General features: G+C 37.2%; 106 protein-coding genes and 1 riboswitch (2 of these 107 only partly in view). Of the genes, 78 read left to right on the top strand and 28 right to left on the bottom strand.

Going from position 1 to position 115343, the window contains the following annotated elements:
* The 7 genes from MHH44_RS10975 to MHH44_RS10945 all read left to right on the top strand — a co-directional run.
* On the top strand, positions 1-357 hold the 3' portion of the coding sequence (locus MHH44_RS10975; RefSeq protein WP_340798568.1) for a redoxin domain-containing protein. Its footprint begins 135 nt before the window's first position; 357 of the gene's 492 nt are visible here — the last part of the coding sequence; its start codon lies beyond the left edge, outside the window; the stop codon is at positions 355-357.
* 15 nt (positions 358-372) lie between these two features.
* The gene (locus MHH44_RS10970; RefSeq protein WP_339261885.1) at positions 373-1671 is read left to right on the top strand and encodes an O-acetylhomoserine aminocarboxypropyltransferase/cysteine synthase family protein; all 1299 of its coding nucleotides are present in this window, start codon (positions 373-375) and stop codon (positions 1669-1671) included.
* 15 nt (positions 1672-1686) lie between these two features.
* A complete protein-coding gene (locus tag MHH44_RS10965) occupies positions 1687-2058 on the top strand; it encodes a hypothetical protein (RefSeq protein WP_014823767.1) in 372 nt (123 codons plus the stop codon).
* 12 nt (positions 2059-2070) lie between these two features.
* Complete coding sequence (locus MHH44_RS10960) at positions 2071-3198, top strand: LLM class flavin-dependent oxidoreductase (protein WP_340798567.1); 1128 nt, start codon at positions 2071-2073, stop codon at positions 3196-3198.
* An 11-nt stretch (positions 3199-3209) separates the two neighbouring features.
* Entirely contained in the window at positions 3210-4532 is a 1323-nt protein-coding gene (locus MHH44_RS10955) for an LLM class flavin-dependent oxidoreductase (RefSeq protein WP_340798566.1), read from the top strand.
* A gap of 12 nt (positions 4533-4544) precedes the next feature.
* Entirely contained in the window at positions 4545-5078 is a 534-nt protein-coding gene (gene ssuE, locus MHH44_RS10950; RefSeq protein ID WP_065215895.1) for an NADPH-dependent FMN reductase, read from the top strand.
* 187 nt (positions 5079-5265) lie between these two features.
* Positions 5266-6159: a 3-hydroxyacyl-CoA dehydrogenase gene (locus tag MHH44_RS10945; protein ID WP_339261877.1), complete on the top strand. Its 894-nt coding sequence runs from the start codon at positions 5266-5268 to the stop codon at positions 6157-6159.
* 73 nt (positions 6160-6232) lie between these two features.
* Here MHH44_RS10945 and MHH44_RS10940 read toward each other — a convergent pair whose 3' ends face one another.
* From MHH44_RS10940 to MHH44_RS10930, 3 genes are read right to left on the bottom strand one after another with little or no spacing between them, the layout of a single operon-like run.
* Positions 6233-7288, bottom strand: coding sequence for an LLM class flavin-dependent oxidoreductase (locus MHH44_RS10940; protein WP_014823772.1), 1056 nt, complete (start codon positions 7286-7288; stop codon positions 6233-6235).
* Positions 7289-7300: 12 nt separating this feature from the next.
* Positions 7301-8239, bottom strand: coding sequence for a ring-cleaving dioxygenase (locus tag MHH44_RS10935; RefSeq protein WP_339261875.1), 939 nt, complete (start codon positions 8237-8239; stop codon positions 7301-7303).
* 18 nt (positions 8240-8257) lie between these two features.
* Positions 8258-8692 (bottom strand): MarR family winged helix-turn-helix transcriptional regulator, encoded by a 435-nt coding sequence (locus MHH44_RS10930; protein ID WP_339261874.1) that lies wholly within the window; start codon positions 8690-8692, stop codon positions 8258-8260.
* A 139-nt stretch (positions 8693-8831) separates the two neighbouring features.
* Here MHH44_RS10930 and MHH44_RS10925 point away from each other — a divergent pair, with 139 nt between their 5' ends.
* A complete protein-coding gene (locus MHH44_RS10925) occupies positions 8832-9266 on the top strand; it encodes a DUF4362 domain-containing protein (protein WP_339261872.1) in 435 nt (144 codons plus the stop codon).
* A 56-nt stretch (positions 9267-9322) separates the two neighbouring features.
* Here MHH44_RS10925 and MHH44_RS10920 read toward each other — a convergent pair whose 3' ends face one another.
* From MHH44_RS10920 to mscL, 3 genes are all read right to left on the bottom strand, one after another.
* Entirely contained in the window at positions 9323-10486 is a 1164-nt protein-coding gene (locus MHH44_RS10920; protein WP_340798565.1) for an aminotransferase class I/II-fold pyridoxal phosphate-dependent enzyme, read from the bottom strand.
* Complete coding sequence (locus MHH44_RS10915) at positions 10483-11598, bottom strand: methionine biosynthesis PLP-dependent protein (protein WP_340798564.1); 1116 nt, start codon at positions 11596-11598, stop codon at positions 10483-10485. Before MHH44_RS10915 ends, MHH44_RS10920 begins: the two co-directional genes overlap by 4 nt.
* 182 nt (positions 11599-11780) lie before the next feature.
* Positions 11781-12173 (bottom strand): large conductance mechanosensitive channel protein MscL, encoded by a 393-nt coding sequence (mscL, locus tag MHH44_RS10910; protein WP_008403687.1) that lies wholly within the window; start codon positions 12171-12173, stop codon positions 11781-11783.
* Between the two features lie 141 nt (positions 12174-12314).
* On the opposite strand from mscL, the gene MHH44_RS10905 reads away from it, so the two are divergent.
* A complete protein-coding gene (locus MHH44_RS10905; protein ID WP_008403686.1) occupies positions 12315-12998 on the top strand; it encodes a lytic transglycosylase domain-containing protein in 684 nt (227 codons plus the stop codon).
* Between the two features lie 53 nt (positions 12999-13051).
* On the opposite strand, the gene MHH44_RS10900 is transcribed toward MHH44_RS10905, so the two are convergent.
* A complete protein-coding gene (locus MHH44_RS10900) occupies positions 13052-13312 on the bottom strand; it encodes a GlsB/YeaQ/YmgE family stress response membrane protein (RefSeq protein ID WP_008403685.1) in 261 nt (86 codons plus the stop codon).
* 169 nt (positions 13313-13481) lie between these two features.
* Positions 13482-14024 (bottom strand): cysteine hydrolase family protein, encoded by a 543-nt coding sequence (locus tag MHH44_RS10895; RefSeq protein WP_339261864.1) that lies wholly within the window; start codon positions 14022-14024, stop codon positions 13482-13484.
* 674 nt (positions 14025-14698) lie between these two features.
* On the opposite strand from MHH44_RS10895, the gene ilvD reads away from it, so the two are divergent.
* From ilvD to gmtX, 15 genes are all read left to right on the top strand, one after another.
* Entirely contained in the window at positions 14699-16369 is a 1671-nt protein-coding gene (ilvD, locus tag MHH44_RS10890; protein ID WP_339261862.1) for a dihydroxy-acid dehydratase, read from the top strand.
* A 445-nt stretch (positions 16370-16814) separates the two neighbouring features.
* Entirely contained in the window at positions 16815-18563 is a 1749-nt protein-coding gene (gene ilvB / locus MHH44_RS10885) for a biosynthetic-type acetolactate synthase large subunit (RefSeq protein WP_065215902.1), read from the top strand.
* Entirely contained in the window at positions 18560-19075 is a 516-nt protein-coding gene (gene ilvN / locus MHH44_RS10880) for an acetolactate synthase small subunit (protein WP_008403681.1), read from the top strand. The genes ilvB and ilvN overlap by 4 nt, the downstream gene beginning before the upstream one ends.
* 229 nt (positions 19076-19304) lie before the next feature.
* Positions 19305-20318 carry a ketol-acid reductoisomerase gene (ilvC, locus tag MHH44_RS10875; RefSeq protein WP_008403679.1) on the top strand — a complete coding sequence of 338 codons (1014 nt, stop codon included), beginning with the start codon at positions 19305-19307 and terminating at the stop codon, positions 20316-20318.
* 1 nt (position 20319) lies between these two features.
* Positions 20320-21864: a 2-isopropylmalate synthase gene (locus tag MHH44_RS10870; RefSeq protein ID WP_041865742.1), complete on the top strand. Its 1545-nt coding sequence runs from the start codon at positions 20320-20322 to the stop codon at positions 21862-21864.
* Between the two features lie 108 nt (positions 21865-21972).
* Positions 21973-23073: a 3-isopropylmalate dehydrogenase gene (gene leuB, locus MHH44_RS10865; RefSeq protein ID WP_008403675.1), complete on the top strand. Its 1101-nt coding sequence runs from the start codon at positions 21973-21975 to the stop codon at positions 23071-23073.
* A 70-nt stretch (positions 23074-23143) separates the two neighbouring features.
* The gene (gene leuC / locus MHH44_RS10860; RefSeq protein WP_340798561.1) at positions 23144-24553 is read left to right on the top strand and encodes a 3-isopropylmalate dehydratase large subunit; all 1410 of its coding nucleotides are present in this window, start codon (positions 23144-23146) and stop codon (positions 24551-24553) included.
* Positions 24554-24565: 12 nt separating this feature from the next.
* Positions 24566-25156 carry a 3-isopropylmalate dehydratase small subunit gene (gene leuD, locus MHH44_RS10855; protein ID WP_339261853.1) on the top strand — a complete coding sequence of 197 codons (591 nt, stop codon included), beginning with the start codon at positions 24566-24568 and terminating at the stop codon, positions 25154-25156.
* Positions 25157-25278: 122 nt separating this feature from the next.
* Complete coding sequence (locus MHH44_RS10850) at positions 25279-25845, top strand: hypothetical protein (protein WP_008403668.1); 567 nt, start codon at positions 25279-25281, stop codon at positions 25843-25845.
* Positions 25846-25973: 128 nt separating this feature from the next.
* Positions 25974-27317: a spore germination protein gene (locus tag MHH44_RS10845; RefSeq protein WP_340798559.1), complete on the top strand. Its 1344-nt coding sequence runs from the start codon at positions 25974-25976 to the stop codon at positions 27315-27317.
* Positions 27314-28429, top strand: a complete 1116-nt coding sequence (locus tag MHH44_RS10840) for a GerAB/ArcD/ProY family transporter (RefSeq protein ID WP_339261850.1) — start codon at positions 27314-27316, stop codon at positions 28427-28429. Before MHH44_RS10845 ends, MHH44_RS10840 begins: the two co-directional genes overlap by 4 nt.
* Positions 28404-29528 carry a Ger(x)C family spore germination protein gene (locus tag MHH44_RS10835; protein WP_340798556.1) on the top strand — a complete coding sequence of 375 codons (1125 nt, stop codon included), beginning with the start codon at positions 28404-28406 and terminating at the stop codon, positions 29526-29528. Before MHH44_RS10840 ends, MHH44_RS10835 begins: the two co-directional genes overlap by 26 nt.
* A 184-nt stretch (positions 29529-29712) precedes the next feature.
* Positions 29713-31194, top strand: a complete 1482-nt coding sequence (gene gmtY, locus MHH44_RS10830) for a gamma-mobile-trio recombinase GmtY (RefSeq protein ID WP_340798554.1) — start codon at positions 29713-29715, stop codon at positions 31192-31194.
* On the top strand, positions 31195-33909 hold the full coding sequence (gene gmtZ, locus MHH44_RS10825; RefSeq protein ID WP_340798553.1) for a gamma-mobile-trio integrase GmtZ: 2715 nt from the start codon (positions 31195-31197) through the stop codon (positions 33907-33909).
* A 52-nt stretch (positions 33910-33961) separates the two neighbouring features.
* Complete coding sequence (gene gmtX / locus MHH44_RS10820) at positions 33962-34606, top strand: gamma-mobile-trio protein GmtX (RefSeq protein ID WP_339261843.1); 645 nt, start codon at positions 33962-33964, stop codon at positions 34604-34606.
* Positions 34607-34746: 140 nt separating this feature from the next.
* Here gmtX and MHH44_RS10815 read toward each other — a convergent pair whose 3' ends face one another.
* Entirely contained in the window at positions 34747-35520 is a 774-nt protein-coding gene (locus MHH44_RS10815; protein WP_339261841.1) for a UPF0489 family protein, read from the bottom strand.
* An 874-nt stretch (positions 35521-36394) separates the two neighbouring features.
* Between MHH44_RS10815 and lepB the strand changes: the two genes are divergently transcribed.
* Positions 36395-36958: a signal peptidase I gene (lepB, locus tag MHH44_RS10810; RefSeq protein WP_339261837.1), complete on the top strand. Its 564-nt coding sequence runs from the start codon at positions 36395-36397 to the stop codon at positions 36956-36958.
* A gap of 83 nt (positions 36959-37041) precedes the next feature.
* On the opposite strand, the gene MHH44_RS10805 is transcribed toward lepB, so the two are convergent.
* Positions 37042-38405 (bottom strand): IS3 family transposase gene (locus MHH44_RS10805; protein WP_340798550.1). Its coding sequence is split into 2 segments (ribosomal slippage): positions 37042-37946 and positions 37946-38405, totalling 1365 coding nucleotides; the frame shifts between segments, so codons are not numbered across the junction.
* 301 nt (positions 38406-38706) lie between these two features.
* Between MHH44_RS10805 and MHH44_RS10800 the strand changes: the two genes are divergently transcribed.
* Together MHH44_RS10800 and MHH44_RS10795 are read left to right on the top strand one after the other, a co-directional pair.
* Positions 38707-39039 (top strand): hypothetical protein, encoded by a 333-nt coding sequence (locus MHH44_RS10800; protein ID WP_339261835.1) that lies wholly within the window; start codon positions 38707-38709, stop codon positions 39037-39039.
* A gap of 482 nt (positions 39040-39521) precedes the next feature.
* Positions 39522-39884, top strand: coding sequence for a hypothetical protein (locus MHH44_RS10795; protein ID WP_445190711.1), 363 nt, complete (start codon positions 39522-39524; stop codon positions 39882-39884).
* A 1013-nt stretch (positions 39885-40897) separates the two neighbouring features.
* On the opposite strand, the gene MHH44_RS10790 is transcribed toward MHH44_RS10795, so the two are convergent.
* Positions 40898-42634, bottom strand: a complete 1737-nt coding sequence (locus MHH44_RS10790) for an ABC transporter ATP-binding protein (protein ID WP_339261832.1) — start codon at positions 42632-42634, stop codon at positions 40898-40900.
* Between the two features lie 167 nt (positions 42635-42801).
* Here MHH44_RS10790 and MHH44_RS10785 point away from each other — a divergent pair, with 167 nt between their 5' ends.
* From MHH44_RS10785 to MHH44_RS10770, 4 genes are all read left to right on the top strand, one after another.
* Complete coding sequence (locus MHH44_RS10785) at positions 42802-44199, top strand: ABC transporter permease (protein ID WP_339261831.1); 1398 nt, start codon at positions 42802-42804, stop codon at positions 44197-44199.
* A gap of 14 nt (positions 44200-44213) precedes the next feature.
* Positions 44214-45710 (top strand): ABC transporter permease, encoded by a 1497-nt coding sequence (locus MHH44_RS10780; protein WP_339261830.1) that lies wholly within the window; start codon positions 44214-44216, stop codon positions 45708-45710.
* A 19-nt stretch (positions 45711-45729) separates the two neighbouring features.
* Positions 45730-47544 carry an ABC transporter substrate-binding protein gene (locus tag MHH44_RS10775; RefSeq protein ID WP_340798547.1) on the top strand — a complete coding sequence of 605 codons (1815 nt, stop codon included), beginning with the start codon at positions 45730-45732 and terminating at the stop codon, positions 47542-47544.
* Between the two features lie 93 nt (positions 47545-47637).
* Positions 47638-49211, top strand: a protein-coding gene (locus MHH44_RS10770; RefSeq protein WP_340797534.1) for an IS3 family transposase whose coding sequence is annotated in 2 segments (ribosomal slippage) — positions 47638-48277 and positions 48277-49211 — 1575 coding nt in all. Because the reading frame shifts where the segments join, the coding sequence is not laid out codon by codon here.
* 91 nt (positions 49212-49302) lie between these two features.
* Here MHH44_RS10770 and MHH44_RS10765 read toward each other — a convergent pair.
* Positions 49303-49722: an EAL domain-containing protein gene (locus tag MHH44_RS10765; RefSeq protein WP_340798545.1), complete on the bottom strand. Its 420-nt coding sequence runs from the start codon at positions 49720-49722 to the stop codon at positions 49303-49305.
* A gap of 322 nt (positions 49723-50044) precedes the next feature.
* Between MHH44_RS10765 and MHH44_RS10760 the strand changes: the two genes are divergently transcribed.
* Together MHH44_RS10760 and MHH44_RS10755 are read left to right on the top strand one after the other, a co-directional pair.
* The gene (locus MHH44_RS10760) at positions 50045-50239 is read left to right on the top strand and encodes a hypothetical protein (protein WP_340798544.1); all 195 of its coding nucleotides are present in this window, start codon (positions 50045-50047) and stop codon (positions 50237-50239) included.
* 80 nt (positions 50240-50319) lie between these two features.
* Positions 50320-51288: an S-layer homology domain-containing protein gene (locus MHH44_RS10755; protein ID WP_340798543.1), complete on the top strand. Its 969-nt coding sequence runs from the start codon at positions 50320-50322 to the stop codon at positions 51286-51288.
* A 136-nt stretch (positions 51289-51424) separates the two neighbouring features.
* Here the strand turns inward: MHH44_RS10755 and MHH44_RS10750 are convergent, their stop codons facing one another.
* The gene (locus MHH44_RS10750; protein ID WP_008403653.1) at positions 51425-51901 is read right to left on the bottom strand and encodes a YusW family protein; all 477 of its coding nucleotides are present in this window, start codon (positions 51899-51901) and stop codon (positions 51425-51427) included.
* Between the two features lie 305 nt (positions 51902-52206).
* Between MHH44_RS10750 and MHH44_RS10745 the strand changes: the two genes are divergently transcribed.
* Entirely contained in the window at positions 52207-53559 is a 1353-nt protein-coding gene (locus tag MHH44_RS10745) for a TraB/GumN family protein (protein WP_340798542.1), read from the top strand.
* Positions 53560-53639: 80 nt separating this feature from the next.
* Here MHH44_RS10745 and MHH44_RS10740 read toward each other — a convergent pair whose 3' ends face one another.
* The gene (locus MHH44_RS10740; protein ID WP_340798541.1) at positions 53640-53978 is read right to left on the bottom strand and encodes a GlpM family protein; all 339 of its coding nucleotides are present in this window, start codon (positions 53976-53978) and stop codon (positions 53640-53642) included.
* 248 nt (positions 53979-54226) lie between these two features.
* Between MHH44_RS10740 and MHH44_RS10735 the strand changes: the two genes are divergently transcribed.
* The 7 genes from MHH44_RS10735 to MHH44_RS10705 all read left to right on the top strand — a co-directional run bounded on the left by MHH44_RS10735 (position 54227) and on the right by MHH44_RS10705 (position 60698).
* On the top strand, positions 54227-55036 hold the full coding sequence (locus tag MHH44_RS10735; RefSeq protein WP_340798540.1) for an AraC family transcriptional regulator: 810 nt from the start codon (positions 54227-54229) through the stop codon (positions 55034-55036).
* A gap of 121 nt (positions 55037-55157) precedes the next feature.
* On the top strand, positions 55158-56156 hold the full coding sequence (locus tag MHH44_RS10730) for an ABC transporter substrate-binding protein (RefSeq protein WP_340798539.1): 999 nt from the start codon (positions 55158-55160) through the stop codon (positions 56154-56156).
* 130 nt (positions 56157-56286) lie between these two features.
* On the top strand, positions 56287-57297 hold the full coding sequence (locus MHH44_RS10725) for a FecCD family ABC transporter permease (protein WP_340798538.1): 1011 nt from the start codon (positions 56287-56289) through the stop codon (positions 57295-57297).
* Positions 57287-58315 (top strand): FecCD family ABC transporter permease, encoded by a 1029-nt coding sequence (locus MHH44_RS10720; protein ID WP_340798537.1) that lies wholly within the window; start codon positions 57287-57289, stop codon positions 58313-58315. The genes MHH44_RS10725 and MHH44_RS10720 overlap by 11 nt, the downstream gene beginning before the upstream one ends.
* A 6-nt stretch (positions 58316-58321) precedes the next feature.
* Positions 58322-59107, top strand: a complete 786-nt coding sequence (locus tag MHH44_RS10715) for an ABC transporter ATP-binding protein (RefSeq protein ID WP_008403643.1) — start codon at positions 58322-58324, stop codon at positions 59105-59107.
* A gap of 9 nt (positions 59108-59116) precedes the next feature.
* On the top strand, positions 59117-59851 hold the full coding sequence (locus MHH44_RS10710; protein ID WP_340798536.1) for an alpha/beta hydrolase: 735 nt from the start codon (positions 59117-59119) through the stop codon (positions 59849-59851).
* Between the two features lie 277 nt (positions 59852-60128).
* On the top strand, positions 60129-60698 hold the full coding sequence (locus tag MHH44_RS10705) for a hypothetical protein (protein ID WP_340798535.1): 570 nt from the start codon (positions 60129-60131) through the stop codon (positions 60696-60698).
* Positions 60699-60763: 65 nt separating this feature from the next.
* Here the strand turns inward: MHH44_RS10705 and MHH44_RS10700 are convergent, their stop codons facing one another.
* From MHH44_RS10700 to MHH44_RS10675, 6 genes are all read right to left on the bottom strand, one after another.
* A complete protein-coding gene (locus MHH44_RS10700) occupies positions 60764-61027 on the bottom strand; it encodes a hypothetical protein (protein ID WP_008403639.1) in 264 nt (87 codons plus the stop codon).
* Positions 61020-61694 (bottom strand): HAD hydrolase-like protein, encoded by a 675-nt coding sequence (locus MHH44_RS10695; RefSeq protein ID WP_340798534.1) that lies wholly within the window; start codon positions 61692-61694, stop codon positions 61020-61022. Before MHH44_RS10695 ends, MHH44_RS10700 begins: the two co-directional genes overlap by 8 nt.
* A gap of 5 nt (positions 61695-61699) precedes the next feature.
* Entirely contained in the window at positions 61700-62173 is a 474-nt protein-coding gene (locus tag MHH44_RS10690; RefSeq protein WP_238541453.1) for a DUF5412 family protein, read from the bottom strand.
* A gap of 188 nt (positions 62174-62361) precedes the next feature.
* Positions 62362-62889, bottom strand: coding sequence for a YceI family protein (locus tag MHH44_RS10685; RefSeq protein WP_008403636.1), 528 nt, complete (start codon positions 62887-62889; stop codon positions 62362-62364).
* A 133-nt stretch (positions 62890-63022) separates the two neighbouring features.
* Complete coding sequence (locus MHH44_RS10680; RefSeq protein ID WP_008403633.1) at positions 63023-63625, bottom strand: FMN-binding negative transcriptional regulator; 603 nt, start codon at positions 63623-63625, stop codon at positions 63023-63025.
* A 9-nt stretch (positions 63626-63634) separates the two neighbouring features.
* Positions 63635-64150: a GNAT family N-acetyltransferase gene (locus MHH44_RS10675; protein WP_340798533.1), complete on the bottom strand. Its 516-nt coding sequence runs from the start codon at positions 64148-64150 to the stop codon at positions 63635-63637.
* Positions 64151-64579: 429 nt separating this feature from the next.
* On the opposite strand from MHH44_RS10675, the gene rsgA reads away from it, so the two are divergent.
* From rsgA to MHH44_RS10655, 4 genes are all read left to right on the top strand, one after another.
* Positions 64580-65641, top strand: coding sequence for a ribosome small subunit-dependent GTPase A (gene rsgA, locus MHH44_RS10670; protein ID WP_008403631.1), 1062 nt, complete (start codon positions 64580-64582; stop codon positions 65639-65641).
* A gap of 123 nt (positions 65642-65764) precedes the next feature.
* Positions 65765-66394: a hypothetical protein gene (locus tag MHH44_RS10665; protein WP_340798532.1), complete on the top strand. Its 630-nt coding sequence runs from the start codon at positions 65765-65767 to the stop codon at positions 66392-66394.
* A 222-nt stretch (positions 66395-66616) separates the two neighbouring features.
* A complete protein-coding gene (cls, locus tag MHH44_RS10660) occupies positions 66617-68065 on the top strand; it encodes a cardiolipin synthase (RefSeq protein WP_340798531.1) in 1449 nt (482 codons plus the stop codon).
* 123 nt (positions 68066-68188) lie between these two features.
* Positions 68189-69985, top strand: coding sequence for a M3 family oligoendopeptidase (locus tag MHH44_RS10655; protein WP_008403628.1), 1797 nt, complete (start codon positions 68189-68191; stop codon positions 69983-69985).
* A gap of 57 nt (positions 69986-70042) precedes the next feature.
* Here the strand turns inward: MHH44_RS10655 and MHH44_RS10650 are convergent, their stop codons facing one another.
* The gene (locus tag MHH44_RS10650; protein WP_340798530.1) at positions 70043-71098 is read right to left on the bottom strand and encodes a nucleoid-associated protein; all 1056 of its coding nucleotides are present in this window, start codon (positions 71096-71098) and stop codon (positions 70043-70045) included.
* 671 nt (positions 71099-71769) lie between these two features.
* On the opposite strand from MHH44_RS10650, the gene MHH44_RS10645 reads away from it, so the two are divergent.
* Complete coding sequence (locus tag MHH44_RS10645) at positions 71770-72363, top strand: YpjP family protein (protein ID WP_087616703.1); 594 nt, start codon at positions 71770-71772, stop codon at positions 72361-72363.
* A 1185-nt stretch (positions 72364-73548) separates the two neighbouring features.
* Here MHH44_RS10645 and MHH44_RS10640 read toward each other — a convergent pair.
* A complete protein-coding gene (locus MHH44_RS10640; RefSeq protein ID WP_008403624.1) occupies positions 73549-73875 on the bottom strand; it encodes a DUF378 domain-containing protein in 327 nt (108 codons plus the stop codon).
* Between the two features lie 434 nt (positions 73876-74309).
* Between MHH44_RS10640 and MHH44_RS10635 the strand changes: the two genes are divergently transcribed.
* From MHH44_RS10635 to MHH44_RS10625, 3 genes are all read left to right on the top strand, one after another.
* Entirely contained in the window at positions 74310-74501 is a 192-nt protein-coding gene (locus tag MHH44_RS10635) for a hypothetical protein (RefSeq protein WP_008407303.1), read from the top strand.
* Positions 74502-74736: 235 nt separating this feature from the next.
* Positions 74737-75714: a thymidylate synthase gene (locus MHH44_RS10630; RefSeq protein WP_008407302.1), complete on the top strand. Its 978-nt coding sequence runs from the start codon at positions 74737-74739 to the stop codon at positions 75712-75714.
* A 12-nt stretch (positions 75715-75726) separates the two neighbouring features.
* On the top strand, positions 75727-76197 hold the full coding sequence (locus tag MHH44_RS10625; RefSeq protein ID WP_008407301.1) for a dihydrofolate reductase: 471 nt from the start codon (positions 75727-75729) through the stop codon (positions 76195-76197).
* A gap of 215 nt (positions 76198-76412) precedes the next feature.
* On the opposite strand, the gene trhA is transcribed toward MHH44_RS10625, so the two are convergent.
* Positions 76413-77057, bottom strand: a complete 645-nt coding sequence (gene trhA, locus MHH44_RS10620) for a PAQR family membrane homeostasis protein TrhA (RefSeq protein ID WP_340798529.1) — start codon at positions 77055-77057, stop codon at positions 76413-76415.
* Between the two features lie 197 nt (positions 77058-77254).
* Here trhA and MHH44_RS10615 point away from each other — a divergent pair, with 197 nt between their 5' ends.
* From MHH44_RS10615 to msrB, 5 genes are all read left to right on the top strand, one after another.
* Complete coding sequence (locus tag MHH44_RS10615; protein ID WP_014823813.1) at positions 77255-78100, top strand: DegV family protein; 846 nt, start codon at positions 77255-77257, stop codon at positions 78098-78100.
* Between the two features lie 159 nt (positions 78101-78259).
* On the top strand, positions 78260-79171 hold the full coding sequence (locus MHH44_RS10610; protein WP_340798528.1) for a GDSL-type esterase/lipase family protein: 912 nt from the start codon (positions 78260-78262) through the stop codon (positions 79169-79171).
* A 4-nt stretch (positions 79172-79175) separates the two neighbouring features.
* Complete coding sequence (locus MHH44_RS10605; RefSeq protein ID WP_008407297.1) at positions 79176-79748, top strand: YpmS family protein; 573 nt, start codon at positions 79176-79178, stop codon at positions 79746-79748.
* A gap of 17 nt (positions 79749-79765) precedes the next feature.
* Entirely contained in the window at positions 79766-80293 is a 528-nt protein-coding gene (gene msrA, locus MHH44_RS10600) for a peptide-methionine (S)-S-oxide reductase MsrA (RefSeq protein WP_340798527.1), read from the top strand.
* A complete protein-coding gene (gene msrB, locus MHH44_RS10595; protein ID WP_014823816.1) occupies positions 80294-80722 on the top strand; it encodes a peptide-methionine (R)-S-oxide reductase MsrB in 429 nt (142 codons plus the stop codon).
* 62 nt (positions 80723-80784) lie between these two features.
* Here the strand turns inward: msrB and MHH44_RS10590 are convergent, their stop codons facing one another.
* Entirely contained in the window at positions 80785-82572 is a 1788-nt protein-coding gene (locus tag MHH44_RS10590; protein WP_340799509.1) for a methyl-accepting chemotaxis protein, read from the bottom strand.
* A 91-nt stretch (positions 82573-82663) separates the two neighbouring features.
* Between MHH44_RS10590 and MHH44_RS10585 the strand changes: the two genes are divergently transcribed.
* The 9 genes from MHH44_RS10585 (at position 82664) to MHH44_RS10545 (ending at position 91079) form a co-directional block, all read left to right on the top strand.
* Complete coding sequence (locus tag MHH44_RS10585; RefSeq protein WP_014823817.1) at positions 82664-82888, top strand: YozE family protein; 225 nt, start codon at positions 82664-82666, stop codon at positions 82886-82888.
* Positions 82889-83079: 191 nt separating this feature from the next.
* Positions 83080-83787, top strand: coding sequence for a purine-nucleoside phosphorylase (gene deoD, locus MHH44_RS10580; RefSeq protein WP_008407287.1), 708 nt, complete (start codon positions 83080-83082; stop codon positions 83785-83787).
* Positions 83788-83938: 151 nt separating this feature from the next.
* On the top strand, positions 83939-84178 hold the full coding sequence (locus MHH44_RS10575; RefSeq protein WP_445683040.1) for a YqaE/Pmp3 family membrane protein: 240 nt from the start codon (positions 83939-83941) through the stop codon (positions 84176-84178).
* A 239-nt stretch (positions 84179-84417) separates the two neighbouring features.
* The gene (locus tag MHH44_RS10570) at positions 84418-84876 is read left to right on the top strand and encodes a hypothetical protein (protein WP_008407284.1); all 459 of its coding nucleotides are present in this window, start codon (positions 84418-84420) and stop codon (positions 84874-84876) included.
* A gap of 188 nt (positions 84877-85064) precedes the next feature.
* Positions 85065-85910: a DUF6612 family protein gene (locus MHH44_RS10565; protein WP_340798526.1), complete on the top strand. Its 846-nt coding sequence runs from the start codon at positions 85065-85067 to the stop codon at positions 85908-85910.
* A gap of 167 nt (positions 85911-86077) precedes the next feature.
* Positions 86078-87580 carry a lmo1851 family serine protease gene (locus tag MHH44_RS10560; RefSeq protein ID WP_065215934.1) on the top strand — a complete coding sequence of 501 codons (1503 nt, stop codon included), beginning with the start codon at positions 86078-86080 and terminating at the stop codon, positions 87578-87580.
* Between the two features lie 66 nt (positions 87581-87646).
* Complete coding sequence (locus MHH44_RS10555; protein WP_340798525.1) at positions 87647-88540, top strand: CobW family GTP-binding protein; 894 nt, start codon at positions 87647-87649, stop codon at positions 88538-88540.
* Between the two features lie 187 nt (positions 88541-88727).
* Positions 88728-89543, top strand: a complete 816-nt coding sequence (locus tag MHH44_RS10550) for a CAP domain-containing protein (RefSeq protein WP_340798524.1) — start codon at positions 88728-88730, stop codon at positions 89541-89543.
* Between the two features lie 459 nt (positions 89544-90002).
* The gene (locus MHH44_RS10545; protein ID WP_340798523.1) at positions 90003-91079 is read left to right on the top strand and encodes an undecaprenyldiphospho-muramoylpentapeptide beta-N-acetylglucosaminyltransferase; all 1077 of its coding nucleotides are present in this window, start codon (positions 90003-90005) and stop codon (positions 91077-91079) included.
* 130 nt (positions 91080-91209) lie between these two features.
* On the opposite strand, the gene MHH44_RS10540 is transcribed toward MHH44_RS10545, so the two are convergent.
* A complete protein-coding gene (locus MHH44_RS10540) occupies positions 91210-91758 on the bottom strand; it encodes a GNAT family N-acetyltransferase (RefSeq protein WP_008407274.1) in 549 nt (182 codons plus the stop codon).
* Between the two features lie 390 nt (positions 91759-92148).
* Between MHH44_RS10540 and dapF the strand changes: the two genes are divergently transcribed.
* From dapF to MHH44_RS10490, 10 genes are all read left to right on the top strand, one after another.
* Positions 92149-93111 carry a diaminopimelate epimerase gene (gene dapF / locus MHH44_RS10535; protein WP_014823822.1) on the top strand — a complete coding sequence of 321 codons (963 nt, stop codon included), beginning with the start codon at positions 92149-92151 and terminating at the stop codon, positions 93109-93111.
* Positions 93112-93135: 24 nt separating this feature from the next.
* Entirely contained in the window at positions 93136-95148 is a 2013-nt protein-coding gene (locus MHH44_RS10530) for a PAS domain S-box protein (protein ID WP_340798522.1), read from the top strand.
* A gap of 100 nt (positions 95149-95248) precedes the next feature.
* The gene (locus MHH44_RS10525; RefSeq protein ID WP_008407267.1) at positions 95249-95920 is read left to right on the top strand and encodes a response regulator transcription factor; all 672 of its coding nucleotides are present in this window, start codon (positions 95249-95251) and stop codon (positions 95918-95920) included.
* A 5-nt stretch (positions 95921-95925) separates the two neighbouring features.
* The gene (locus MHH44_RS10520; protein ID WP_340798521.1) at positions 95926-97320 is read left to right on the top strand and encodes a HAMP domain-containing sensor histidine kinase; all 1395 of its coding nucleotides are present in this window, start codon (positions 95926-95928) and stop codon (positions 97318-97320) included.
* Between the two features lie 315 nt (positions 97321-97635).
* Positions 97636-100443, top strand: coding sequence for a 2-oxoglutarate dehydrogenase E1 component (locus MHH44_RS10515; RefSeq protein WP_340798520.1), 2808 nt, complete (start codon positions 97636-97638; stop codon positions 100441-100443).
* 93 nt (positions 100444-100536) lie between these two features.
* Positions 100537-101790, top strand: coding sequence for a 2-oxoglutarate dehydrogenase complex dihydrolipoyllysine-residue succinyltransferase (gene odhB, locus MHH44_RS10510; protein ID WP_340798519.1), 1254 nt, complete (start codon positions 100537-100539; stop codon positions 101788-101790).
* Positions 101791-101935: 145 nt separating this feature from the next.
* Positions 101936-102123: riboswitch (Lysine riboswitch) on the top strand.
* Between the two features lie 114 nt (positions 102124-102237).
* A complete protein-coding gene (locus tag MHH44_RS10505) occupies positions 102238-103074 on the top strand; it encodes a transporter substrate-binding domain-containing protein (protein ID WP_008407259.1) in 837 nt (278 codons plus the stop codon).
* Between the two features lie 124 nt (positions 103075-103198).
* Entirely contained in the window at positions 103199-103945 is a 747-nt protein-coding gene (locus MHH44_RS10500) for an amino acid ABC transporter permease (RefSeq protein ID WP_340798518.1), read from the top strand.
* 1 nt (position 103946) lies between these two features.
* Positions 103947-104681, top strand: a complete 735-nt coding sequence (locus MHH44_RS10495; RefSeq protein ID WP_014823828.1) for an amino acid ABC transporter ATP-binding protein — start codon at positions 103947-103949, stop codon at positions 104679-104681.
* Positions 104682-105023: 342 nt separating this feature from the next.
* A complete protein-coding gene (locus MHH44_RS10490; protein ID WP_008407253.1) occupies positions 105024-105221 on the top strand; it encodes a DUF6501 family protein in 198 nt (65 codons plus the stop codon).
* Between the two features lie 49 nt (positions 105222-105270).
* On the opposite strand, the gene MHH44_RS10485 is transcribed toward MHH44_RS10490, so the two are convergent.
* Together MHH44_RS10485 and MHH44_RS10480 are read right to left on the bottom strand one after the other, a co-directional pair.
* Positions 105271-106383: a toxic anion resistance protein gene (locus MHH44_RS10485; RefSeq protein ID WP_340798517.1), complete on the bottom strand. Its 1113-nt coding sequence runs from the start codon at positions 106381-106383 to the stop codon at positions 105271-105273.
* A gap of 3 nt (positions 106384-106386) precedes the next feature.
* The gene (locus tag MHH44_RS10480) at positions 106387-107034 is read right to left on the bottom strand and encodes a 5-bromo-4-chloroindolyl phosphate hydrolysis family protein (protein ID WP_340798516.1); all 648 of its coding nucleotides are present in this window, start codon (positions 107032-107034) and stop codon (positions 106387-106389) included.
* A 296-nt stretch (positions 107035-107330) separates the two neighbouring features.
* On the opposite strand from MHH44_RS10480, the gene MHH44_RS10475 reads away from it, so the two are divergent.
* From MHH44_RS10475 to MHH44_RS10465, 3 genes are all read left to right on the top strand, one after another.
* On the top strand, positions 107331-107621 hold the full coding sequence (locus MHH44_RS10475; RefSeq protein WP_008407249.1) for a DUF1033 family protein: 291 nt from the start codon (positions 107331-107333) through the stop codon (positions 107619-107621).
* Between the two features lie 214 nt (positions 107622-107835).
* Positions 107836-108036 (top strand): cold-shock protein, encoded by a 201-nt coding sequence (locus MHH44_RS10470; RefSeq protein ID WP_008407248.1) that lies wholly within the window; start codon positions 107836-107838, stop codon positions 108034-108036.
* A gap of 190 nt (positions 108037-108226) precedes the next feature.
* The gene (locus MHH44_RS10465) at positions 108227-109909 is read left to right on the top strand and encodes a hypothetical protein (protein ID WP_339264588.1); all 1683 of its coding nucleotides are present in this window, start codon (positions 108227-108229) and stop codon (positions 109907-109909) included.
* A 47-nt stretch (positions 109910-109956) separates the two neighbouring features.
* On the opposite strand, the gene MHH44_RS10460 is transcribed toward MHH44_RS10465, so the two are convergent.
* Complete coding sequence (locus tag MHH44_RS10460) at positions 109957-111561, bottom strand: ABC-F family ATP-binding cassette domain-containing protein (RefSeq protein ID WP_008407246.1); 1605 nt, start codon at positions 111559-111561, stop codon at positions 109957-109959.
* A gap of 1331 nt (positions 111562-112892) precedes the next feature.
* Between MHH44_RS10460 and recQ the strand changes: the two genes are divergently transcribed.
* Positions 112893-114656, top strand: coding sequence for a DNA helicase RecQ (gene recQ, locus MHH44_RS10455; protein WP_065215943.1), 1764 nt, complete (start codon positions 112893-112895; stop codon positions 114654-114656).
* Positions 114657-114939: 283 nt separating this feature from the next.
* A protein-coding gene (locus tag MHH44_RS10450) for a helix-turn-helix domain-containing protein (protein ID WP_340798515.1) crosses the window boundary here: on the top strand, positions 114940-115343 show its 5' end (the start). Its footprint extends 844 nt past the window's final position; only the first 404 of its 1248 coding nucleotides appear in the window; the start codon lies at positions 114940-114942; its stop codon lies beyond the right edge, outside the window.

Here is a 115343-nt window from a genome sequence, read left to right as displayed (position 1 = left end):
CAATTGGCTCTTCCAAATGAAGGAAGTTACATCGTCAACTTCTGGGCAACCTACTGCCCCCCTTGTGAACGGGAAATGCCCTCGTTCAAAGCGGCGTATGAAATACTTCAGTCACATACCATTGAGCTTTATGCAGTCAATGTGGAAGAACCGACAAGGCTGGTCAATCAATACTTAACGAAATTTGATTTGCCGTTTCCGATTCTGTTAGACCGTCAAGGGCAGCTGAAAGAAAGCTATGAAATTTTAACATTGCCGACGACGTTATTTTTGCAAGATGGAAAAGTTGTACACACCGTAAAAGGTGAACTGACAGAACAGGAATTGCTTACACTTACTCAAAAATTTCTTTATTAAAGGAGAATCTTTCATATGACATTTTTAAATCAGGAAACAATCGCTCTCCATACAGGTCAAACAGTTGATCCGGTAACACGCTCCCGTGCAGTTCCGCTGTATCAGACAACTTCATATGTATTTGATGACACGGAACACGCAGCAAACTTGTTTAAATTACAGGAAAGCGGCTATTTATATTCGCGAAATGCCAACCCGACAAATGCTGTATTTGAAGAGCGTCTTGCTGCATTGGAGGGTGGTGTCGGTGGATTTGCGGTCGCTTCCGGACAGGCGGCAATCTTAATTGCTGTACTGACTGTCGCACAGGCAGGAGATGAGATTGTAGCAACGAATGCCCTTTATGGCGGGACGTATACATTGTTCTCTAAAACATTGCCTCGCTTCGGTGTTACAGTACGCTTTGTCGAAGGATCTGACTTACAGGAAGTTGAAGCAGCAATCAATGATAAAACACGCGCCGTATTCACTGAAACAATCGGCAATCCGAGCTTGCAAATTGCAGATATTGAAGGATTGGCACAAGTAGCCCATCGTCAAGACGTCCCGCTTATTGTTGATAATACATTTGCGACACCTTACTTATCAAAGCCGATTGAATTTGGAGCAGATATTGTTGTGCATTCCACAACAAAATTTATCGGCGGTCACGGAACTTCGCTAGGTGGTGCAATTATTGACGGCGGTAAATTTGAGTGGAAAGCGCCTCGATTCACAAGCTTCGTTGAACCGAATGAATTAATCGGCAACCGTTCGTTTGTAGAAGCCGCTGGAGAAAAAGCATTTATTACGAAAGCACGCTTCGAGCTAGGGCATGATTTAGGTGCCACATTATCACCGTTCAATGCTTGGCTTTTCATTCAAGGTCTTGAATCACTGGCAGTTCGCGTTCGTCAGCATGTTGTAAACGCACAGGCAGTTGCTGAATATTTAGCGGAGCATGATTTAGTGGAATGGGTAAATTATCCGACACTACCTGGCAATGATCCAAACAATTTGGTAGAGAAGTATTTACCAAAAGGGGCAGGGTCGATTTTCAGCTTTGGTATCAAAGGCGGACTAGAGGCAGCGAAGGCATTTATTAATAATGTTCAGCTACTTTCACATGTTGCCAATGTCGGCGACTCGAAGTCACTTGTCATCCATCCGGCAAGCACATCGCATTCACGACTATCAACTGAACAGCAGTTGGCGAGTGGTGTAACACCTGGTCTGATCCGTTTATCTATTGGTCTGGAAGATATTGAAGATATTAAAAACGACTTGGCACAAAGCTTGCAGAAAGCTGCCGAAGTTGCTCAAATAACAAAATAACAGGGGGATTTTAAAATGGCGATTGCAGTTGTAGTAAATGATGAAGGTATTGTAACACCGATTGTGGAAGGAACAATTTTACGTATTATTCAGCAGGACCATTCTGTAGAAGATTTGCGTAATCCGGCACTTGATTTAACAGAAGGACGCCGTGGCGCAACATTACGTAAAGCAATTGAACTGGGAGCGACAACTTTTGTTGCACCACCTGAAACTTTCTGCGAATTATCTTACAAAAAAGCACAGGAAGAGCAAATTTCATTTATTAACATTCCGGCAAATCAATCTTTTGCACAGGTAGCAGAGCAGTTAAAATCAGGCACAATTCAACAATCCAACGAATTACCGGCTGATGAAGTAGTAGCAAGTGCACCGGTTACAAAATAAGGAGGAATTAAAATGACAAAAGTAGAGTTTATTACAATGGCGCCAACTTCTGGCGATAGTGAATATGTAGGGAACCAAACGTCAAATAAAGGTGCACAAACATGGTCAGGTGTCGGCGTTGATTCTGATCGTGAACCTTCTGTGGAGTATATTACAAAAGTTGCACAGGCAGCTGAAAAAGCAGGCTTTTCAACATTACTGTTACCGATTGGCGGAAGCTGTGTTGATTCATTGGTTGCTGCTTCGCATTTGACGGCACATACGAAGACATTGAATTACCTGATTGCAGTTCGACCTGGTTCTACTGCGCCTACACAACTGGCAAAACAGTATTCATCAGTCAATTACTGGACGAATAACCGTGTATTTGTCAATGTCGTAACAGGCGGTGCACCAAAAGAACTTGAGAATGACGGGGATTTCTTATCTCATACAGATCGTTACAAGCGTACACGTGAGTATATTGAAATTTTAAAACGCCTGTTTAACGGGGAAACGTTTGATTATAATGGCGAGTTTTACACATTAAAAGGAGCGAACTTACCATTGCCTGTTAAAAATGCGCCACCAATTTTCTTCGGTGGTTCATCACCAATTGCAAAAGAAGTTGCAACAGATGTGGCTGACGTATATATGCTTTGGGGTGAAACATTGGAAACGACAAAACAAGAGCTTGATTCGGTTGTTAAACTGGCAAAAGAAAAAAATCGCGATCTTTCTTACAGTGTTTCATTCCAGGTTGTTTTAGGTGAAACAGAAGAAGCTGCGTTTGAAAATGCAAACAAAATTATTAGCCAAGTCGACCCTGAAGTATTGGAAGCAAAACATGCTAATACAGTTAGCAACGGAGCAGTAGGTGTGAGCCGCCTTCATCAGTTAATGCTTGAGTCTAAAGACAATAATTTTGTGATTGCCCCGAATATTTGGGCAGGGTTAACGCAAGTTTTATCAGGCAATTCGATTGCGCTGGTCGGGACACCACAGCAAGTAGCTGAGCGGATTGTGGAGTTTGTCGATTTAGGTTTTGATAAAGTACTGCTGCGTGGTTTCCCTCATTTGGAGGTCATTGAAGAGATTGGTAAAAAGGTCATTCCACTAGTTCATGAAATATTAGCTAAACGCGAAGAACAGTTAGTATAGGAGGTACGCAAATGACAAAAAAACAAATGAAATTAGGCGTATTTTTAATGGGTACAGGGCATCACATCGCTTCATGGCGTCATCCGGATGCACAGGCTGACGCAAGTGAGAATGTAGAATTTTTTAAAGAAGTTGCTGTCAAAGCCGAGCAAGGTAAATTAGATATGCTGTTTTTAAGTGATGGTTTATCATTTAATGAACTTTCACACCCGGCAGAGCAAGTTCGCTTTGAACCACTTACATTACTAAGTGTTTTATCCACGGTGACTAAAAATATCGGTTTAACCGCTACTGCTTCAACTACGTACAATGAGCCATTTCACATTGCACGTAAGTTTTCATCGCTTGACCATTTAAGCGGGGGGCGTGCTGCATGGAATATTGTAACAAGTTACTATTCAGCAGAAGCGAGCAACTTTAACAAGGACCAGCATTTGGATCATTCTCTGCGTTATGATCGGGCAGACGAATTTGTGGAAGTAGTAAAAGGTCTATGGGATTCTTATGAAGATGATGCATTGGCACGTAATAAACAGACAGGTGAATATATTACAAAAGGGAAGCTGCACACGTTAAACCATAAAGGTGAATATTACGCAGTTCGTGGTCCGTTAAATTCATCGCGTCCACCTCAAGGAAGACCGGTTTTAGTACAGGCAGGATCATCGGAAGCCGGTACCACACTTGCGGCACAGCAAGCAGATGTTATTTTTACTGCACAGCAGACGCTTGGAGATGCACGACAATTTTATAAAATACTGAAAGATAAGGCAGTTGCTGCAGGACGTGACCGCGATGATATCAAAATCATGCCGGGCGTGTCAATTTATGTAGCGGAAACGAAAGAAAAAGCTTATGCCAAATATGAAGAACTGCAACAGTTAATTACCCCGGAAATAGGCTTGGACTTTTTAGCAGACTACTTAGGGGTGGATCTGTCGAAATATGACCTGGATGGCCCATTGCCGAAAGATATCCCTCCGACAAATGGTAACCGCAGCCGTCAGAAGCTGATCATCGAACTGGCGGAACGTGAAAACCTGACAATTCGTGAATTGTATTTGCGTATCGCCGGATCACGCGGTCATCGCATTATATTCGGTTCGCCAAGTGAAATAGCCGATCAGTTAATTGAGTGGGTAGATCAGGAAGCGGCAGATGGCTTTAACTTAATGCCTCCGTATTTCCCGGGCGGCTTTACCGATTTTATTGATTTAGTCATTCCTGAGCTTCAAAAGCGCGGGGTATTCCGTAAAGAATATGAAGGCAAAACGCTACGTGAAAACTTAGGCTTAAAACAAGTTCCATCCCGTTATACTTTACAAAATATTTAGGAGGATTGAATCATGACAAAAGCAGTTTTAATTAATGGTGGAAACAGTGTGACATCCCGATTAACAGGCGTACAGCAATCGATTGAATCATTGCTTGAGCAGTATGGTATTTCGCATGAAACAATTCAGGTTCATCAATTGCCTGCGGAAGATTTAATTACTGCGAACTATGCGAGTGAAACGATTGCAAAAGAAATTGTCAAAGTAGGGGAGGCTGATATCGTATTTTTCCTCACACCGATTTATAAAGGCTCCTATACTGGTATTTTAAAAACATTTATTGATTTGCTGCCGCAAAAAGGCCTGGAAAACAAAGCAGTCGTACCAGTTGCAATCGGCGGATCGATCGCACATTTATTGGCATTGGAATATTCATTGAAGCCGGTACTTTCTATTTTAGGAGCGACAACAATTTCAACTCCAATTTATATCGTTGATTCACAAGTAACAAAAACGGACACTGGCTTTATAGTGGAAGAAGCAGCAAAAGAACGTATCGAAAAGGTATGGGAAAGTGTTGCAACTAAAAGTAAAGTAACTGTATAATTTGAAACCCGCGAAGGAGTCATTCCCTTCGCGGGTTTTTTATTGAATGAATGTCTCTGACTAATTGTCAATATATGAAGTAATCCTTTTCATTTTCTGTAAATATGGGAATACTCTCAATGGATTTCGTTCATTTTAAATGGAACAGGTTAAAAGTAATTGAGCTTATTACAAAGGAGAGGTCCATATGAATTATAAAAAGGTTACAATTGCGGGCAGCGGTGTATTAGGAAGCCAAATCGCTTTCCAGTCTGCATTTTTCGGATTTGAAGTAAGTGTTTATGATATTAATGAAGACGCAATTACTAAAGCAAAACAGCGGATGGCAACATTAAAAACAACATATGGCAAATATTTTCAAGACGTTGACCGTGCAGAAAAAGCATCTAACAGTCTTAAGTTTTACTCCGATTTAGGAGAGGCGACAAAAGATGCAGATCTTGTTATTGAAGCAGTGCCGGAACGTATAGAGATCAAACAGAACTTTTATGAAAAGCTCGGGAAAGTGGCACCTGAAAAAACAGTCTTTGCTTCCAATTCCTCAACATTATTACCGAGTCAATTTGCTGAGTTTACTGGCCGTCCGGAAAAGTTCCTGGCCCTGCATTTTGCGAACTCGATTTGGCAAAACAATACTGCGGAAGTAATGGGGCATCCCGGAACAGATAGGCAGTATGTGGAACAAGTGGCAGATTTCGCACGGAATATCGGTATGATTCCGTTTGTACTGAAAAAAGAGCAGCCAGGCTACATTCTTAATTCTTTATTAGTACCGTTTTTATCTGCTGCAATGGAACTTTGGGTGAAAGATATAGCAGATCCCCAAACGATAGATAAAAACTGGATGGTTTCAACTGGCTCGCCACGCGGACCATTTGCAATATATGATATTGTAGGAATGGAAACACCATATAACTTAAACTTAATGCGTGCAGAACACGATCCTGGAGCTAAATTAGTAGCTGAAAAAATTAAATGTGAAATGATCGATCAAGGTAAAATGGGTGTTTCAACAGGCGAAGGCTTCTACAAATACCCGAATCCGGCCTACATGGATCCTGACTTTTTAAAATCGAATTAATGTATAGTGAAAAATATCCACTTTTCTCCGAGAGAAAAGTGGATATTTTGGATTATGAGTCAACCGCTTCATTTTATTTCGCAGTATACTTTTTAATCGCAGGGATGATCTCGTTACCGATCAGTTCAATATTTTTCATTACTTTATCAAACGGCACACCGCCAAAATCGATTTGGGCCATGAAACGCTGCATGCCGAACAATTCATATTGGTACAGTATCTTTTCAATAATTTGGTTCGGACTACCTACCATGAGTGCATCTTCCACTTGAGGTGCCTGTTCCACTTGCCAGCGCGGATAGCCTTGACCGCGAATTGCCTGGAAACCACCGCTTAAATGCGGGTGCATCCCGTCAACCGCTTCTTTTTCCGTTTCCGCAACATAAAACAAACTCGTCGTTGCAATCGGTAAAGATGCAGCATCAAATCCGTTGCGATCTGCGGCTTCACGGTATGCATCAACAGAAGCTTTAAAGTTAATTGAAGGTCCGCCTAATGTTGTCAGCATCATTGGAATTCCCATATAGCCAGCTTTAATCGCACTTCCGGGAGGTCCGCCAACAGCACGCCAAATCGGAATCGAGCCATTTAAAGGTTGAGGTAAAATATGTGCATCTTTTAAAGCAGGACGGAATTTTCCGTTATAGTTAACAACCGTATTATCATTTAACTGTTTAAGCAAAGCGAGCTTTTCCTCAAAAATTTCTTCGTAGTCACGCAGACTAACCCCGAACAGCTCATGTGCGCCAACCCTTGAGCCGCGTCCTGCAACAATTTCTGCACGGCCATTTGAAAGTAAATCGATTGTCGCAAAATCCTCGTAAACACGAACTGGATCCGCCACACTTAATACCGTCGCAGAGCTTGTCAGTTTGATGCTTTTTGTTGCCTGGGCGATCGCACCAAGTACGACTGTATGCGCCTGTGTTGTAAAATATTGCTGATGACTTTCACCGACTGCAAATACTTCGATGCCTGCTTGTTCTGCTAATTGACTTGCTTCGATAATTTCCTGAATTCGCTGCTGTGCAGAAATGCGTGAACCAGTTAAAGGATTCGGAATGTGGTCACCTAATGTATAAAGACCAAATTCCATCCCGTTTTTTTCATTGATTCGATATTGTTCCATTTCAATGCCTCCTTATAAAATTGGCTTTAATTTTGCTGTAATTTCCGCACGCTGAGGTTCTAAAAAATCCGGTAAATCCAATTGTTCCCCGAGCGACTCCACATCGCCGTCGCGTAAAAAGCCTGGTCCATCTGTCGCAATCTCAATTAAAATCCCGTTCGACTCACGGAAATATAAGCTTTTAAAATAGAATCGGTCAACAATGCCGGATGAGATAAATCCTCGCGCTTTTACTTGTTCATCCCAAAACGCCAATTCTTCATCATTTTTTACTCGGATGGCTAAATGGTGAATACTGCCGCGACCAGGTTTTTCCGATGGTCCATCCTGTTCAATAATGTAAATTTCCCCAAACATTTCACCATTGATTGATTGGAGAATGGCAGTCGTTTCATCCTGTGTTTTCAATTCATAGCCAAAAATTTCAGTTAATGTTCGAATCAGTTTCCCTTTATTTTTCACAGTTATTTCAACAGTACCCATTCCTTGGATTTGATGTTCAACCGGAATCGGGGATTTTTCATACGTTTCCCAATGTGCCACCTTTGTATTGGGTGCAGCTATAAGTGCCAAACGCAAACCTTCCTCATCTTCAAAAAGGAGGGAAGGACGGTTCGCATAAGTTGTAATACCATCATTTATTACACCTAATTCATCCAATCGAGTTACCCAATAGTGCAGGCTGTCAACACTTGGTACAATCAGACCGATTTTTGTAATGGCATTTGTGCCTCGGTGCGTCCGCCCGACTAAAGGAATCTCAAAAAATGAAAGCTCTGTACCCGGACTGCCTGTTTTATCACCATAAAAGAGATGGTACATTGATGTGTCATCCTGATTAACTGTCACTTTAACACGGCGTAATCCTAAAATATCACGGTAAAATTTGTTGTTTTGCTGTGCATTCTTCGTAATCATCGAAATATGATGATGTCCTGGAATTGTATACATTGTTCATTCCTCCAATTATTATTTACTGCGCTTTTCGCTATTTTTTTGGACACGAGAGATTAATTTATATAGGGTTTTTTGCTCTTCCTTCGTTAATGTTTCATCGAAAAAAGAGGTCTGGAAGGCGAGTTGGGCGTCATACGCATTGTTTAAAAGTTCAGTACCTTTTTCAGTTAATGAAATATATTTTGTTTTCCAGTTTTGCTGTCTAATAATCAGTTGTTCTTGCTCAAGTCGTGCCAGCATACGGGAAATTCCACCTTGTGTTACTGTCACTTTTTGTGCAAGTTCCGATTGGGGAATCGGTTCAAATAAAGAGATTTGCATTAGGACATCGAATTTCGCCGTAGTTAAATCAAATTGCTTTAAAAATTCATTCGAAAGGGTATTACTTTCATGGGTAAAGCGCATCATTCGCAGCCAAATGAGAGAGCCTAATGTATTACTTTTCATCTGTACACGTCCTTTCTTAGTTATCACTTTACTACTCAACTGACAAAATGACAAGAATAATATCTCGGATTCGAAATAAAATATTACTGTAACTATTTTCCTTTTTTAACGTCAACTTTAGAAAGGGGATGAAGGATGAATGAAAAAAATACTTGTATTTAGTTTGTTGCTACTTTTAGCTGGTTGTAATGATAACGTGCAGCATTTCGAAACAATGGAACGGGCGCAAATCGAATCTATAGATAATGATCGAGTGATTGATCAACATGGACAGCTTGAGAATTCGGATTTATTCCATCAGTTTTTGAAGGATGTTAAAGATAAGGAACAAAAGACACTTAAAGTAACTCGCTATACAATCGAGGGTGCACCAATTTATTGGGCTGTAAAATTTAATGGCGAGCATTTTAACATTGAAATTGATAACAGGGAAGACGAATGGGGAAGTAAAAATATTGAAAACTATCAATGTGATAAATTAGCGGAGGAAGTAACCGGTTCATTAACAGATTATAACTTTACGTCTTGTGACGGCGGCTTTGAAATCAATTTATTATCGGTAATTAACGAATAAGCGACATTATAAAAGGCCGATAAAATCTACTTTAAGAGATTTTACCGACCAGTAATTTACTTGATTTTATTTGCGATTTCCAATGCTTGAGTAAAGTCTTCAATTAGATCATCTTCATTTTCCAAACCGACTGAAAATCGCAGCAGACCATCTGTTATTCCGCGTTTTGAGCGTTCTTCCGGTTCCATTGCCGCATGACTCATTTTGGCTGGGTACGATAAGATCGATTCAACACCACCAAGACTAACCGCAAATACCGGGATTTTCATCGCTTCAACAAAAGCTTTAGCAATGTCATAGTTCGGTAAACTAAACGATAATACCGCTCCCGCTGAAGTTGCCTGTGCCGCATGAATTTCAAAACCTGGGTGAGTGGGGAGCCCAGGGTAATATACTTTTTCCACTAATGGATGTGCATGTAAAAATTGTGCAATCCGCATTGCAACACTTGATTCTTCATTAAAACGTACGGCAGTCGTTTTCATATTTTGAATGAGCGTGAAGCAATCCTGTACACCAAGTACAGAACCGAATGAATTTTGCACGAAATAAATTTCATTACCGAGCGCTTCATCTTTCGTTACAACAAGCCCAGCTACTATATCGGAATGCCCCGATAAAAACTTTGTTGCAGAATGAATGACAACGTCTACACCTAACTTCAGCGGCTTTTGATGCAACGGTGTCATAAACGTATTATCTAAAAACGTTAGCGCACCATGTTGTTTCGCGATTTCTACCACAGCACGGATATCGGTAATACCTAATGTAGGATTCGAAGGTGTTTCCATATAAATTAATTTCGTTTCCGGTCGTACTGCTGCTTTTACTGCTTCCGTGTCAGTGAAGTCGACAAATGTATGCGTAATACCGTAACGTGGCAATACTTTTGTAACGAAACGGTACGTACCACCGTAAACGTCTTCTGTAATAACAATATGGTCGCCTGCAGATAAAATCATAAAGCAGGCAGAGACAGCAGCCATACCTGTAGCAAATGCAAACCCTCGATTACCGCCTTCAAGTTCGGCAATGGCCTTTTCCAATGCGGCACGTGTCGGGTTTCCTGAACGCGCATAATCATATTCACCAAATTCATCAATCGATTCCTGATGGAAAGTCGATGATAAATACATCGGTACGTTTACAGCGCCTTTTTTATCGGCATAGCCTTCACGGATGGCCCCGTGTATTAATGCTGTTTCAATGCGGTTTGTCATGCAAATTCACCTCGTAACGAATCGAAAACTTGCTGTAAGTCTGCGATTAAATCTTCTGCTTCTTCAATACCTACTGAGAAACGTAGTAATCGGTCACATACACCTCGTGCAACACGTTCCTCATACGGCATATCGGCATGCGTTTGCGTAGCAGGGTAAGTAATAAAACTCTCCACGCCTCCAAGACTTTCAGCAAATGTTATCAACTTGATTCCTTTTAAAAACGGGTTGACCATTGATCGATCTTTGACGCGGAATGACAGCATACCGCCTTTTCCTGTATACAGTACATCTGTCACGAGAGGTTCATTCGCCAAGTATTCCGCAACTTTTTTTGCATTCGCATCATGCTGTTTTAAACGTAAATGCAAAGTTTTCAGTCCGCGAATCAGCAGCCATGAATCCATCGGTGAAAGCACCATACCAATCCCGTTATGGTAGAATGCTAACTTTTCACATAATTCAGCACCTTTTGCTACGACTAGACCCGCCAATACATCATTATGTCCACCAATATATTTCGTTGCACTATGTAAAACAATATGTGCACCTAATTCAAGGGGACGCTGAAAATACGGAGTGTAAAATGTATTGTCGACAATTAGCAATAAGTTATGTTTTTCCGCTAGTGCCGCATATGCCACAAGATCGATTTCCTGCATTAACGGGTTTGTCGGAGTTTCGATAAACAATGCTTTCGTATTTTCATTGATTAAGCTTTCAACCTCTTCAATGTTAGTAAATGGGTTATATACCGGTTTAATATTGTAGTTTTCCGCAAATGTTTTAAATAGACGATATGTTCCGCCATATAAGTCTTCCGGAACGATTAATTCATCGTTCGGTTTAAATAATGACATGACAAGCTGTACTGCAGCCATTCCTGAGCTGCATGCAAATCCCGCATCGCCGTTTTCCAGATCTGCGATTCCTTGTTCAAGGATTGTACGAGTAGGATTTTTAGTTCGTGTATAATCATAGCCTGTCGATTCACCTATACCCGTATGCTGATAGGCTGTCGACATATAGATCGGTGGATTGATCGCACCTGTTTTGGCATCACTTAAATTTCCGAGCTGTACTAATTTTGTTTCAATTGAACGTTGTGACATGGATTACACTTCCTTACATGAATTTACTAAACATTTCGAATGAATCGAGTATTACATCAATTTATCATGAACAGATGAAAGGAACAATAGGAGAAACGAGTATTAAGTAGAATAGGGGAATAATTGAATTAAAAAACAAAAAAACCTGGAATACGTTCGCTCCGTACTCCAGGATAAAAAAATTATTTGGCTTGTTCATTTTTTAATAAGTCACGGATTTCTTTTAACAGTTCTTCTTTTGTATCGAGTTCCGGTGTCGATTCTTCCACAACTTCCGCTTCTTTTTTACGGTTTAATTTAGTCAGTAATCGTAATGCCATGAAAATAGCAAATGCAATAATAATGAAATCGATAATCGATTGAACGAACACACCTAACGCTATTTGTGCTTCACCTGATCCAAACTTCCATTCGTTTGTCAGATCGATTCCGCCTGTAAGCATCCCGACAAGCGGCATAATAATATTTTCAACTAATGATGTAACAATTTTACCGAATGCTGCACCAATAACAACTGCAACAGCTAAATCGATAACATTGCCCTTCATCGCAAATTCTTTAAAATCTTTCCACATAATATAGCAACTCCTCTTATAATATTACACAATTTCTAATTCTAGCGATTGACACTTTAATTTTCAACAGTGAAAATTACCTGCTTTTTTAGTAGAATGAGAGATAATGAATTCATTATGTATAATAGATTGGTGGCATTTATGGCTAAAAGTAAGAAAAAGAAACCTGTTCTCTCCCCGAAAACAAAAATATTAACAATTATTCTGCTTATCCCCATCACTTTAACAATTTATATTGTTGCTTATTTTAGTTGGCAGCAAATTCGTGGTTGGCCTTTTACGGAAAAAACGGTGTATCAGCAAATCCAGGAGCAGTTTGATTTGGAAATTCCAATCGAATATATCCCTGTATATGTTGCAGCAGAACAAAAATACGGTGTTCCATGGACGCTTCTTGCCGCACATCATCGCGTAGAAACCCGGTTTTCCACAATGTCTACACTTATATCACCGGTTGGCGCAGAAGGCCATCTTCAGTTTATGCCTTGTACATTTGTAGGCTGGCAACACCCATCATGCAAAGACTTAGGGCAGGGGGAAATTCCGGAACATGATAAAACGAATCCTGCCGTTATTAAAAAATATGGCGGATATGGGGTTGATGCAAACGGTGACGGTATAGCTGATCCTTTTGATATTGAAGATGCCGTGTTCAGTGCAGCTAAATTTTTATCAATCGCCGGTGTAAATGATGGGCAATTGAAAAAAGCGATATTTCAATATAATCATAGTGATGAATACGTAGAAAATATCTTATTCTACTATAAACAGTACCGTGATTACGGGAATCAATTGAAAAAAATTGCGCTTGATGAAAACAAATAAAAAAAGTGTGACGTCAAGTCACACTTTTAAAACTATTCTAGATGCAGAAATATTTAATTTGTTGCTTTACGCATTGAGCGTAGGATAAAGCTTACAATAAAGATTAAGACGATGGCACCGATTAATGCAGGGAATACATAGAAGTCTGATACTTTCCAGCCCCAGTTACCTAAAATCATGCTACCGATCCATGAACCGACAATACCTGCAATAATATTACCGATAATGCCTCCTGGTACATCCTTACCTAAAATTACTCCTGCTAACCAACCTAAAATACCACCGATAATTAAAAACCAAATGAAACTCATCATTCTTTCCAACTCCTTTGTTTAAGATTATGAATTATAATTGCATCTAGTTATTTATTTCCTATCATGCAAAAGCTTAAACATTTTTTTAGCTGGAAGTTTTTATGCAGTTCCGAAAATTATGGGAGTAAAATCATTTTATAGTGAATAATAAAATAATGTTACTTTTTAATTAAATAATGGAAGCACCTAAACAAGATTTGAAATGGCCAAGCGCCCATTTATGTCCGATTTCATTAAAACTTGCTACGGCATATTCAGGAATTTTGATTTTATAGCCTAAATTATAACTGTCTACCGCTGTGTGCAAAATGCAAATATCAGTGCATACACCGACCAGTACAACTTCTTCCACGCCGCGTTCCCTTAGCAAAATATCTAAATTTGTCCCTGCAAAGGCACTATAACGCGTTTTATCAAATGAAATAACACAATCTTTGTATGTTACATATAGATCTTTTACCGAACCATACAGTTCCCGGCCTTTTGTTCCTGCAATATTATGCGGCGGAAACAATTTAGATTCAGGATGATACGGATCGTTTTCAACATGTAAATCATTGGCGAAAACGACTACATCTTTTTGTTGAATAAATTGCTCTATAAGAGTACTAATATTGTTTTCTATTGCCTGTCCCGGCTTACCGCAAGTTAATTTACCATCATCCGCTACAAAATCATACGTATAATCAATGACAATCAATGCTTTTTTCATCTTTCATTCACTCCTTTTCAATTGTAAGCTTATTATGCCATGGCTAAAGAAAAAATGTGATCGATATTATAAATCTAAATATTCCAAATATTTTGATTTATTATGCTGAATGTTGTATAGTTAGGATATTAAAAAAATGGGGTGATTAATATGGATATGGCATTAAAGAAGAAACTGGATCGACAAGGATTAATTTTTGCAGGAATCCACAGTTTAATCATATTGAACTTTGCTATTGAATTATTATTACTCTAATAGATTACGATATTTAATAGAATCTAGCCTAATATTGCGCTAGGTTCTTTTTTGTGGCGAAAAAAGACGGGGCTCAATAAATATGTACAAAAAATTTTAAAAATTCAATTTTTGTAAAAAGTGTGACGAAAGAGTTAAAAGGTAACACCAATGAGGATGAAAGCGATTGCAATAAATCTTTACTTTCTGAATTGTATAAAAAATTCAAAAAATAGTGTTGACGTTCTAGTTCGTTTCGTACTATGATAACAACAATTTAGTACACCACATCACTCAAGCGACATTTTGATGTGAGCTTATAAGGTGTAAAACTTTCGATACTTTCTAATTATAAAATTTCGAATATTTGAAATTTAAATTGAATATCGAACATATAAAAACAACTAGAGTAAAAGCATTACGTTGAGGGGCGTTTAAAAATGAGAAGTGATATGATCAAAATGGGAGTTGACCGAGCTCCACACCGTAGTCTTTTATATGCTACAGGTAAAGTAAAGGCAAGAGATTTAGAGAAGCCATTTATCGGTGTATGTAATTCTTATATTGATATTATTCCAGGCCATGTCCATTTACGAGAATTTGCGGACGTAGTAAAAGAGGCCATTATTGAAGCAGGCGGGATTCCATTCGAGTTCAATACTATTGGAGTCGATGACGGAATTGCAATGGGGCATATCGGGATGCGCTACTCTTTGCCATCACGTGAAATCATAGCCGATTCAGCTGAAACGGTTATTAATGCACACTGGTTTGACGGAGTATTCTACATACCAAACTGTGACAAAATTACACCAGGTATGTTAATGGCAGCTGTTCGTACAAATGTTCCTTCTGTATTCGTATCAGGAGGACCAATGGAAGCAGGTACTTCTTCTTCAGGGAAAACATTATCGTTAACGAGTGTTTTTGAAGGAGTCGGTGCACATAAAGCAGGTACGATGACTGCTGAAGAGCTGCTTGATATTGAAAACAATGCGTGTCCAACATGCGGCTCTTGTTCAGGAATGTTCACTGCTAACTCAATGAACTGCTTAATGGAAATGTTAGGTTTAGCATTACCGGGCAACGGTACAATTGTTGCAACAAGCGAAAAACGTAAAGAATTAATTTACGAAGCAGCGAAGCATTTAGTACGCATGATTAAAGAAGATGTAAAACCACGTGACATTGTTACAAAAGAAGCGATTGATGATGCTTTTGCTCTTGATATGGCAATGGGCGGTTCTACAAATACAGTACTTCATACATTGGCAATTGCCAATGAAGCAGAAATTGACTACAACATTGAAGACATTAATAAAGTAGCAGAACGTGTTCCGTACATTGCAAAAATAATGCCGGCATCGGATATTTCGATGGATGACATTGCAAAAGCGGGCGGTGTTCAGGCGATTATTAATGAATTAACAAAAATTCCAGGGGCAATTCACCCTGACAGACCAACAATCGCAGGTGTTTCCATGAGAGAGCTTGTGAAAGACTATGAAATTACGAATGATCGTGTCATTCGCACAAAAGATAATCCATATAGTGCTGTAGGCGGACTTTCCGTGTTATTCGGAAATATTGCCCCTGAAGGCTCGGTAATTAAGGTCGGTGCGGTTGATCCTTCTATTAAAACCTTTACAGGCGAAGCGATTGTATTCGAATCACAGGAAGAAGCACAGCAGGCAATCGATGACGGCGTAGTACGTGAAGGACATGTAGTTGTCATTCGCTATGAAGGTCCAAAAGGCGGGCCAGGTATGCCGGAAATGCTGGCACCAACTTCTGCAATTCAAGGACGTGGGTTAGGAACGAAAGTCGCACTCATTACAGATGGCCGTTTCTCAGGTGCATCTCGCGGTATTTCAATCGGCCATATTTCTCCGGAAGCTGCTGAAGGCGGTCCAATCGCATTAATCGAAAATGGCGATACAATTATAATTGATTTGCCAAGCAGAACAATTAATCTACAAGTTTCCGACGAAATTCTTGCAGAGCGTCGTTTAAATTTAAAACCATTTGAACCAAAAATTAAGCGCGGCTGGTTGGCACGTTACTCAGCATTAGTAACAAATGCTTCCCAAGGCGGCGTAATGAAAATATAATCTGAATATTTTAAAGCGTTGATGAGGTTAAAGGATATAGAGTCTTGTATTTACCAGAGAGCCGGTATTGGTGGAAGCCGGCGGTACAACTATATCCGACATCCCCTCGGAGTGGGCTATTAAACGCATTTGTCATTAGATAGCTCCGGGCATATTCGAATTGCTCGTTATTAATGAACCGTTCTCTTTGTTTAGTTGCGCAAATTTCCAGTAGGAACTTTGAAATAAAGAGGCTAAGGCGGTTCACGAGGTAACTAGGTGAACACTGTTTCTTTTAGAAGCGCATGTTCATCGATGTTATAAATGAGGGTGGTACCATGAAAAGTCTTTTTCATCCCTACGTAAGAGGTTTTCTTTTGCGTGCGGAGAAAGAGGCTTTTTCTTTTTATAAATTTATAAAAATGACTTCACATATAAAGTTTTAAAAAAGGAAGGAGAAATTACTATGAGTGCAAACGTTTCAGTAAATCAAGAAATCGAAAAGCCCGAAGAACAACAGCAAGTAACAAAACCGAGAGACGGTGCGGATATTTTAGTGCAGGCACTGCATGAACAAGATGTGGATATTATTTTTGGTTACCCGGGTGGGGCAGTTTTACAAATTTATGATGCTCTATACCGCAATCCGATCCGTCACATTTTGACACGCCACGAACAAGGTGCTATCCATGCGGCAGAAGGTTACGCACGTGTTATGAATAAACCGGGTGTAGTAATTGCGACATCTGGACCTGGAGCGACAAACCTTGTAACCGGTATTGCCGATGCGATGATTGACTCGATCCCGTTAGTAATTTTTACAGGGCAAGTAGCTACATCGGTAATCGGTACAGATGCATTCCAGGAAGCTGATATTATGGGCATCACAACACCAATTACAAAACATAACTATCAAGTGCAGGACGTAGCAGATATTCCTCGTATTGTTAAAGAGGCATTCCATATTGCCAATACAGGACGTAAAGGACCGGTTGTCATTGACTTCCCGAAAAATATCTCTCAAACAGTATTCCTGGATGAAATTAAAGCTCCGGATGATATTTATTTACCGGGTTACCAGCCGACAACGAAACCGAATTACCTGCAGATTCAAAAGGCGATTCAAGCATTAAGTTTAGCTAAAAAACCTTTAGTACTGGCAGGTGCAGGTGTATTATTCGCCGACGCACGCGAACAATTGACAGAATTTATTGAAAAATATAATTTACCGGTTGTTAATACATTACTTGGTTTAGGAAGCATTCACGGACAGCATAAACAATTCTACGGAATGGCCGGGATGCACGGTTATGCAACTGCCAATGATGCCATTACAAAATGTGACCTATTAATTAATATCGGTGCACGTTTTGATGACCGTTTAACAGGTAATTTAGCAACATTTGCACCGAACGCTACGATTATCCATATCGATATCGATCCGGCAGAAATCGGTAAAAATGTACCGACTGATATTCCGATTGTTGCAGATGCGAAAGAAGCGTTATATGCCCTGTTGAAAAAAGATTTCCCAGGACCAGATACGACGGAATGGACTCATTACTTAAATGATAGCCGTGATAAATATCCGCTTTGGTATGAAGAAGCGGGAGAAGAAATTTTACCGCAGCAAGCAGTTGAAATCATTCATAAGCTGACAGATGGAGAAGCGATTATCACAACAGATGTTGGACAGCATCAAATGTGGGCAGCCCAATATTATCAACTAAATAATCCGCATAACTGGGTAACATCAGGCGGTTTAGGAACGATGGGCTTCGGTTTCCCGGCAGCAATCGGTGCACAGTTTGCGAAGCCTGAGAAAAAGGTTATCTCAATTGTTGGAGATGCCGGTTTCCAAATGACAAATCAGGAACTTGCATTACTAAAGGAATTTAACTTACCAGTAAAAGTAGTAATCCTTAACAACAGTTGTTTAGGAATGGTACGTCAATGGCAGGAAACATTCTATGAGGAGCGTTATTCACAAAGCTTAATGCCAATCCAGCCGGACTTCGTTAAACTTGCCGATGCATATGGCATTAAAGGCTACCGCATTGACAATTTATCAGAAGCGGAAGCAATCTTTGACGAAGCGATCAATTCTGATGAGCCGGTTGTCATTGATTGTCGAGTGAAGCAACTTGTTAGCGTATTCCCGATGGTTGCGCCTGGTAAAGGATTACATGAAATGATTGGAGTGAAAAAGCCATGAAACGAGTGCTGACAGTAACAGTAATTAACCAAAGCGGCGTATTGAACCGAGTGACTGGCTTATTAATGAAACGTCAATTCAATATTGAATCGATTACAGTAGGTCATACGGAACAGCCGAATTTTTCGAAAATGACGTTCATCGTCCATGTTGAAGATGAAAATAAAATCGAACAGTTAATCAAGCAGCTTTCGAAGCAAATCGATGTATTAAAAGTAAACGATATTACAGAAAAAGCGATCGTCCTTCGTGAGTTGGCTCTTATAAAAGTAGTTTCACCACCCAACTTGCGCCTGGAGATGAATGCAATCGTTGAGCCATTCCGTCCGCAGGTTGTCGATACTTCGAAAAATGTTGTGACATATGAAGTAGTTGGCCATCCGGAAAAAATCGATGCTTTTATCGAGTTACTTCGTCCATATGGCATTAAAGAGTTAACACGTACTGGTGCAACAGCAGCCATCCGTGAAGCACAAAAAATCGAGAGCCCGCAATTATCGATTTTAAAATAAGCAAACGGCCAATTTTATGTCAAAGATGGATACGTTGTATTTAGTGGAGGTGGCGACTCCTAGGGGATAAGCACGAGGGAGAGACTTTAGGCTCGAGCCGTGCCCCTGGAAAGCGTCCACCGCAACGGAATACAACATTACTCAATTGGTTTTAAACAGGGTGGAAGATGTCATCTGAAGCCCGTATTTCAAAAATAAAAAAACATTCACTTAATTGGAGGAAATGAAAATGTCAAAAATGTATTATGAAAACGAAATTAACGAGCAAGTATTACAAGGGAAGAAAATCGCGATCATCGGTTATGGTTCACAAGGCCATGCTCATGCGCTTAACTTAAAAGAATCAGGTTTTGATGTAGTAGTAGGTATCCGTCCAGGTAAATCATACGATGCAGCAAAAGAAGATGGCGTAGAAGTAAAATCTGTAGCAGAAGCGGCTGCAGAAGCAGATGTAATTCAAATCCTACTTCCGGATGAGCGTCAAAAAGCAGTATATGAAGCAGAAATCGCACCACATTTAACACCTGGTAAAGCGTTAATGTTCGCACACGGTTTCAACGTACACTTCGATCAAATTCAACCACCAGCAGATGTTGACGTATTCCTAGTAGCTCCAAAAGGCCCAGGTCACTTAGTACGTCGTCAATTCACTGAAGGAGCTGGCGTACCAGGCTTATTCGCAATCCACCAAGATGCGACAGGTCAAGCGCGTGATTTAGCTCTAGCATACGGTAAAGGTATCGGTTCAGCACGTGGCGGATTACTTGAAACTACTTTTGCTGAAGAAACAGTAACTGACCTATTCGGTGAGCAAGCAGTACTTTGCGGCGGTACAACTGAACTTGTTAAAGCAGGTTTCGAGACATTAGTTGAAGCAGGTTATCAACCAGAATTAGCTTACTTTGAAACATTACACGAACTTAAATTAATCGTTGACTTAATGTTTGAAGGCGGTATGGCGACAATGCGCTATTCAATTTCAGATACAGCAGAGTGGGGCGACTATGTTTCAGGTCCCCGTATTATCGACGCATCAGTAAAAGCGCGTATGAAAGACGTATTAACTGATATCCAAGACGGTACATTTGCGAAGCGCTGGATCGCTGAAAACGAAAACGGCCGCCCTGAATACACAAAATTCAAAGAAGCTGGTGCAAACCACCAAATTGAAGAAGTTGGCGAAAAATTACGTGCTATGATGCCATTCATCAACCAAGGAAAACAAAAGGTAACAGTGAAATAATATGAGAAAAATTGACATTTTTGATACAACATTGCGCGACGGAGAACAATCGGCCGGTATTAACTTAAATACTGCAGAGAAAGTAGAAATCGCAAAACAACTAGAGCGTTTAGGTGTCACAATTATTGAGGCGGGATTTCCTGCCTCATCTCCAGGTGACTTGGAGGCGGTATCATTAATCGCGAAAACAGTGAAAAATTCAATCGTCACAGGTTTAGCACGTGCTGTTAAAAGCGATATTGATGCCGTGTGGGAAGCAATTCGCCATGCTGAACAGCCACATGTCCATACATTTATTGCAACAAGCCCGATTCATATGGAATATAAGCTAAAGAAAAATCCGGATGAAGTAATCGAGCAAGCCGTAACAGCTGTAAAGTATGCAAAGGAAAAATTCTCACTTGTAGAATTTTCTGCTGAAGACGGGTTCCGTTCAGATAAAGAATTTTTAGTTCGAATTTGCCGGGAAGTTATTAAAGCTGGTGCAACAACGATCAATATTCCGGATACAGTTGGTTACGCATCACCGGAAGAATACGGCGCTTTATTCCGTTATTTACGTGAAAACGTGATCGGTGCAGAAAAGATTAAATTTTCGGCACATTGTCATGACGATTTAGGTATGGCAGTTGCAAACTCTTTGGCAGCGATCGAAAACGGTGCAGACCAAGTAGAATGTACGATTAACGGACTAGGCGAACGTGCAGGAAATGCCGCATTGGAAGAAATCGGTGTTGCCCTACATATTCGTAAAGACTTCTATGGTGTTGAAACAGGACTGAATTTAAAAGAAATTAAACGTACATCACAGATGGTAAGCCGTTTAACAAATGTAGTCATTCAACCAAACAAAGCAGTTGTCGGTAAAAATGCATTTGCACATGAATCAGGAATTCACCAGGATGGTGTATTAAAAAATCCTGAGACATATGAAATCATATCTCCAGCACTTATCGGAGAAGATGATATCCCGTTAGTTTTAGGAAAACATTCAGGCCGCGCAGCATTCCGTGATCGTGCGGAAACAATGGGATTCCAGTTATCGGATGAAAAGCTGAACAAAGCTTTCGCTGAGTTTAAAAAATTGGCCGATCGCAAAAAAGAAGTGACAGAAGAAGATTTAACAACAATCTTAACTGAGCAGCAAGTTTCAATAGAAGATGTTCCATTATTTGAACTTAAATCAGTCCAAGTTCAGTACGGTACAGAAAATATTCCAACTGCCACTGCATCAGTCATTACTCCTGAAGGGGAGTTGAAAACACTTGCTTCAACAGGATCGGGTTCAGTCGAAGCTATTTTTAATACACTTGAGCAGCTTGTTGGAGGTAAAGTTAATATTTTGGACTACCGAGTACAATCAGTTGGTAAAGGTCGTGATGCACTTGGGGAAGCGGTCATTAATTTAAAATATAATGGCTACACATCAACAGGACGCGACTCTGCACAGGATGTGCTGGAAGCAAGCGCAAAAGCATATTTAAATGCAGTGAACCGACAATTGATTCAACAGCAAGTACGCGAAAAACTGGCAATTACGATTTAACAGATTGTACGAACTAATTGCAATCTTTTTATATCATCATTAGCGCCATCCTAATTGGTGGCGCTTCTACATCAAGTTACTTCACGTAGAAAGAAAGGTGTTTTACAAATGGAAAAGATAATTACAGTACTACCAGGTGACGGCATTGGTCCAGAGGTTGTTGCAAGTGCAGTAAAAGTATTACAAGTAATCGGGAAACGTTTTAACCATACATTTCATTTAAACTACGCGGCAATCGGCGGAGCTGCAATTGATCAGTACAACAACCCGTTACCGGAAGAAACAATTGCGATGTGTGAAGCAAGTGATGCCATTTTATTAGGCGCGGTAGGTGGTCCAAAATGGGATAATAACCCGCCAGCATTGCGTCCGGAAAAAGGTTTACTGAAAATCCGCAAGCACTTCGATTTATTTGCGAATTTACGTCCTGTGAAAGCATTCCCAAGTTTACTTGCATCTTCTCCATTAAAGCGTGAAGTTGCGGAAAATGTAGACTTAATGATCGTCCGTGAATTAACAGGAGGGCTATACTTCGGAGAACCACGTAAAAAAACAGATGCAGGTGCTATTGATACATGTGTGTATTCCCGTGAAGAAATCGAACGTATTGTCGAAAATGCATTCGAATTAGCACGATTACGCCGAGGAAAACTTTGCTCAGTAGATAAAGCAAATGTACTGGATACATCCCGTTTATGGCGTGAAATTGTAGAAGAGAAGAAAAAGCAGTACCCAGATGTAGAAACAGAACACAACTTAGTTGACTCAGTGGCAATGAAACTGATTACAAATCCGGGTCATTATGATGTCATCGTTACAGAAAACTTATTCGGCGACATTTTAAGTGATGAAGCTTCTGTAATTACGGGTTCATTAGGTGTATTACCTTCTGCATCAATTCGCGGCGATAATTTTGGACTTTATGAGCCTGTACATGGTTCAGCACCTGAAATTGCTGGCCAAGGTGTTGCAAACCCGGCAGCAACAATTCTTTCAGTAGCAATGATGCTTCAATATTCATTTGGCTTAAAAGAAGAAGCAGCTGAAATCGAGCGTGCTGTTGCAGCCGTATTCGAAGATGGCTACTACACAGCCGATTTAGCCCAGGAACATACACGTACATTAACAACAGAAGAATGGACAGAAAAAGTACTAAACGAAATCGATGCAAGCTTCGTCTCAGACAGCATTATGATTTCATATAACTAATAATTCAGATAAAAAGAAAAGTAGTTGGTTTTGAATCAACACTATATATGGTTAAGGAACGGTGAGAACTATGGGGAAAAATATTATAGAAAAAGTGTGGGAACAGCATGTCGTACATCGTGAAGAAGGAAAGCCGGACTTACTTTATATTGACCTGCATTTAATACACGAAGTTACAAGTCCTCAAGCATTCGAAGGACTTCGCCTGGCAGGACGAAAAGTGCGTCGTACTGATCTTTCGTTCGCAACTATGGATCATAACGTACCGACTAAAAATCTGCCGACGATTAACGATCCGATCGCAAAAAAACAAATTATGACACTTGCGGAAAACGCAAAAGAATTCGGTATCGAATTAGCTGATATCGGTCATCCGGATCAAGGGATCGTTCACGTAATTGGACCGGAATTAGGACTGACGCAACCTGGTAAAACAATCGTTTGCGGTGATTCCCATACAGCGACACACGGTGCATTCGGCGCAATCGCATTCGGAATCGGTACATCAGAAGTAGAACATGTATTATCGACACAAACTTTATGGCAATTAAAGCCGCCAACAATGGAAATCCGTGTGAACGGTGAACTTGGTGTTGGTGTAACAGCGAAAGACATCATTTTAGCGATTATTGCAAAATGGGGAATCGGTGTTGGTACAGGGCATATCGTGGAGTATACAGGTGAAGCAATCCGCAAGCTCTCTATGGAAGAGCGCATGACAATCTGTAATATGTCGATTGAAGCAGGAGCAAAAGCAGGCCTGATTTCACCGGATGAAACGACGGTTGAATTTTTACGCGGTCGACGTCACGTACCTCAAGGAGATAAATTTGAGGAAGCGGCAAAATACTGGTTAAGCCTTACATCGGATGCAGATGCAACATATGATGTAGTCCTTGAAATTGACGCACAGGAAATCGAGCCGATTGTAACATGGGGCACAAATCCAGCGATGGGTGTCGGCGTTTCAAAAACAGTTCCTACTGCTGCTGATTATGACAATGAAACAGATAGATCCGCTTTAAACAAAGCACTGAAATATATGGATTTACAAGAAGGCCAAAAAATTACAGATATTGAAATTCAACATGTATTTATCGGATCTTGTACGAACTCCCGTATTAACGACTTACGTGCAGCAGCTGAAATTGTAAAAGGTGAAAAGCTTGCACCGGGGGTTAAAGGGATTGTTGTTCCTGGTTCTTGGTCGACAAAACGCCAGGCAGAAGAAGAGGGTCTACATCTAATATTCCTTGATGCTGGCTTTGAATGGCGTGAATCAGGCTGTTCTGCTTGCTTAGGGATGAATGAAGATGTAATTCCAGCGGGTGAACGATGTGCTTCTACATCTAACCGTAACTTTGAAGGACGTCAAGGTGCAGGTGCACGCACTCATCTTGTATCACCGGCGATGGCAGCAGCAGCTGCAATTCACGGACGTTTTGTCGATGTTCGTAAGCTACAAAAGCAGGAAGCATAAGGAGAGATCAGCATGAAACCGATTAATATTGTAAATAGTATCTATGCACCACTTGATCGTAAAAACGTCGATACAGACCAGATTATTTCGAAGGAATTTTTAAAGCGCATCGAACGTACAGGATTCGGACAATTCGTATTTTATCACTGGCGTTTTGATGAAAACGGCAATCCAATCGAGGATTTCGTATTAAATAAACCGGAATATAAAAACGCTGAAATTTTAGTGGCACAAGATAACTTTGGCTGTGGCTCATCACGTGAGCACGCTCCATGGGCTATCCTTGATTACGGATTCCGAGTTGTCATCGCACCAAGCTTTGCGGATATTTTCCATAATAACTGTTTCAAAAACGGTATTTTACCGATTAAATTAACGGAAAGCGAATGTGACGAACTGTTAGAAAAAGGTTTAGCAGAAGCACAGGCAATTGAAGTTAATTTAGAACAGCAAACGGTTACTACGGGTTATGGCAAAACGTATTCATTTGAAATTGATCCATACTATAAACAAATGTTATTGAATGGATGGGACGAAATTTCTCTTACATTCCAATATGAAGAGCAAATTACTGCTTACGAGAAAAATCGCGTAGCATACTAATAGATGAGCCTGTTACTTTGGGAACCCCCCTTAGTAGCAGGCTCTGTCTTATTTTACCGGTTGTTACGCTATTTTGGCGATGCTATAATTTAATTCATTGTGTAAGTATCGGGAGTGTAATTATGAATAAATTATGGGTTTGGATCGGGATTATTTTAGTTATTGGGTTTATCATCAATTACTGGATGTTAATCGTTGGAGCCGTTGCTCTGTATTATGGAATTAAGAAACTTGTAAAATATTCTAAAGAGAAACAGCAACAAAAAGCGCTAATAGCAGAACAACAGCAAATAATAGAAAATCAATCAACGATCGAGTATAAAATGGAAAGATTGCTAATTTTAACAAATAATATTGATCCCAATGGATATAAGCGCCAATTGTATAAAAACAAGCAGCAATTGGATTTAAGGGATTACTGGTATAAATATTTGGATTTACGCGCAAAACTCATTTTGAATGACACACCTACATACCGTGAAGAGGAAGTTTTGCACATAATGTGTGATGAACTGCTAATACGAATGGATAACTTGGAAATAGAAGTAACAGATGCGGTCAAAAAAGAATTTATTGAAGAAAACTTAATGCCATTGCTAAAAGATGTAGTGGAAATCATGGAAGATATCAGCCCAGTGAAAACAATTAATATGGATGCATACCGCTTATTGAAAGCGAATAATCATTAGACTGGAAAAGCCATTCTCATTATGAGATGGGCTTTTTTATGTTTATTAACCAAATTTAACCTTTCCTGAATATTATTTCTCATATTGGACATTCTATAAAAAAGTTTTGCTGAGATTGGAGAAATAATATGTCTTCGGAAGAGAACATTAAGTGGATTAATGAACAATTCAAAGATACAAATGAATTAACGATGAAGACGCTGGAAGATGATGATAAGAAAGCAGAGCTGTTTTACATAAAGCCGCTTATCAATGTGGAATTGCTTCAACAAATTATCATTAAACCTTTTTTTGAAATGCAATCTGAAACTAAATTTATCCGATATCTGAAAGCTTTGCCTCAATTTCAGGACAGTAAGTCACAGGAGCAACTGAAAACTGAAGTACTGAACGGCAATGTAGTTCTTTTCATACAGAATAAATTTTATTTGCTGGACCTGAAATTTTCTTTCAATGACCAGACGAATGCAGCATCAGTTGAAACAACAATACACGGTTCACAGCTGGCACTTAGCGACAATATTGCGACCAATATTAATATTATTCGATCCGATTACCATCAGCCAACGTTATATGTTGAATATTCCACGATAGGTCAAGTAAACAATCATAAAATGGCTATCATTTACGACAAGGAAAAAGTAAATAAAAATGCCCTGAAACTCATCACGGAAAAATTGCAGCAAGTGGATAAGCAGGTCATTACATCTACGGTTCAGCTAAGTAACTATATCAACAATAAAAAGTTATCATTATTTCCGCAGTTGATTATGACCGAACGTCCGGACAGGATCGTTTATAACTTGGCTGGAGGCAAAGTTATCATATTGGTGGATGGTAACCCTCAAGCATTGATTGCCCCAGTATATTTCTTCGACTTTATGACATCGATGGAGGATAATTACCATTCATTTTATATATCGTTTTTCCTTAAATTTCTTCGTTATACCGGGTTATTTATCAGTCTCCTTTTACCGGGCTTATATATCGGTATTACTTCATTTGCACCGGAAGTGTTCAGGACAGAACTCGCTTTGACAATTGCAGGAAGCCGTATTGGGGTACCGTTTTCTTCATTTGTAGAAGTACTGTTCATGCTGTTTTTTATGGAAATGCTGCTGGAAGCGAGTATACGACTACCGAAAAGTATTAGTGCGACTGCTACAACCGTTGGGGGGTTAATTTTAGGGACGGCTGTAACAGAAGCATCTCTCGCATCGGATATTATGGTTATTATTGTATCGGCGGTGGCAATATCAACTTTTGTTATTCCAATCAATGAAATGGCATTTTCCATACGAGTAATTCGCTTCATTTTCATTCTTGCAGCAACAATACTCGGTCTGGCAGGATTAACGTTAGCGCTTTATGCGATGATTATGTATTTAGTGAGTATCGATAGCTTCGGTGAACCGTATCTGAAATTTAATGAAAAGAAGACAAGTAAAACGAAGGCAGGGGAGGAAATATGAGCAGGTTTTATTACTATTTAATTCTTATTAATATGGTTGCTAATATTATCGCTTCGGTACCTGCTATCCTTCTCCATTATCACAATGATGGTGCTGTCATTTCCATGCTTTTATCAATTGCTGCAGGTGTACTTCTTGTAACAATATACACAAAATTTTTCCTTAAGTATCCAGGTAAAACTTTACCTGAACTGCTGGAAAAAACTACTTCCAAATGGTTTTACCTGCCTTTCGTTTTTCTACTCGCTGTATTATGGTTTGTTGCAGGGCTTATTACGCTAATAACATTTACATTCTTACTTATTCGCTATTTAAGTCCTGAAATGCCAATAATTCTTATTTGCCTAACTTTAATATTAGCGGTAATTTTTGGCTGTATATTAAAAACAGACCGTGTAATGTACACCGTTGAGATGATTATGATTATCACAAGTCCTTTAATTCTTTTCATATTTTTTAAAGCATACAGCAGCAAAAGTCTAAATTGGGACTTTGTTAGGGAAGCGGCTTTATATATTAATCAAGTACCGAACTGGCATTCATTTTCTGCTTGCTTTTTTTTATTTTTGGGTGCTGCCAATCTATTTATATTCAATCGTTTCTTTACGGATAAACAGAAATTTGGCTTTAGACAGATTATGTTTATTGTTTTAATATCTATTGGGACTTTATTTACAACGTACTTCATCCCGATAGGCTTTAATGGAGTTGAAGGAATTAATGATTTAGTCTATCCGTGGATTTCGACGACCGATTCGATCAGGATGGAATATTTTATTATTGAACGTGTGTTGTTCATGTTTTTACTGTTTTATTTAGGAATCGCTTTTTTAAGCATACTCATTCACTGGCATGCGGCGGTGGAGTTTTTAAAATTCACCTTTAAGCTGGAAAAAATAAAATATAAAGATAAAGATATCGGGATACTTTTGCCGCTTCCTATTTTTGTTGCCATCTCATTATATTTTGTAACCGTATTAACTGAATATCAGCTTTTCCGGTATTCGAGATATTTTTATGATGTTTTGGTTTTTATTTTTCCAGGCATGATCCTATTGTTTACTTACATTAACAGGAGGATGAAAAATGAAGAGACTTCCCCGGAAAATTAAAGGAACTATACTGTTATTTGTATTGGGAAGTGTTCTATTATCCGGATGCGCATTTAAAGACATTGATAAAAGTGTTTTTGTTGCAATGATCGCCTTAGATGTTTCTGAAGATGAGGATAAACCGTACAAAGTTACATTAAAGCTATATGAACCGACTGGATCTTTTAATGAGGCAACAGAACCTCAGTATTCCTATTTATCGGAAAATGGGGAAACTCTTTCCGAAGCGATTCGTATGATGGAATCCTATTCAGATAAGGAGCTTGAATTTGGACATTCAAAGCTAATTATTCTCGGTGAGGAATTGGTGAAAGATAATAAAAATAAGGAAATTTTGGACTTTTTACTGCGCAGACCTGATATTCAGATGATTTCCTGGATAACGGTTGGGCGTCCTAATGCTGAAGAAATTATTAAAATGATTCCGCAAGGGGAATCGGCGGCTTATCCTGAACTGTTTAACTACTTTGACAGTAATGGTACTACAACACCATATATTGTGACGACACATTTATTTGAGTTCAGAAGAAATATGAAAGAAAGTGGGATCGATAGTGTACTGCCTATTATTGAAATAAATCATGAAGATCAGCATTTTGAAGTTAATAAATCCCTATTACTCGCAATAAACAAAGAACCGTTAGAATTGAATTCATTAGATACTTCGATTTATAATATGCTGTCAAGAAGTGTGAAACATGCGAATTTACTTATAAAAGAGGATGGAGACCATTTCATTGCCAATATCGATACGGTCAAATCAAAATATAATGTGAATATTAAAAATCCGTCTGAAATCCAACTTGATATTAATATTAGTTTATACGGCTCGATAGCAGAATCTCATAAACCAATGATAAATAAAGATCTTCCACAATATAATGAAGAACTGAGGAAGGAATCGGAAGAGAAATTTAAGGGATTTATAACGGAGATGAAAAAACATGGCTATGATCCACTAGGTTTCGGCATCGATTACAAAGCAAAGGTTTTACATAATCGGCGCATGACCGATGAAGAATGGATGGAAGCCTATAAAAAAGCTAAAGTCAACTTAACTGTTAAACCAGGAATAAAAAGTACCGGATCAATCCAATAAGCACTTTGTATAATAACAAAAGACTTCAAATCGAATGTTATCTAGGGTGAAATATTTATAATCAAACTACTAAAAGGGTATTGCATTTTAATGATGCAGTACCTTTTTTATTGTAGTTATATGTAAATATTTATGGTAATATATGTAATATTATAATCAAACTATAAGTATAGGAGAAATATATATGAGATATGTTCAGGTATCTTCAAAAACATATAAGGATAATACAGGGAGGAGCATAGACTTACCTACTCTTCTAGTTGAGTATAATAGAGAGACAAAGCTTTTCGAACAATTACACAGATATCAAATAAAGAATCGTAGTAAAAGCAGAACTTGGCATAAGAAGTTGGTACAAGCTGTTGGACTATTGCTTGATTATATGGAAGCTAATCAGCAATATTATTCTTCACCAAAAGAATTCTTTGATACATTTGCGGAGTCTGTTTATTCAGGGACAATAAATGAAGAAGGCATAGACCCTTCGGGACTTTATTGGCTACCTAAAAGAGTAGAAACAGCGAATATGCTTCTATCTGCTTTAAATGGGTTATCAGATTGGTTATATGAAGAATATGGAGCTACTCAATTAAACCCTTGGAGAAGAGCCACCAGATATGAAGAACGACTTAACTGGATGGCTCAGATAAACAAAAGTCAGAACTCATTTCTAGGGCATTTAAATGATGTTCATGAAATCTCTGAAACTGCAAAATTAGCTCGCACTGTCGTTAAAAGAAGAAATCCATACTCAGCAAAAGGAGATACAAAAGCCTTCCCCGAAAATGAAATAGATAAGTTCCTATGGGAAGGCTTTAAGAATTTAAGAAAGAACGTTGAATTAGACCTTGTTGACCGTTATAACTGGCGTGATATTGCTATTACAATACTGATGCATGGCGGTGGACTTAGGCATAGTGAAGTATTTCATTTATGGGTACAGGACGTCTTCCCTGACCCTGATGACCCAAATCTTGCTGTGGTACGAATCTATCATCCAAGCGAAGGAAGAGCACCGCAGGATTGCAAGAACCCTACTACCGGTAAATATATTACAGACAGAGAAAGTTATCTTTTGTTAAAGTATGGTTTACTTCCACGCAATATGTATTCCGCACAGGACAAACGATTTGCAGGGTGGAAAGAGCCAAGACTTGATAACTATGTAGATAAATACATGCATGTTTACTGGTTTTCAAAGGAATGGGGATACAACTTTATGTATGCATGGAAAATGTATATGGCAAAAAGGTTAAGAGATGGCATTAAGGATACGCACCCATTTGCCTTTGTCTCACATTCTCCTAAAACGCTAGGAGAAATGATGCCACTAAGGACTCAGAGGGAGTCTCACGAAAAAGCGGTTGAAAAGATTGATTTGTTATTCGGAAAGAAATATGGCACTACGCCACACGGACATAGACATGCATATGGTCAAAGACTTAAAAAAGCCAATATATCTAACCGAAACATACAAATTACCATGCACCACAAATCAATGATGTCTCAGGAAGTATATACAGAGCCAACAGTTGCAGAAGTTACGGCTTCACTAAATAATGCTACTGCATCTTTGGATAATGGTTGTGTACTTCCAATGCAGAGTGAGATTGATGCATGGATGAATGAAGAAACTAAACAACAGAACAGATATAGGAGAAAATAAATGGGCAGAAAAGGTTTTGACAATGATCTTAAGTATAAAATGATTGAAGAACTTTGCAACGGCAAATCAACTGCGGATATTGAGAAAGAATACGGTATTTCTGGATCTAATGTTATGAGATGGCTCCGAGAATTTGTTAATAACGGAGCTTTTGGTAAAAATGTATTAACTCCAAATGAAAGTGTAAGGTTTGAACAATTAAGGGAAAAAGCTAAAAAAAGAGAAGTTGAATTAAGGCGACATGGAACTTTTAAGAGTGAAAACTTCGACTGGATTTTAGAATATGATTCTGATTTACAACAATGGAATGAATATAGCAGTGAATGGCTAAAAACGATTATAAGAAGCAAAGCCAAAGCAATTGAATCTCTATCAAACTTCTTTAAAAAATATGTTATTCCATATAACATCGCTAGGTCTGTACAGATATTCATTTCAAAAGAATATAACACCCCAGATTTTTACGAGATTATTTTTTCAGAAAGAAAATCACAACGTGGCGCTTTAGAAGATGCAAAAAAAATTGTTAAATTTGTTGATTGGATTATAGAGGAAAAGTTTTCGGTTGAAGATGATTTAGGAAACAAACTTATTCCACTAGAATTTGAAAATCCTCTAACAAAATACTTACCAAACTATGTAAAATCATCGCAACGTAATGAATCAGATAAGAATGTTCTACCTTATAGGTACATAAAAGACCTTCGTAATATACTTCGCCCTCCAAATGCAACCTGTTTTAGAGACTTGCAATTTGCACAAAATGCAGGCGATACAAGAACAGGTGGAGCATGGTTCATTGTTGAAAAGTCTGTTATTGATAAAAATGATTCAGATTGTGTATACAGAGTAAGAAAAACTTCCGAGTATGAGCAGAGAGAAAAAAGACTTTCTAAGGAAGTATATGAGATGTGGTTTCCGGGCACTACAGTAGTAATTTTAACAAAGCTCCTTCTTCCTTTGAGAACCTATCAGGTGCGTATGCTCGACAGTGGTGAAACGGATACTTATAAGTATGTGCAGCCTATAATAAACATGGCTGGAGAATGGATTAAGAATGATTCCCCTTTAAGTAAGGGTACAGAAAGCAATGCTTTTGAAAGAGGCGTTCTTCGTAAATTCAAAGACCAAACAACGCAGCTTGAAATGACAGGTTTTTTTATCAACACGAACAAAACAGCAGACATCAACAAAGAGGAATCAGATAAAGGTTATGACATTCCTTGGCAGTACGAAGAAGCACAATACTGGCTTGCAAAACTTAGAGATTGGCAGATGAAGTACAATCCAATTTCTCAACCTGCTAATTGGACAGAACTAACAAGGAATCACTTGGGTCATATAAAAGATATGAGGATTTTAAAACAAATGGGAGAAATTACATTTCTTTTTAGAGATCCTACTTCAATAGGACAGGAACACTTGCCAATAGCAAAAGACCGATTGAAGTATTTTTGGTATAAGACACTTAAACAACTTGAGGTTCAGCTTAATGAAAATGTATCACACAAAGAAGAAAAAACATTAAAATTTGTACGTCCAGATAGTAACCATGTTACTTATTATCCCCTTCATTCACTCAGAGTATCACTTATCACTGCTTATGCTCTTGAAGGTGGAGTTCCAATGACTATTCTTTCAAAAGCTATCGCAGGTCACACAAGACTCATTATGACTCTTTATTATACAAAAGCAGGTATTTCATATGTTACAGATACAATGCAACAGGCTGAAAAGAGCATTCTTGAACATGATAAAGAAACATTTGATAGATTTATTAGAGATGCAAAGTATGAACAGTTAGAAACAAGTGTAGCTGCCAATGATCCAATAGCTTATCAGGCAGTAATCAACGCTCAACAATCAGGTGCAAGTATTATTATAAGTGATAAAGGAATTTGTCCTAAAGGCTGTTTTGGATGCGATTCAGGTGGCACATATGTTAATGAGGATACTGAAAAAATCACTTATGGTGTTGTTCCGGGTTTTCCAGAGCAGAACTGTGTCAGATGTAGATGGTTCGTAACTAGTCCTGCTTTTCTTCCTGGCTTAGTGCATCATTTTAATACCATAGGCTACAATATGAGTGAAACTGGAAAACGAGTGAATAAATATCAGCGTGATATAGAACTTTTAGAAAATGAAAAATATGATTGTGAACTTAATGGAACCATATTTACAAAACATCGAGAGTTGCTTAAATATGAGCAATTATATGCACAGGAGATACAGAAAAACGATAAGCTAGCAAACGATTATAATGCCAGTCTTCGGCTGATTGATAAGTGCATGAATTTAATCAAAGAAACATCTTCTGATGACGGATTTCATCTTGTTACCGTAGGTTCTATATCGGATATTGGAATTTCTATTAATAACGTTGAACATGACCTTGAACAACTTCAAATCATCTGTAATGGGGCGGAACTGTTTCCTGAAACAGATGCAAGCAAGGCAGTTCTTCAAAGGTCTCAAATCATAGATTTAACATTAAAAAATAATAATAAAATGCCTGTTATGTTCTCATTAACAGAAGAAGAACAGCTCATTGCCGGTAATCAATTCATGAGGCTTTTGATTAATCGTGCAGGTAATTTAAAAGATGCTATCCCTTATGCAATCGGGCGTAAGAAACTTGAAGAAATCGGGTTTGAGAATGAGTTTGTTAATGAACTTAAATCTGTGAATTTAAACAATAATTTATTACCAATATAGATAATTCTAATCTTGATTAAGAATAATTTATTTATGTATTGGAGGATATAGGATGGAAATGCATCCAGATGAACTGTACTCAAAGCTTTACGAGAATGCTTCTACTAGGAAAAAGAAAACATTAGAACTCATAAATAACGTATGTAAAAAACAGTCTGAGTCTGACATAAAAGATTTTTCTATTGGTACTATAGCCAGATTGATAGCAGATGATGGCGGTCCAAGTGAACAGGCACTTAGAAACAAAAATGCAGAGGATTACAGAGTTTTGATAAGCCAGTGGGCTGAATTCTATAAAACTACCACTAAAAAGCCTAAAAAAGAAAAGAGAACAACTCTAAACGATGATATCTTAGCAAGTATCTCCGAACCAACAACAAAGGCATTGGTTGGAATGCTAATGGCAGAGAATAAAAAGCTTAAACGAGAAAATTCTCTGCTTAAAGAACAAACAACTTTTATGGTTGATATGCGTCCTACAAACGATCTAAGCAAAAATAAGGATGTAGTTATAGTCGAGCCTTCTTATAATCTAACAGATACCGAAATAGATGCACTGAAAAATGCCATATCAAACGAATTTATGAACCATCAAGGATGGACTACCGATAATTATGGCAGAGTAAAAGAAAACGGCATTCAGGTATATAAGGCAGGATATATAACTGCATTACAAAAAATTCTTAATGAAATATAAAGGCTCTGTTCTTAAAGATTATTGCTAATGACATAAAAAAAAGAGACAGTTTTTTTAAGCTGTCTCCGTTATTGAACGAAAGCCCCCGATTCTTAAATTTACGATATCTACATAATCTTAGAGCAAAATATTACTTATACTTATCTTTCTAAAGCGGACCAACTCTTTCCTTGTGAAAGATTTAATTCAAATTCTTCAAGGAAGAGGTTCAATACATATTCAGCATTCTCTGAACCACCTATGTACCAATCCTCTGGGGAGAGAGCTACTGTAATCGCATCCCAAGAGTACAAATTTTTTAGAACTTTTAAATCCTTTTTTATTTCTTCAGTATCTTTAAGTTGATAAATAGTATGTCCTGTCTCAGTTTGAGATTCAAAAGCAAAATAATCTAAGTCTAGATCAAGTATTAATGAGTGACCATCCGTGAATAAATTTAATAGATTACGTCGCTTTATAAACTCTAGCATTTCTACTGAATCTAACCGCTTTACCCAAATATTGTCAACCCTTTCTTTAGAAGTGTAACCTTTTAACTCACGTGATTGCAATTCATTATCCGATAACTCATCTTGTTCTTCAGGAGATACATATAAAATTCGTTGTATTGTTTCTCTAGCAAATCCGGCCCAAATAAAATTATCAATTCCAACAATTCTATCATTACCTAAAGTACCTGCTGTTAATTCTGACAATTGCTTTAATCCTTTAGCTTCTTTTAAGCCAGGTACTTGTGCACCATCTAGCGCAGCATCTAGATGTTGATCAACATGAATTAATACTGAATCACTGTTTATCCAGGCATTTTTACGGGCTAGATCCCATGCAACAAATGCCCAATTATGATGTTTCATTATGAAGATTTTTTGTTCTGGAAATACGACTTTCCAGTTATCGTCTTCTCTCCAAGTCATTAATTTATCCCCTTATCTCTTTCTTTAGTTTTATGTATAATTTTTCAATAAATAATTATATTTTTAGCTTTGTAAAAAATCTTGACCACTTTCTACCTCACGTGCCCAATTGTTAAATAGTAAGTATAAATTTCATTTAAGTGTGAAGCATTTGCTCAATACGTAAGTTCATTTTAACATTATTAAATACGAAAAAAAATGATAGCGTATGCTACCTATCTTGCTTCAATTGACTTTCTGCAATATGGCTCTATAACAGAAAAACGCGATCTTCTTATTGAAGAATCGCGCCCGATTGTGGAATAAGGGGCTGCCATATTCGAGTGGCTTACGACCATACGCAAAAAGAAGTTGTTCGCTAATACGATTTTGAAAACGACATTGGGCTATAATTAATGCTACCAAACGTCGGTTTGGGGAATTTATTTCTTTCATCAATTGGTTTCAAAAATAAAAAAGGATTATAATTCAAATAAATCTTGAGTTATTTGGAGTTAGGAAATGAAAAATAAAAAAACAAAGAAGGAAAGACAGGTGTGGCTTTGAAATAAAGTTGAACTGTTTTAATAAAAGTCGTACCGTTTTGAAAAAAGTTTAACCGTTTATAAAAAAGATGAACCGTTTATAAAAAAGATGAACCGGAATTTCTATTTCTATAAAAAAGGAATCTCGGTTTTTCTTGTGGATTTGAACCTGTTAAGTCAAAATAAAGTTATTCAACAATCGGGCCATTTAGTTGAATAACGTCTCAAAAAAGTGGTGGGTTTATGTTACAATTAAGGTTAAATTGTGAAGTAAAATATTACTTCTAACACGACAGAACAGTGAAAGAAGAAATGATTTATTTTAGAGTAATTAAAGGAGCGCTGTTATTTTGGAGAAATCAAAGAAAAAAGAATTATTAGATTGGTTTATAGCTATTGCGGTAGCAGTTGTTTTTGTTATCGCTATAAGAACATTTATTTTTTCACCAATTGTAGTAGATGGTTCTTCAATGATGCCAACATATGAGGACGGAGACAGAGTTATTATTAATAAATTTAGTAAGCAAATATCTGGTATAGACAGATTTGAGGTCATAGTATTTGAAGCGCCGATTGGTGAAGATTATATTAAGCGCGTTGTGGGCTTGCCGGGAGATTCTATTTCATACGAGAATGATATCCTTTATATTAATGGTGAAGCATTAGAAGAACCTTATTTAGATGAATATAAAGAAAAATTAACAGATCATGCTCCACTAACATACAATTTCAATTTAGAATCTTTAACAGGTTATAAAGAAATACCGGAGGGTTATTTATTTGTTTTAGGAGATAATCGTAGAAAAACTACTGATAGCAGAGATCCAAATGTAGGATTAGTACCAATGGATAAAGTTCTAGGAACAGCCAAAGTTAGATTCTATCCATTTGATAATTTAGGTATTGTTAGATAAATCTATTTAAACAGTAAAATAAACTTCAACTATTGAGCGCTTTTCTTGAATGAAGTGACCCCAAAAAGTTAGACATTATTAAGTTAAGCAGCTTGGAAGGATTGAATTCGGTATTGTACCGGACTCAATCCTTTTAATTTTCCTTTAATACGTTTGTGATTGTAATATTCAATATACAATTCAAGTTCAAGCTTGAAGTGATTCATACTTTCAAATTCTTGCATATATAAGAGTTCCGATTTTAATAGGCCAAAAAAGTTTTCAATTACTGCATTATCTAAACAGTTCCCCTTACGAGACATACTTTGGGTAATGTCATTTTGTTTTAAGGCATTAGAGTATTCTTTCATTTGATAATGCCAACCTTGATCCGAGTGTAAGATAGGGGCATCTCCTTCGGATAAGCAAAATAAAGCTTTATCTAACATTATCGATACAAGTTTATATGTAGGTCGGCTTTGAATATTATAAGCAATGATTTCACCATTAAATAAATCTAGTACTGGGGAGAGGTATAACTTTTCACCAAATAAATGAAATTCAGTTATGTCCGTTACCCACTTTTCATTTGGTTTTGTCGCAATGAATTTACGACTAAGAATGTTTGGCGCAATTTTACCTACATTACCTTTATAAGAACGGTATTTTTTAATACGTACAAGCGATTTTAAACCCATTTCCTTCATAAGTCTTTGAACAGTTTTATGATTAATTAGGAAGCCTTGATTGCGTAATTCTAACGTTATACGACGATAACCATACCGTCCCTTGTGGTCGTGATATATAGTTGAAATCACCGATTTCATATTCTCATATTTATCAGGTTGGTCAAAGCGACTTGTCCAATAATAATAAGTGCTACGCTTAATGCCGGCTAACTTTATTAAATCTTTTATACTAAATTGATCCCTTAGTTCAAATACTACTTGTGCCAAGTCTTTCGTTTTAATTTTTCCTTCTCTTGAACTAAGGAATTCAACTTTTTTAAAAATGCATTCTCCATACGTAGCTGTTCATTCTCTGCTCGTAATGCCTCTAATGAACCCTCTTTAAAGTTTTGATTTTTACCTTTTTTTGAGTTGTCTTTTTTCAACTGTTTATGCCCCTTTTCCTTAAGAAATAGGGTATCCACACTCACATTTTTGAGACTAATTCGCCATTTTCTTATTGTACCTGGAGTAGGCAAATTAAAATGTACTGCAGTCTCTATATCAGACAACCTATTCTCGTTCATATAATTGAGTATATATAGTTTATCTTCAATAGAATAACGTGTATAGCTCTTTTTCAAGGATTCTGGTCCATGAAGATTATATTTGCCAATCCAGAAATGTATCAATTCAGTATTAGTGAAATTGAGTGACCTAGCAATTGAAGTAATGCCTTCATCACCTTTTTCAACACGAAAAATCGTATCCAATTTTTGTTCAAAAGTAATCCTTGTCATATAAAAAGCACCTCCAAATGATAGATTTGTGTCTAACATTTGGGGTGCAGTTCAGAATAAGAAAAGTGCTTTATTCAATTATAGGGCCAGATTGTGGAGGAACTACATTCAGATACTCATTTAGATTTAGATTTATATTGAGATTGTAGGATAACACTTAAACTAAGATCGCAGTCTACGAAGTATACAATTGTGGGTTCAATCAACGTATTGTTATGGTAAAATTAGGTTAAAAGGAAGGGTTAGTGTAAAAGAAGTTTATTTCATAATTAGAAATATAAATAAAGGGAGTTGAAGAACAATGAATAAAAAGAAGGGTTTTCTTTTTTTCCTAACTTTATGTATCGAGGCGGTTATCACCTATTTTGTTGCAAATTCGTTTTCTGTTCGATTTATTGAAGTAATGGGAATTATCGGTGCGATATGTAGCGGATTACTTCTTTTGTTAACAAGTGGAGGTGGGCCTATTTCGAATTTCTTTACAGCGAGAAACGCGGGCATAACAGGGATCATTCAAAAAAGAGAAGCCTTTGTTTTTAAAAAAGGTGCAGTGTTTTTCGCTTCCGTTGTTTACTTTGGCATCGGATTGTTTTTCTTTATTTTGCTAGTTACAGGTGTCATTCCACCCGTGTAATAAACGTTTATACGCTCTTGGCTTTTAAAAAGAAAGCACAAATAAAATGTTTTGTTAAAATCATAGTTATTCCATTAAAGGGCGCGATTGTTGAGCAACACAATTAGAAAATGAACAAACTTTTTTATAAAACGGAAACTTATATATGCAAGAGAAGAATCTATTATGATCAATCTTTATTTCAAAATAGATTCTTCTTTTTTTACCGTAAATAATGGATTTTGAGGCATTTTTGATTGAAATTTATTACAAAGCAACAACAGGACGGCTTTTTTAAAGAGTTCTTCGGGGATCTTACCAGTTCAATATTATTTGAAGTGGCTTGGAACATTTTAATGTTTATTCCTAAAATGATTATTCGTTTAATAAAGATCATTTGGTGAGTTATTTAGGGACTTTAAGCTAATAAACTGTTATAAACCTTCCCAAACACCGTTTTTGGTAAGGTTGTTCTTTAATTAAATTGGTAGATAAAGGAGTTAATGCTTTTGAGACTAAAATACAATTTTTTCTGTGTAGTAATAGCTATTGTTCTTTTATCAGGTTGCTCCAACTCTAATCCCTTTAATAATTCATCAGCTGATTGGGCTTTTCAGTTTGTTGTTTGGGATGGCTATATTTATCAATTAAGTGATGAATATGTTGAAAATGTAGATGAAAAAATCGGTGAAGTTACAAAGTATTCAGATATGGAGGGAACTTACTCCGGAAACTTCTCGAATACGTATGAAAAAGGCACAAAGTATTACGCTATTCAAGGAATAAGCACTGAGGAAGCAATAGCTATTGAAGAAGGTAGTCGATATAAAAAAGCAATGAGGGATGGAAAATACGGAGAAAAATAATGAAATATAGAAAATAAATTTAGTTAATGAAGGAATATTTAGTTGAAACGAAAATAACGTTCCCCAATGCCACTTTGGGGACGATTTGAATAGATAACACAATAATTTCATTTGAGGTGATATTATTTTTAAAAAAATAGGATTAGTTTTAATCGTTTCTAGTGTCATTTGTTTTTTATATTTTTATAAATCACCCATACTTAGTGCCGATGCAGCTTTAATTAGTGCGGAAAAATATTTACTAAATCCAACAGAAGAATGGGGAACGATTGTATATGATGGACTAGAAGGAATTCCAGAAGAAGATATACATATACATCTTTTTGAAAGAACTGGGTTTTGGAATAAATTATTCAATAGAATGCAATGGGAAGTTACAATAAAATCATCTGAAATGAATGCAACGATTGTGATAGACGCTCATAATGGAAAATTTATAGATTTAGTCGGAGCGTTTAGCTAAGTTTAGGATATACAATTCTATACAAAATAACGTTCCCAAATCAAAGTTTGGGGACACATTAAAAAGGTATGGATGTTGTTAAATCAACGTTTCATGCTTTTTTGTATGAACATTATGTTATGCAGCATTTTATACAGATGATGAAAACCCTAGAGGTAACAGTGTTTATACTTGATGAGCTTGATCTTTAATTTGTATAAAAACTTGTATAACAAATCTTTTATTATTATTAATCAGCACCTTTTCTTACTCCACAATATGGCCCGATTGTGGAATAAGAAAATTGCACCCCATACAGGTTTTTTATCATACTTTATTATAAATGATCGAACTTAATTATAAATTATTAACCTTTATTAAATGACCAAAATAAAAAATACATCCATTAACACAATAAAGATTTAATGGATGTATTTTTATATACAGGTAAAAGTTTGATTATAAAGTTTGATTATATATAATCAAACTTAAATTTTCTAAACATAAGGTCTAGTTTGTTTTATTATACTTTTCACCCTATATTAAAAAAGATTTGAAGTCTTTTTAATATTTATATAGCTACCCAGTGACCTTTTGTAACTTCAACAAGCTCTGTGTTCTCTACATCGAATCGATTCGCTGCCAGTTCTTCGTCGGTCATAACACGACGTTTTTTCTGTTTTTCAATTGCTGGGTCCGGAATCGGTATCGAATCGAGCAGCATTTTCGTATAAGGATGCTGCGGATTGGCATACAGCTCTTCACTTTCTGCCAGCTCAACAATTTTTCCGGCATACATCACAGCTACACGATCACTAATATGTTTCACCATGGACAGGTCATGTGCAATAAACAAATATGTTAATCCTAATCGCTGCTGCAAATCCTTCAATAAATCAACGACTTGCTTTTGAATGGACACATCAAGCGCGGATAACGGCTCATCACAAACGATGAATTGAGGTTCCACAGCAAGAGCACGTGCAATTCCGATACGCTGACGCTGACCGCCGCTGAACTCATGCGGATAACGAAGCGCATGTTCTTTTTTTAAACCGACGAGCTCCAATAATTCTTCTACTCGTGCCCGGCGTGCTTCTTTGGAAGGGGACAGTTTATGAACATCCAGTGCTTCTCCGATAATATCCAATATTTTTTTTCGCGGATTTAAACTTGAATAAGGATCCTGGAAAATAATTTGCATATGACGACGCATACTTTTCAGCTCATTTTTCGTTAAGCGACTAACCGGTACGCCTTTATAAAGTACTTCACCGTCTGTTGGCTCGTGTAGCTGCAACAATGTTCGGCCGGTTGTCGATTTACCGGAACCTGATTCACCAACAAGCCCTAATGTTTCACCCGGATAAATCTGAAATGATAAATCATTCACCGCTTTTAATACATTGCCTTTTGCTAATTCAAAATGTTTGGATATATTTTTAACTTCGACTAACGGCACATTAATATTCAAGTCAGGCGACAAGTTTGGCAGTTCTTTCGGCTGTTTCGGTTCATGTAGCTTCGGCAAAGCGTTCAACAGTCGTTTCGTATAAGGATGCTGCGGATTGGCAAAAATCTCTTCCGTAGTACCTTGTTCGACGACCTCGCCTTCCTTCATAACAACGACACGATCACACATACCCGCTACGACACCCAAATCATGTGTAATCAATATAATAGATGTACCAAATCGCTGCTGCATGTCCTTCATCAATGATAAAATCTGTGCTTGGATTGTTACGTCAAGCGCTGTTGTCGGTTCATCGGCAATAAGAAGGGAAGGGTTACATGCTAAAGCCATAGCAATCATAACTCGTTGTCGCATCCCGCCGCTAAATTCATGGGGGTACTGATTATAACGTTGTTCACTATTTTTTATTCCGACTAATTTTAATAGTTCAATTGTTTTTAAATGTGCTTCCTTTTTCGAAAGCCCTTGATGTTTCATTATACCTTCTGCAATTTGGTCACCAATACGAATAGTTGGGTTTGTAGAGGTCATCGGATCCTGGAAAATCATACTAATGTCTTTTCCGCGAATCGCTTCCATTTGGTTTTCCGTTTGGGTAATTAGATTTTTCCCTTGGAATTCAATCGTTCCATCTTTTAAGAAAGAAGGAGGAGATGGAAGTAAACGCATAATTGAACGGGCCGTTACACTTTTTCCACTACCGGATTCTCCTACAATTCCGACTGTTTCACCCTCGTTTACATGAAAACTTACGCCTTTAACGGCTTCGAATTCTTGCTCGCCAGTTATAAAAGATACACGTAAATCCTTTACTTGAAGCAACTTTTTACTCATAACATGCTCATCCTTTAATAAAAATAAAATAATTTCATTGACTTCTGAATGTTCGTTCTACATAATACATTACTATACAGGTAGGAATTATACAATATTTAAAGTTTGAAAATTCTTTACACAGTAAGAGTGGAGAGAATTGGTAAGAAAGGAGCTGCTTTTGTTTCATGCAGCATTTATTTTTTGAAAGCTTTCAAAAAAATGCTTCGAAAAAGAGTTATTATTTTGCTTTTGTATTGCTCGGCTTGCTCGTACACATTTTCACAGTTCCGCTCTATTTAATGAATCGATCCAAATCAACGTATGCGGAAAAGGCTATGAATGTGAAGAGACAAATAATAGAAGACGAGAAAGTATTCGAGTGGCATAAGCAATATGAAGTAGAAGAACGGACGAAAGCTCAGTTTTTCAATCGAAAGGTCGATGAGCAAACTATTATTCAAGCTGCGAAAGCGCTTGCCCAGCAAAAATTGGAGCGAGAAATAGAAAAAAGGCTTGAGGCAAATGGAGTAGTGGAAAACTCCTACAAAAATTATTTTAGTACACTATTAGAACGTCCGAACTTTTTACTGATTACAATAATTCCTGGTATTTTGATGTATGCTTTACTACTCATTACGAGTAATCCATTTACTCGCTTTATTTTTGAGCGCTTATTACAAAGTGTGTTCGTTATCATTGGGGTAGCAACGCTTGTGTTTACGATTTTGTATATTTCACCGTTTGACCCTGCCCGTAATTTGCTGGGGGTAGAGGCAACTCCTGCACAAGTCGAAAACTTTAATAAGCTATACGGGTTGGATCAGCCCTACTTAGTACAGCTTTGGCATTCACTGTCAAGTCTGTTTACATTTGATTTAGGAACATCTTTTGCAGGGAAAGAAGATGTCACACAAAGCATATTAAACAAATTTCCTGTAACACTTGAAATCGCAATGTTCTCTTTACTGATGGCGATTGCAATAGCGATTCCGGTCGGTATTGTTTCTGCAGTGCGTCCAAATTCATTTATTGATTATGTATTTATGCTAATCGCATTAATCGGACTATCCATTCCAAGTTTCTGGCAAGGGCTAATTTTTATATTGACGTTCTCGCTGGAATTAAAATGGTTCCCGGCAACGTATAATCCGAGCAACTGGATGTCGCTCGTTCTACCGATCGTTGTACTTGGAACATCAATAACAGCATCAATTGCTCGTATGACAAGGTCCAGTATGCTGGAAGTAATCCATGAAGATTATATTATTACAGCAAAAGCAAAAGGGTTAAGTGAACGAAAAGTAATTACTAAGCACGCGATCCGTAATGCAATGATTCCGATTATTACAGTTATTGGCCTGCTGTTTGGCGGAATGCTAGGCGGTGCTGCAGTAACAGAGAAAGTATTTAATATTAGCGGTATTGGAAGTTATATTGTCGACAAGCAATTTATTCCGGATATCCCGGCAATTTTGGGTGGGGTTGTTTATATTGCGATCACCATTTCCATAGTGAATATGCTGATCGATATTTTATACGCTTTCTTTGACCCAAGAATTCGTTCGAAAATGAAAAAATCTTAGGAGAGGGTAACGACGTGAAATTTATATCAGATGTAAAACTGCTGTTGAAAATAACACAAGAGTATGTAAATGCACAGTTTACCATTGCTTTTTCTGCGATTTTTTCATTGCTGTTTTTACTTTATAGTTTTAATTTTTCAGAAGGTGTATGGCGGCCTTATGTACTTGCATTTTTTGCGATTTATATTGGTACAACAATATACGTATGGCTCATATCACTGCTTATTAAAAAGGATTTAGCGGAGCATCGAGAACTGACAAAGCGTACACGACTTCTCGGTATTCCATTGATTTTAACCATTTTCGTCGGGAATGTATTTGCTGCTGGATTCGGCTTTATGCTCGCAACGAAAAACAAAACGGCAGAATATACTTTTGCTGTTTATGCATTTTTGACACAAATATTCATTATCCTGATTTCAGGATTAAATTTGTTCAAACCATATGTAGTCGATACATTTGTTCTTGCTATGGGCGGATTTATCTTACTAACATTGCTGTATTTGGCAACAGCTGTGTTAATTGCGAAGTTTGTCACGGTTGATACAGCACCTAAATGGATGCTGCCGCTTGGAATTGTACTGCTTATTCCAACAGTGACAGGCAATTTTTTCTCGCTGTTGCTAGGCATTACACTAATTCGTAAAGCGCGGAATTCAGATCCGTCCGCTGTGGAGAAATGGCAAAAAACTTGGAATAAAATATTACGTAATACGATGGCGGTTTTTGGCCTGTTTTTCATCGTTTTCATGTTCAGTTTATCGGTTGTCAGCTCATGGACCTTTGATTATGACTTTGCAGTTGAAAACAATTATGCGGTATTGCTGCAAACACCGTCACTTGAATATCCGTTAGGTACCGATAATTTTGGCAGGGATTTATTTTCCCGAATTGTATTCGGTGCGCAGATATCTTTAATTGTTGGTTTCAGTGCAACGATCATTCCCGCAATAATCGGCGGTGCGCTCGGTGCGATTTCAGGCTATTACGGAAAAAATACCGACAATATCATTATGCGTGCATTGGACATTTTATATGCAATTCCTGGTATTCTGTTGGCGATTGCGATTATTGCCGCATTTGGCGCAAATACGACCAATTTGATTATCGCATTAAGTGTCGGTGCAATTCCGACCTATGCGAGAACGATGCGGGCAAATGTATTGCAAATTTCAAACTATGAATTTGTGGAATCCGCCAGGGCATTAGGGGCAAATGACCGTTCGATTATTTTCAAGCATATTGTCCCAAATGCATTAGCACCAATGATAGTTAAAGCAACATTAACAATCGGAGGAGCCGTTATTTCAACTAGTAGTTTAAGTTTCCTCGGGTTAGGTATTGAACCGCACATACCGGAGTGGGGAAATATTTTAAAAGTTGGAAGTACGTATTTAGAGTCACATTCATATTTAGCGATTTTCCCGGGGCTATGTATTATGCTGCTTGTTTTATCGTTTAACTTTTTCGGCGATGGACTGCGTGACGCATTGGACCCAAAATCTAATTAACTTTTTGGAGGAATTTTTCATGAATAAAAAATTATTTACGTTAGCATCAACAGCAACAGTGGCAGCAGTAGCATTAGCAGGCTGTGTCGAAACAAAATCGGATGTAAAAGAAAATGATTCAGCAACTACTGAAACGGCTGGGACAAAGCCAGTCATCGAATTACTTGGTATGGCTTCTTCTGAGCAGGACATGAACATCGTACGTGACCAGTTAGTGAAGAACGGTTTCGATGTAAAACTGAATATCCAACCGGATTACGGTTCATTCACAGCACAGCAAGATGCGGGCAATTTTGACATTGCCATTTCAAGTTGGACGACTGTAACAGGTAACCCTGACTATGCAGTACGCGGATTATTCAAAACTGGTGGGGACTACAGCCGTACTTCAGATGAAACAGTCGACAAATTAATCGATGAAGCGAGTACGCTAACAGGTGATGAAGCAAAGGAAAAATATAAAGAGCTGGAACAAGCTTTAGTATTCGACAATGCCTATATTGCACCATTATATATTTCTCAAAAGTTCCAAGGTATTTATAAAGCAGAAGTAAATCCTGATACAGTACGGCTGCCAAAATCACGTGCTCAAGCATGGGAAACAATTTCATTCAATGAAGAAGCGAAAAATGCTTCAGAAACATTGGTCCTTCACCAAGCATTAGCTTCATTAACATCACTTGATCCGGTTAAAGCAAACGATGGCTCGATTAATACATTAAACACAAATATGTATGTTCGTTTAGTAAACTTATCGGATACAGATGAAGTCGTATCAGAAGGCTCACTTTCTTATGACCACGCAGTAGCCGAAAACAATGAAGAGTATTATTTCGTGTTGCGCGATGATATTAACTTCGCAAAAGTGGAAGGGGAAAAAGCAGTTGATACAGGGGATTTAGTTTCAGCAGAAGATGTTGTATTCTCATTAAACCGTGCAAAAGACGAAACATCAGTTCCGGATCACCGCACATATTCAATCCATGAAAATATTGATACAGTTGAAATCATATCGGATATTACTTCATTGGAGTCAGTGAAAACAGCAGATGGCAAGTCTGTTTTAGAAGAATTATCAGATGACCTGCCTGCAGCAATTTCTGAAGTTGTGACAGATGAAAAAGATGTAGACAATGCAGCAGGGAAATACCAAGTTGTAAAACTAACAACGCCAAATCCATTCCCGCAAGTATTAAACTACTTAGCGCACCAATCTGGCGGAATTGTATCTGAAGCGGCAGTAACTGCAGTGAACACATTTGATGTAGCAAGCTATGACCCGAACACGGATATCGCATACGGTGATCAATCGACTGTTACGGAAGGCGCAAGCTATGCAAACCATTTAGCAGCATCAGGTCCGTATATTTTAGTGAAGAAAAATGACTATGAAGCAACGTTCGTGAAAAACCCTGCATACCAGGCAGGAACTGAAAACGAACCGAAAATTGAAAATATCAGCGTTCGTTTCATCCAGGATAATGACAGTGCACTATCAGCATTGCGTAATGGTGAAATCCACGTATTACAATCAGTTCCTGAAACGAAAACAGATGTAGTTGAAGGCGATGAAAACTTACAATTAAAAACAGCCGACAGCAACGCAGTATCGTACTTATTGTTCAATACAAGCGGTCGTGAAGCAGCAAAATCTGCAGACTTACGTAAAGCAGTCCTTCACTCGATCAATCAAGATGAGTTCATCAGCTACTACCAAGGTAAGAAAAAACCAGCTGTATCAACAGTTTCACCTTTAATTGACACAGGTTTAAAACTGGAAGCAGACAGCGAAAAAGTTAAAGAATTCTTAAAAGCATATAACGAGTTAAAATAACATCATAAAAAACCGAAGCAGCTATTAATGATATGCTCCCCATTAGGTAGACAGATAAAAAATAAAATCTGTTTGTCGAATGGGGGCATTTTTTTGTCTAATAAAACATTTTCAATAGATACTAAGATTTTGGCTCTTAAATATTTAGAGGAAGGTCGTTACTCGGTAAGAGAAATTTGTCGCATGTTTAATGTGAATGTAGCTAGATTATACGAATGGCGAGCTAAATATCAATTTGGGGGCACAAGCGCATTACTTCGTCCTGCGAAAAATAAAATTTACCCTCAAGAGTTGAAAAGAAATGCCATTGAAGATTACTTAACAGGTAAGTATTCAAAGCACGAGATTATGGCCAAATATGGAATCAGTGGTCAAAATGTATTCAACAGGTGGTTAAAAAAATATAATAGTCATAGTGATTTAAAAGACTCGAATAAAAGGGTGAGCCAAACTATGACTAAGGGAAGAAACACTACTCTAGAAGAACGAATTGAAATTGCGAAAACTTGTATAAAGAATCAAAAGGATTATAAAACAACGGCAACTCAACATAATGTGACTTACCAACAAGTTTACCAGTGGGTACGGAAGTTTGAAGTTGGTGGCGAAGAATCTCTTGAAGATCGCCGTGGGCGAATGAAATCAGCGGATGAACGTACACCAGAAGATAAATTACGGTTAAAAATCCAACAAATAGAACGTGAAAATGAAAGATTACGTGCTGAAAATTTACTTTTAAAAAAGTTAGAGGAAATCGAAAGGAGGCTTCGTTAAGTAAAATTCGTACGCAGAGTCATTATTTAGCTATTCAAGAATTAGCAGAAAAAGAAAAATTTCCGATTCTATTACTTTGTAAATTAGCTAACGTATCACGAGCAGCTTATTATAAATGGTTAAACCGCCAGCCAACATCGCAAGAATTGGAAAACAGACAGTTAGTAGCATCCATTAATCATTTATATAAACAAGTAAATGGTATTTACGGCTATCGTAGAATCACTATGACAATCAATCGTCAGCGCGAAAAAGAAGGCTTAAATAAAGTAAATAAAAAACGTATTTATCGACTGATGCAGATTTCCGATTTACAGGCAGTTATTCGATGTCGTCCAAAAAAGTACCGTAAGGTAACACCAGATTACACAGCTGAGAACGTATTAGCACGCGAATTTACGGCCAAAAAGCCAAATCAAAAATGGTGTACAGACGTAACTGAATTCCAGTATGGAAATGGTAAAAAGGCTTATTTAAGTGCGATTATTGATCTATATGACAAGTCTATTGTCAGTTACAAATTAGGACATTTAAATAATAATGATTTAGTTTTCAAGACCGTTAAACCAGCTATACGCCAGTTAAATCAAAAGGAGTTTCCTATCCTACATAGTGATCGAGGATATCAATATACATCAAAAGAATTCAAGCGAATCATAGAGAAAGCAAATCTGACACACAGTATGTCGAGAGTCGGCCGCTGTATTGATAATGGACCGATAGAAGCGTTTTGGGGGACTCTAAAAGTAGAGAAGTATTATTTACATAAGTTTGAGACGTACGAAGAGTTAAAACATGCGATTGATACATATATAAAATTCTATAACAACGAACGATATCAAGAAACATTAAACGGCTTGAGTCCTAAAGAGTTCAGGTCTCAAGCCGCTTAAAGCATTTTTATTATTTCCACTGTCTACTTGACAGGGAGCAGTTCATTAATAGTTGCTTCGGTTTATTTGTTTTAATGGATGGAACAAAAGATTATGAAACTTGCGGTGATAAATAACCGGCTTTCATGATGTGTTCAAACATTTCCTTCTTAACGGGTTTGGAAAATAGATAGCCTTGAATTACATCGCAGTCATTCTTCTTGAGGAATTTAAGCTGTTCAAACTCTTCCACACCTTCTGCGACCACATTCATCTCCAACGATTTTGCTAAATTTAATGTAGCACAAATAATACCGTTATCTACCTTGTCCTCATTATTAATATTATTAATAAATATTTTATCGATTTTAATTTTATTCGGTTTAAACTTTCGAATCGAAGCTAAAGATGCATAGCCGGTACCAAAATCGTCCACCGCGATACGAATTCCAAGTTCTTTCAAGCTTTGAATCGTAGAATATACACTCGATTCGATATTCAGCAAAGTATCTTCTGTAATTTCGAATTCCAATTAGAACGGATCGATCCCATATGATCCAATTGTGTTTTGACATGTTGAAACAGCCCTTTTTTCATAAATTGGATTGGTGGGATATTAATTGCAATGGGGATGATGGCAATCCGTTTTCTTTGCATTCTTTAAGATATTGGCACACCTTTTCAATCACCCAATCGGTAACTTCCATTGATCATATGGTTTTCTTCCACAAGTGGGATAAATTCACCAGGACAGGAATGAGAGTATTTATTAAAAAATGGAAAAATATACAATGACTAGGCAATTTGTGCTAAACTGATTGTAACAGTTTACAATAGGAAGGTAGTTTAAACGTATGAAAAAAACAACATTATACTTGGCTCTCTTTACAACTCCAGCTGTCACCATAACTGCACCTGCATACATCAATGCTGCAAATGACTGGCAGGTTGAAAATGTGGAAAACCTCATCGATCAGATTAATCCATTTAGCACTACATACGAATATTATTTAATAGAGGCAAAAAATGCTTACAGCAAAACTATGTAGCCAATTATCGAGATTTACTTTATATCGAAGAAGTACAACGCAACACTTCATATGGGTGGGATCCTTATTATATTGATGAAATGGAAAAGCCAACCGATTATCCGACAAACATAGAAGTTTCAAAAAAAGGACAATTGTATACGGTAGTAATGCCGGTTACAGAAATGAATCAGTATACGAACACAAAAATAGCTGTATCGGATACTATTACACTTACAATCCCTTATGTTGCGGTGCCAAAAACAAATAATAATGATATTGTGACAATGACAATTGAAGAAATTAATGAAGATTCTATACTGTTTACTGCAAGTATGTATGATGAAAACTTCGAATTTTCTTCCTATATTGATATAGAAGTAAAGGGATTGCCTTCTTCAACTACCATTGTTCGTCTAGATAACGATGGGGAGTATATAGCAACGCCATACAGAAAAATTGCAAATAAAAATATAATAAAAACGAAAACATCCGCACAATTTAAAGTTGTAAATAGTCGAGTGCAATTTTTTGATATTCATGCCGATGGGCATCAATATGAAATTGAACAGTTAGCGAAACGTAAAATCGTTAGTGGGGTAGAAAACGGATATTACAAACCGAATACGCAAGTAACTTTGGCGCAATATGCGGCAATGATTGCCCGTTCGATGAATATTACGACAAACGAAAGTTCCACGTATCTAGATATCAGTGGTAAATGGTATGAAACTTCTATAGTGGCACTGTTGGAAACCGGTATACTTGAGCATCCAAATAGTAACTATTTCAATGCAGGGAAAGTTGTTACACGGCAGGAAGCAGCTGTTTTATCAATACGGATGCTGCAATATGCGGGGGTCCAAATTTCAGATCCTGATTATAAAAAAATCCCATTTACTGATTTTAAACAGCTATCTACGTCTGACCGTTATTTTGTAGCAACAGCTTATGAGTTTGGAATTTTTGGTGGTAAGAAAAATGGCCAATTTGACCCGAATGGAAAACTGACACGTTCGCAAATGGCAAAAGTATTATATAAAACATTGCAGATCGCAAAAATGATTTAATTCAGTTTGGCAAGAAAAAATGAAGAGGGGAGCAAATAACACAAAAGTGCCATTTTTCCGTGGGGAGAAAAATGGCACTTTTTAGCTGCCGTAAAAATCGACTGGGATATCTACTTCAGTTCCAGCTGCATTATCATTATTGCTGTGCTACACGGTGGTACTCTTTTACTGTACCATCTGCATATTTAATTTCAATTTCCACTTCCAAATAGCTGTCCGGTTGTTCAAATTTTTGCAGCACTTCATCAATTACCGCATCATCTTCTGAATTGATATCGAATGTGAAGCTTTCAAAAATCGGAACCAATTTGTTCGTTGCTTCATTACCTTCAATTTTTGTTTTGTTCACTTCATCTTCGATTTGTGCTTCTGCGCGAGATGCTTCATTTTCATAACTCACTTCATAACTCTTATCATCCGCATACTGGATATCCAAATCAAAGTGAGTAAAGTTAAATGGGGCATCCGGAGTTTCGGTTACAGTACTTGTCTGATTCATTGTATTTTGTTCTGTCGGCGCATTTTCAGGCAAATTGGTTGCTTCCTCGCTGTCACCACAGCCTACTAACAATGCAGTTGTACTTAATGCGCAAATTAATGCAAATTTCTTCATGAATGGAAACCACCTTTCTTGTAACTATTGTTAAAATACCCGATTTATTAAAAATTAATCAGCTTCATATTATTTAGAAAAATATAGTTATTTTTATTTAAGTCAAATTATCTAGTTACAGCTTTTGGGTACATAGACAAAAAATTTAAATGTCAAAATATTCTATATTTAAATAAATTTATGTTACACTTATTTCGTGAAATAGATTTTAATGGAAAATGATTTAACCTTGAATTTATCCATTATCTATAATTTATTTCAAAAAACTAATTGGAAATGACTTTCAAATGCAGGAGGATGTTTAAATGAAAAAGATGACTAAAACTGTTTTGGCTACAACGTTGGGGACTTCATTGATGCTTACATCAATTATGCCTGCCGTTAAAGCGGAACAAGTAACACCGGATATAAGCAGTTGGGCAATCGGTACATTAAATGAAGGCGAAAAGTTCGGTATCTTTCCGATCGAATGGTACTATGACGGCTTCCGTTCTACTATTACAGCTGAACGTTTAGATTCATTAATTAAGCTAACTGCTCAAAAAATTGCAACTTTAAATTTGGATAAAAACGAAGAATTTAAACCAGTAGCGGTAAAAGGCGATGGCACACGCGGTGATATTATTAACCGTCTTTATAATATTGTCGGCCAATACAAGTTAAATACAGAAAAAGATGCTGTTACATATATGCAGAAACAAAAAATATTACAAGGGTCAGAACAAGGCTTGATGCTCGACAAAAAAGCTACAACACAACATGCGGTAATTTTTGCAGTACGCTTAATACAGAATACATTTGAGCAGGCAAACGAAGGTGCAAAAGGTGTTGCATGGGTAGTGGAAGACGAAGATACAAAAGTGTATTTGCTTGGTTCCATTCATGTAGGAACACCTGATTTATATCCTATGCATAAACAATTAACGAAAGCCTTCGATGATTCGGACGGCCTTTTCGTTGAAGCGAACTTATTAGATCCAACTGGTATGGATTATTATATCGAAAAAGCAATGTTTAAAGATGGACGAACGATTAAAGATGTTGTAAGTGAAGAAACGTATGCGAAACTTCAGAAAGTCGCAACTCAACTTGAAGTGCCTATGGAAGAACTGGAAATGCAAAAGCCTTGGTTGCTTTCAAATAATTTTTCGACAATGATGATGGACGGGGCATTTGGTTTAACAGCAGAAGAAATGGCGATGCATGGGGTAGATATGCAATTTTTATTAAGTGCTTACTTACAGCAAAAGCCTATTTATGAGCTAGAAGGTGTTAATGCACAAGTCGATATGTTTGAAGCTTTATCTCCAGAAGCCCAGGAAGAATCATTGGTAGCCGCTCTTGACGGTATTTTGGAGCCTACTGAACAATCAGAAGAAGATGTACAGTTAATGGCAGACTGGTTCACGAATTGGGTCAAAGGTGATGTGGAAAAGTTTGCGGCAAGCTTAACTGAAATGGAAGGAGACACATCCGAGTTCAATCAGATGCTGTTTGGTAAACGTGATGAAGAAATGGCCGCAAAGCTTGTTGATGTATTGGAAGAACAGCAAGGTACATTCTTTGTCGTTGTCGGCGCAGGTCACTTCTTAGTCGATAAAAATATTCGCTATCATTTAGAACAAAGCGGTTATGAAGTAAAACCATTTTATCAATAAAATTAAAAGCGCATGGGGCTGGTTACGAAAGTAACTGCTCCATGCGCTTTTATTTTTGGAAATCCATAATAAAACTGTTACTAAGCGTTTAATAACGCAAGCACAGGTCTTCCGGCAACCATGAAAACGATGTAAACCGAAAGTGCTCCTAAAATAGCATAACTAGGCTTCCATAAACCGGATAAATAAAAAACAAGTACAGTAAATAACACCATGCCGACAGCACCAAAAATGGCGTTTTGCTGGACAATATGAAAAGTATCTTCCGTCATATTTTTCATTTGCAACCGCATATTGAGTAACGTTAAGATCGGAAGCAATGTTATAATACCGGACAAAAAGTGCAGATTCGATTTGCTTAACCATGAAGCCAGCAGCATAACTGTACCGCCAAGAATAAACTGAATGATATAAAACAAGGACCAAATACCTCTATTCCATTAAAATACAATAACTATAAATCAATGTGTATCAACTATCAACAACATTTTCGGAAAATAGAATTAATTAAGTGAAATGAGATTTCCTTGGCTTATTTTAAGTATGAATTATATGATAAATTGCATTAATTCACTCAAGTAGTAAAAATATGTTGAATTATTAAGTCATAGTAGTGTACCTTTATTGAAAATGATTATCATTCCCATGGTATTGAAAGATAAAGCGGGTGAGGAACATTCAAACAAATGATTTAATAAAATATTTCGCCAACTCAACGGTTCAATATTCGGATTTATTTGTAACAAGTTTAGGTCCATATGTACATGATCACAATCGTAATACAGCTCCATATTTCTACGGACTCGTTATTACTCTTTCGGGTAGTGCAAATTTTTCGTTAAATGGAGAAGTATACGCTATACAGAAAGGGGTTATCCTGCATGCCGGACCTAATATGGCGATTGATATTACAGTCACGAGTGAAGAACCATGGCATTATACGGTACTGCATTATGAAATGATAAGCAGCCCCTTTTCAGTGGAAATAGGCCATTTTAAAATTGAAACAGGTCATCATCATAAATTGGATTATTTAGTCCACCAATTAATTTATTTCGAAAAAATACCGGGCGATTTAAACAAGCTGAAATGCAAATCCCTGTTTATGCAGCTGGTGGAATTTTTCGTCATTTGCGCAAAAATGCAAACATCAAATAATGTGGTGGACCAGGCCATTACATTTATGACCGAACATTATAGATTACCTATTACGATAGCAGAAATCGCGGAAGAGGTAGGGTGTGACCGTCGACGCCTTGCCTATTTGTTCCATAAGCAAACCGGCATGTCACCCATTCAATTTTTAACGGAAATCCGGTTAAAACAATCGAGGGAATTGCTGCGCACGACATCAATTCCGATTAAGGACATTGCTGAACTAATCGGTTACCAGGATGCATTCTACTTTTGTCGTGTTTTTAAAAAGCAATATCATATGACACCGACAAATTTCCGAAAGCAATATTTAACTGTTTGAGCAAAAGTCCATTCCTTTTGTAAAAAACTCTATGTACGTAAAAATATTCTTTTGATATTATCGATATTGTACACAAAGTGATAATGATAATCGTTATCGATTAAAACAGGAGGAAAGAATTATGAAGAAATATCGTACATTAATCTTTTCAGGGGCATTGTCTTTAATGCTTTCTGCATGCACTGCAGATGAAGAGGTGGATTCGTCATCTGCAGGTGAATCAGAAAATAAAACAGAACAAGTTACAAATGTAGAAAAAACAGTTGCAGATGAAGAAACAGAAAGAAAAATATCTTATTTAGGGAACGACTACGAAGTACCGGAAAAAGTAGAAAGGATTATTGCAGCAAGTCTGGAAGCGATGGAAGATGCTGCAGTACTTGGTGTAAAGCCTGCTGGTGTTATTTCTATGGACGGTAAGACAATTCCTAAATACTTGGAGTCAGATTTAGCAGGAGCAACTGTTGTCGGTTCAAAAAAAGAACCAAGCACAGAGTCAATGCTTTCTTTAAATCCTGAGGCAATTTTAGGTACTAGCAAATGGGATGAAGCACAAATATCCAATTATAACAAAATAGCAACGACATTCCCTTATTCTCATATTTCTACAAACTGGAAAGAGAATTTATTATTATTTGGCCAATTAGCCGGTAAAGAATCAGAAGCACAGAAAGCATTGGATGACTATGATACGAAATTAGCCAGTACGAAAGAATCGATTGCTAACAGTGAGCTGAAAGATAAAAAGGTTGTAATCATCCGCGTACGTGGCGGGTTGTCGGTCTATCCTGCAGGAGTATATTTAAACCCTTCAATTTATGAAGATTTTGGATTTACAGTGCCGGAAGAATTGAATTCAATCGAAGCACAAACAACTATTACATATGAAACGTTGGCAGAGTGGAACCCGGACATGATTTTCCTTCAATATGCTGATGATGAAAATAAGGATACTCCTGAATTATTACAGGAGATTTTAGATCATCCGATATTCAACAGTACAACTGCTGCCAAAACAAATAATGTGCACGTTAATCTAATTGATGCAATGGCACAGGGTGGGACAGCGTGGTCAAAAATTAACTTCCTGGAAGCATTTAATGAGAACGTATTAAAATAAGTGCGAATTATTCAATAGACAGCTTCAGAGAAGGTAGAACAGACTTTACAATATTTCTGTGAAAGGGCTGTCCCGGAAAGGTTTTCCGGGCAGCCTCTTTCTTTTATTCAATAAAAGGAGGCCTATACTTTTGAATTTTTCATATCGGCATTTCATTTTATTTTCAACAATAATGCCAGTTCTGATTGTTGTTGTGACACTCATGTCGATTTCGATGGGTACAAAATCAATCGCGCTTGAAACGATTATCGATGCAATTATCCGTTACGACAAAGAAAATATAGATCATCAAATCATATGGACTGGACGGGTACCAAGAGCGCTCGCTGTATTATTTGTTGGTGCATTTTTAGCAACAGCAGGTGCAATTATGCAAGGGGTAACTCGAAATTTCCTTGCGTCCCCATCAATTATGGGCGTAACGGATGGATCAGCCTTTTTTATAACGTTGGCCTTTGTTTTTTTGCCAGGAATTTCAAGTTTTAATTTAGTCCTCCTTTCTATGCTAGGTTCACTTTTTGGCGGTGCACTTGTATTTGGTTTCGCATCCATTATTAAAAACGGTCTTTCCCCAGTAAGACTGGCAATTATCGGTACTGTAATCGGTACGTTTATAAGCAGCAGCGGAACAGCAATTGCGATGTATCGTCAAATTTCACAAACGATTACTATGTGGTACAACTCGAAAGTACATATGGTAGAAATGGAATTAATCTATTTATGTGTTCCAATTGGAATGATTGGATTAATACTGGCCATTTCATTGGCGCGCGCTGTAACGATTACTGCGCTTGGCGAAGATGTTGCTGTCGGCTTAGGGCAGAACACAAGAATAGTAAAGCTATTAAGTATGTTAGCTGTCGCTATATTGACAGGTACTGCTGTAGCTCTTGTCGGCAAAATTGCTTTTGTCGGTTTGATCGTACCTCATATTGTAAGAATGCTTGTGGGCGTCGACTATCGAGTAATTATTCCTTGTTCGGCTGTTATGGGTGCATTTTTCCTTTCAGGGTGTGACCTTATAAGCCGTTACATCAATTATCCGTTTGAAACACCGATTGGAGTAGTAACCGCACTTATCGGGGTACCGTTCTTCTTATATTTAATTCGACGTAAAGGCGGGGAAAAATATGCCGCTTAAAAAAACAAGATGGCTTATTATTATTTGCACACTGTTTTTCATACTTCTTATAGCCATGTATATACATTTAACGAACGGTGCATTCACGATGACGACGCCGGAAGTATTTAAGACTTTACTGCGGATTGATTCGACAGAACAATTTGATTTAGTCATATTTGATTTTCGGCTGCCTAGAATTATTACGGCTGCCCTTGTCGGGATGGGCCTTGCGATGGCTGGCGTTGTACTTCAGGGGATTACAAAAAATGCCCTTGCTGATCCGGGAATTATCGGAATTAACGCAGGTGCAGGCTGTGCAATTGTTATTTTCATGTTTTTCTTCCATATCGAACTCATTGATGTGGAAATAAACAGCCTTATTAAAATATTGATTGTTCCGATTTTTGGTTTTGTAGGAGGAGCAATAGCTGCAATAATTATATTGGTCATTTCATTGAAACATGGACGTATGGATATGCAAAGGTTGATTTTAACAGGGATTGCGATTAATACCGGCTTTAGTGCTGTTACCCTATTCTGGTCACTGAAAATGGATGAAGGGGATTATCAGGCAGCCGCTATTTGGATGAATGGTTCCATTTATAATTCCAACTGGTATTTTGTTAGTGCAATGCTGCCATGGCTGATTATTTTAGGGGTTTATATTTATAGGAAAGCCTATTTGCTCGACTACTTTCAATTGGAGGAAGAGACGATTACAAGTCTTGGAATTAGTATAGAAAAAGAAAAAATTAAACTATTGCTTGCAAGTGTCGGACTTGTCAGTGCCTGTGTTTCCGTTTCAGGGAGCATAGGGTTCATTGGATTAATGGCACCGCATATCGCCAGGCAGCTAGTCGGTATTCATCATCGCTATATGATGCCGGTAAGTCTTTTTATAGGGGCTGTATTGCTTGTGTTTTCAGACTATGTAGCGAAAACACTCTTTTCACCTGTAGAACTCTCTGTAGGGATTGTCGTATCACTTGTAGGAATTCCATATTTTCTGTATTTACTTGTAAAATCGAAAGGGTGAGATATATTGTATGCATTTGAAGTTGAAAGCTTAACAACAGGTTATGAGAATACAAGAATTATTGAAAATTTAAATGTAAGTATTCATACAGGTAAGATTACAACGATTATCGGACCTAATGGATGCGGTAAATCAACTTTATTAAAAACAATCGGCCGAATATTAAAAAAGGAATGTGGCGAAATTTTCCTTCAGAATGAAAACATGAATACAATGTCTACTAAGGAAATCGCAAAAAAACTGGCATTACTAGTACAGTCACCGGCAGCACCGGGACAGTTGAAAGTACATGAGCTTATTTCGTATGGACGCTATCCTCACAGGAAAAATGTTGGACGCCTTACGAAAGAAGATAATGAAAAAATCAATTGGGCAATGGAAGTCACAAATACTTTAGAGTTTCGAAATCGGGAAATCGCGGCACTTTCAGGGGGGCAACGTCAGCGCGTGTGGCTGGCAATGGCTTTGGCGCAAGAGACCGATATTTTACTGCTGGACGAACCGACTACATACTTGGATATGGCACATCAACTGGAAGTGCTTGAAATTGTTCAGCATCTTAATAGAACATTTGGCTGTACGATAATTATGGTGCTTCATGATTTGAACCATGCTGCAAGATTTTCAGATGAACTAATTACAATGAAAAAAGGGGAAGTGCTTCATACAGGCACACCCGAACAAATAATGAAAGCCGACATACTAAAAAGTGTATTCCAGATTGACGCTAAGATTATGATTGATCAGGAACATCAGGTACCCGTCTGTTTCTCATATAATTTAATGAAATAGGTGAAGTTAATGCAATCAAATTACAATGACTATTCTTATATTGTGGACATTTACGAACCGTATGAAACTCCTCCGGCACAAGGGTTTCCGGTAATCATCGTGTTGGATGGAACACGCTACAGTAAACTTATGTATGAAACAATGGCAATGCAGTTGCGAAACCGAAAAAAAACATTAGTGGAGCCAGCAATAATTGTTGGTATCGGCCATGATGAAAAAGATATTCCAAAACAGCGATTCCATGATTTCACGTCACCGGCAGATCACTATCATTTTCCTGTTCGCAGGGGGAAAGTGATGCAAGAGCTTCCGGCTGGGGGAGCAGTACAACTAATCGATTATATTTTTCAGCAAATTGTACCGATGCTTCAGGAAAAATATACAGTTGACGATCAGAAAATCTCGCTGTATGGACACTCTTTAGGCGGATTATTTGTGCTGTGGAGCTACTTAACTTATCCCGAAAGCTTTTATAAATATGTAGCTATTAGTCCTTCGATTTGGTGGAATAATCATGAGCTTTTTCGTACAATTCAACAAGCGGAAAAACCTTTTGCAGCTGCTCTATACATAGGAGTCGGAGGTGAGGAGGGCGATATGGTAGATGATGCCCAGAAATTTGTTGAAATGGCTTCGGAGAAATGGATTAATTATGAGTTTTATATAGCAGAAAGCGAAAATCACGCATCCGTCATTCCAACTACGATGAGCCGGGTTTTGCGATTTTTAAAATCAGATGAATAACTAAACTTACCAGGTGGAAACGAACCGGCAGTTAATAACTATATAAATTAAGGGTGAAATTCTCTTTTACATAATACTCCAATAATACAAATTCATAAAACCGCCCTTTATTGTTAGAGAAAAGGGCGGTTTTTAGTATGATTAGCAACTTCCTTATTGTTAACGTTTTAATACTAGGACAGTTGAACAACATGTTTTATGTTGTTATTTGAGGGAATAGATGACTATCACGCTTCATACATCGTTAGCAACATGGATATAGTAGGAGGAATGCAAAATGGGAAACAAAGAATCTGAAACAAATAAAAAATCATATAACCGCTTACCGGATGAACGTAAAGACGAGAAAGTAGAAAAATTTGATGAAACGAATCATGTAAATGTACAAAACGAATCAATGAAAGATGATTTATTGCTTAAAACGAATAAAGAATCGTATAACCGTTTACCGGATGAGCGTGATGATAAAAAAATGGAGAAGTATAATGAACGAAGTCATGTCGAAGGAAATGAGGAAAAAAAAAGCCTAAAAACGAATAAAGAATCATATAACCGTTTACCGGATGAGCGTGATGAAACAAAAATGAAAGATTACAATGAACGCAGCCATGTAGAAGATAACATAAAACAGGAAAAAACTGTTGAGACGGTGAAAGAGTCCTATAACCGGTTACCGGATGAACGTAATGACGAAGAGATGAAATCTTATAATGAACGCAGTCACGTGGAAGGCAATCAGCAACAGGAATCGAGTGTTGATACCGAGAAAGAATCGTACAACCGTCTTCCTGACGAACCTGTTCAGGAAACATCCGTACATGAAAAATATAAAAGTAATAACAAATAAATTTCATCTCCATCTACGCAAAAAAGCATCGACTTAATTCGATGCTTTTTTTGTGTAAACTATTATTAACTTCTAAGCTGATACCAGCTGAACAGCATTGCAATTAAACTGATGCTCAAAAATACCCCGCCAATTACAAGTGATGCATGGGCATAACTCGTTTTTATAAATATGTATTCATTTGTATCTGACATTCCCCCGAGAGATTGTATCCAAATAGTGCCGAGTGAATTGGCAATAGATCCGTTAAAAACAATTAATGTCAGCCCAATAATTGCAAATATGCTGCTTAATTTAAGTAAATCTGAGTTTTTGGTCGAATTAGTCATGTTCTCCCTCCAATATTCGATTGATGTTCAAAATGTCAATTAGTTGTGGAAATTCGGCAATGATATGATGGGCTTTTTTGATTTCTTCATGTTGGGCAAAATCAAAGTTCACTGCAATGGCTATTAGATTGTTATCAATTGCAGCGGTAATATCTGATGCGCGGTCGCCAACGACAAAACCACTGACTATATTCTGTTCCTGCTTTATTTGTTCAACAAGATGGGACTTATTTCTTGATGGAATAATGTCGATACTATAGCACTTTTGTATCCACCCATTTAACTTGAAAGTAGACATAATCGCTTGTAAATAAGCGGTTTCACCATTACTTGCAATAAATAAGGGATACGATTTACTTAATATTTGAAGTGTCGACACTACGTTTTCGTAAAGTGCACCGTTTCCTAGGCGGATTTCTTCAATAAGTGCCGACTGAAAATAATAATTGCTCTTTTCACGAATTTTATCAGAGTGATTCGGACACAACGTCTTCCATACAACATCAAGAGGAACACCCATTATTTCTCGGTATTCATCGATAGGGGTAGCACCTGTCCAAAGATTATTTTTGCGTAAATACTCAAAGGTACGCTCGAGTGCCGGTTCTAAAATAAGATTAGTTTGAAATAAAGTGCCATCCATATCAAAAATTATTGCCGTTTGCATTACCTTCACCTCGTTTTGATTTTATAACCAAATGTTTCCCCATTTTTTAGATTGAGTTTGTGTCCATTAATAATGACAATCTCATCGGTCAGCCATTGAATATTTGCATTTTCGGCATGTCTTTCGTAATAAAACTGTTTTTTAAATCCTAATGGGCCATCAAGTTCCCCCCGAATTCCAAACGATCCCATCGCTCCTGCATCAAAAGCATAGAAATCCAAAGTATAGCCCATATCCGGCGAATAAGATTTTACCAGATGCTCTGTACCACCAAATGAATAAACAATGATTTTTAAAGCGAAAAATAAAAGAATGAGTGATGTAAATAAAATGGAGATGGTATTCAAGAAAGAAGCTACCACTTTTTTTAGGCATGACAATTGTTTGTATTCCTTAAGTAACGAATAAATAATCAGCACAAAAAGGAGAGCAATCACAATGAGTGTTGTATAGGAAAATGTCCATAATGTATTACTCATTATATAAACGCACACGCCTATAAAGGACAAACATAAAGTGAATAACGTAATGGCAGACCAAAAATTTCGCAAAATAGCACCTCACACCTAAATGGAAAATAATGTTTTCAAACTTGACGCTATAAATTATGTAAAGTTGCACAAAAAAATCAGCCGTATACATAATAGCTACGGCTGCTTCTTACTAATTATTGTGCTGGGTTTAATTCAAGTTCTACTTTAATTTTAATATCTTTTCCGACTAATACGCCACCTGTTTCAAGTGCTGCGTTCCATGTAAGACCAAATTCTTCACGGTCAATTTTCGTTTCCGCTTCAAAACCGTAAACTTCAACACCCCATGGATTTGTTCCTTTACCGCCATATTCTACATCGAATACGACTGGTTTCGTTACATCTTTAATCGTCAAATCGCCTGAAACTTTATAGTCATCACCATCTTTTGTGATGCTTGTCGATTTAAATTTAATGTCAGGGAATTGCTCAGTATCAAAGAATTCCGCTGATTTTAAGTGGTTGTCACGATCTTCATTGTTTGTATTAATACTTGTCGTATCAATCGTAATTTCAATTTGCGCCGATGTTAAATCTTCTAAATTATCCACTTCTACATCCGCTGAATAATTAGTGAACTGACCTTTAACTTTCGAGACCATCATATGCTTGACTTCAAAACCAATTGTTGAGTGTGCCTGATCGATTTGCCATTTTGCCATGATAAATTCCTCCCAACTATTATGAAACCCAAGAAGTTCTATACCTTGAATTCGAGATAAATTTACCATATTAGGATAAGGGTGTCAATTAAAATATAAGACTATTTAAATAATTCAAACATTTTACAATCCATTAATTTTCCGTCATTAATTTTGCGATTTCTTTATCAAAACTGTCATTCCGTTTTAGTAATTCACCGATGACAAGTTTTTGACGTTCCTTAGAGTGGCCTTGGCTTAATTTTGCCGTAGCTTCAACTGAACTAATCCGAATTTTAAATGGCACAATGCCTTTTAATAAGTCGTTCATATATTTTGAATCAACAGCATTTACATCATAGGAACTATTAGACACTTCATATTTATCAATCAAATGGTGAAGGGATAGGCGGATTTCCTCTTCATCCTCCATCAGTTCGATAAATCCCTTTACATGAACCGCCACATAATTCCACGTAGGTACAGAATCTTTCGTTTCATACCAGGAAGAAGAGATATAGCTATGCGGGCCATTAAAAATGGCGAGCACCTGCTGATCGAGAATATCTTTCCATTGGGTGTTAGCGCGTGCAAAATGACCGTAAATAAACTTCCCGTCTTCACTTAAGTAGAGCGGTAAATGCGTGGCAGTCGGTACACCTTGGTGAAGGGAAACAACTGTCGCAAAACTATACTCATTAATAATCTGACGAATCCTTTGTTCATCTGTTAATTGATACTGCTTTGGAATGTACATTATTTTCCCTCACAAATGTTTAGTCATAATAAAATCTTTTTGTTCTTCTTCACCCATGAAAAATGAGTGAGAGCCTGTTTTTTCAAAGCCAGCATTCTCATAGAACGCAATTGCATTCAGATTTTTTTCCCATACGCCGAGCCAAATTTTGTTTTTGTTCTTTTCATGGGCCAGTTTAATCGCTTCGTTCATTAACACTTTCCCTAAACCAAGTTTCTGAAAACGGTTTAAAATATAAATTCGTTCCACTTCCAGAGTTTCTTGCCCCAATTGTTCGGACTGCGCTTCCTCTGTATTGATTTTTAAATAACCTGCCAGCTCTTCATTTACATACAGTAACTTAAATAGAGAGTGTTTATTTTTGATCTCAGCTGTCAATTTTTCTACTGAAAAAGCATCATTCAAATAATCAGTCATACTCTCTTCACTATTTTGCTCATGAAATGTTTCGTAAAATGTATCACGGCTGATTGTTTGTAAAGCGTCTAAACTTTCGGTAGCACATTGTATTAATCGAATGTTCATCTAGAATCCCTCTTTTTAATAATTTCTATTTATTATTATGATCATAACTAATAAAATAATTGTTTCATAATATTCGAGAAGATTCAATAATGAATGGAATCATCAGCAAGTGCAGCAGAGTAGAATGAATTGTTAATTATTTTGTAATTAACCGTCGAACTGTATTGACAAAACATTCTATCTATTGTTATAGTTGGAATAACTAATGGAGAAAGATGGTGATGGATATGACTAAATTAAATGAGATTGAAACAATGCAATTATGCTTGTCATATGACATTCGCCACAATAGTGCCTTCTAATATCGAAGAGTCACGCTTCTTTACTGTGCGTATGAAACCTTATGACGGGCAAAATTGCTGGTCATAAGGTTTTTTTGTTTGCCTAAAAAACAAAAACACTATCATACGCCATTAGGAGGCAATTCCATTGAATTTACAACAATTAGGTTTTACTACTTTTTTTGATACACAACTACAAACATTATCCATTGATACGTCCACAAAACTTGTTGGACGTGTCATACTCGAACATAAACATTCCTACCGTGTCCTGACAGAACAGGGAGAGTTTTTGGCAACGGTATCAGGAAACTTTGCATACCACGCCTTTTCAAGAAAAGATTATCCGGCTGTTGGCGATTTCGTCATAATTGAACAAATGCCGGGAGAAGAGCGTGCCATTATTCATCATTTATTTGATCGAAAATCCAAATTCACAAGAAAAATGGCAGGTCTTGAAGTCGATGAACAAATCGTGGCAACAAATGTTGATCTTATTTTACTTGTTATGAGTTTAAATGATGACTTCAATATACGCCGTTTGGAACGCTATTTAGTAGCTGCATGGGATTCAGGTGCAACACCGGTTATTGTATTAACGAAAGCGGATTTATGCGAGGATGTCACGCCGTATTTAAAAGAAATCGAGTCGGTTGCTTTCGGTGTGGATATTTTGACGGTTAGTGCGCGGACTGGTGAAGGAATGGCTTCATTACATGCGCTGTTAACTGAAGGGATAACTGCGGCATTACTCGGTTCTTCCGGTGCAGGTAAGTCAACTCTTACGAACGCTTTGTTAAACACAGAACAAATGAAAGTATCCACAATCCGTGAAGATGATGCAAAAGGCCGCCATACTACGACACACCGGGAACTTGTTGTTTTACCATCCGGTGCTTGCCTGATTGACACTCCAGGAATGCGGGAATTGCAGCTATGGGATCAGGGGGACAGTCTAAATGCAAGTTTTTCCGATATTGAACAGCTTACAGAAAACTGCAGATTCCGCGATTGTAAGCATAAAAATGAACCCGGTTGTGCTGTATTGCAGGCAGTTGAAGAAGGGGCACTTGATGCTGCCCGTTTAACGAGCTATTTTAAACTACAGCGGGAGCTTGCTTATTTCGAGAAAAAGGCGAATACGGATGCACAGCTTGCAGAAAAACGTAAGTGGAAGCAAGTATCGAAAAGCTTAAAGAAAATGAAATAAATCTCAAGTAGATGCACAGATTTTGTGCATCTGCTTTTTTTGCGATCTGTTAATTTGAACAGTCATTGATTGTAAGGAAGTTTGAGCTATAATGAATGAAGTGAACGGAGAGGAAGTGGGAAATTGATAAACTGGTTTTATGTCATTATTTTAGGAGTAATAGTAGGGGTATTCAGTGCAATGCTGGATTGGCCATTTTCTGTAAGCATCTCGATTATTCTCTTATTTGCGCTTTGTTCCATCGGTTATATGTATTACATTGCATTCGCTTCAACAAATCTGTTGAAGATTAAAAACTATATCGAAAATCATAAAAAAGATCCAATGCTAAATTATCTCCTTGTCTTGGAAAATGGGACAAAAGAAGACGAAATCGAGGCAATGGATCGCATTATAGAACATTATAAGCAACCCGTTATGAAACTTACATATGAAATGAATCGGGCAATTCGTCTTAACGATTTTGAACGTGCGGAGCAATTTGCGGACAAACTGATGGATACACCAAATGGTCCATATGGAAAAGCCAGCATTGCCGCGTTAACGGGGAATCGGGATCGGGCAAAAAGCTATCCATTAAAGAAAGCGTGGATGATCTATGCGGTCGATGCCCAATTAGCATTAGCAGAAAATAAGATGGAGACATTTGATCAATCTGCAGAAAAGGCAGTTGAGGAAGCGAAAGGATTACAGCGCTACTCATTGTATTACAGTTTGATAAAGGCTAGACAGGAGCATGAGTGGAAAAACTAGTATCAGACGTATTATCGCTTACTTTTGAGGTAAGCGGTATTTTCATTTTCACGCTAAAAGCAAATACTCACCCAAATAATGAATGAATTCCTTTAAAATATGTATTTCAGTGTCTTAAATATATATTTACAGGGAATAGTAAAATAGTAGAAAAAACTAGTAAATTATAACATTTAGTAGTTGCTTTCTCTTATAATTAAATTATGAAAAGAGATGAACTTCATGACAGTAACTGGTATTTTAACCGTCACTTTGTTTGCTTTGAACATTGTGTTTGCCCTCGTATTAATATTCATCAGCCGGAAAAGCGCCTCATCTACATGGGCGTGGTTATTCGTACTCTTTTTCTTACCGATTTTTGGTTTTATTTTATATTTACTGATCGGTAGGAATTTACAGAAAAAACATTTTGTGCGGTGGCATGCAGTGCAGCAGGAGGAAACATTGGAAATATTCCAGGAACAAAAGAATGCGCTGGAAGATGGAACATATGAATTTCCAAATGCCATTACAAAAAAGCATGAAGCGTTAATCAAGATGAACGTTGATTATAACCATTCTTTATTAAGTTCGAAAAATGATGTCAAAATAATGTCAGAAGGGAAAGAGAAATTCCGTTCGGTTATTGAAGATATCGAAAATGCAAAACAGACCATTCATATTCAATACTACATATATAAAATGGATGATGTCGGAAAAAGTATATTTAACGCACTTGTGAAAAAAGCAAAAGAAGGTATTGAAGTACAGATGATGTACGACGATTTAGGGTCGCGCACATTACGCAAAAAGGATCTGAAAAAGTTAACGGATGCCGGTGGACAGGTAGAAGCATATTTTTCATCCTATTTTAAACTCTTGAATCCACGTATCAATTTCCGAAATCACCGGAAGCTCATTATTATTGATGGAAGGATCGGGTATATCGGTGGATTTAATGTCGGAAATGAATATGCCTGTCTGGATGATGAAATCGGGTATTGGCGCGATACACATTTGAGAATAGAAGGCAATTCGGTCTACAACATGCAGGCACATTTTTTATTCGACTGGTATCAGGCGAAAAAAGAAGAGCTGACTGAAATCGAACAAAGATATTTCCCGTCATTTACAGTAGATTCGGATACACCTGTTCAAATTGTGTCGAGCGGCCCGGATACGGATTTTGAATCGATTAAAAACAGCTATATTCGGATGATTTTAAGTGCCAAAAAGTATGTTTATATTCAATCCCCGTATTTTGTTCCGGATGAGCCATTTATGCATGCGGTACAAATTGCTGCTTCATCAGGTGTTGATGTGCGCATCATGATGCCTGAAGTAACCGATCATGCTTTTGTATATGGAGCAAATTCAGCATACAGCGGCGATTTATTGGAGGTTGGCGGTCGAGTGTATCGTTATAAAAAAGGCTTCCTTCATGCAAAAATGATTGTCATTGATGATGAAGTGGCGACAATTGGAACCGCAAATATTGATGTACGAAGTTTTAGCCTGAATTTTGAAATTAACGCCATTCTATATGATGCCGATTTGGCGATACAATGTAGGGAGCTGTTTGAAGCCGATATTGAGGAGAGTTTTGAATTAACGAAGGAGCAATATGACGAACGCAAAACATGGACGAAAGTTCGAGAATCCGTTTCGCGTTTATTATCACCGATATTATAATCTTGTAGCTAGCCGACATACAGGCTAGCTTTTTTATTTCAAAAACCGAAATATTTTCGAGCATTTTAACTTATTTTTTAGTAAAATAAGAATTGAACTACAATTCAGAAAGTGGGTAATGAAATGGTGAATGTAAAATATCCTGAAGTTTGGGATTTGGATGTGTTTTTCCCTGGTGGTAGTGAGTCTCCGCAATTGATCGAGCACATTGAAAGTTTGACACCTAAACTAGATGTATTAAAAGAAAAAATCGACATGTTTGAAGTTCCGCAAAATAGTGGTGCTGCATTGGAAATCCAATCAATTCTGGAAAGCATCAAAGAAGTAATGATGCATATTTCTCAGGCAGGGGCAGTGCTTTCTTGCTTGACTGCACAAGATACGACTGATCGAGATGCACTATTATTGCAAGGCCAATTATCCGGTATTGCCGCAAATTCATCACCGATTTTAGAAAGTTTTAATCAAAAATTGGGTAAGATCGATCAGGCAACTTTTAAAGCATTATTGGAAACAGCTGAATTAGCTCAATTCGAGTTCATCTTGACGGAATGGCGCGAAAAATCGAAAGAGTCTTTATCTGAAGAAGAAGAAGCGCTAATTTCCGCTTTAGGAGTTGATGGGTACAGTTCTTGGGGCCAGCTTTACAACATGCTGATCGGCGATATTAAAGTGGAAGTTGAAGTGAATGGCGAAAAGAAATTACTCTCTGTTGGACAAGCGAATAATTTAAGTTCTCATAAAGACCGAACTGTCCGTAAAGCAGCATTTGATGCTTTGGAAAAAGTGTTTACAGAGCGTGAAGAATTCTTCGCGAAAACATTGAACCATTTAGCTGGTTTCCGATTAGCCGTCTATAAAAAGCGTGGCTGGGACTCGGTAACAAAAGAGCCGCTTCAAATTAACCGTATGAAGCAAGAAACAATCGATGCTATGTGGGGTGCCATTACATCTCGTAAGACGACATTTGCCGGTTATTTGCAACATAAAGCAAACCTGTTAGGTACAGAACAATTGGACTGGTTTGACTTTGATGCACCGGTTACGGATTCAACAGCTACAATGTCTTATCAGGATGGTGCTGAATTTATTCTGAAGCATTTCGGACGCTTTGGTTCTGAAATGGAAAGCTTTGCACGCACAGCATTTGAAGATGGCTGGATTGAAGCGGAAGACCGTGACAATAAACGTCCAGGCGGTTTCTGTACAGGAATGCCATTGTCTGATCAATCACGTATTTTCATGACATACTCGGGTTCGATGTCCAATGTTTCAACATTGGCACATGAATTGGGACATGCTTTCCATACTTATGCACTGCGTCCTGTTCATCCATTGAACCGCCGCTATGCAATGAATGTTGCTGAAACGGCTTCAACGTTTGCTGAAATGATCGTGGCAGATGCAGCGGTCGAAGAAGCAACAACTGAACAAGAAAAGATTGCATTACTGGAAGATAAAATTCAGCGTTCTGTCGCATTTTTTATGAATATCCATGCGCGTTACTTGTTTGAAACTCGATTTTATGAAGAACGCAAGAAAGGCATTGTATCAACGAAACGCTTGAACGAACTTATGGAAGAAGCGCAAATTGAAGCACATGCAGGCGGGTTAGGCGAAACACATCCGCACTTCTGGGCCTCTAAAATGCACTTCTATATTACTGGTGTACCTTTCTATAACTTCCCGTACACGTTCGGTTATTTATTCTCATTAAGCATTTATGCGAAAGCAAAAGAAGAAGGAAAAGGCTTTGAAGAAAAGTATATGGCCTTATTGCGTGATACGGCTGTCATGACAGTTGAAGAGTTGGCGATGAAGCACTTAGGTGAAGACATTACAAAAGAAGATTTCTGGTTAAAAGGAATCGCACTTTGTGAAAAAGATGTTGCCGAGTTTATTGCATTAACATCGAAGTAATATAAGAAAAGGGCTGTGTGAAAAATTCACACAGCCCTTTAATGATTTATAAAAAGTTTATAGCGGTTTTTTGTGCAGCGTAAATCCAAGTGTATCCGCATCCCGTACAGTAATCGTATACGTACCACTCACTTGATCGTGCTTAACATCAATATTGTCCAATCCTTTATCGTAACGGAAGAAGATTTCACCTTCTGCTGATTTATAGACAACATGCAAATCATCGCGTTTTACTTCAAAAGTAGGCGTGAAGTCGGGATTGCGGTCGGTGAACTCATTGATAAATAGCTTGGCTCCTTGCTCAACAAAATCTTCCCGATTCTCAGGAGGTGCAATCGCTTCATAAATATTATGCACTGATGCGTCGAGTTCAACATATTTGCCGTGTTCAAATTCCTCGTCAATCGCTCTTTGAAGGTGGGGAGTCTGCTCTTCGTTAAGTGATTCCGCAATTTTCTCATACAATTCCTTCATGAGCATTTTTGTTTTCTTTTTGTCGGATGCGATTGGAGTAGCCTGCAAGAAAGTTTCCATGAAAAACTTCGCCGGTTCGCCATCTGATTGCTTATCCAGTACATAAACATTTTCTTCAAGCGGATCATAGTTCATTCGAATAAGTGCACACTTTTGTACACGGCTTGATGCGTCAGGTAAAATATTTTCAATCGTTTTCAAATATAATGTTTCCAAGTCGATCTGAACAGCATCTTTAGGATCCAGCTTTAACAGCAGAATATAATCTTCACCAATCAGCTCAATATGCGCGACAAATACCGAACCGTTACTGTTCGATACCGTCTGCATAATTTGATACAGTTTATTTGATAAATCATTGGCCAGTGATAAGAAGTGTGTGTCATCCGGATATTCTACATAACGGTTCATTTTTGTAACAATATCATTGTCACGGTCTAAAAATTTACATGCAACAGATTTAGGACTATTCAATGTAGCATCTATGTATGATTCAAAGAACTGATTATACACTTCAGATTGGAGTGCGGATAAATCCATTGTCTCACTTGCAGATACAAAACGGCTTTGCTGCATATCCAGCAATGTAACAGCCATCCGTTTCATTTGGATTGATAATGTTGTTTCAAATTCATTCATCTTTACATAACTCCTTTTAAATTCCGATTTTTCAAGTATAGCGGACATCATGAAAATTTGCACGGGCCCAAATACATTTTACAAACACGAACATATGTGTTATGATTATTTTTGTGCTATTTTAGATAGTGCTATAAATGAATTGGCATTTCTGCTAGTGTTTTTGAAGATACTTATTCACACTGGCGCAAGCTTCAGGGCTGCAAGGACATAGTAGCAGGTTGGGACTATGTTGCTTAAGTTAGAAGAGATTAGTAGAATTTTACCGCGGTTAAAACTGGAGTTATGCACTCCGAATAAAATAAAAATTCCCCGGAAGATCGGGTTGAGACTTTCATTTATTTATAAATCTATCTATTAAATACTAAAGGGGTCCCCAATAATTGGGGGCCCCTTGTCCAATTTTCCAATTAAAAACCATCCAAATCTTATTGGATGGCACATAAAAAATATTAGTCCGTGAAGCATAAAGAAGTCATATACCCAAGCATTAGTAATAATCCAAGACCCATAACAATGTCCATTTTTTAGAACCTCCCTTAATATAACCTACAATATCTTCCTTTTTTATTGTACAATGATTACAATAAAGATGAAACTATTTGTTATAATATTCGTATATATTAGTAAGAGCGTTTTAAAATTATACATAATAAAAGTGGGTGATAGACTTGAAGAAATGGATCTACAAATCTCTCGTTGTTTCCGTCGCGTTATTATCGTTTGGTTTAATTACACCAAAGCATGAAATTTGGGCAAATTTTGATGAAGACCGTCTTGATAAATCTGTATTGGATCGTCCAAGCGATAACCATATTTCAGCTGCCTATCAGTTGGATGATATTATCGTTGATGAAAAACCGCTGCCAACGACCGATGACTTTGTGTCAGCTGCAAAAGAACAATCATACATAAAATTTGGCACAAAAGTCGGACCGGTTATTGAACAACAATTTGAAACGAATATTTTCCCGAAAATCGAGGAAGCTATTGCAATGACAGTGGAACGAGTTGGCGATGAAAAACTGCGTAACTTAACGGTTTCCGAAAAACCGAGTGGAGATTATTCAGAAAAAATCTTCCACATTGTTGACGGTCAATCGAAAACAGACGTAATTCGATTTCATGTACGAACAGAGAACCGTCCTTTTGATGGCTATTATTACAATTTCCACTACCATACGTTTGAAGACAACTATTCTAAGCATTATGACCTTGGCGAGATTTACTGGTCGAAAAACACACCGCCTAAATGGTTATCATAGCAAAAAGCTGCACCCGTCATATATTGCCGGGTGTTTTTTTTATTGACGTTAAACATTGGGGCATATCTTACAGTAGGGGTTAGCAATCATCTTTTGAAGAGTCAGACTAAGAGGTAGCATCATACTAAACAATTCACGTACAGAACAGATAAACATGTATAAGTGCTATACGACATTAGGAGATTTTTATAACAAATTAGTGCCAAGCTGAAAAATTTTCTACCGATAAATGTAATAGACCTTATAAATTTTATTGCCGTTAAAACGCCTACTTAGTTAGTTTGTCATTTATACTTCTAAGAACTTTTAGTTTTTCTTGCTGTATTTTAAGAAATCTAAGTAAGAACCAACTTACAAATACAAATGGTACTATGTAGAAAAATATGCTTAAGATCGGTAATAAAGCGATTAATGTTTCCATTGATAACGGTCTCCTTCTTTTTTGTAAGTACGCATAAAAAAAGACTCAAGCCTATGTTGCTCAAGTCGCAAAACAATACACTCTTATTCTAATGTATATTTCTAATTATGCCAAATAATTACGGGCAAACTAAATATACCAAAGGGAATTGGCAATTTACAGAATCGATCTTTTTCTACTTTTCAGTCTTCTTTTTTCCAGAATTGGCGGCAAAAAGTCCACTAACTAATGCAATTATGATTGCTACCCAAGTCCAAAAACTCAAAACGTCACCCCATTAAAATAAAAATATTTATACTTATTACCACTATACATTCTTTTTTGTAATTAATCCCCAAAAAAATATATTGAGCTCGATGTATTACTTGTCATACGATTACTCTGTTTGACCGAAAAAAACACCGCTTAAATGGTTGTCATAACAAACTGCAGTCAAGTCAAATTGTTAGGATATTCATTTCCATCCATTACCAACAGTAACCAAACGATTAAAAGCTTAAATAAACCGCGATTTGCCAACCTTTATCTTAAGGGGAGTGGTGATCTTGGAAAACAGATTTTTTTTAGGTTTATTTAATGGCTTGATCTTAAGTATTATATTATGGACCTCTATATTTGGATGGATAAAGATCATAACGGGTTTATTATAAATTGCAAAGAATATGCAGAGAGAAGGGCTACACATAAATAATTTATACTTGCTATGCAGGTAATTGCAAAAGACCAGGTCTCTTTAAAGAGCCTGGTCTTTGACATTTGTTGAGTTATTTCTCGTTATTGTTGTCTTTATTTTTTTGCTTAGAATATTCCGAGAAATCTGCTTCTTTTCCTGCTTCCATGTTATAGTTCGGTCTGTTGGAAGTTCTTGTATGCGTAACGGTTGCAGTGTCCTCTTCATCAAGGTTTTTCATTAGCAATGGAATACAAGCGAGACCTGCTAGACCAACGAGTGCGTAAATAATTCGTGATAAACCGGCAGTTTGACCGCCAAATAACGATGCGACTAAATCAAATTTGAAAAAGCCAATAAGTCCCCAGTTAATTGCCCCAATAATTACAAGTACAAGGGCAATTCTATATAATGTTCCCATGTAAAACATCTCCTTTATTTTAGATAAGAAGTTCTTTTGTATGCAAAATACTCATACGAAAGAAATTCAAGTATCTATTTCTGTTCGTATTTTTCCCGGTAACTGTTTGTTTATACTCTTTTTTTGTAAAAGAAAATGTATCAAAATACGAATAAAATTGTCCTTTTGAAAATAAAAATAATTAAAAAAGGAATTAATATCCGGAGAATTAACGAGGAAAATATATAGTTCTGTTTTCGTAATAAATACATTGAAAGTTATTTATTTAAGGTTGTTAATAGAGTATCCGATAATTAATCATATTATTACTATGCAACAAAAAAGTGTCCCTTTATTTTTTTGATCTGTTTACAAAAAATTTAAAATTTAAAGGTGAATTTTTATGTAACTCGAGGTATAATATTTGTATACTATAGTAAAAAGGAGGACTGCCGATGATAACCGGTCAGTTAGGGCGAGCATTCCAATTAGCGGAAAAACATAAGCTCGACGTAAATACAATTTTAGAGTTAACAAAAATTATTGCGAAAGAAGTAAATGGTACTCAAAAAATTGAGGAAAAAATTTTACTTCAAATGATTCAAATTCTGGAAAACAACAAAACAATTCTTAGGGAGGCAACATAAAAATTGACGCAAACGATTGAGCTATACGATGACTTAGACACATTTGACTAAAGGCGCTACTCAGCAGACGAAAGACGAGTAGCGCCTTTTATTGTACACTTTTTTATACATATTGTTTTATTTGAACCAGTAAGTATTCTCTAAGTAGGCTTTTCGAGCGATTTTGCAGATTGGCGTGTTTTTCTCAACATAAGTCTATATAATATACGAAGAACATTCTTTAGGAGTGAAAACAATGACGCATGCAGATCATACATATTTAAATTTATTGCAATATATTTTGGACAACGGTACCGACAAATCTGACCGTACAGGAACAGGGACACGCAGTGTTTTCGGCTATCAGATGCGGTTTAATTTACAAGAAGGTTTTCCGCTCTTAACGACAAAGCGTGTACCATTCAAACTTGTAGCAAGTGAGCTTCTATGGTTTATAAAAGGGGATACAAATATTCGCTATTTACTTCAGAATAATAACCATATTTGGGACGAATGGGCATTTAAAAAATGGGTAGAATCAGAAGAGTATGGCGGACCTAATATGAGCGACTTTGGACGACGTTCACTTGTTGATGAAGCATTTAATGTACAGTATCAAAAAGAGCTTTCTACATTTTGCGAACGCGTGTTGCATGATGATGAATTTGCTTCAAAATATGGGGATTTGGGTAATGTTTACGGGAAACAATGGCGCAATTGGACAACTTCAGAGGGAGAATCAATCGATCAGTTACAAGATGCAATTGATTTAATTAAACATAATCCGGATTCGCGTCGAATTATCGTGAATGCCTGGAATCCGGAAGATGTAATCGATGCGGGAGGAAAAGGCAGTAAAGCGGCATTACCACCATGTCACGCGATGTTCCAGTTTTACGTGGCAGAAGGTAAATTAAGTTGTATGCTGACACAGCGCAGTGCGGATACATTCCTAGGTGTACCTTTTAATATTGCGAGCTATGCATTGCTGACGCATTTAATTGCCCATGAATGTGGTTTGGAGGTAGGCGAGTTTGTGCACAGTATGGCTGATACACATATTTATTCAAACCACCTTGAACAAGTAAAAGAACAGCTTGCACGTGAACCGAAGCAATTGCCAGCCTTAAAGCTTAATCTAGAAAAGCAATCGATCTTTGATTTTGAAATGGAAGATATTTCGCTGGAAGGCTATCATCCGCATCCGTCAATTAAAGCACCGATTGCGGTATAAAGGGGGATTACGATGATTTCATTAATCGTTGCACATGATGAAAACCGGGTTATTGGCTATCAAAACGATTTGCCGTGGTATTTACCGGGAGACTTGAAATACTTTAAAGAAATGACAATGGGAAAACCGATGATTATGGGCCGTAAAACATATGATTCAATTGGCCGACCGTTACCGGGACGTAGAAATATTGTCATTACAAGAAATAAAGACTTTGCAGCAGAAGGTATTGAAATAGTAGGTAGTCTAGAAGAAGCTTTGTTGCTTGTTGAAGGTGAAGCGGAAGTGATGATCATTGGTGGTGCTCAAATTTTTGAGCAGTCCATGGCCATTGCCGATCGGTTATATATTACATTCATCAACCATAGTTTTAAAGGGGACACTTATTTTCCGTCATACGATGACTGGAAACAAATCTCATGCCTCGACCCAATCGAGTCTGATGAAGGATATACATTCCAGTATTGTATTTATGAAAAATAAATTTATAAAAGAAGGACGTTGTGACAGAAGTAAAAAATTGATTGGAATGTAGGGCGACTCCTGCGGGAACAGCACGAAGCCAGAGACTACAGGCTCAGGCCGTGCCCGCGGAAAGCGTCCCGAAATGGAAATCAATTTTTAAGCATAGCGAAAAAACGGCACTTTTCTCCATGAGAAAAGTGCCGTTTTTGAATTATGCCCAAAGTACTTTTCTTTTAAATCAAGTAGATATATATACAAGCCACCATACATCCGCAGCCTGCGATAACGAACAAATGCCATATTGCATGATTGTACGGAAGGCGTGTCCAAGCGTAAAAAATCGCGCCAAATGTAAATAGCAGCCCCCCAATGAGCATCAGCATAAAACCATCAAACGTCAAATATTCATATAATGGTCGAATGGCGAAAATGATAAGCCAACCCATGAAAATATAAAGAATCAATGATAATTTTTCGAATCGATGAATGAACAAACATTTGAACACAACACCTAATATTGCAATAAACCAGATAATGCATAGCATGACAATGCCTGTCACGCCTCCGATTGCTATAAGCAAAAATGGGGTATAGGTACCAGCAATCAAGATATATATTGAAGAATGGTCCAGTATAGAAAAGAACCGTTTATATTTTTCCGGAACACTATGTAATAATGTCGACATTAAAAACAGCAAAATCAATGAAGAGCCAAAAATAGCGTAGGAAGTTATATGTATCGCAGTGCCGTTTACAGCTGAATGGATAATTAATAGGATGCAAATAGGTATGCTGATGGCAAGGCCTATACCATGAGTTATGGCATTCCAAAGTTCTTCTTTCCAGTTTTTATAGTCAAATGCGTCAAAATTGTGCATGTGTCATCACGCTCCTTTATATTAGTATAGTTCTAAATCAAAATATTCGTGATAGATGGTTGTCATGATGTTATACTGCTATATGTCATATGTAAATCGTGATAAACGGGGTCATTCTTCAATGACAAATGTCATATTGGTAAACAAATATGATTTCTTTATAATAGTAAGGAAGATAGAAAAAGGATGTGTTTTCTTTGAGTCAAATTCATATCGTAACGGATTCAACTTGCGATTTAACAGACGCGGAAATTCAGGAACATGGAATTCATGTAGTACCACTAACTGTACAAATTGATGAAAAAACGTATACAGATCGTGTAAATTTGCAACCGGATACATTTATTAAATTATTAAAAACAGCAAAAGAACTTCCCAAAAGTTCTCAACCGTCTCCTGGTGCATTTAAAGAACTATATGACGAGCTCGGTAAAGATGGATCTAGAATTATATCAATCCATATGACAGGCAGTATGAGCGGTACATATCAGTCAGCGAATCAGGCTTCTCAAATGAGTGATTCTGACGTAACTGTAATTGATTCACGTTATATTGCTTTTGGATTGGCATTCCAGCTTCGTGAAGCGATCCGTTTACGTAATGCAGGGGCTACAGTGGAGGAAATTGTTGCCGGAGTGAATCGTGTACGTGAAAACACACGTCTTTTTGTTGCATTGGATACGTTGGAAAATATGGTAAAGGGCGGTCGAATCGGAAAAGGTAAGGCAGTTGTTAGTTCTTTACTGAATATTAAGCCAATTGGTCACTTGGATATTGGGGAAGTGACGATTTGTGCAAAACCGCGCAGCTATAAGCAAGTGGTGAAATATTTGATGAGTGAATTTGAAAAGGATACTCAAGGTAAAAAAGTAGCAGGTGTCGGCATCTCACATGCGAATTCAATGGATACTCTAGTGAATCCACTAATCGAACAAGTAAAAGCAGCGGGGTATACAGGACAAGTGGAAGTTGCCTTTACTTCTCCGGTTATTAGTACACATACGGGTGAAGGTGCAATCGGCTTTATTTATTATACAGAATAGGTAAAAGGTAATTCTAAAGATTTTTAACTTTAGAATTACCTTTTTTGTAAAGCAATAAAAAATATTTTCTGATATATCACTATTTTTATAGGCATATCATTCCTAAAGATAAGGAAAATATTTTATAATGAAATAACAAAGTAAAAAGGGGGAAGTTGCATGTGGCGGTTATTACTCACATCATTAGCTGTCATTTTCTTGTCCGCATGCTCCGTTACAATTGACCCACAAATAGAAGAAGCACAACAGTCCGACAAGTCATCCGATGAACAAAATGATTTGTCTATATCAGAAAAAGAAACCGAAAACGAAGAAACAATTAATACGAGCTTTTTTGATATTATCAATGATGTATTTCAACTAGACTGGTCTGATCGTAAGGAAGAAAATGCACAACCGGTTTTTTATTTAGCATTAGGTGATTCGCTCACAAGGGGTGTTGGAGATGAAACCCAAGATTATGGCTATACGATTCGTCTGCAGCAGGAGCTGGAAAAATGGCCGATGGTAGAAGAAGTTGAGCTTGATAATCGCGGTAAAAATGGGAGACGCAGTAATCAACTATTAAGTTTACTTAAGCGTGGCCATTATGATGAAGAGCTAAAAAAAGCAAATTTGGTCACGATTACGCTCGGCGGTAATGATGTGATGAAAATTGTTAAAAAGAATTTGTTTTCAATGAAAAAGTCTATGTTTGATAAGGAATTACCAAAATTCGCTAAACGTTACAAGCAGGTCATTGCAGAAATTCGTAGAGTCAATCCTGAGGTACCGATTATATTAGTTGGGTTCTATAATCCTTTTTCGATCGTAGTAGATGAGATTACACCTTTCGATCCGATTATATCGGAGTGGAATGATGAAATTGAAAAGCTTGCTGCAACAGATGAAAATGCATGTTTTGTCTCTGTAGAGGATTTATTTGTATCAAATGAGGATATGGTATATCATGTAGACTTCTTTCATCCGAATAGCACGGGATATGATCGTATGACAAAACGCATCATTGAATCAATGCAACAATGTGATATTGAGCAGATGTCAGACGGTTTATTAGGATTTGAGGAGTGAGAAGATGAATAAATGGAAAATCGCATTTTTATTATTGGCTGGAGCAGTACTCATTTCATTCGCCACATTGCTCTATTTTATAACTGCTGATGTAGAACAAGCAACAGAACAGCCGCCACTCCAAATTGAGGGTAATATATTGACTGTGGAAACGACAGCTAAAGAATTCGAAGCAATCGCAAAACAATATTTATCGGAAGCTATGAACCAGTCACCGGTTCCGGTAGAGCTGACAGTGGACGATAAAATTTATTTATACAGTACATTAACTGTCTTTAATATCGATTTGCCGATTCAGATGGACTTCATTCCTGTTGTTAATAACGGGAATATCACTCTGAGTCAAGAAGCTGTCCACGTCGGCAAGGTAAATATCCCTCCGAAAACCGTACTGAAAATGATTGATGATGCGGTTAATTTTCCTAATTGGATTACGGTGAAGCCAAACGACGAAGAAATTTATGTGGACCTGTCACGGATCAATATCGCAAGTGGTTCTAGGGTGCGTGCGAAGGAAATCGATTTAGCAAATGATAAAATAGAATTGGAAGTAGTTATTCCAAACCAAACGAAGTAAAACAGGAGGTAATTTTAATGGCGTATGAAAAAGCAACATTTGCAGGGGGCTGCTTTTGGTGTATGGTAAAGCCGTTTGATCAACAGCCCGGTATTATAGAAGTCATTTCCGGTTACACTGGCGGGCATATTGAAAACCCGACATACGAGCAAGTATGCAGTGAAACAACAGGCCATCTTGAGGCAGTCCAAATTTCGTTTGATCCGGAAATTTATCCGTATGAAAAACTGGTTGAACTTTATTGGACCTTGATCGATCCTACAGATGCGGGCGGTCAATTTTATGATCGAGGCGAATCATACACAACGGCGATTTTTTACCATAATGATGTTCAAAAGCAGATTGCCGAATTATCCAAGTCAAAACTGGATGCTAGCGGAAAATTCAAATCACCAATTGCCGTTAAAATTCTGGAAGCAAAGCCATTTTACGCAGCAGAAGATTATCATCAGCACTACTATAAGAAGAACCCGGCACATTATGAACGCTATTCGGTTGGTTCTGGACGTGCAGGATTTATTGAAAAACACTGGGGGTCAAAATAAATGAATAAAGAACAACGATTAAAAGAGTTAACAGAGATGCAGTATCATGTTACACAAAACCAAGGTACGGAACCACCCTTCCGTAATGAATACAATGACGTGTTTGAAGATGGTATCTATGTGGATATCGTGTCAGGAAAGCCGCTTTTTAGCTCGAAAGACAAATATGATGCTGGATGTGGCTGGCCGTCATTTTCAAAGCCGATTGAACAAGTTGAAGTTACCGAGCATTTTGATACATCACACGGTATGCGTCGTGTCGAAGTACGCAGTAAAACAGCTGATTCACATTTAGGGCATGTATTCCCTGATGGTCCGCAACAATTGGGCGGATTACGTTATTGCATCAACTCAGCTGCATTGCGCTTTATTCCGGTTGAAGACCTTGAAAAAGAAGGCTACGGTGAATATAAATCAATGTTTGAATAAAAGCAACTCGCTTATGGAATTTCATAAGCGAGTTGTATTTTTTTTGCTGTTTAATTTATCAATTAGATTTTGAATTCATTGACTACGCTTCGCAGCTGATCTGCTTGAGCAGCTAGTTCAACGGCGGATGCATTGATTTCTTCCATGGAAGCGGAACCTTGGGATGCGGCAGCTGCACTGCGTTCTGTATTGACAGCAGTATTATCCGCAATAGCGGCAACATGTACAAATGAAGTTGTCACACCATGGCTATTATTTAACGTTTGTTCGATTTGAGCAACCATCTGTGTTAAGATATCAGAAGTTTTGTCTGTTTGCATTAATATATTTTGTAAAGAACCGGTCGTCTCATTTGTCACTTCTACTCCACGAATTACTTTTTGAACACCCGTGTGGTTTTGTTCAATAATCGACTTCACCTCTGTTTGAATCGAACCTACAATTGCTGATACTTCCTTTGCAGCCTTTTGGGATTGTTCGGCAAGTTTTCGAACTTCCGCTGCAACAACTGCAAATCCTCTTCCATGTTCACCGGCCCGTGCAGCCTCAATCGCAACATTTAATGCAAGTAAATTTGTTTGTTCAGAAATCGCTGTAATTGTACTTATAATAGAAGTGATATCTTTCGATTTTTCCCCCAATTTTTCCACCGTATCCGAAGTCGATGCCATTGTTTCTTCAATTTCGAGCATGACGATTGATGAATGGGTGACCGATTTGCTTCCTCGATATGCGGCTTCTTTCATTTCATAGGCAGCCTGCTGAACCTCTCGTGCTTTTTCGTCTAATATGTGCATCGATTGTTCCAATTTTTGCATTTCATTGCCGGCACTACCAATACTGTTTAGAATGTCACTGCTGTCGCTCGCGATTTTCATCGTAGAATCAGCAATGAAATCGATTGTTCGAGCATTTTCATCCGCGAGTGCCATTAATTCCTGTGAACTCCCTGATACATTCTCAGCAAGGTTTGAAACACGTTTTACCAATGCTGAAATTGATTCGATTAGAATATTCGTAGAATTTCCGATAATTGAAAATTCATCCTTCGTTTTAACATTTACGCGACGTGTTAAGTCACCGCCAGCCTGTGCAATTTCCAAAATCGATTCATTGATCTTTTTCGTATTTCTTCGAATCGATTTTGATAATATATAGCCTAATGAAATGGTTAAAATTACAGCAAAACCTGATAAGGCAAAAATTGATATTTTAGAGGCGAAAGCAAATTGTTCCAGTTCCGAAATTGTTTTTTCGTTACGCTGTTCGAGTATTTGTATCAGTTTTCCTGTGTTTTCATCAATATATCCTTTAAAATTTTGGCTTCCGCTATTCGCAAAAAGTTTAGCAGCATTTTCAAAGCCATATTTTTGACGGATTTCTATTGTCGATTTAGAAAAAGATAAATAATTGGTGTAAAACTGTTGTATTAAGCCTAAGATTTTCAGTTCTTCATCCTGATTTTTAAATGAAGTTTCAATAGAAGTTAAGTTTGTATGTATTCGTTCCTTCGACTCTTCATATAATTGAAGAAATTTTTCATCGCCTGTAATTAAGTAAGTTTGCTCATGGCTTGATAGCTTTGCAATATCGGAGGCTAAATTATTAATATGCATCTGCTGTTTTAAGTTTTCTGCAGCAAATTCTCGCAAGTTCTTTTCCAAGTTTGTTATATTAATATACGATAAAATTTGCATAGAAATAATAATTGCCATTAAAATAGTGAAAGCAATTAAAATTTTCCCTCGTATGAGATGAAAGAAGTGAAATAGGGCTTTCGGTTTACTAGGGTTTTTCCTTAATTTTTCTTTAATAGGTTTAGTTTTCTTGCTATTTCGCAAATAATTCACCACTTTCTGAAAATTCTATATTTAACTATTTTACTACATGTATGGGAAATTTTCACTATATATCGAGAAAAAATATAAAGGAGGGGAAATTTTGAAAAAATCTTTTTATCATTTTGCACTAACCTACAGAGGGGGAGAATGGTCGGATGAAAAGGTGCGTTTTGCTGAAAGCATGTTTCTGGATCACGCCTTTCCTAAAATGTCCGATAGCTTTGAAGAACTTACGAATTATATTGAATTTCAATCCGACGAATATTTGACTATCGGTGCTTTTGATCAATTATGGGATTTATATGAAAGTAAATTTTCGATATAAGCGATATTTTGCATGTAATACGCAAGATGGGGTATAGTGAAATTATGATGCACCCTTCGTTAAATTTTCGTTATTTTGTCCAAATATTGTTTTTTATGCAAATTTTTTTGTGAAGCAAGACGTCTAACGATTGAATGTTTATACGAAAACGTTTACAATTTAGAAGAATTATGATGAAAAGAGGTTTTTTGATGAGCGTTCATATTAATGCCAAAAAAGGCGAAATTGCAGAAATTGTACTATTACCAGGAGATCCATTACGTGCAAAATATATTGCCGAAACATTTTTAGAAGATGTTGTACAATACAACGAAGTACGTAATATTCTTGGCTACACAGGCACGTATAAAGGAAAACGCATTTCTGTACAAGGGACAGGCATGGGTGTTCCATCGATTTCGATTTATGCGACTGAATTAATGCAAGAATACGGTGTACAGAAACTAATCCGTGTAGGTACTTGTGGTGCGATTCAAAAAGACGTGAAAGTACGTGACGTTATTATTGCACAAACATCATCTACAGACTCAAACTTAAACCGTGTAATTTTCGGCGGTACAATCGACTATGCACCAACTGCAGACTTTGATTTATTACTAAAAGCATATAATGCAGCAAAAGAAGCGAACTTAAACGTACGTGTAGGAAATATCTTCACGGCGGATATGTTCTATTCTGACGAAGCGCAAAACGAAAAATTAGCACAATATGGCGTATTAGCTGTTGAAATGGAAACTTCAGCACTATACACATTAGCAGCGAAATTCGGTCGTCAGGCGTTAACAGTTTTAACAGTATCTGACCACATCCTAACTGGTGAAGTAACAACTTCAGAAGAGCGTCAAACTACGTTCAATGACATGATGGTGATCGCGTTGGAAGCGGCAATTCAAGACTAAAATAACAAATCATTGTAAGTTAATTTATAACGTGATTTCATAAGTGCCTAACAGGTGAAAACTTGTTAGGCACTTTTTCTATATAAAGGTAATTGAAAAGCAACGTACATCATTTCAGTATAGGAAAATGATTATAATACTGGGCAAATTAATGGGTACACTAATGCTAAAAGTAAACTTTATTAAGCAGGTGATCATCATGATGTATTTATTAGCTATTTTCTTTCCACCGTTAGCTGTATTAATTTGCGGTAAACCAATACAAGCATTAATTAACTTTTTCCTATGTTTTTTAATATGGATTCCGGCAGTTATACATGCAATTTTGATAGTTCGTGATCATAAAGCAGATAAAAGAATGGAACGTCAGATTAAATTGTTGAAGAAATAGACGAATGTAGATGTACACGAAATAATTTATACAGAATGACTCTTGCACATCACAATAGTGGTGTGTTTTTTATGTATACCGATAAAGCACTTTAGTACATAACGAAGGGCGTATAAAAATTTCAAAAAATTTTCTTAGCGAATCTTTGGCATATCGAATTTGTGTTGTGGGCAAACTGAGATACCGACAATTTTAAAGCACATAAGATGACGGCCAAAAAAGTAAAAAGGAGTGAGGGGATGAGTCAGGAAGTAGCAAAGAAATTTATTGATCGAATCTCAAGCACAGTGGATCCGTTAGCGAATATTGTCACGGTTAGTCTGTTTTGTGAAAATGCCATTAACCAATTAATTCAGGAAAAGCTGCCGAAAGTACGAAGCTTCAAGGATCAGTCAACTTATATCCCGATGGCGAGCTCTAATTACAGCACTAAAGTATATTCTGTTTATGCATTAGGTTTAATCGAACAAAAATTGTTCGAAAACTTATGGTTGCTGAACTATTGGCGCAACAAAGCCGCACATAACATTAGTGTGGATATTAGAGCTTTGCCGATGAACTTTCACATTTTTGATAACAACCTCAAAATCGAAAAAGACATGAATGAAAACGAAATTGTCATCGGCATTGCCCTTTGCACTTACAAAGAATTGCATGTGTTCTTAAATGAACAATACGGTATTAAGTTAAATTGGTGAAGAATAAAAAGTGTCTATGCCTGTAGACACTTTTTATTTTATCCGTCATTCCTAAAAAAATGCCTCTATCCATACAATATTTTCAATTCATAATAAAATTCATTTAATCTTATTTCCAAATTAAAGATATTAATACACCAAATTAGGGTATAGATAGGGGAAGTTTAACTAGGAAGGGTTGAAATCATTTGAAAAAACAATACTTATTCGCGATGTCTACATTAGCTATTGCACTAGTTGCAGGCTGCGGAGATACAGCAGAACCGGTTGAAGGTACAGATAGCGAAGCCAATTTAACATTACAGCAAGTATATGAGAATGCCATGCAACGCCAGCAAAATTTGAAAAGTGTTCATGCTGAAACAACGATGGATCAGGTGACGAGTTTCGTTATGGAAGGTCAAACGATGGAAATTACAAGCAATTCAAACTTGGCAATGGATATACAGCAAAAACCGATGGCAATGTATTCAAAAGGAACCGTTAAGATGGATATGGGCGATGAAAAAATGGATATGCCGATAGAAATGTATATGACCGAAGAAGACGGCTTTTACATGTTAAACGGCGATACGAATGAATGGCTGAAAATGCCGGATGAGCAATATGAACAATTAATAGCGCAAACCGGTGCACAGGTAGATGCATCAGAACAACTTGAACAACTTGAGCAATTTATCGATGATTTCAGCTTTGAACAGGACGATGAGAATTATTTGTTAACACTGAACATTGAAGGGGATGAGTTCAAACAGTTCATAGTTTCACAAATGGGTGCAAGCTTAGGTGAATCAATGGAGGTTAATGGTGAAATTCTGGAGAACATGACCTTTGAAGATTCACAATATAATATTGTCGTTGCAAAAGATACGTTTGATATAAAAGAAATGGATATGGATCTCAAGATTATCACAAATGTCGAAGGCCAGGAAACAACAATTGAAAATGATGCGAACATTGTCTATTCGAAATTTGATGAAGTAAAAGAGATCAATATACCAAATGAAGTTATAAATGGAGCTAAAACTCAATAATAAATCAAGCAGCGATGCCGCGTTATGGCGAAAATCGCTGCTTTTTTCTATTAAACATGAAACGAAATAAAAAAATTAACGTCTATCCTTTTCTAGTCGCTTGTAAACTGATATTATTGGTATAGTGTGACATCAGACAGTGTAAAAATGAGAGTGGTGAAATTGAAATGGATGAACAAAAAAGAGATGAGGATCAAAACGGTTTAAACGAAGAGCAAATTACTAAACCGGCAGGAAAATATTTACGCATGAAACCATTTGCATTCATAATGGTCATTTTCCTGACAATTTTATGTACAGCCGGTTTAACAATTTTTGCGTTAACATTCGGTGAAAACAAAGTTGTAGAAGTTAAAGAACCGTTGGAACGGGCGGAATTCAAAAAACTATATGATGCGTATGATGCACTTCAGCAAAAATATTATGAAGACATAAATGAAGAAGAAGTGGTATATGGTGCAATCAACGGGATGTTTGATGCATTGGGAGACCCTTATTCTGATTATATGAATAAAGATGAGGCAAGTTCATTTAATGAAAGCCTGTCTTCTAGTTTTCAAGGAATTGGTGCGGAAATTCAAGAACGAAATGGTTATATAATGATTGTTTCTCCAATTAAAAATACGCCTGCCGAAAAAGCCGGTTTACAACCGAAAGATATGGTATTGGCGGTTGACGGGAAAAGCGTCAAAGGCATGAGCTCTACAGAAGCTGTGTTACTGATTCGTGGTGAAAAAGGTTCTGAAGTCACTTTGACAATTCAACGCGGAGATGCTGAGAGCTTTGATATGACGATCGTGCGTGATGATATCCCGGTAGAAACGGTTTATGGCGATATTGATGAAGAAGGAATTGCACACTTCCAAATCACTTCTTTCAGTGAAAACACAGCAGTAGAACTGGAAAAGTTGCTAATTGAATATGAAAAACAAGGGATGAAAGGGATTGTTTTAGATGTTCGTCAAAATCCAGGCGGCTATTTAAAGGCGGCAATCGACATTTCAAACTTGTTTGTTGAGGAAGGAAAAACAATCGTTCAAATTCAAGAACGAGATGCAGAACCTCAAATCGTGACTGCGGATAATCGTTCTAAGTATAATCTTCCGATAACAGTATTAATCGATGAAGGAAGTGCTTCTGCTTCTGAAATTTTAGCAGGTGCACTAAAAGAATCTGCAGGTGCCCAAATTGTTGGATTGAATTCCTTTGGTAAAGGGACAATGCAGGAAATCATTTATATGGAAGATGGGGCAAACTTAAAATTCACAACAGGTAAATGGTTAACTCCAGACGGCAATTGGGTGAATGAAAAAGGTATTGCACCAGATGTAAAAGTTGACTACCCGGATTATGCTTCTTTACCTTATATCGATCCGAGCCAGCAATATGAAAAAGAAGCAAATCATGCTTCCATCAAAACAGCTGAACGTATTTTGGAAGTATTGGGATATGAGCCAGGTAAAGTTGATACACAATTTGATGGAGCAACTGAAGCTGCATTAAAAGCATATCAGCAAGATAATGAATTAGAAGTTACGGGTATTTTAACAGGTGATACAACATATGCCTTAATGGATGCAATTAGCGAAAAGCTAAAAACAGAAGATCCTCAAATCTTAAAGGCGAAAGAGTTATTGGATATTAAACCTGAAGAAACGACAAACGAATAAAAAACGCGGGCTGGTAAAAAGTGAAAAACACTTTATTGCCAGCCCATTATTATAGGAAGTGAACTTATGAAGGATGTATATTTATTTAGCGGATTTTTAGGGAGCGGCAAAACGTCCATGTTAACTGATGTCATTCGCCAGTTGAAGGAGGCCAATTTAAAGCCGGCTGTTATTATGAACGAATTAGGCAAGCTTCCATTTGATTCACAGGCGGTAGAAGAGGATGTGCCATTGAAGGAAATGTTGGAAGGCTGTATTTGCTGCAGTGGAGCAGAAAAAACAGAAGCGCAAATCCAGTCCCTTTTACACGATCAGGAATTTGATGTCCTTATAATAGAAACAACAGGCGCTGCACACCCTGTAGAAGCACTGGATGCGGTTTATTCGCCTTTATTTGCGGATAAGTTGAATATTAAAGGAATTGTAACGGTGGCGGACAGTCGGTTATGGTTGGACAGGTCAAACCTTACTCCACAAGTACGTTCTCTTTTTATGGAACAAATTCGTCATGCTCATCTGTTACTGGCAAATAAAACGGACTTACTAACGGAATCGGAACAAGCGCAAGTTGTCTATGAATTGCAAGGATTTAATGCAAAGGCATTCATCCTCCAATCAACAAATGGCCGTGTTCCATTAAAGTTATTGCAAAATATCCAATCAACTGCCCGTGTATCCAAAGATGATATTGTGACAGCACGTATTGGCGAAAGCTTCAATTTAGGCTCGCGACTTATACGATTTGATACAAGCTTTACACAGGAACAGTTTGAAAACTGGGTTCGCTCATTACCGGATACCGTTTATCGTATGAAAGGCTATGTTCCGATTGAGGGAATCAAAAATCCAATGCTGTTCCAGTATGCTTATGGAATGGTCCAATGGCTGCCGGAATATATTAAAATGGAACCGAATTTAGTCATCATTGGGGAGAACATTAACACTCTGGAAATTATCTAACTATCATAATATGTCAATAGCTTTTCAGATGAAATGTTTGAGGAAATTGGATAAATTTATCGCAAATTATGAGTAAAATATAAGATTTTAAGGCTAATAAGTTGGTAGATGGACAGTTTACCAATTTATAGGCCTTTTTTTTTCCGTTTTTTCATTTACGATGAAATCACGAAAGGAGGCGTACAAAATGAAAAAATTAGTTCTACCATTTTGTGCAGTAATACTTTTTGCAACTCAAGCACCCGTTGCTAATGCAAGCTCAAATGCAATTGAAGGGGGCAAATCAACAACAACTAATCATGTTCAATCAACATATAACTATAAAATAAAGCTTAATAATTACTTTAAACTTGTAAAAACGACACCTCAAAAAGGGGCAATCGTTAAACAGGAAGTGTCGACAAATACAGTTAAAAAACCGGCTTCAACAGAAGATGTCAGCAAAGAGTCTTCTAAAGAGGTTAACAAGAAAGTAGAAAAAGAGCCAACAAACGTAGTAAACAACGAAAATCCAAAAGTTGTTGCTCCAACAACGACTGAAACACAGTCACAAACACCTTCAACACAACCTAAAACTGAACAGGCTCCAGTTCAAGAACAAAAAGAATCGACAGCTACAGATCAAATTTTAGCGATTGAAGAAAAAGTTGTTGCATTAACAAATGCAGAACGTGCTAAAAATGGTTTAAGTGCACTACAAATTGACCGCCCATTAATGGCAGCGGCACGTGAAAAATCTCAGGATATGAAAGATAAAAATTACTTCTCACATACTTCACCAACATTCGGCAGCCCGTTTGACCGCTTAAAAGCATTGGGCATTGCTTATAAATCAGCTGGTGAAAACATCGCCAAAGGCCAAAGAACACCGGAAGAAGTTGTACAAGCATGGATGAACTCTGAAGGTCACCGCGCTAATATTTTAAATAAAGACTTCACTCACATTGGTGTTGGTTATGTGAAGGACGGTAATATCTGGACGCAACAATTTATAAAAAAGTAATTTGATGAAGATACTATCCTTTTCAACATGAGAAGGGTAGTTTTTTTATTTCGGGTATTATTTTATTATTAAGCGTATACTTAAAACAATGGAAATATTCTTAGGGAAATTTATTATTTCTTTTGGCCTTATAATTTTGTATGTGAAAACACCCATTTTTAGAGAAATGCTTTATAAAGTGCCAAAATGTGCTACAATATACGGTATACTTTTAAAAGCCTTATAAAAAAAGGTGTATAATTCGCATGAATAGAAGTGATAAACAGTAAAATTATTTTTTTAGAATAACAAAACAGGAACAAATATTAAATAATATAAAAGGAACTATAAAAAGAGTAGTAAAAATAAACATAGAAAATAAAATGTTACATCAAATAAATAAGATATATATCGAAGCATGTTGAAATGTCTTGTTGCATAAAATAGATGCAATGACATTTGCTTTGTTAGGAGAAGTTTATGAACGAAAAAACAATTATTTTAACAGGCGGGGGTACGGCCGGTCACGTATCATTAAATGAAGCGATTATCCCTTCATTGCAGGAAGCGGGGTATAATGTGCATTATATAGGCTCTCATGACGGGATTGAAAAAGAGCTTATTACAAATGCGTTTCCTTCATTGCCTTATCACAGTATTTCGAGCGGAAAGTTGCGCCGATACTTTTCAGTACAGAATTTTACAGATCCGTTTAAAGTGATGGCAGGTGTTACACAAGCCTTTTCGATCATCAAAAAAATTAAGCCGACTGTAATTTTTTCTAAAGGTGGCTTTGTCTCAGTGCCAGTCGTTATTGCGGCAAAATTGGCAAATATTCCGGTTGTTGTCCATGAATCGGATGTGACACCTGGCTTAGCGAATAAAATTTCACTGCCATTCGCGTCCCATATCTTTACGGTTTTCAAAGAAACGATGAAACATTTACCGAACGACAAATCAACTTGCACTGGTTCGATAATCCGTCAGCAGCTATTTGAAGGAAATCGTGAGCGTGGCTTGGCGTTATGTGGATTTACAGCCGAAAAAAAAGTACTGCTTGTCATGGGTGGAAGCTTAGGTTCCGTTATTATTAATGATGCGCTTCGTGAAAATTTGTCATCACTATTAGAGAAGTATCAGATTATCCATTTGTGCGGTAAAGGGAACGCCGACAAAAAATTGGAAAATCTACAAGGATACTGTCAGTTTGAATATGTGACAACAGAATTGCCGGATTTACTGTATGCAACCGATTTTGTTGTATCGCGTGCTGGTTCAAACTCGATTTTCGAATTTTTGGCGTTGCATAAACCGATGCTGCTCATTCCTCTTTCTGCAGCAAAAAGCCGTGGTGATCAGATATTAAATGCCAACTTGTTTAAAAAACAAGGCTTTGCACATGTATTGCACGAGGAAAAATTGACAAAAGAATCATTCATGCAAGCAATTCAAATGCTTGAACAGAAAGCGGAAGAAATGATTGATCAGATGCTCGAAGTCGAACATCCGAAAACTCCGAAAGAAATGGTTGCCTTAATTACTCAATATGAAAAATAATCAATAAAAAGGGGTTACCTAAAAGTTCATACTTTTAAGGTAGCCCCTTGTTTCGTTTCAGGAATATTTATGACGCCTTTATCATATAAGCGTAAAGATGATGTTCACGTCACAAATGCAAGTTTCCTTTTTACATTGCCTGTTCTTCTGCTTGCTCGAGCGTATTGGCAGTTGTTAAATAGAACAGATCTTTAGGAATTTTAAAAAGACGGAATTTATTAACACCTTGATTAATTTCATTGTAAAGAGATGGATTTGTTTGCTCGGCATCTACTACATAAGGTAATTTCAACGCGGCTGCTTGTGAGCGTGCATTTTCTTCCCGGATGCGTAAGAAAACGGTATGGAAATCATAGTCGAAAAATAGTTCATTTAAAAACGCTAATTTCGCTTTCTGATTATAACCGATGCCTTGATATGGTTTGCCGATCCATGTTCCTAAGAAGCCGGCGCCATCTTGGATATCAAAAATACTGATTGTTCCGATTGGAGCACCCCAATCATCTACAATTGTACGTGAAATCGTTAATCCGTTTTGTTCTTCTTCTATCAATTGTTTAGTCATAAATAAGTACTCTTCTGCTGAAGTCGCTTTCTGACGTACGAATGGAAACACAGACGGATGACGTAATAATTCGTATAATTCTGCTGTTTCATGAAGTTCTCTCTGTTTTAACATGTGAAACGCCTCCTTTTAAGAAGAAAATGGTAGAGCCTGTTGTTAAAGAAATGGTGCAAATAATCTTCTAATGCTAAAAGGTTCTTTATCATAAGGCAGTAGTCATTTCGAGCTTGATCTTACCTAAAAGAATTTGACGTTAAACTATTATGCATAATTCGTATGTCTCGCTCTATCCTAGACAATTAATAACAATATCGAAATAAGAAATATATCTACAGTTTATTATAATATATTCTCTTGCCGCAACTTTCAAGCTCGAAAAAAACATTTTTTTCTGCTAAAAGTCGATATATTCAGAATAATGCGTAAATAAAAACTATTAATGACAAGATGAATTTTTTAAAAGTATAATATAATAAAATAAGAGAGAACGCGGAGGCGTAAAATATGAGTATCCAACTAACGAAAGTTCATGGTTCTGGAAATACATTTTATTTATACGAAGCATTATATGATGAACAGTTTAATTTTGTGAATATCGCGAAACAGCTATGTCATCACTCCAATGATGGGGGAGCGGATGGCTTGTTAATCGTGCTCCCATCTTCTGTTGCAGATGCAAAAATGCGTGTCATTAATGCGGACGGCTCGGAAGCTTCGATGTGCGGGAATGGGTTACGCTGTGTCGCGCGGTATGTTTGCGAAAAATTAAATGTAGATGAAGCGGTTATCGAAACAATGCATGCCTGTCTGAAAGTAAAACGAGAAGCATCCATTTTTGAACAACTACCTACCTATTCTGTAGAAATCTCACCCATTTCATTTGAATTAGTATCATTGCCAATGAAGGTAGAAAATAGACAACAATTGCGCCATGAAATTATTCCTGCTTTTTCAATGGATATTCCTTTTACAGCGATATCTGTACCAAATCCGCATCTAATCGGAATCGTTGATCATAAATATATGGAAAATACGTTACACCAAGAACAGCTCGCTGCCTATTTGAACAGTGAAAATGAATATTGCCCGGATGGAGTGAATGTCAGCTATGTCCAGCCGTTATCTCCTGATGAAATATTCGTCCGAACTTTTGAACGGGGCGTAGGCTTTACAAATGCCTGTGGTACGGCAATGACTGCCTCTGCCCTAATTGCTTCTATTGAAGGATTTATTACAAACAGTAAAGTAACCGTCTATAATCCCGGAGGTTTTGTTCAGTGTGAAGTTAAGAATTGCGGTGACAGCTGGGAATTGGCACTGATCGGTAATGCAACGGTACTTGGGGATTATGAATATGACCTTCAAGACGAAAAAATTCAATTGGTGCATTTTCAACTAGCAGAAGAGCAAATTCAATATGAGAAATGCAAACTTTTTGTGAAAGATAAAATAGAAAGCTTTCTTTAAACATCAGATAGTGGGGGGACAAGGATGATGAGTTCCATTTATTCAATGGATTTATTGAATTTGTTATTCAAAAATAGTAATGATGCTGTATTCTTCATGGAAAAAATAAATGGAAAGTATCGTTATATTTTTGTCAACGATGCTGCAGTAAATCTGATTAATACGAATCCCTGCGGCAAAACGATCGAACAGGTAATCCCGTCCCATTTAGCAAAGACGATTATTCACTATTATGATTTAACAATCGAACAAAACAGACAAGTTGAATTTGAAGATTTTACTTATGGAAAAATGAATGTTCGAAAACAAAGAACGACAACTATTCCAGTAATACAAGACGGGAAAAATTATATTTTGGCCATGACGAAAGAAGTATCGATGAGCCTTGATTTAGAAGATAAATATTTATTTATGCGTTCCATATTTTCTAATTCATTTTTATCCACGATATTAGTTTCCAATGATCTGCAATTACTTGAAGCAAATCCGACATTTTTGGAAGAGTTTAATATTCAAATGGAAGATGCTTCCGGGATCTCTATGTTAGACATGCCTTTTATAGAAAGAAAAACGGCAAAAAAATTGAAAAGTTATATAAAACGGGCACGGCTGGGAGAAAATGTTCAATCGAAAATGCTGTTTTTCATCGATAAACATAATGAGCGGCGTTGTTTTACTGCTTCTTTTTCCTCGCTGACAAGCAATGGTGAAAATATCGCGGTATTTATCATATTGCAGGAAATTACGGAATTTATTAAACAAGGACAGGCATTGCGCACAGCTTCACACGGTCTGGAAATGTTCAAAAATGCGATTAATTCATTAGCTGACGTTATATTTACAGATGTAGATGGAAATATAATCGATATTAATGAGCGGGTTATTGAAAATACAGGCTATACGCATGATGAATTAATTGGTAAACCGCATCATATTCTTCACTCAACGTATCTATCCGATTCAGCTTCGATGAGTTTTTGGCAAAAAGTAAGTAAAGAAGAAATCTGGCGTGAGGAAGTGTGCAATCGTAAAAAGAATGGTGAGATATATTGGGTGGACTCTACTATGATTCCCCTGAAAAATGAACTAGGGGAAGTGGAGCAGTTTTTAATGGTTCAATATAATATTTCTTCTGAAAAACAATTAATGTCAGAGTTATATATTATTGAACGAAATTTCAGAGCCATTACTGAAAACACAAATGATTTTATTGTCGTAACAGACCGCTACGGCAAAATTAAATATGCTTCACCTTCCTATTCAAGGAAACTAGGCTACCGGGAAGAAGAGCTTATCGGTTTACCGTACGATCGATTGCTGAAGCCGGAAAGTGTTAAACTGTGGCATGAAGCATTAAACCCGGAAACGGTTGATGTAATACAAGAACAAAAAATTGAATTGCTTTTGTATAAAAAAGATAATAGTACGATTTGGACGGAAGGGAATTATACGCTAACGTTCGATTTGTCACATCATGAAATTACAGAAATTGTCATGGTTTCAAGAGAAATTACCGAGCGCAAGGAACTGGAAGATAAATTAACTTATTTAGCGTATCATGATAGTTTGACGCAGCTCGGTAATCGCAGGAAACTGTACAAGGAATTTCCGCTTCTTAAAAAGGAGGCAGACGAGACAGGTACTTGCCTGGCAATTTTATATCTTGACGGAGATAATTTTAAAGAAGTAAATGATATATACGGACATGATGTTGGGGATGAGTTTTTAATTCAATTCGGGAATTCGCTCGTTCGCAGTGTACGAAATGAAGACCTTGTTATAAGGCTGGGTGGTGATGAATTTCTCATTGTTTTAACTGGGTTGTCCATCTTTGAAAAAGAACGCTCCGTCCAACTTGTTCACATTATGGACAGGATTAAAGAAAATCTGCAAATCGGATGGTTGATTAGAGGTAGCCATTTTTCACCTACAGCCTCAATGGGAATTTCGATTTATCCAAAACACAGTATAAGTTTAGATGTTCTTATCGATTTAGCGGATCAAGCATTATACAAGGCAAAGCAGTCTTCCAATTAGCACTTGCAAGAATACGGAAACATACTCCGTATTCTTTTTTTTTGTAAAATACAAATGGTACACTAATTATGATATATATTGCTGATAGAGAGGGAAGCTGATGAAAAAGAAGATTTTAATAATCGAAGACGAAAAAAATATAGCACGTTTCCTTGAACTGGAGCTTAAGCACGAGCAATTTGAAACGGTTGTTGCATATGATGGGAGAACTGGTCTGGAATTGGCTGAAAGTGAACAATTCGACTGTATTTTGCTCGATGTAATGCTACCGCAATTAAACGGGATTGAAGTATGTAGAAGAATACGTAAAACAAGCAATGTACCGATTCTCCTTATTACAGCACGAGATGAAGTAATGGACCGCGTTTCAGGATTGGATGCGGGAGCAGATGATTATGTCGTGAAGCCTTTTGCGATAGAAGAATTATTGGCACGGATCCGTTCAATCTTAAGGAGAGTGCAGCCTGCCCAAAAATCTAAACAACTCATTTTAAGGGAGTTGGAAATCGACGTCGATGCTTATGAAGTAATATTTGAAAACAATAAAATCGAACTTACAAGAAAAGAATTTGATCTATTGAAATTACTTGTGGAAAACAGAAACCTTGTATGTACACGGGAGCGTATTTTAGAAGAGGTTTGGGGATTTGATACTGAGGTAGAAACTAATGTAGTCGATGTATATATTCGCCATTTGCGTACAAAACTGCAAACAGAACATACTCCGTACATTGAAACTGTACGTGGGGTTGGCTATGTGATGCGCGGGTGAGGATGATGAAAAACAAACTTTTGAACCTTTCTTTAAAATCAAAGTGGATGCTTGCGGTAGGTGTAACGATCTTTGTAAGCTATGCCCTAATATCTGTCGTACTGTATATCGCTTTGCAAACCTGGCTTATTCATAATGAAGAGAAAAATGCATTGCGGACGGTCGATGATATGACAACCTATTTTGAATCGCAGGGCAACACTGTTACAGTACAGGCACTGCAGAATAACACGGCTTTGATGAAAGCCATTTTAAATCAGGAACAAACGGTACGCGTATTTAATCTGGATGGTATTGAAGTAATGCGAATTAATGATGCGGCACCGGCTGCACAGCTGCCACAAAATCAAAATTATTTTTCGACGATGATCGAAAAACAGACGATTGCAGGATCCGAAAGCTATGTCATCCACCGAGTCGTTCAAATCGGACAATTTCAAGGGATTATGCAATTAATTCATCCGTTGGCCGCATTTCAATCGATGATGAATTATATTTTGACGACGATTTTTATTATTGGTTTTGGTGCCATTTTATTTTCGGTTATGATCAGCTACTACTTGGCAAATATGTTAATGAAACCGCTTGTCCAGTTACGGGACGCAATGAGCTTTGTCAGAAAAAACGGTTTTACTGCACAGCCTAAATTTGATTATGCGGCAAAAGATGAGATTGGCGATTTACTTCATATGTACCGTACATTAATGAATGAACTTGAAATTTCATTTACAAAGCAACAGCAATTTGTTGCAGACGCCTCGCATGAACTGCGAACACCGATTCAAGTAATTGAAGGCCATTTATCATTAATCAAACGATGGGGTAAAGATGAACCGGAAGTAATGGAAGAATCATTAAATACTTCTATTACTGAAATTGCACGTATGAGAAAAATGATTGAAGAACTGTTACAATTGGCACGTAGGGAGCAAGCGGATGAACATGCTTATGCTGATATAGAACAAGTATACGAACAAGTAAAAGAAGAATTATTGCAGCTGTATCCTGCCGCTGAAATTCACCTGACAGTTACTGGCGAAAAATCGGCAGCCTCCATTACTGAGCATGCCCTAGCGCAAATCTTTAGAAATATTTTGAGTAATAGTATACGATATAATAGCAATGTTCCGAATCTTAATGTGAATATTAATTATAATGATTCACAATCGTCAATCTTAGTTACGTTAGAAGACAATGGGATCGGTATCTCAGAACAGCATTTACCGCATATTTTCGACCGGTTTTACCGGGTGGATGCATCACGTACAAACAAAGTTGCAGGTACTGGACTTGGATTGAGTATTACAAAAATGCTTGCAGATAAATATGAAGTGGAAATTGATGTAGAAAGTAAATTGCAGAAAGGTACCTTTTTTTACCTAAAACTTCTTAAAAAATGAATAATTTTAGTCAATCTAATTACTATTTCAATAGTTCACGAAAAAAATTGCTTAATTTGATAAAAAGAGTTGTATTTTTTGTGAAGAGTAGTAAGATTGAGATGGAAAAAATGTTCTTCCGACGTTTATAAATGTGCTTTTAGTCCGTGTGGAAGAATGATAAAATATTATTTGCTTTGATTTGGTAGATAAAAAGAGAATACTTAATTTATCTACTTACAAAAGAAGGAAATTTTTGTATTGTAATATACAATATTATCCTTTTTTAAGTAAATTATTGGAACAGCCATAAGGCAAAATTTGGAGGTTATTTTCATGTCGAACAATGTATTACCTGCAGGTTCTCCATGGTCAGCGTTTTCTGGTCCTAACTTAGGTTATGTATTAGAGCAATATGACTTATTCCTGCAATCTCCTGAAGAAGTAGAACCGGAACTAGTAGAATTATTCCAAGCATACGGTGGTCCTGTATTTGCAGATGGTCAACAACCGGTTGCAACTGCAGCAGTAACAGGTACTGGAGACTACAAAAAAGTATTAGCAGCAGTTAAATTGGCAGAATCAATTCGTGAAAACGGCCATTTAGCAGCAGATTTATACCCACTAAAAAATCGTCAATTAGACACTTCACGTATTGAAGAAAGCGTATTCAATTTAACAGCGGCCGATCTTCAAGCTATTCCTGCATCAGTATTTTTTGCAAATGTTCCTGCAGGTGTTACAAACGGTAAGGAAGCAATTGATTATTTAAAATCTGTATATACAGATAAAATAGGTGTAGAAGTTGCACATTTACAAAATGCGGAAGAACGTGCATGGATCGAAGCTCAAGTTGAAGGCGGAGCGTTTAAAGCAACGTTATCACCTGAAGAAAAGAAAGCAGTTTTAGAACGATTAACACGCATTGAAAACTTTGAAAAATTCATTCATAAAACATTTGTTGGTCAAAAACGTTTCTCTGGAGAAGGTTTAGACACACAAATCATCCTTTTAGATGAAATTATTAAATCATCTGAAACTAAAGGTGTAAAAAATGTTCGAATTGGTATGGCCCACCGTGGACGTTTAAACGTATTAACACACGTATTAAATAAACCATACGATATGATGTTCTCTGATTTCGCCCATGTTTCAAATGATCTATTCTTCCCTGAAGATGGTAAATTAGAAATTACAAAAGGCTGGACTGGAGACGTTAAATACCATATGGGTGCATCTTACACTCATGATTCTGGATTGAACGTTAAATTAGCCTATAACCCATCACACTTAGAAGTAGGGAACCCGCTTGTAATCGGTTCTGTTCGTGCAGCTCAAGATGATGTATCTGCAGCAGGAACGGCTAAACATGATCCATCAAATGCATTCGGTATCATTTTACATGGTGACGCGGCATTCGCTGGTCAAGGGATTGTAACAGAAGGATTCAACTTCTCTCAAACAGAAGGATTTACAACAGGTGGTACAGTTCAGATTATCGCGAACAACATGATCGGTTTCACGACTGAGTTACATGATTCACGTTCATCTATTTATTCATCTGACCCTGCAAAAGGGTATGATATTCCGGTTATTCATGTAAATGCTGACAGCCCTGAAACAGTGGCAGCTGTTGGTCGCTTTGTAGCGGAATACCGTGCGAAATTTAAAAAGGATATCGTTATCGATTTAATCGGTTACCGCCGTTACGGTCATAATGAAACGGATGATCCGACAGTAACAAACCCTGAAACATATAAATTAGTATCAAAACATGAACCAATTCGTGCATTGTATGGTGCTGAACTAGCAGAAGCCGGCATTTTATCTGCTGATGAAGTAAAAGCTCTAGATACTGCTATTTATGCGGAAATGCAAGCTGCGTATGATCATGTTAAAGAAATGGCAGAAAAAGACGAGCATGTAACGCCTAATATGCCGGAAGAACTAAAAATCGAATTCCCTGAAATCGATACTAAAGTAGATGCTGAGCGTTTAGCTAAAGTAAATGAAGATTTACTTGTCTTTGCAGATGGTTTTGAGCCGCAAAACAAGTTAGGTAAAATTTTAGCAAAACGTCGTGATGCGTTTACTGAAGGTAAAATTGACTGGGGTCATGCTGAAACATTAGCATATGCAACAATTACGCAAGATGGCACACCGGTTCGTTTCACTGGTCAGGATGCACAGCGTGGTACGTTCTCTCAACGTCACTTAGTATTACATGATAAAAATAACGGTGCTGAATTTACACCATTACATCATATTGAAGGTGCAAAGGCTTCATTCACAGTTTACAACTCACCACTTACAGAAGCAGGTGTAGTAGGTTTTGAATATGGTTACAATTTAGAAAACCAAAATGTACTAACTGTATGGGAAGCACAATTCGGTGACTTTGCAAACATGGCGCAAGTAATGTTTGATAACTTCATCTCAAGTGCCCGCGCTAAATGGGGTCAAAAATCTGGATTCGTACTTCTTTTACCACATGGTTATGAAGGTCAAGGTCCAGAGCACTCATCAAGCCGTATGGAACGATTCCTGCAATTATCTGCAGAAAATAACTGGTTCGTAGCAAACTGTTCAAATGCAGGCAACTACTACCACTTATTACGCCGTCAAGCTGCTTTATTAGGTACAGAAGGTGTACGTCCATTAGTAGTGGTTTCTCCAAAATCACTTTTACGTCATCCACTTGCTGCAGCTACTGCTGAACAACTTGCAAATGGTCGCTTCCAGGAAGTGATCGAGCAAGAAGGTTTAGGCAAAAATACAGAAGCGGTTGAAAAAGTAGTACTTGGTACAGGTAAAGTAATGATCGATTTAGCAGAACGTGTGAAAGATGGCGAAGGGCTTGATCACTTACACATTATTCGTGTGGAACAAATTTACCCATTCCCTGCACAACAAGTGAAAGATATTATCGCTCGCTTCCCGAATGTTAAAGAAATCGTTTGGGTACAAGAAGAACCAAAAAACCAAGGTTCATGGACATATGTTCTTGAAACATTATATGATATCGCTGAAGGCAAAAAAGTACGCTATGTAGGACGTCCTGCAATGAGCTCTACTTCTGAAGGCGATGGCGATTCACATAAAGCAGCACAAGCTAAATTAGTGAACGAAGCACTTGAAAAGTAATAAATGATTTGTTTAAAAAGAGCTGCTTCTATTTAAAATAGAAGTGGCTTGCTATACAATGAATGTGTAGCGTAATTAAAGGAGGATATGAACGTGGCTGAAATTAAAGTCCCTGAATTAGCAGAATCAATTACTGAAGGAACAATTGCCCAATGGGTGAAAAAAGTTGGAGATCGCGTAGAAAAAGGCGAATTCATCGTTGAGTTAGAAACTGATAAAGTTAATGCTGAAATTATCTCTGAAGAAGCAGGCGTTTTAAAACAAATTTTAGCTGAAGAAGGCGATACTGTGTTAGTTGGACAAGTAATCGCAGTAGTTGAAGCAGGCGAAGGCGCAGCACCAGCACCAGCTGCAAAAGAAGAAGCTCCAGCAGCAACTCCAGCAAAAGAAGAAGCTCCTAAAGCAGCAGCACCAGCACCAGTTGCAGTTGAAGAAACTTCAGGTGAGCGTGTAATCGCTTCACCAGCAGCACGTAAATTAGCTCGTGAAAAAGGCATCGACTTAGCAGCAATTTCACCAGTTGATCCACAAGGTCGTGTACGTGTACAAGACGTTGCAGCACATGGTACAGCTCCAGCGGCTCCAGCAGCAGCTCCAGCTCCAGCAGCAGGCAATGGTCCAATGATCTTTACACCAGCAGCTGATACAGACCGTGTAACAGTTGAAAAAATGAGCCGTCGTCGTCAAACAATTGCAAAACGTTTATTAGAAGTTAAACAATCAACTGCAATGTTAACTACTTTCAACGAAATTGATATGACGAACATTATGGCATTACGTAAGCGTAAACAAGATGAGTTCGTGAAAGCTAACGATATTAAATTAGGCTTCATGTCATTCTTCACAAAAGCTGTAGTAGCAGCATTAAAGAAATATCCATATGTAAATGCACAAATTAACGGTGATGAAATTCACTTAAACAACTTCTTCGATATCGGTATTGCTGTATCAACAGAAGAAGGTTTAGTAGTACCAGTAGTTCGTGATGCAAATGCGAAAAACTTTGCTGAAATCGAGAAAAACATTGCGGAATTAGCTGGTAAAGCACGCGACAAAAAATTAGGCTTAAACGACATGGCTGGCGGATCATTCACAATCACTAACGGTGGTGTATTCGGTTCATTAATGTCAACACCGATCATGAACGGTACTCAAGCTGGTATTTTAGGTATGCACTCAATCGTAAACCGTCCAGTAGCTGTTAATGGTGAAGTTCAAATTCGTCCAATGATGTATGTAGCACTATCTTATGACCACCGTATCATTGATGGTAAAGATTCTGTTGGCTTCTTAAAAACAGTTAAAGAAATGATCGAAAACCCAGAAGATTTATTATTAAATTCTTAATAGTATCTTCTATGCTAATGCGCAGTATGTTATATATTGCGCATTAGCTTTTTTTTACAGCTAACTTTCAGAAAAATGATTGTTGACGGAAATGTCGCAATAATGTAATATAAACATATCAATTTCATATCAAAACCTCACTTTCTCGTGAGGTAGAGGCGCGATACTTAACAGTTTTATATGGAGCCATGAGCTGGCTGTGAAATATAAGAGAAGGAAATATCGCCGAAGTGTTGTAAATGCTCAATTTTACAATGCTGGGTCTGCAGTGAACAATTGCAGAACTGTCTCAATCATCTATATCCCTGATGGTTGAGTTGTGCTATCTCAAAATGGGAACTGTAGAGGATTCGGGCTAATTATAATTTAAACGACCTAAAGTTCTTCTTTTAGGTCGTTTTTTGTATACGTGAACCCCGAAATTTAACAAAAAAGGAGAGATTTTCTATGAAAAAAAGACTATTAATTTTATTGACTGCCATGACAATGCTATTGTTAGCAGCGTGTGGTTCAAGCGATGAAGGTACTACAAGCGGTTCTGATTCAGACAAGAAAGTTATTAAAATTGGTATGGAAGCAGCGTATGCCCCTTTTAACTGGTCACAAAAAGATGATGCAAATGGTGGAGTTCAAATTGCAAGTTCAAAGGAATTTGCAGCAGGCTATGATGTGGAAATTGCGAAAAAAATTGCAGAAGGTCTGGACATGGAATTACAAATTGTTAAAACAGACTGGGATGGCTTAATTCCATCATTACAATCAGGTGCCATTGATCTGGTAATTGCAGGTATGTCACCAATGCCTGAACGTAAGGAAGTAATTGATTTCACAGAGAACTATTACACAAGTGACTATGTCATTGTTGTAAAAGAAGACGGTCCATATGCAAATGCAACTTCGTTACCTGACTTTGCAGGTGCAAAAATTACAGGTCAGCAATCTACAACACATTATGATGTAATCGACCAAATCGAAGGTGTTCAAAAACAAGTAGCGGCAACTGATTTTGGTGCAATGCGAGTGCAATTACAGTCAGGTGCGATTGATGGATATGTTTCAGAACGTCCAGAAGGTATCTCTGCTGAAATGGCACTGAATAATATTAAATACATCGTACCTGAGCCAAACTTCGAAGCAGACGAAGCGTCAACAGCTGTAGCAGTAGGTTTGAAAAAGGGATCAGATTTACGTGAACAAATTAACAAAGTTTTAGCTGAAATTTCGGAAGAAGAGCGTCAACAACTAATGGAAGACGCAATTGCAAATCAACCAGCAGCACAATAATCGTGTCGCATTAACAGTTTTGATGAGGTTGTCTTGCCGGCAAACGGAAGACAACCTTTTTCTATTAAAATTATGGTTTCATACATAAATAGTAGAAACAAAGAAAGAAATGGAGGACAAGGCGATGGCATTTTTAGAATCATCATGGAACTTGTTTACGAACAACTGGGATTTATTCGTACGTGGTGCTTGGACTGCACTTCTATTGGCAATTATCGGGACAATTTGCGGAACTCTGATTGGATTTTTTATCGGGATTATGCATACGATTCCACATCGTAAAAAGAATGTAAAATCAATAGTTTTAAAAGTACTTAATTTCATATTAACGTCTTATGTGGAAATTTTCAGGGGAACGCCAATGATGGTTCAAGCGATGGTGGTGTTTTATGGCCTCGTATACTTAGGCATTGATATTGACCGCTTTTTAGCAGCTTCTGTTGTTATTAGTTTAAATACGGGAGCATATATGGCTGAATATGTACGTGGAGGTATTGTTTCGATTGATAAAGGGCAATTTGAGGCAGCACAGGCGATTGGCATGAATCACCTGCAAACAATGATTCATATTGTCCTGCCGCAAGTCGCACGAAATATTTTACCTGCAACAGGGAATCAGTTCGTAATGAACATTAAAGACTCTTCAGTATTAAGTGTTATTTCGGTTGTGGAACTATTCTTTACGGCAAACTCGATTGCAGGCAGTAACTATAAATATATCGAAGCGTTCTTTATCGCAACGATTTTGTACTTTATTATGACATTTACTGTAACTCGTTTCTTACTATTATTCGAGAAGAAGATGGACGGACCTTCTTCATATAAAGTGGAGCTTATTACCGGCAACAAGTTAGAAAAGGATGGTGAATAAAGTGACAGTTGTAATAGATATTAACCATTTAAATAAAAAATTCGGCGATCATGAAGTATTGAAAGATGTGAATTTCCAGGTAAACAAAGGAGAAGTCGTAACTTTGATCGGTTCTTCTGGTTCTGGGAAATCAACACTGTTACGCTGCATTAATCTACTCGAAACACCAACAGCAGGAGAAATTATCTATAACGGGGAAAATATTTTAAATGACGGTCATCAAATTGAAAAGTACCGTACACATTTAGGGATGGTATTTCAGCAGTTCAATTTATTCAATAATTTGGATGTACTAAATAACTGTATTGTTGGCCAAATGAAAGTGTTGAAGCGTTCAAAAGAGGAAGCAGAACAAAATGCGATGAAATATTTGGAGCTTGTCGGTATGAGTGCCTATAAAAATGCGAAACCGAAACATTTATCCGGTGGACAGAAACAACGTGTCGCAATCGCCCGTGCATTAGCGATGGATCCCGATGTAATGCTGTTTGATGAACCGACATCAGCGCTTGACCCTGAAATGGTAGGGGAAGTATTAAAGGTAATGCGCCACCTGGCAGACCAAGGAAATACAATGCTGATCGTTACACATGAAATGGAGTTTGCCAAGGAAGTATCTGACCGCATTGTCTTCATGGATAAAGGGGTTATCGTAGAGGAAGGCCCTCCGGAACAGTTGCTTGTAAATCCGAAACATGACCGGACTAAAGAATTTTTAAAACGAACATTAAGGTAATAGCAAAAAGCTCGCAGTCAAATGCGAGCTTATTTTCGTGAGTTCCATTCGCTTATTAAAATAAATACAATTGCAAAAGCAATTACAATTGCGAAAAACCACATTGGAATACTACCAAATGCCATAAATTCCACCTCTGTTTGAAAGTTTAACATGGAATAGTAGTTCTATCAAATACCGGAAACAGCGATAAATTAAATCAATTTTTAATGTGTTCGGCGCCTATGTATTTATATAACAAACAAGAAAAGTTGATTTTTACTACAACGCGCTTTCCACTGGCAGGAAAATCATATAAAATAGGAGAGTATCGATATTAGTTAAAAAAAGTGAGGGAACAACATGCTACATTTAAAATGGAAAGATGCACCGACAATTCGCACAGTAAAGTGTGTACATACAGACGCATCAAAATATTTAGTATCAAACGTATTAACAGTAGGTAAAGAATATGAAGTGAAAAACGAAACAGAAGAATTCATTTTTGTAATCGACAACACGGGTGAAGTTGGCGGATTTTACAAAGACTACTTCGCTTAAAAATAAAAAAGGAGTGAGAAAAGTCATTATGACTTTTCTCACTCCTTTTTTATTTCTGTTCTAATATTGTATGCTCGATTTCATGGCGCTTTTCGTCTGTCTCTACATGTACACGTAATGTATCTTCAATATCGTGCAATAATTGCATCTGGGTCTGTTTAAACCGGTCAATATCACTATGGGATAATGCAGGGCGATTCGACACTTTTTTGGACACTTCCAGCATTTTACCGTTTTTACGCATCAATTGTTCTGAAGCATCCATTAGCCGTTCCTGAGACCGTATTGCACGACGCTGATTGTTCATATTTAATAACATCGCAATTTGGGACTGCCATAAAGGGATAGTCGTCATAATCGAACTTTGAATTTTTTCGATTAACATTTGATTCGTCTGCTGAATCATTCGAATTTGTGGTGCATATTGAATTGCCACTTCCCGCGATAGTTCCAGATCATACATACGGCGGTCAATCCACTCGATTTGCATTTCAATGTCTTTCAATTCATGCTGTTTAAAAGGATTTTGTCCTTCTACAATTTCTTTTTGCATTGAAGGTAGGACAACATCCCGCATATGCTGTTTTTTTATTTCCAATGTTGCGATATAAACATTAATTTCCTGGAAATAGTCTTCATTTATTGCATATAGTTTATTTAAAAACTGGTAATCGTTTAATAACGCATTTTGGTTATATTCCAATTGGATGCTCAAGCGGTCGATGCGTTTACTCAATTTGTTGTAATGGGTCATAATCTCTTGAATAGACTGAGTCGGTCGGCTGAAGAGTTTTGCAAAGAACCCTTTTTCCTGTTCGATTAATGCATCAGGGTCAATCATTTCTAAATGCTGCATTAAATCGGATAATACTTCGCCGACTTTCCGGACATCTTTGCGCTGAATATACTGCAGCATCTGTGTTGTAAATTTTTTCAATGCTTCTTGTGCTGGTAAACCAAATGAAAGAACCGTTTCGTAATTTTTCGGCTCTAAATTTTGGGCTAATTGCAGTGCCCGTTGTTTCATATCATTAGATAATGATGCGAAAAGCGGTGAGGCTGCATTGTTTGCAACGTTCACCGCAAATTGTTCTTTACTTACTTGCAAGTCAACATTTTCACTTGCTGTAAAGGCATCAAATGGATTATTTGTCATATTCATTTGTTACTCACCGCCGATTTTTAATCGATCTTTACGCTTTTCATTCGACAATTTAGCAAAGTCAAGTTCAATTTTTAAGTTTTCGATATCCGAAGATAAAGCACTTTTTAAATCCGATTCCATTGTAATTTGGAGATCTTTCAGCGTTCTGCGTGTATCTTCCAACGCTAAATGTACATCCGTACTAGGTACTTGTTCCTTTGTCAGTAACGTGTATTTATCAGACAGCTGTACGGCTGAAGGTAGATGTGCATAGAAGAAATCTTCCACTGCATAAAACTTTTGAGGGTTTGTTTGCACAATATTGATAATACGTTTTGCTAGTTTGGACATTTCATTTATTTGCTTAAAAGCACGTACCGAACGCACTCTGACATATTGCTGATTTAATGCCTGAATATGTGAACGGGCCTGTTTTAATTGTGCTTCGATTAAATTGTATTCCGATTTAGAAAGCCCAATTTTTTTACTTTGTGTTGTTTTCTGAATAGCGTATGTTATTTTATTACTGATGAAATATGCTGCTGCTCCAAGAGGTAATGCCAGCATCGTTGTTATGCCGGTAAAATTAACAAACGTTAGTGTGGCAGCTGTCGAAAAAACCAATACATTAATTAGATGGCGTGTTAGAAAATTTATAGGACCAAGCATTGTCATACCTCCTTTACTCGATACTATTGATACGTATGAAACGTAAAAAAGTTTCACTGTTTCTTACAATACCGCAGAAATATTAGCGGAATTATTATTTTAAGCCACATATATTACCTGAACTTATTATGGCGGCTTTTTATTAATCGTAACAAGTTTTGGCTCTATTAAAAAGTAAAAAGATTTGAAAGTCGGAACAAATATTATCATTTCCAATCTCCCCCTAATTATAATGAGCATTATTAGACAATGCGGGTAATTGTGTATAAAATATAGAGAAAGAAAGGATAATGTATATGTATAAAATTATTTATATGAAGGCAGATTATGAGCCTTGGTGGCAATTTGACGGTTGGGAAGAGTATATTGTATCAACGAAACAATTTGATACAGAGCAGCAATTCCAAATGGCATTGAATCATTTGCTTGCTCAGTTTCGTAACAAATATGAGTTTGAAGCACATAAAAATGAACGATTTTATGCATTTTGGTCAGAGGATGAATGTGAATTTTGTGAAGCCTGTGATGATGATGCCCAAATATATCATGGCATTATTGTACTAACGCCAGAAGCGATTACACGATAACTACATTAAATTGAAAATTTGCTTAATTTGCCAAATGGTAATTGACAGTCATTATTATGATATATATACTATATTTAACAATTGAAAGATGACCGAATACAATGGCTTCACATATTACAAACAGTAATCGAGTTAGTTGATCGGTACTCTTGTAATATGTGTTTTTTTATTTGGTTTTTTAATTGTTAACTTTTATTTTTGGAGGTATTTATTGATGAAACAAGGTACAGTAAAATGGTTTAACTCAGAAAAAGGTTTTGGCTTCATTGAATTAGAAGGGGAAGACGATGTATTCGTGCACTTCTCTGCAATTCAAGGTGAAGGTTTCAAAACATTGGAAGAAGGACAAAAAGTTGAGTTCGAAGTTGTTGATGGCAACCGTGGACCACAAGCATCGAATGTAATCAAACTATAATAGTACAAATTCCGAAGCTGCGTATAAAAGTACGCAGCTTTTTTGTTTTTACATAATTTTTCCAAATCGTGATATAATTTAGAAAATAATTTGAAAGGTTGAGTTACCAATACGACAAGTACATAATGAAAACACGAGTAAAAACAGAACAATAAAATCGGCTGTTATTATTGTTTTAGTAACGGCAGGTTTGTTCGGACTGTTTTACTGGGAAAAACAAAGTAAACAAACTAACAAAAAAATGAACCAACTGGCAGATAGTGATGAAAATTTTATACCGATCAGCGATACATATTTAAATATTGAACAGTATGAACTTTTTTACCGGAATAATCGAATGCGTTCGAATGAAGATGTAGTGTCTTCTGCATTAAGACATGCGATATCTAAATATGCGCTCATCGATTATATGCAGCAGCAAAATATTACGCTAAGTCATGAAAAGCGTCAATTCCAGCGGGAAACTTTAGATAAGCAGCTTACATATGATTTGCAGGATCCAATATTAAAGAGCTATTTTGAAAAGATGTTCCAAGATCTTCAAATTAGTAAACAGGAATATATAGAGGAATATTTACTCGTTAATAACGAATATGCTTCTTTAAGTGTTGATATGGAACTGAACCAACTTAGCTATCCAACTGAAGATCAGGAGAAGATTTATAAAGAAAAGATGGGTATAACCTTTGATTACCAGGAATATTTAGCAGAAAGTGAATTCATTCATATCGAGCCTTCCAGTAAGGATATCGATTTGCCTTTTACAGTTGAGCGGAATTTATTTAAGTTTGCTAAAAATCAGGATGGGGAAATTATTCTTGCTTCAAAAGAGTTTAATACGATGGGGATTACAGATGAACAGAGCCATATAATTTACGAAGTTGGAGAAAGGAATAATCTACAGGAGTTGGCGCGGTATAATTTCAAACAATATGAAAATGCGTTACAGCAAGAAGCGGCATCGGGAAATGAAAATGCGCCGGTTGCGGATGAGTTACTGGAATTATTTAGAGTAGTGGAGCGGAGTATAGACATGGATCTTGGTGAAGTGGTAAATTATCAGTTCAGCAAAATCCCTTCATACGACGTTAGCAAATTGCGGAAGCATCAAGACATTACTTTAAAGCTGGTTGAGCATGAATATTATTACCGTGCAGAAAACATTCCTAATAAATCCTATGCTTACCGAATTGCCAATGAAGAAGTAGGTGCGATGTATGGTTTATTTAATTATTTGAAGCAGGATTTCGAAACCGAAATAGATGAAGCAGCACGTTCAAATGCGCGAATAAAGCTTGAAAAGTCGCTAATTGAGCAAATGGAAAATCCTTATTTTAAAAAGTATATGGATGATTTATTGAAGTCATTTGATATTCCATTATCTACGTATTTAGATGATTACTTATTAGTGATGGAGGAATATAAACTCTTGTTGCAGCTAATGAGAGAGCAAAATTTAGGTCTTGATCATAATGGCCGGTACAATAAAGGCTGGATCGAAGCGCGCTACAGAATGGCTGCAGATTTTACATGGGAAGATAAATTTGAGAAAATGTGGTCGATGGATGATGAGGAAATTGTGGAGCCACTTGAGCCACAGCCTGATTTATCATTTTCTTTACCGGAATATGCACCTCAAATAGGTATAAATAAAAAAGGACAATATGCCTTTACTAATAGTTCCACACTTTATTTGTCTGATGAACAGCAAATAGTATTTGATCTGCTTGTCAAAACGTTTGATTTACCGGTTCTTTCCCGTTATTCAATTACACAATATATAGACAAACTGGATCAATTAAAGGCTGATGAAACAAAGAAAAAACAATTGCATGACATACTCGATATTTACAAAAATACGATTATCGAATAAATAAAAAGAAGGAGTGCAGATTAACTGCCTCCTTCTTTTTTTATCTATTAGCTTAAACCTTGTGCATCTTTCCACTCTAGATACTCATCATATGATAATGGTTTATCTAAAATAGAACCATCTTCACGGATTTCGATTACGCGGTTTGCGATTGTTTGAATGAATTGGTGGTCATGTGATGTAAAGATCATCGCACCTTTGAAGCGGATTAAGCCTTCATTCAATGCTTGAATTGATTCAAGGTCCAAGTGGTTTGTTGGCTCATCCAATAATAATACGTTCGAGTTTGAAAGCATCATTTTAGAAAGCATACAGCGCACTTTTTCACCACCGGATAATACAGCCGGAGATTTCTTCACTTCTTCACCTGAGAATAACATACGGCCTAAGAAACCACGTAAGAACGATTCAGTTTCATCTTCCGGAGAATAAGGGCGTAACCATTCAACTAATGACTTTTCATTGCCGCCGAAGTATTGGTCATGATCCATTTCGAAGTAGCTTTGAGATGTTGTGACACCCCATTTATACGTACCGGCATCTGCTTGTTTACGATCCATTAAAATATCCATAAATGCAGATTTTGCATTTGGTGAACCTAAAAGGATAATTTTATCTTCTTTGTTCATAGAGAAGCGAATGTCTTTGAATAATATTTCGCCATCTTGTGAAGCTGTTAAGCCATCAACTGTTAATACGTCATTCCCGATTTCACGACCAGCTTGGAAGTTGATGAACGGGTACTTACGGCTTGAAGGACGGATGTCATCCAGCTCAATTTTATCAAGCATTTTTTTACGAGACGTTGCTTGAGAAGATTTCGATGCGTTTGCAGAGAAGCGTGCAACGAATTCTTTTAGTTCTTTAATTTTCTCTTCTTTTTTCTTGTTTTGGTCTGCCATCATTTTTTGCGCTAATTGACTTGACTCATACCAGAAATCGTAGTTCCCAACATAAAGCTGAATTTTACCAAAGTCTAAGTCTGCGATATGTGTACATACTTTATTTAAGAAGTGACGGTCATGGGATACAACGATTACTGTGTTTTCGAAGTTAATTAAAAACTCTTCCAGCCATTTAATCGCTTTTAAGTCCAAGTGGTTCGTAGGCTCATCCAGTAGTAAAACGTCCGGCTTACCGAATAACGCTTGTGCTAGTAAAACTTTTACTTTATCAGAACCTTCTAAGTCAGCCATCATCATGTAGTGCATATCGTCCCCGATACCTAGACCGTTTAAAAGAGTGGCAGCATCAGATTCTGCTTCCCAGCCGTTCATGTCGGCAAATTCGCCTTCAAGTTCAGCAGCACGCATACCATCTTCATCTGTCATTTCCGGTTTCATGTAGATTGCGTCTTTTTCAGCTTTTACTTCCCAAAGACGTTTGTTACCCATTACAACCGTATCTAATACGTTGAATTCATCGTATTCGAAGTGGTTTTGCTTTAAAACTGAAAGACGTTCATCTTTACCCATCGATACGTGGCCTTCTTGTGCCTCGATATCACCTGATAAAATTTTTAAGAATGTCGATTTACCAGCACCGTTTGCTCCAATTAGACCATAACAGTTCCCTGGTGTGAATTTAATGTTTACATCGTCAAATAATTTACGGTCACCATAACGTAGACCTACACCTGATACTTGAATCATGCAAGTACCTCCTTGAATTGTTTCGTTGTATTTTCGATTGCTTAAAAAAGAGAATTCTCTTTTGCACACAATGTTTCTATTATAGCATGTCTTAGTGCTAAATTAAATAACAGCGTATCCGAAATAAATGAATCGCACTAAACGTGATTATTTGGTTGTCACACATTTTTAACGGATTTTGCTTTCCAGATAGTAAAAGAGAATCGAGGCATAATTCCCAATTGGTTTAATGATTCCATTGGTTGAAGCAAAAAACTAAGGCTGAAGTGAATGAATGGAGTTCAATAGTATAATCGGGCGATTTTAAGATGCGTTGGATCGTCCCGCTCATCATTGGTATTTTGTATGTATGATCGGTACTCATTACATTACGAAATGGATTATCGTCATATTCTTCGCTTTTATGTCATTTTCGATCATCGGGATGCAAAAGAGAAAGAAATCAGTATAATGAAAAAGTGTCTGAATCCGTTCAGTCACTTTTTTTTATTCAAGGAAGTAAATTTAGTTTACATAATACGATTATGATAAATTTAAGCATGCGGAAATTATTTACCCGCTTCGGATGATGTGGTACAAGCGCCGCACAAAATATAGGAACCCGTTAAAGGTTTTTAAGTAAAGGCTGCGCGAAAAGAAGGGGTCTATTATTTTGTAAATATGGAGGACGGACAAAAAAGAGGTGCGGTGCGTCTCACATTAGTACAAGAACAGCAGCATTTTTAAAGTAATCGGTGCATCTTTTTTAAAAGGCGAGCAACGACTGGAAGTAAAGGTACCGAAAGTTCACCTTTCCAATAATCAGGGAATAGAAACAGTACCTCCATTATAATTATTTCTAATAAATCAAATGCCAGCTATTCAATTAACGGTTAATAAAATATGAAGACAAAGGAATTGCTGTTGAAAATGGTTTAGCGCAATTTACATGCAGTTCTATGGGTTGGAAGAAAATCATCTTGTTTTAAACGGCTATACCAACTCGAAAAGTAAAAATTACATTATCGCCATATTTGGAAAATGGGAATTGCAATTCGGCAATTCTTTTTTTATTATACATATTATCCGACACTATATATGTAAAATTTTAATAACTAAAAAGTCAGTAAGAAATAAAGGAAAGAAGAAAATTATGCAAATAATTTGTTTGCCTAATTAGAAAGGTTATTATTTTGTATCTATCGAAAACAATTGAAAAAGGGGACTGAAGATTTTATTATAATCATCAACACTATTAAAAGTACTATAAATATATTATGTTAACTCGAAGCCCTTTTACGAATTTTTATTTGCATGTATAATAAAGAAATTGAAGTTATTGAGGAGGGATTATGATTTCACTAGCATTACAACATTTAAAAACAAATTTTGGTTATGACTCTTTTCGTCCTGGTCAAACTCAAATTATTGATAATGTATTAAATAATAACGATACGCTTGTTATTATGCCTACAGGCGGCGGTAAATCCCTTTGCTATCAGATTCCAGCACTATGTATAGAAGGAACGACACTTGTTATTTCACCACTGATTTCTCTTATGAAAGACCAGGTTGATATGCTTGTATCCAGCGGAATTTCAGCGGCTTATATAAATAGTTCGCTCAGTTATGAAGAAGTGCAAAATGTTATGTATGGGGTGCAAAGCGGAAAAATTAAGTTGCTGTACATTGCACCGGAACGACTTGAAAATGAGCGCTTTTGCAATGAACTAGCACAAATAAATGTACCATTATTAGCCATTGATGAAGCCCATTGTATATCACAGTGGGGGCATGATTTTCGTCCAAGTTACCGTTCAATTCAGCAACTGCTACATTTATGGGATAAGAAACCAACCGTTATTGCATTGACTGCAACAGCTACTGAAGAGGTGAGTGCCGACATTCAACAGCTTCTTTCCATTGAAAAGGAAAATACATTCATTACCGGCTTTGCACGTGAAAATTTATCGTTTTCTGTTTTACTTGGAGAAAACAAAGAAGCCTATATAAAAAAATATGTAAAGGCAAATGAAAATGAAGCGGGTATTATTTACGCGGCAACTCGAAAATCGGTGGAATCGGTCTATGAAATGCTGAATAAAGCAGGATTTGCAGCAGGAAAATACCATGGTGGGATGTTCGAGGAAGATCGTACATATGAACAAAATCGCTTTTTAAATGATGAAGTTCAAATAATGGTCGCAACAAATGCTTTTGGAATGGGAATCAACAAAACAAATGTGCGCTATGTGCTTCATTATAATATGCCTCGTAATATGGAAAGCTATTATCAGGAGGCAGGCCGTGCAGGACGTGATGGACTGGACAGTGAATGTATATTACTTTACAGCTCTTCCGACGAACAAACGCAGCGTTTTTTAATCGATCAGGCGCAGGATCGCTCTCGTATTCCTTTTGAACTGCAAAAGCTGCATGCCATGATTGATTACTGTCATACAGAGCGTTGTCTACAAAGTTATATTATCGAATATTTTGGAGACGAGGCAGGGCAAGATTGCGGCAGATGTGCAAATTGTACAGATAACCGTCCGCAACTGGATGTGACAACTGATGCCCAAAAAGTATTATCCTGTATCGTTAGAATGGGGCAAAAATTCGGGAAGCAGCTAACAGCTTCAGTATTAGCAGGGTCGCGCAGCAAAAAAGTACTTGAATTCAACTTCCAAAAGTTGCCGACATATGGCATTTTACGGGCAATGAATGCGAAAGAAATCGCCAATTTTATCGAATTTTTAATTTCAGAAAAACTGATTGTTGTAAATAATGGACAGTTCCCTACGTTATCCATTTCTGATTCGGGAAAAGAAGTATTACTTGGGCAAAAAAAGGTATTACGTAAGGAAGCACGGATTATTGAATCAACCGTCGAGCCTAATGATCCACTATTTGAAGTGCTTCGTAAAATACGGAAAGAAATTGCCGACCATGAGAAAGTGCCTCCATTTGTTGTTTTTTCGGATAAATCATTAAAAGATATGTGTGTACGAAAACCTAAAAACAGCACTCAATTTTTAGAGGTTAGCGGTGTTGGGGAAAGCAAACTGGAAAAGTACGGGAAAACCTTTATTGAGGCGATTATTGCAAATTCATAATAGTTTGTTAAATAGTAACAGAGCTAATGTTATTTAAAATTAAACTTTTCCTAAAAATTTTTAAAGATATAATCTTTATACTGAAAAATACTTTTAACGAATAAATTCAATTTACTCATTGAAATTGCTATCTCACTATACTAAAGGAATGTATTGCCAAGTGCAGTACATTCTTTTTTAACTATTTTGGCGTTTAAATCATTAAACTTTAAGTTAAGATATTGTAAAAATTCTGTATTCATAGTTTAATAAGAATATTCAGTTAAGAAGTGTAGGTGAAATATTGAATATACTAGGTGAACGCATCAAAAAGCTGAGAAAACAGAAGAAATTAACTCAAACAGAGGTAGTAGGGGAACGTTTAACGAAAGGTATGCTAAGTTTAATTGAGAATGGTAAAGCACAACCTTCAATGGAAAGCCTTCGTTTTATTGCCAATCAATTAAATGTCGATGTCGATTTTCTGATAGATGACGGGACACTCACAATGCTCAGAAATTTGTATACCACAATCGAAGAAGATGTAGAGCGTAGAAAGCTCATTCGCGACCCAGAAGAACTCCAATCACTAACGATTAAAATAATCGAAAAAATCGAACCTTATTTATCGGAAATTCAAGGTACAAACTATGAACAAATTCGATTAAGAGAAGTTTATTTTTTAATGAACCGTACGATTAACAAAGC

This window comes from Solibacillus sp. FSL K6-1126 (assembly GCF_038003445.1).
Taxonomy (GTDB): Bacteria; Bacillota; Bacilli; order Bacillales_A; family Planococcaceae; genus Solibacillus; species Solibacillus silvestris.
The sequence above is the reverse complement of the archived record's forward strand: the minus strand, read 5'-3'. Positions and strand labels throughout refer to the sequence as shown.

Coding starts and splice junctions, on each gene's coding strand:
- MHH44_RS10970 (WP_339261885.1), top strand. CDS start 373: ATGACATTTTTAAATCAGGAAACAATCGCTCTCCATACAGGTCAAACA.
- MHH44_RS10965 (WP_014823767.1), top strand. CDS start 1,687: ATGGCGATTGCAGTTGTAGTAAATGATGAAGGTATTGTAACACCGATT.
- MHH44_RS10960 (WP_340798567.1), top strand. CDS start 2,071: ATGACAAAAGTAGAGTTTATTACAATGGCGCCAACTTCTGGCGATAGT.
- MHH44_RS10955 (WP_340798566.1), top strand. CDS start 3,210: ATGACAAAAAAACAAATGAAATTAGGCGTATTTTTAATGGGTACAGGG.
- ssuE (WP_065215895.1), top strand. CDS start 4,545: ATGACAAAAGCAGTTTTAATTAATGGTGGAAACAGTGTGACATCCCGA.
- MHH44_RS10945 (WP_339261877.1), top strand. CDS start 5,266: ATGAATTATAAAAAGGTTACAATTGCGGGCAGCGGTGTATTAGGAAGC.
- MHH44_RS10940 (WP_014823772.1), bottom strand. CDS start 7,288: ATGGAACAATATCGAATCAATGAAAAAAACGGGATGGAATTTGGTCTT.
- MHH44_RS10935 (WP_339261875.1), bottom strand. CDS start 8,239: ATGTATACAATTCCAGGACATCATCATATTTCGATGATTACGAAGAAT.
- MHH44_RS10930 (WP_339261874.1), bottom strand. CDS start 8,692: ATGAAAAGTAATACATTAGGCTCTCTCATTTGGCTGCGAATGATGCGC.
- MHH44_RS10925 (WP_339261872.1), top strand. CDS start 8,832: ATGAAAAAAATACTTGTATTTAGTTTGTTGCTACTTTTAGCTGGTTGT.
- MHH44_RS10920 (WP_340798565.1), bottom strand. CDS start 10,486: ATGACAAACCGCATTGAAACAGCATTAATACACGGGGCCATCCGTGAA.
- MHH44_RS10915 (WP_340798564.1), bottom strand. CDS start 11,598: ATGTCACAACGTTCAATTGAAACAAAATTAGTACAGCTCGGAAATTTA.
- mscL (WP_008403687.1), bottom strand. CDS start 12,173: ATGTGGAAAGATTTTAAAGAATTTGCGATGAAGGGCAATGTTATCGAT.
- MHH44_RS10905 (WP_008403686.1), top strand. CDS start 12,315: ATGGCTAAAAGTAAGAAAAAGAAACCTGTTCTCTCCCCGAAAACAAAA.
- MHH44_RS10900 (WP_008403685.1), bottom strand. CDS start 13,312: ATGATGAGTTTCATTTGGTTTTTAATTATCGGTGGTATTTTAGGTTGG.
- MHH44_RS10895 (WP_339261864.1), bottom strand. CDS start 14,024: ATGAAAAAAGCATTGATTGTCATTGATTATACGTATGATTTTGTAGCG.
- ilvD (WP_339261862.1), top strand. CDS start 14,699: ATGAGAAGTGATATGATCAAAATGGGAGTTGACCGAGCTCCACACCGT.
- ilvB (WP_065215902.1), top strand. CDS start 16,815: ATGAGTGCAAACGTTTCAGTAAATCAAGAAATCGAAAAGCCCGAAGAA.
- ilvN (WP_008403681.1), top strand. CDS start 18,560: ATGAAACGAGTGCTGACAGTAACAGTAATTAACCAAAGCGGCGTATTG.
- ilvC (WP_008403679.1), top strand. CDS start 19,305: ATGTCAAAAATGTATTATGAAAACGAAATTAACGAGCAAGTATTACAA.
- MHH44_RS10870 (WP_041865742.1), top strand. CDS start 20,320: ATGAGAAAAATTGACATTTTTGATACAACATTGCGCGACGGAGAACAA.
- leuB (WP_008403675.1), top strand. CDS start 21,973: ATGGAAAAGATAATTACAGTACTACCAGGTGACGGCATTGGTCCAGAG.
- leuC (WP_340798561.1), top strand. CDS start 23,144: ATGGGGAAAAATATTATAGAAAAAGTGTGGGAACAGCATGTCGTACAT.
- leuD (WP_339261853.1), top strand. CDS start 24,566: ATGAAACCGATTAATATTGTAAATAGTATCTATGCACCACTTGATCGT.
- MHH44_RS10850 (WP_008403668.1), top strand. CDS start 25,279: ATGAATAAATTATGGGTTTGGATCGGGATTATTTTAGTTATTGGGTTT.
- MHH44_RS10845 (WP_340798559.1), top strand. CDS start 25,974: ATGTCTTCGGAAGAGAACATTAAGTGGATTAATGAACAATTCAAAGAT.
- MHH44_RS10840 (WP_339261850.1), top strand. CDS start 27,314: ATGAGCAGGTTTTATTACTATTTAATTCTTATTAATATGGTTGCTAAT.
- MHH44_RS10835 (WP_340798556.1), top strand. CDS start 28,404: ATGAAGAGACTTCCCCGGAAAATTAAAGGAACTATACTGTTATTTGTA.
- gmtY (WP_340798554.1), top strand. CDS start 29,713: ATGAGATATGTTCAGGTATCTTCAAAAACATATAAGGATAATACAGGG.
- gmtZ (WP_340798553.1), top strand. CDS start 31,195: ATGGGCAGAAAAGGTTTTGACAATGATCTTAAGTATAAAATGATTGAA.
- gmtX (WP_339261843.1), top strand. CDS start 33,962: ATGGAAATGCATCCAGATGAACTGTACTCAAAGCTTTACGAGAATGCT.
- MHH44_RS10815 (WP_339261841.1), bottom strand. CDS start 35,520: ATGACTTGGAGAGAAGACGATAACTGGAAAGTCGTATTTCCAGAACAA.
- MHH44_RS10800 (WP_339261835.1), top strand. CDS start 38,707: ATGAATAAAAAGAAGGGTTTTCTTTTTTTCCTAACTTTATGTATCGAG.
- MHH44_RS10795 (WP_445190711.1), top strand. CDS start 39,522: ATGCTTTTGAGACTAAAATACAATTTTTTCTGTGTAGTAATAGCTATT.
- MHH44_RS10790 (WP_339261832.1), bottom strand. CDS start 42,634: ATGAGTAAAAAGTTGCTTCAAGTAAAGGATTTACGTGTATCTTTTATA.
- MHH44_RS10785 (WP_339261831.1), top strand. CDS start 42,802: ATGCAGCATTTATTTTTTGAAAGCTTTCAAAAAAATGCTTCGAAAAAG.
- MHH44_RS10775 (WP_340798547.1), top strand. CDS start 45,730: ATGAATAAAAAATTATTTACGTTAGCATCAACAGCAACAGTGGCAGCA.
- MHH44_RS10760 (WP_340798544.1), top strand. CDS start 50,045: ATGAAAAAAACAACATTATACTTGGCTCTCTTTACAACTCCAGCTGTC.
- MHH44_RS10755 (WP_340798543.1), top strand. CDS start 50,320: ATGGAAAAGCCAACCGATTATCCGACAAACATAGAAGTTTCAAAAAAA.
- MHH44_RS10750 (WP_008403653.1), bottom strand. CDS start 51,901: ATGAAGAAATTTGCATTAATTTGCGCATTAAGTACAACTGCATTGTTA.
- MHH44_RS10745 (WP_340798542.1), top strand. CDS start 52,207: ATGAAAAAGATGACTAAAACTGTTTTGGCTACAACGTTGGGGACTTCA.
- MHH44_RS10730 (WP_340798539.1), top strand. CDS start 55,158: ATGAAGAAATATCGTACATTAATCTTTTCAGGGGCATTGTCTTTAATG.
- MHH44_RS10720 (WP_340798537.1), top strand. CDS start 57,287: ATGCCGCTTAAAAAAACAAGATGGCTTATTATTATTTGCACACTGTTT.
- MHH44_RS10710 (WP_340798536.1), top strand. CDS start 59,117: ATGCAATCAAATTACAATGACTATTCTTATATTGTGGACATTTACGAA.
- MHH44_RS10705 (WP_340798535.1), top strand. CDS start 60,129: ATGGGAAACAAAGAATCTGAAACAAATAAAAAATCATATAACCGCTTA.
- MHH44_RS10700 (WP_008403639.1), bottom strand. CDS start 61,027: ATGACTAATTCGACCAAAAACTCAGATTTACTTAAATTAAGCAGCATA.
- MHH44_RS10695 (WP_340798534.1), bottom strand. CDS start 61,694: ATGCAAACGGCAATAATTTTTGATATGGATGGCACTTTATTTCAAACT.
- MHH44_RS10690 (WP_238541453.1), bottom strand. CDS start 62,173: ATGAGTAATACATTATGGACATTTTCCTATACAACACTCATTGTGATT.
- MHH44_RS10685 (WP_008403636.1), bottom strand. CDS start 62,889: ATGGCAAAATGGCAAATCGATCAGGCACACTCAACAATTGGTTTTGAA.
- MHH44_RS10680 (WP_008403633.1), bottom strand. CDS start 63,625: ATGTACATTCCAAAGCAGTATCAATTAACAGATGAACAAAGGATTCGT.
- MHH44_RS10675 (WP_340798533.1), bottom strand. CDS start 64,150: ATGAACATTCGATTAATACAATGTGCTACCGAAAGTTTAGACGCTTTA.
- cls (WP_340798531.1), top strand. CDS start 66,617: ATGACAGTAACTGGTATTTTAACCGTCACTTTGTTTGCTTTGAACATT.
- MHH44_RS10655 (WP_008403628.1), top strand. CDS start 68,189: ATGGTGAATGTAAAATATCCTGAAGTTTGGGATTTGGATGTGTTTTTC.
- MHH44_RS10650 (WP_340798530.1), bottom strand. CDS start 71,098: ATGAATGAATTTGAAACAACATTATCAATCCAAATGAAACGGATGGCT.
- MHH44_RS10640 (WP_008403624.1), bottom strand. CDS start 73,875: ATGGGAACATTATATAGAATTGCCCTTGTACTTGTAATTATTGGGGCA.
- MHH44_RS10635 (WP_008407303.1), top strand. CDS start 74,310: ATGATAACCGGTCAGTTAGGGCGAGCATTCCAATTAGCGGAAAAACAT.
- MHH44_RS10630 (WP_008407302.1), top strand. CDS start 74,737: ATGACGCATGCAGATCATACATATTTAAATTTATTGCAATATATTTTG.
- MHH44_RS10625 (WP_008407301.1), top strand. CDS start 75,727: ATGATTTCATTAATCGTTGCACATGATGAAAACCGGGTTATTGGCTAT.
- trhA (WP_340798529.1), bottom strand. CDS start 77,057: ATGCACAATTTTGACGCATTTGACTATAAAAACTGGAAAGAAGAACTT.
- MHH44_RS10610 (WP_340798528.1), top strand. CDS start 78,260: ATGTGGCGGTTATTACTCACATCATTAGCTGTCATTTTCTTGTCCGCA.
- MHH44_RS10605 (WP_008407297.1), top strand. CDS start 79,176: ATGAATAAATGGAAAATCGCATTTTTATTATTGGCTGGAGCAGTACTC.
- msrA (WP_340798527.1), top strand. CDS start 79,766: ATGGCGTATGAAAAAGCAACATTTGCAGGGGGCTGCTTTTGGTGTATG.
- msrB (WP_014823816.1), top strand. CDS start 80,294: ATGAATAAAGAACAACGATTAAAAGAGTTAACAGAGATGCAGTATCAT.
- deoD (WP_008407287.1), top strand. CDS start 83,080: ATGAGCGTTCATATTAATGCCAAAAAAGGCGAAATTGCAGAAATTGTA.
- MHH44_RS10575 (WP_445683040.1), top strand. CDS start 83,939: ATGGGTACACTAATGCTAAAAGTAAACTTTATTAAGCAGGTGATCATC.
- MHH44_RS10570 (WP_008407284.1), top strand. CDS start 84,418: ATGAGTCAGGAAGTAGCAAAGAAATTTATTGATCGAATCTCAAGCACA.
- MHH44_RS10560 (WP_065215934.1), top strand. CDS start 86,078: ATGGATGAACAAAAAAGAGATGAGGATCAAAACGGTTTAAACGAAGAG.
- MHH44_RS10555 (WP_340798525.1), top strand. CDS start 87,647: ATGAAGGATGTATATTTATTTAGCGGATTTTTAGGGAGCGGCAAAACG.
- MHH44_RS10550 (WP_340798524.1), top strand. CDS start 88,728: ATGAAAAAATTAGTTCTACCATTTTGTGCAGTAATACTTTTTGCAACT.
- MHH44_RS10545 (WP_340798523.1), top strand. CDS start 90,003: ATGAACGAAAAAACAATTATTTTAACAGGCGGGGGTACGGCCGGTCAC.
- MHH44_RS10540 (WP_008407274.1), bottom strand. CDS start 91,758: ATGTTAAAACAGAGAGAACTTCATGAAACAGCAGAATTATACGAATTA.
- dapF (WP_014823822.1), top strand. CDS start 92,149: ATGAGTATCCAACTAACGAAAGTTCATGGTTCTGGAAATACATTTTAT.
- MHH44_RS10530 (WP_340798522.1), top strand. CDS start 93,136: ATGATGAGTTCCATTTATTCAATGGATTTATTGAATTTGTTATTCAAA.
- MHH44_RS10525 (WP_008407267.1), top strand. CDS start 95,249: ATGAAAAAGAAGATTTTAATAATCGAAGACGAAAAAAATATAGCACGT.
- MHH44_RS10520 (WP_340798521.1), top strand. CDS start 95,926: ATGAAAAACAAACTTTTGAACCTTTCTTTAAAATCAAAGTGGATGCTT.
- MHH44_RS10515 (WP_340798520.1), top strand. CDS start 97,636: ATGTCGAACAATGTATTACCTGCAGGTTCTCCATGGTCAGCGTTTTCT.
- MHH44_RS10505 (WP_008407259.1), top strand. CDS start 102,238: ATGAAAAAAAGACTATTAATTTTATTGACTGCCATGACAATGCTATTG.
- MHH44_RS10500 (WP_340798518.1), top strand. CDS start 103,199: ATGGCATTTTTAGAATCATCATGGAACTTGTTTACGAACAACTGGGAT.
- MHH44_RS10490 (WP_008407253.1), top strand. CDS start 105,024: ATGCTACATTTAAAATGGAAAGATGCACCGACAATTCGCACAGTAAAG.
- MHH44_RS10485 (WP_340798517.1), bottom strand. CDS start 106,383: ATGAATATGACAAATAATCCATTTGATGCCTTTACAGCAAGTGAAAAT.
- MHH44_RS10480 (WP_340798516.1), bottom strand. CDS start 107,034: ATGCTTGGTCCTATAAATTTTCTAACACGCCATCTAATTAATGTATTG.
- MHH44_RS10475 (WP_008407249.1), top strand. CDS start 107,331: ATGTATAAAATTATTTATATGAAGGCAGATTATGAGCCTTGGTGGCAA.
- MHH44_RS10470 (WP_008407248.1), top strand. CDS start 107,836: ATGAAACAAGGTACAGTAAAATGGTTTAACTCAGAAAAAGGTTTTGGC.
- MHH44_RS10460 (WP_008407246.1), bottom strand. CDS start 111,561: ATGATTCAAGTATCAGGTGTAGGTCTACGTTATGGTGACCGTAAATTA.
- recQ (WP_065215943.1), top strand. CDS start 112,893: ATGATTTCACTAGCATTACAACATTTAAAAACAAATTTTGGTTATGAC.